The 115,343-nt window shown below is 53.2% G+C and carries 101 protein-coding genes (2 of these 101 cut by a window edge); 33 read left to right on the forward strand and 68 right to left on the reverse strand.

Features of this window, described 5'->3' with window-relative positions:
- Positions 1-603, reverse strand: partial view of an alpha/beta fold hydrolase gene (locus ACOSDR_RS10395; RefSeq protein WP_420731184.1) — the 5' portion only. It extends 174 nt beyond the left edge of the window; 603 of the gene's 777 nt are visible here — the first part of the coding sequence; its start codon is at positions 601-603; its stop codon lies off the left edge, out of view.
- A 54-nt stretch (positions 604-657) separates the two neighbouring features.
- Between ACOSDR_RS10395 and ACOSDR_RS10400 the strand changes: the two genes are divergently transcribed.
- Positions 658-1,395, forward strand: coding sequence for a sulfite exporter TauE/SafE family protein (locus ACOSDR_RS10400; protein WP_420722662.1), 738 nt, complete (start codon positions 658-660; stop codon positions 1,393-1,395).
- On the opposite strand, the gene ACOSDR_RS10405 is transcribed toward ACOSDR_RS10400, so the two are convergent.
- Positions 1,366-2,307, reverse strand: coding sequence for a LysR family transcriptional regulator (locus tag ACOSDR_RS10405; RefSeq protein ID WP_420731185.1), 942 nt, complete (start codon positions 2,305-2,307; stop codon positions 1,366-1,368). The two genes, ACOSDR_RS10400 and ACOSDR_RS10405, sit on opposite strands and share 30 nt — an antisense overlap.
- A gap of 114 nt (positions 2,308-2,421) precedes the next feature.
- On the opposite strand from ACOSDR_RS10405, the gene ACOSDR_RS10410 reads away from it, so the two are divergent.
- On the forward strand, positions 2,422-3,396 hold the full coding sequence (locus ACOSDR_RS10410; protein ID WP_420731186.1) for a fatty acid desaturase: 975 nt from the start codon (positions 2,422-2,424) through the stop codon (positions 3,394-3,396).
- Positions 3,396-4,229, forward strand: coding sequence for a hypothetical protein (locus ACOSDR_RS10415; RefSeq protein WP_420731187.1), 834 nt, complete (start codon positions 3,396-3,398; stop codon positions 4,227-4,229). The genes ACOSDR_RS10410 and ACOSDR_RS10415 overlap by 1 nt, the downstream gene beginning before the upstream one ends.
- Positions 4,230-4,252: 23 nt before the next feature.
- On the opposite strand, the gene ACOSDR_RS10420 is transcribed toward ACOSDR_RS10415, so the two are convergent.
- The 6 genes from ACOSDR_RS10420 to ACOSDR_RS10445 all read right to left on the reverse strand — a co-directional run bounded on the left by ACOSDR_RS10420 (position 4,253) and on the right by ACOSDR_RS10445 (position 9,820).
- Positions 4,253-5,506, reverse strand: a complete 1,254-nt coding sequence (locus ACOSDR_RS10420; protein WP_420731188.1) for a nucleotide sugar dehydrogenase — start codon at positions 5,504-5,506, stop codon at positions 4,253-4,255.
- Positions 5,507-5,730: 224 nt separating this feature from the next.
- Entirely contained in the window at positions 5,731-6,753 is a 1,023-nt protein-coding gene (locus ACOSDR_RS10425; RefSeq protein WP_420723123.1) for a polyprenyl synthetase family protein, read from the reverse strand.
- A gap of 129 nt (positions 6,754-6,882) precedes the next feature.
- Positions 6,883-7,284, reverse strand: a complete 402-nt coding sequence (locus ACOSDR_RS10430; RefSeq protein ID WP_420731189.1) for a VOC family protein — start codon at positions 7,282-7,284, stop codon at positions 6,883-6,885.
- Positions 7,285-7,302: 18 nt separating this feature from the next.
- Positions 7,303-7,827 (reverse strand): DUF3299 domain-containing protein, encoded by a 525-nt coding sequence (locus ACOSDR_RS10435; protein ID WP_420722656.1) that lies wholly within the window; start codon positions 7,825-7,827, stop codon positions 7,303-7,305.
- Positions 7,827-9,170, reverse strand: a complete 1,344-nt coding sequence (locus ACOSDR_RS10440) for an ABC transporter permease (RefSeq protein ID WP_420722655.1) — start codon at positions 9,168-9,170, stop codon at positions 7,827-7,829. The genes ACOSDR_RS10435 and ACOSDR_RS10440 overlap by 1 nt, the downstream gene beginning before the upstream one ends.
- Positions 9,167-9,820 (reverse strand): ABC transporter ATP-binding protein, encoded by a 654-nt coding sequence (locus tag ACOSDR_RS10445; protein ID WP_420731190.1) that lies wholly within the window; start codon positions 9,818-9,820, stop codon positions 9,167-9,169. Before ACOSDR_RS10445 ends, ACOSDR_RS10440 begins: the two co-directional genes overlap by 4 nt.
- 257 nt (positions 9,821-10,077) lie before the next feature.
- Here ACOSDR_RS10445 and ACOSDR_RS10450 point away from each other — a divergent pair, with 257 nt between their 5' ends.
- The 6 genes from ACOSDR_RS10450 (at position 10,078) to ACOSDR_RS10475 (ending at position 17,575) form a co-directional block, all read left to right on the forward strand.
- A complete protein-coding gene (locus ACOSDR_RS10450; RefSeq protein ID WP_420722653.1) occupies positions 10,078-10,836 on the forward strand; it encodes a class II aldolase and adducin N-terminal domain-containing protein in 759 nt (252 codons plus the stop codon).
- Between the two features lie 40 nt (positions 10,837-10,876).
- A complete protein-coding gene (locus ACOSDR_RS10455) occupies positions 10,877-12,115 on the forward strand; it encodes an NAD(P)/FAD-dependent oxidoreductase (RefSeq protein WP_420731191.1) in 1,239 nt (412 codons plus the stop codon).
- Positions 12,116-12,227: 112 nt separating this feature from the next.
- Complete coding sequence (locus tag ACOSDR_RS10460) at positions 12,228-13,388, forward strand: ATP phosphoribosyltransferase regulatory subunit (RefSeq protein ID WP_420731192.1); 1,161 nt, start codon at positions 12,228-12,230, stop codon at positions 13,386-13,388.
- 32 nt (positions 13,389-13,420) lie between these two features.
- Positions 13,421-14,713 (forward strand): adenylosuccinate synthase, encoded by a 1,293-nt coding sequence (locus ACOSDR_RS10465; RefSeq protein WP_420722650.1) that lies wholly within the window; start codon positions 13,421-13,423, stop codon positions 14,711-14,713.
- A gap of 134 nt (positions 14,714-14,847) precedes the next feature.
- A complete protein-coding gene (locus ACOSDR_RS10470) occupies positions 14,848-16,875 on the forward strand; it encodes a hypothetical protein (RefSeq protein ID WP_420722649.1) in 2,028 nt (675 codons plus the stop codon).
- A 55-nt stretch (positions 16,876-16,930) separates the two neighbouring features.
- Positions 16,931-17,575 carry a hypothetical protein gene (locus ACOSDR_RS10475; protein ID WP_420722648.1) on the forward strand — a complete coding sequence of 215 codons (645 nt, stop codon included), beginning with the start codon at positions 16,931-16,933 and terminating at the stop codon, positions 17,573-17,575.
- 88 nt (positions 17,576-17,663) lie between these two features.
- Here ACOSDR_RS10475 and rpoH read toward each other — a convergent pair whose 3' ends face one another.
- Positions 17,664-18,551 (reverse strand): RNA polymerase sigma factor RpoH, encoded by an 888-nt coding sequence (gene rpoH / locus ACOSDR_RS10480; protein ID WP_420722647.1) that lies wholly within the window; start codon positions 18,549-18,551, stop codon positions 17,664-17,666.
- A 237-nt stretch (positions 18,552-18,788) separates the two neighbouring features.
- Complete coding sequence (locus tag ACOSDR_RS10485) at positions 18,789-19,853, reverse strand: RluA family pseudouridine synthase (protein ID WP_420722646.1); 1,065 nt, start codon at positions 19,851-19,853, stop codon at positions 18,789-18,791.
- Positions 19,854-19,901: 48 nt separating this feature from the next.
- On the opposite strand from ACOSDR_RS10485, the gene ACOSDR_RS10490 reads away from it, so the two are divergent.
- Entirely contained in the window at positions 19,902-20,255 is a 354-nt protein-coding gene (locus tag ACOSDR_RS10490) for a hypothetical protein (RefSeq protein ID WP_420722645.1), read from the forward strand.
- Positions 20,256-20,270: 15 nt separating this feature from the next.
- Here ACOSDR_RS10490 and ACOSDR_RS10495 read toward each other — a convergent pair whose 3' ends face one another.
- The 4 genes from ACOSDR_RS10495 to moaA form a co-directional block, all read right to left on the reverse strand.
- Complete coding sequence (locus tag ACOSDR_RS10495) at positions 20,271-21,185, reverse strand: pirin family protein (RefSeq protein ID WP_420722644.1); 915 nt, start codon at positions 21,183-21,185, stop codon at positions 20,271-20,273.
- Between the two features lie 96 nt (positions 21,186-21,281).
- The gene (locus ACOSDR_RS10500; protein WP_420731193.1) at positions 21,282-23,309 is read right to left on the reverse strand and encodes a 4Fe-4S dicluster domain-containing protein; all 2,028 of its coding nucleotides are present in this window, start codon (positions 23,307-23,309) and stop codon (positions 21,282-21,284) included.
- Between the two features lie 30 nt (positions 23,310-23,339).
- Positions 23,340-23,600 carry a hypothetical protein gene (locus tag ACOSDR_RS10505; protein ID WP_420722642.1) on the reverse strand — a complete coding sequence of 87 codons (261 nt, stop codon included), beginning with the start codon at positions 23,598-23,600 and terminating at the stop codon, positions 23,340-23,342.
- 7 nt (positions 23,601-23,607) lie between these two features.
- A complete protein-coding gene (gene moaA, locus ACOSDR_RS10510; protein WP_420722641.1) occupies positions 23,608-24,609 on the reverse strand; it encodes a GTP 3',8-cyclase MoaA in 1,002 nt (333 codons plus the stop codon).
- A 275-nt stretch (positions 24,610-24,884) separates the two neighbouring features.
- Between moaA and ACOSDR_RS10515 the strand changes: the two genes are divergently transcribed.
- Positions 24,885-25,823, forward strand: a complete 939-nt coding sequence (locus tag ACOSDR_RS10515; RefSeq protein WP_420722640.1) for a hypothetical protein — start codon at positions 24,885-24,887, stop codon at positions 25,821-25,823.
- Here the strand turns inward: ACOSDR_RS10515 and doeB are convergent.
- The 4 genes from doeB to ACOSDR_RS10535 all read right to left on the reverse strand — a co-directional run bounded on the left by doeB (position 25,804) and on the right by ACOSDR_RS10535 (position 30,439).
- Complete coding sequence (doeB, locus tag ACOSDR_RS10520) at positions 25,804-26,793, reverse strand: N(2)-acetyl-L-2,4-diaminobutanoate deacetylase DoeB (protein ID WP_420722639.1); 990 nt, start codon at positions 26,791-26,793, stop codon at positions 25,804-25,806. The two genes, ACOSDR_RS10515 and doeB, sit on opposite strands and share 20 nt — an antisense overlap.
- Before the next feature lie 49 nt (positions 26,794-26,842).
- The gene (locus ACOSDR_RS10525) at positions 26,843-28,213 is read right to left on the reverse strand and encodes an aspartate aminotransferase family protein (protein ID WP_420722638.1); all 1,371 of its coding nucleotides are present in this window, start codon (positions 28,211-28,213) and stop codon (positions 26,843-26,845) included.
- 5 nt (positions 28,214-28,218) lie between these two features.
- On the reverse strand, positions 28,219-29,712 hold the full coding sequence (locus ACOSDR_RS10530; protein ID WP_420722637.1) for an NAD-dependent succinate-semialdehyde dehydrogenase: 1,494 nt from the start codon (positions 29,710-29,712) through the stop codon (positions 28,219-28,221).
- Between the two features lie 223 nt (positions 29,713-29,935).
- Entirely contained in the window at positions 29,936-30,439 is a 504-nt protein-coding gene (locus ACOSDR_RS10535; protein ID WP_420722636.1) for an Lrp/AsnC family transcriptional regulator, read from the reverse strand.
- A 105-nt stretch (positions 30,440-30,544) separates the two neighbouring features.
- Between ACOSDR_RS10535 and doeA the strand changes: the two genes are divergently transcribed.
- Positions 30,545-31,729, forward strand: a complete 1,185-nt coding sequence (doeA, locus tag ACOSDR_RS10540) for an ectoine hydrolase DoeA (protein ID WP_420722635.1) — start codon at positions 30,545-30,547, stop codon at positions 31,727-31,729.
- A gap of 58 nt (positions 31,730-31,787) precedes the next feature.
- Here the strand turns inward: doeA and ACOSDR_RS10545 are convergent, their stop codons facing one another.
- The 8 genes from ACOSDR_RS10545 to ACOSDR_RS10580 all read right to left on the reverse strand — a co-directional run bounded on the left by ACOSDR_RS10545 (position 31,788) and on the right by ACOSDR_RS10580 (position 39,958).
- A complete protein-coding gene (locus ACOSDR_RS10545; protein WP_420722634.1) occupies positions 31,788-32,684 on the reverse strand; it encodes a nucleotidyl transferase AbiEii/AbiGii toxin family protein in 897 nt (298 codons plus the stop codon).
- On the reverse strand, positions 32,674-33,591 hold the full coding sequence (locus ACOSDR_RS10550) for a type IV toxin-antitoxin system AbiEi family antitoxin domain-containing protein (RefSeq protein ID WP_420722633.1): 918 nt from the start codon (positions 33,589-33,591) through the stop codon (positions 32,674-32,676). Before ACOSDR_RS10550 ends, ACOSDR_RS10545 begins: the two co-directional genes overlap by 11 nt.
- A gap of 238 nt (positions 33,592-33,829) precedes the next feature.
- On the reverse strand, positions 33,830-34,921 hold the full coding sequence (locus tag ACOSDR_RS10555) for a mandelate racemase/muconate lactonizing enzyme family protein (protein ID WP_420722632.1): 1,092 nt from the start codon (positions 34,919-34,921) through the stop codon (positions 33,830-33,832).
- 72 nt (positions 34,922-34,993) lie between these two features.
- The gene (locus ACOSDR_RS10560) at positions 34,994-35,410 is read right to left on the reverse strand and encodes a F0F1 ATP synthase subunit epsilon (protein ID WP_420722631.1); all 417 of its coding nucleotides are present in this window, start codon (positions 35,408-35,410) and stop codon (positions 34,994-34,996) included.
- Between the two features lie 48 nt (positions 35,411-35,458).
- Positions 35,459-36,877: a F0F1 ATP synthase subunit beta gene (atpD, locus tag ACOSDR_RS10565; protein WP_420722630.1), complete on the reverse strand. Its 1,419-nt coding sequence runs from the start codon at positions 36,875-36,877 to the stop codon at positions 35,459-35,461.
- Between the two features lie 30 nt (positions 36,878-36,907).
- Positions 36,908-37,798, reverse strand: coding sequence for a F0F1 ATP synthase subunit gamma (locus tag ACOSDR_RS10570; RefSeq protein WP_420722629.1), 891 nt, complete (start codon positions 37,796-37,798; stop codon positions 36,908-36,910).
- Between the two features lie 71 nt (positions 37,799-37,869).
- Positions 37,870-39,399, reverse strand: coding sequence for a F0F1 ATP synthase subunit alpha (gene atpA / locus ACOSDR_RS10575; protein ID WP_420731194.1), 1,530 nt, complete (start codon positions 39,397-39,399; stop codon positions 37,870-37,872).
- 4 nt (positions 39,400-39,403) lie between these two features.
- Positions 39,404-39,958: a F0F1 ATP synthase subunit delta gene (locus ACOSDR_RS10580; protein WP_420731195.1), complete on the reverse strand. Its 555-nt coding sequence runs from the start codon at positions 39,956-39,958 to the stop codon at positions 39,404-39,406.
- A gap of 389 nt (positions 39,959-40,347) precedes the next feature.
- Here ACOSDR_RS10580 and ACOSDR_RS10585 point away from each other — a divergent pair, with 389 nt between their 5' ends.
- From ACOSDR_RS10585 to ACOSDR_RS10600, 4 genes are all read left to right on the forward strand, one after another.
- Positions 40,348-41,541, forward strand: a complete 1,194-nt coding sequence (locus tag ACOSDR_RS10585) for an MFS transporter (RefSeq protein ID WP_420731196.1) — start codon at positions 40,348-40,350, stop codon at positions 41,539-41,541.
- A gap of 277 nt (positions 41,542-41,818) precedes the next feature.
- The gene (locus ACOSDR_RS10590; RefSeq protein ID WP_420722625.1) at positions 41,819-43,576 is read left to right on the forward strand and encodes an ABC transporter transmembrane domain-containing protein; all 1,758 of its coding nucleotides are present in this window, start codon (positions 41,819-41,821) and stop codon (positions 43,574-43,576) included.
- 77 nt (positions 43,577-43,653) lie between these two features.
- Entirely contained in the window at positions 43,654-44,703 is a 1,050-nt protein-coding gene (gene speB / locus ACOSDR_RS10595; protein ID WP_420731197.1) for an agmatinase, read from the forward strand.
- Positions 44,704-44,895: 192 nt separating this feature from the next.
- Positions 44,896-45,651: a hypothetical protein gene (locus ACOSDR_RS10600; RefSeq protein WP_420731198.1), complete on the forward strand. Its 756-nt coding sequence runs from the start codon at positions 44,896-44,898 to the stop codon at positions 45,649-45,651.
- A gap of 3 nt (positions 45,652-45,654) precedes the next feature.
- Here the strand turns inward: ACOSDR_RS10600 and ACOSDR_RS10605 are convergent, their stop codons facing one another.
- Positions 45,655-46,677, reverse strand: a complete 1,023-nt coding sequence (locus ACOSDR_RS10605; RefSeq protein ID WP_420731199.1) for a 2-dehydropantoate 2-reductase — start codon at positions 46,675-46,677, stop codon at positions 45,655-45,657.
- A complete protein-coding gene (locus ACOSDR_RS10610) occupies positions 46,677-48,191 on the reverse strand; it encodes an acyl--CoA ligase (RefSeq protein WP_420731200.1) in 1,515 nt (504 codons plus the stop codon). Before ACOSDR_RS10610 ends, ACOSDR_RS10605 begins: the two co-directional genes overlap by 1 nt.
- A 446-nt stretch (positions 48,192-48,637) precedes the next feature.
- Here ACOSDR_RS10610 and ACOSDR_RS10615 point away from each other — a divergent pair, with 446 nt between their 5' ends.
- The 5 genes from ACOSDR_RS10615 to ACOSDR_RS10635 all read left to right on the forward strand — a co-directional run bounded on the left by ACOSDR_RS10615 (position 48,638) and on the right by ACOSDR_RS10635 (position 56,263).
- Positions 48,638-49,615, forward strand: coding sequence for a Bug family tripartite tricarboxylate transporter substrate binding protein (locus ACOSDR_RS10615; RefSeq protein WP_420731202.1), 978 nt, complete (start codon positions 48,638-48,640; stop codon positions 49,613-49,615).
- Positions 49,616-49,658: 43 nt separating this feature from the next.
- Positions 49,659-50,189, forward strand: a complete 531-nt coding sequence (locus ACOSDR_RS10620) for a tripartite tricarboxylate transporter TctB family protein (RefSeq protein WP_420731203.1) — start codon at positions 49,659-49,661, stop codon at positions 50,187-50,189.
- A gap of 51 nt (positions 50,190-50,240) precedes the next feature.
- Positions 50,241-51,764, forward strand: coding sequence for a tripartite tricarboxylate transporter permease (locus ACOSDR_RS10625; protein WP_420731204.1), 1,524 nt, complete (start codon positions 50,241-50,243; stop codon positions 51,762-51,764).
- A gap of 252 nt (positions 51,765-52,016) precedes the next feature.
- Positions 52,017-53,132 (forward strand): efflux RND transporter periplasmic adaptor subunit, encoded by a 1,116-nt coding sequence (locus ACOSDR_RS10630; RefSeq protein ID WP_420731205.1) that lies wholly within the window; start codon positions 52,017-52,019, stop codon positions 53,130-53,132.
- Positions 53,129-56,263, forward strand: coding sequence for an efflux RND transporter permease subunit (locus tag ACOSDR_RS10635; RefSeq protein WP_420722616.1), 3,135 nt, complete (start codon positions 53,129-53,131; stop codon positions 56,261-56,263). Before ACOSDR_RS10630 ends, ACOSDR_RS10635 begins: the two co-directional genes overlap by 4 nt.
- Before the next feature lie 31 nt (positions 56,264-56,294).
- Here the strand turns inward: ACOSDR_RS10635 and ACOSDR_RS10640 are convergent, their stop codons facing one another.
- Positions 56,295-57,695: a hypothetical protein gene (locus tag ACOSDR_RS10640; protein WP_420722615.1), complete on the reverse strand. Its 1,401-nt coding sequence runs from the start codon at positions 57,693-57,695 to the stop codon at positions 56,295-56,297.
- A 1-nt stretch (position 57,696) separates the two neighbouring features.
- Positions 57,697-58,788 carry a hypothetical protein gene (locus tag ACOSDR_RS10645; protein WP_420731206.1) on the reverse strand — a complete coding sequence of 364 codons (1,092 nt, stop codon included), beginning with the start codon at positions 58,786-58,788 and terminating at the stop codon, positions 57,697-57,699.
- A gap of 285 nt (positions 58,789-59,073) precedes the next feature.
- On the opposite strand from ACOSDR_RS10645, the gene ACOSDR_RS10650 reads away from it, so the two are divergent.
- The 7 genes from ACOSDR_RS10650 (at position 59,074) to ACOSDR_RS10680 (ending at position 68,921) form a co-directional block, all read left to right on the forward strand.
- Positions 59,074-59,937, forward strand: a complete 864-nt coding sequence (locus ACOSDR_RS10650; protein ID WP_420722613.1) for an FAD binding domain-containing protein — start codon at positions 59,074-59,076, stop codon at positions 59,935-59,937.
- Positions 59,934-60,422, forward strand: coding sequence for a (2Fe-2S)-binding protein (locus ACOSDR_RS10655; RefSeq protein ID WP_420722612.1), 489 nt, complete (start codon positions 59,934-59,936; stop codon positions 60,420-60,422). The genes ACOSDR_RS10650 and ACOSDR_RS10655 overlap by 4 nt, the downstream gene beginning before the upstream one ends.
- Entirely contained in the window at positions 60,412-62,694 is a 2,283-nt protein-coding gene (locus ACOSDR_RS10660; RefSeq protein WP_420722611.1) for a xanthine dehydrogenase family protein molybdopterin-binding subunit, read from the forward strand. The genes ACOSDR_RS10655 and ACOSDR_RS10660 overlap by 11 nt, the downstream gene beginning before the upstream one ends.
- 8 nt (positions 62,695-62,702) lie before the next feature.
- Positions 62,703-62,948 carry a MoaD/ThiS family protein gene (locus tag ACOSDR_RS10665; RefSeq protein WP_420722610.1) on the forward strand — a complete coding sequence of 82 codons (246 nt, stop codon included), beginning with the start codon at positions 62,703-62,705 and terminating at the stop codon, positions 62,946-62,948.
- 5 nt (positions 62,949-62,953) lie between these two features.
- Positions 62,954-63,643 carry an RluA family pseudouridine synthase gene (locus ACOSDR_RS10670; protein WP_420731207.1) on the forward strand — a complete coding sequence of 230 codons (690 nt, stop codon included), beginning with the start codon at positions 62,954-62,956 and terminating at the stop codon, positions 63,641-63,643.
- Between the two features lie 221 nt (positions 63,644-63,864).
- Positions 63,865-65,214: a hypothetical protein gene (locus ACOSDR_RS10675; protein WP_420722608.1), complete on the forward strand. Its 1,350-nt coding sequence runs from the start codon at positions 63,865-63,867 to the stop codon at positions 65,212-65,214.
- A gap of 293 nt (positions 65,215-65,507) precedes the next feature.
- A complete protein-coding gene (locus ACOSDR_RS10680; RefSeq protein WP_420722607.1) occupies positions 65,508-68,921 on the forward strand; it encodes a glycosyltransferase in 3,414 nt (1,137 codons plus the stop codon).
- Positions 68,922-68,939: 18 nt separating this feature from the next.
- Here ACOSDR_RS10680 and ACOSDR_RS10685 read toward each other — a convergent pair whose 3' ends face one another.
- From ACOSDR_RS10685 to ACOSDR_RS10765, 17 genes are all read right to left on the reverse strand, one after another.
- A complete protein-coding gene (locus ACOSDR_RS10685) occupies positions 68,940-71,021 on the reverse strand; it encodes an acyltransferase family protein (RefSeq protein WP_420722606.1) in 2,082 nt (693 codons plus the stop codon).
- Positions 71,022-71,061: 40 nt separating this feature from the next.
- Entirely contained in the window at positions 71,062-72,153 is a 1,092-nt protein-coding gene (locus tag ACOSDR_RS10690; protein WP_420731209.1) for a DegT/DnrJ/EryC1/StrS family aminotransferase, read from the reverse strand.
- Between the two features lie 78 nt (positions 72,154-72,231).
- Entirely contained in the window at positions 72,232-72,804 is a 573-nt protein-coding gene (locus ACOSDR_RS10695; protein ID WP_420722604.1) for an acyltransferase, read from the reverse strand.
- The gene (locus tag ACOSDR_RS10700; RefSeq protein ID WP_420731210.1) at positions 72,804-74,174 is read right to left on the reverse strand and encodes a glycosyltransferase family 39 protein; all 1,371 of its coding nucleotides are present in this window, start codon (positions 74,172-74,174) and stop codon (positions 72,804-72,806) included. The genes ACOSDR_RS10695 and ACOSDR_RS10700 overlap by 1 nt, the downstream gene beginning before the upstream one ends.
- The gene (locus ACOSDR_RS10705) at positions 74,143-75,258 is read right to left on the reverse strand and encodes a glycosyltransferase (RefSeq protein WP_420731211.1); all 1,116 of its coding nucleotides are present in this window, start codon (positions 75,256-75,258) and stop codon (positions 74,143-74,145) included. Before ACOSDR_RS10705 ends, ACOSDR_RS10700 begins: the two co-directional genes overlap by 32 nt.
- Positions 75,259-75,406: 148 nt before the next feature.
- Positions 75,407-76,096 carry a PIG-L deacetylase family protein gene (locus ACOSDR_RS10710; protein ID WP_420722601.1) on the reverse strand — a complete coding sequence of 230 codons (690 nt, stop codon included), beginning with the start codon at positions 76,094-76,096 and terminating at the stop codon, positions 75,407-75,409.
- Positions 76,093-76,566, reverse strand: coding sequence for a GNAT family N-acetyltransferase (locus tag ACOSDR_RS10715; protein WP_420731213.1), 474 nt, complete (start codon positions 76,564-76,566; stop codon positions 76,093-76,095). Before ACOSDR_RS10715 ends, ACOSDR_RS10710 begins: the two co-directional genes overlap by 4 nt.
- 2 nt (positions 76,567-76,568) lie before the next feature.
- A complete protein-coding gene (locus tag ACOSDR_RS10720) occupies positions 76,569-78,644 on the reverse strand; it encodes an aminotransferase class III-fold pyridoxal phosphate-dependent enzyme (protein WP_420731215.1) in 2,076 nt (691 codons plus the stop codon).
- Positions 78,641-79,684, reverse strand: coding sequence for an ATP-grasp domain-containing protein (locus ACOSDR_RS10725; protein WP_420731216.1), 1,044 nt, complete (start codon positions 79,682-79,684; stop codon positions 78,641-78,643). Before ACOSDR_RS10725 ends, ACOSDR_RS10720 begins: the two co-directional genes overlap by 4 nt.
- Before the next feature lie 40 nt (positions 79,685-79,724).
- Positions 79,725-80,726 carry an N-acetylneuraminate synthase family protein gene (locus ACOSDR_RS10730; protein ID WP_420731217.1) on the reverse strand — a complete coding sequence of 334 codons (1,002 nt, stop codon included), beginning with the start codon at positions 80,724-80,726 and terminating at the stop codon, positions 79,725-79,727.
- Entirely contained in the window at positions 80,723-82,522 is a 1,800-nt protein-coding gene (locus ACOSDR_RS10735) for a hypothetical protein (protein WP_420731219.1), read from the reverse strand. The genes ACOSDR_RS10730 and ACOSDR_RS10735 overlap by 4 nt, the downstream gene beginning before the upstream one ends.
- 115 nt (positions 82,523-82,637) lie before the next feature.
- Positions 82,638-83,813, reverse strand: a complete 1,176-nt coding sequence (gene pseC, locus ACOSDR_RS10740) for a UDP-4-amino-4,6-dideoxy-N-acetyl-beta-L-altrosamine transaminase (RefSeq protein WP_420731220.1) — start codon at positions 83,811-83,813, stop codon at positions 82,638-82,640.
- A 10-nt stretch (positions 83,814-83,823) separates the two neighbouring features.
- Positions 83,824-84,783, reverse strand: a complete 960-nt coding sequence (locus tag ACOSDR_RS10745) for a hypothetical protein (protein WP_420722594.1) — start codon at positions 84,781-84,783, stop codon at positions 83,824-83,826.
- 14 nt (positions 84,784-84,797) lie between these two features.
- Entirely contained in the window at positions 84,798-85,805 is a 1,008-nt protein-coding gene (gene pseB / locus ACOSDR_RS10750; protein WP_420722593.1) for a UDP-N-acetylglucosamine 4,6-dehydratase (inverting), read from the reverse strand.
- A 19-nt stretch (positions 85,806-85,824) separates the two neighbouring features.
- Positions 85,825-86,814 carry a hypothetical protein gene (locus ACOSDR_RS10755; RefSeq protein ID WP_420722592.1) on the reverse strand — a complete coding sequence of 330 codons (990 nt, stop codon included), beginning with the start codon at positions 86,812-86,814 and terminating at the stop codon, positions 85,825-85,827.
- Positions 86,811-87,407 (reverse strand): DapH/DapD/GlmU-related protein, encoded by a 597-nt coding sequence (locus tag ACOSDR_RS10760; RefSeq protein WP_420731222.1) that lies wholly within the window; start codon positions 87,405-87,407, stop codon positions 86,811-86,813. Before ACOSDR_RS10760 ends, ACOSDR_RS10755 begins: the two co-directional genes overlap by 4 nt.
- A gap of 11 nt (positions 87,408-87,418) precedes the next feature.
- Positions 87,419-88,570 (reverse strand): DegT/DnrJ/EryC1/StrS family aminotransferase, encoded by a 1,152-nt coding sequence (locus ACOSDR_RS10765; RefSeq protein WP_420722590.1) that lies wholly within the window; start codon positions 88,568-88,570, stop codon positions 87,419-87,421.
- Between the two features lie 170 nt (positions 88,571-88,740).
- Here ACOSDR_RS10765 and ACOSDR_RS10770 point away from each other — a divergent pair, with 170 nt between their 5' ends.
- Entirely contained in the window at positions 88,741-89,766 is a 1,026-nt protein-coding gene (locus ACOSDR_RS10770; protein WP_420722589.1) for an SDR family NAD(P)-dependent oxidoreductase, read from the forward strand.
- 1 nt (position 89,767) lies between these two features.
- Here ACOSDR_RS10770 and ACOSDR_RS10775 read toward each other — a convergent pair whose 3' ends face one another.
- From ACOSDR_RS10775 to ACOSDR_RS10875, 21 genes are all read right to left on the reverse strand, one after another.
- Positions 89,768-90,499: a hypothetical protein gene (locus ACOSDR_RS10775; protein ID WP_420731224.1), complete on the reverse strand. Its 732-nt coding sequence runs from the start codon at positions 90,497-90,499 to the stop codon at positions 89,768-89,770.
- A 107-nt stretch (positions 90,500-90,606) separates the two neighbouring features.
- Positions 90,607-91,620: a (2Fe-2S)-binding protein gene (locus ACOSDR_RS10780; protein WP_420731225.1), complete on the reverse strand. Its 1,014-nt coding sequence runs from the start codon at positions 91,618-91,620 to the stop codon at positions 90,607-90,609.
- A complete protein-coding gene (locus tag ACOSDR_RS10785) occupies positions 91,542-92,318 on the reverse strand; it encodes a class I SAM-dependent methyltransferase (RefSeq protein WP_420731226.1) in 777 nt (258 codons plus the stop codon). The genes ACOSDR_RS10780 and ACOSDR_RS10785 overlap by 79 nt, the downstream gene beginning before the upstream one ends.
- A gap of 35 nt (positions 92,319-92,353) precedes the next feature.
- Positions 92,354-94,222 (reverse strand): ABC transporter ATP-binding protein, encoded by a 1,869-nt coding sequence (locus ACOSDR_RS10790; protein ID WP_420731227.1) that lies wholly within the window; start codon positions 94,220-94,222, stop codon positions 92,354-92,356.
- Positions 94,215-94,916 (reverse strand): cytidylyltransferase domain-containing protein, encoded by a 702-nt coding sequence (locus tag ACOSDR_RS10795; protein ID WP_420731228.1) that lies wholly within the window; start codon positions 94,914-94,916, stop codon positions 94,215-94,217. The genes ACOSDR_RS10790 and ACOSDR_RS10795 overlap by 8 nt, the downstream gene beginning before the upstream one ends.
- 7 nt (positions 94,917-94,923) lie before the next feature.
- A complete protein-coding gene (locus ACOSDR_RS10800) occupies positions 94,924-96,171 on the reverse strand; it encodes an N-acetyl sugar amidotransferase (protein WP_420731230.1) in 1,248 nt (415 codons plus the stop codon).
- A 2-nt stretch (positions 96,172-96,173) separates the two neighbouring features.
- Positions 96,174-97,238 carry a sulfotransferase family protein gene (locus tag ACOSDR_RS10805; protein ID WP_420731232.1) on the reverse strand — a complete coding sequence of 355 codons (1,065 nt, stop codon included), beginning with the start codon at positions 97,236-97,238 and terminating at the stop codon, positions 96,174-96,176.
- Positions 97,239-97,256: 18 nt separating this feature from the next.
- Positions 97,257-97,856, reverse strand: a complete 600-nt coding sequence (gene hisH, locus ACOSDR_RS10810) for an imidazole glycerol phosphate synthase subunit HisH (RefSeq protein ID WP_420731233.1) — start codon at positions 97,854-97,856, stop codon at positions 97,257-97,259.
- A complete protein-coding gene (gene hisF, locus ACOSDR_RS10815) occupies positions 97,853-98,677 on the reverse strand; it encodes an imidazole glycerol phosphate synthase subunit HisF (RefSeq protein ID WP_420731234.1) in 825 nt (274 codons plus the stop codon). The genes hisH (ACOSDR_RS10810) and hisF (ACOSDR_RS10815) overlap by 4 nt, the downstream gene beginning before the upstream one ends.
- A 64-nt stretch (positions 98,678-98,741) precedes the next feature.
- Positions 98,742-99,902 (reverse strand): UDP-N-acetylglucosamine 2-epimerase, encoded by a 1,161-nt coding sequence (gene neuC / locus ACOSDR_RS10820; protein ID WP_420731235.1) that lies wholly within the window; start codon positions 99,900-99,902, stop codon positions 98,742-98,744.
- Positions 99,903-99,942: 40 nt separating this feature from the next.
- A complete protein-coding gene (locus ACOSDR_RS10825; protein WP_420722579.1) occupies positions 99,943-100,956 on the reverse strand; it encodes an N-acetylneuraminate synthase family protein in 1,014 nt (337 codons plus the stop codon).
- On the reverse strand, positions 100,953-101,525 hold the full coding sequence (locus tag ACOSDR_RS10830; RefSeq protein ID WP_420731236.1) for a hypothetical protein: 573 nt from the start codon (positions 101,523-101,525) through the stop codon (positions 100,953-100,955). The genes ACOSDR_RS10825 and ACOSDR_RS10830 overlap by 4 nt, the downstream gene beginning before the upstream one ends.
- Positions 101,522-102,661 carry a DegT/DnrJ/EryC1/StrS family aminotransferase gene (locus ACOSDR_RS10835; protein WP_420722577.1) on the reverse strand — a complete coding sequence of 380 codons (1,140 nt, stop codon included), beginning with the start codon at positions 102,659-102,661 and terminating at the stop codon, positions 101,522-101,524. The genes ACOSDR_RS10830 and ACOSDR_RS10835 overlap by 4 nt, the downstream gene beginning before the upstream one ends.
- A gap of 52 nt (positions 102,662-102,713) precedes the next feature.
- The gene (locus ACOSDR_RS10840; RefSeq protein WP_420722576.1) at positions 102,714-103,781 is read right to left on the reverse strand and encodes a sugar phosphate nucleotidyltransferase; all 1,068 of its coding nucleotides are present in this window, start codon (positions 103,779-103,781) and stop codon (positions 102,714-102,716) included.
- Between the two features lie 3 nt (positions 103,782-103,784).
- Complete coding sequence (locus ACOSDR_RS10845) at positions 103,785-105,335, reverse strand: hypothetical protein (RefSeq protein ID WP_420731238.1); 1,551 nt, start codon at positions 105,333-105,335, stop codon at positions 103,785-103,787.
- Positions 105,336-105,361: 26 nt separating this feature from the next.
- Complete coding sequence (locus ACOSDR_RS10850) at positions 105,362-106,567, reverse strand: hypothetical protein (protein ID WP_420731239.1); 1,206 nt, start codon at positions 106,565-106,567, stop codon at positions 105,362-105,364.
- A gap of 32 nt (positions 106,568-106,599) precedes the next feature.
- Positions 106,600-107,391, reverse strand: coding sequence for an imidazole glycerol phosphate synthase subunit HisF (hisF, locus tag ACOSDR_RS10855; RefSeq protein ID WP_420731241.1), 792 nt, complete (start codon positions 107,389-107,391; stop codon positions 106,600-106,602).
- On the reverse strand, positions 107,385-108,023 hold the full coding sequence (gene hisH / locus ACOSDR_RS10860; protein WP_420722572.1) for an imidazole glycerol phosphate synthase subunit HisH: 639 nt from the start codon (positions 108,021-108,023) through the stop codon (positions 107,385-107,387). Before hisH (ACOSDR_RS10860) ends, hisF (ACOSDR_RS10855) begins: the two co-directional genes overlap by 7 nt.
- A gap of 43 nt (positions 108,024-108,066) precedes the next feature.
- Positions 108,067-109,215, reverse strand: a complete 1,149-nt coding sequence (locus tag ACOSDR_RS10865) for an N-acetyl sugar amidotransferase (protein ID WP_420722571.1) — start codon at positions 109,213-109,215, stop codon at positions 108,067-108,069.
- Between the two features lie 66 nt (positions 109,216-109,281).
- Positions 109,282-110,298, reverse strand: a complete 1,017-nt coding sequence (locus tag ACOSDR_RS10870) for an N-acetylneuraminate synthase family protein (RefSeq protein ID WP_420731242.1) — start codon at positions 110,296-110,298, stop codon at positions 109,282-109,284.
- Between the two features lie 5 nt (positions 110,299-110,303).
- Positions 110,304-111,005, reverse strand: a complete 702-nt coding sequence (locus tag ACOSDR_RS10875; RefSeq protein WP_420722569.1) for a cytidylyltransferase domain-containing protein — start codon at positions 111,003-111,005, stop codon at positions 110,304-110,306.
- Between the two features lie 163 nt (positions 111,006-111,168).
- Between ACOSDR_RS10875 and ACOSDR_RS10880 the strand changes: the two genes are divergently transcribed.
- The 4 genes from ACOSDR_RS10880 to ACOSDR_RS10895 form a co-directional block, all read left to right on the forward strand.
- Entirely contained in the window at positions 111,169-112,122 is a 954-nt protein-coding gene (locus ACOSDR_RS10880) for an aldo/keto reductase (protein ID WP_420722568.1), read from the forward strand.
- A 235-nt stretch (positions 112,123-112,357) separates the two neighbouring features.
- Positions 112,358-113,251: a sulfate adenylyltransferase subunit CysD gene (cysD, locus tag ACOSDR_RS10885; RefSeq protein WP_420723121.1), complete on the forward strand. Its 894-nt coding sequence runs from the start codon at positions 112,358-112,360 to the stop codon at positions 113,249-113,251.
- A complete protein-coding gene (gene cysN / locus ACOSDR_RS10890; protein WP_420722567.1) occupies positions 113,251-115,158 on the forward strand; it encodes a sulfate adenylyltransferase subunit CysN in 1,908 nt (635 codons plus the stop codon). The genes cysD and cysN overlap by 1 nt, the downstream gene beginning before the upstream one ends.
- Positions 115,159-115,181: 23 nt before the next feature.
- Positions 115,182-115,343, forward strand: the beginning of a protein-coding gene (locus tag ACOSDR_RS10895; RefSeq protein WP_420722566.1) for a dienelactone hydrolase family protein. It continues 510 nt past the right edge of the window; the window shows 162 of its 672 coding nt (coding positions 1-162); its start codon is at positions 115,182-115,184; its stop codon lies off the right edge, out of view.

Below are 115,343 nucleotides of genomic sequence, written 5' to 3' on the forward strand. Positions count from 1 at the left end.
CTTTTCGAATGCATGATCGCTGTCAATATCCGGGAATCCTTCAATATTGGGCATCGCCTTTTCGATCACATCCAGATTGATCTTCCAGGTCAATCCACCGCCCTCCGCCGGCGCCAAGTTTTGCGCCAGGAAGGTGCGGATCATCCTTTCCGGGATTGCCGGGGCCAGGGCTTCTTCCGCTTCCGACCGGCGCGTCATGCCGGCAACGTCCAATTCCTGCATTGCCGTGACATAGGCCATTAAACCGCTGTCGCGCGGCGCTGGCGGGATATCAGCCACCACCAGTTTCTCAACCAGATCGGGCTGTTCCAGTGCCAGAATCATCGACGCTTTGCCGCCCATGGAATGACCAATGACGCGGGCCGGGCCACCAATCTGTTTTTCAATCAAGCCCGCAATATCACCTGCCATGGCGGGATAGGTCATCTCCTCATCCCAGGGTGATTCGCCGTGATTGCGCAGGTCGACCGATAGAACGCGATAGGTTTTCGACAGAACCTTGGAAATCGCACCCCAATTGCGTTTGTTTCCGAACAAGCCATGCAGGATGACCAGAGGCGGACCCTCCCCTGCTTCTGAAAAAGATAGATCTAAAATCGACATTACCACTCCATAGAATTTGACCACTCACTCGACGAACCCTACCTTGCCCGAACGATGGAAGGAAGTGATCTCCTCATATTTGCGATTGGTGCGGGGGCGGCCGGTTATATTGGCGGCCTGACAGGCCTGGGCGCGGCGCTGATCGCGCTGGCCTTCTGGCTGCATGTCATGCCGCCCCAGGTCGCCGTCCCGATGGCTGCCTTAATCGGTGTCACCAGCCATTTGGTCACGTTGGGCTTTATTCGCCATGGCATTCGGGTCGGACGATTATGGCCCTTTATCCTGGGCGGCCTGATTGGGCTGCCAATGGGACTTTACGCCCTCTCTTATTTGAACGTGGATTTTGCCAAGGCGGGTCTGGGCATCTTGCTGGTTCTTTATTGCAGCTATGGGCTGATCGTAAAAACACCGCCACAGATTCAGGGGGGCGGGCGACGGGCAGATGGCGTCATTGGCTTTCTGGGCGGCTTTTTTGGGGGCGTCGCCAGCATGTCTGGGCCCGTCCCTACAATCTGGGCAGGTCTTCGCGGCTGGCCCAAGGATGAACAGCGCGGCGTTTTCCAGCCCTTCAACCTGGTCATACTGGGCATCGCCCTGATCGGGCACAGCTTTTATGGACGGTTTGATGTCTTAACGGGGCCCAATATATTGATCGCTATGGCCTGCGGTGCCGCCGGGGCTGTGTTGGGCATTTATACCTATCGCCACACCAGTGATCGCAACTTCCGCCGCCTTGTCCTGATCCTGCTGCTGATCGGGGGGTTAAGCCATTTGGGCAGCGTTCTGTTTTGATACTTCTTCGCGGTAGGTTTTCTGAAAGGCCTCAACCACCGGCGCGGGGCGCTTGGTGTCCCGGGTTACTAGGGCAAAATCCTGCTCCAGCCGTGTTAGGTCCGGGCGCAGAGCACGAATCTCTCCGGCCGCAACCCAGGGGGCCGCACATTGATCGGGCATTAATCCCAGATACCGCCCGGTCTGTAACAGGATCAAGATCGCCTCCAGATTATTGGCACTTGCCGCAGGTCCAGTTCGAAAAGGCTTTTCGCGGGTTCTCAGCGTATCCTGAAACGTTCGTCCAACATAATCCGGTCGCGTCAGATCCTCCAAACGGATCAACTCATCGGGCTTGGAATACAGGGGGTGCAGCCTGCCACAATAGACAGACTGGACCTCTTTGGCGACATGGCTGTAGGCCAGTCCGGATTTTGGGCGGTGCATGGCACAGAAGGCAAGATGCACCGTACCATCCAGCAAGCGCCTTTCCATCTCGTCCGTGCTCAACACGCTGATCGTGATATGCACATCCGGTGCCTTGGCACGAAACCGGGACAGGGTTTCCGAAATCGGGATTTCCGGCAGGGTCAGAATGCCATCAATGATCGCCAGGTTGAATTCCCCGACCAATCGCCGTTGCGCCGTCGATACCTGGGCGCGAAAGGAATCCAGTGCCGTCATCAGGCGCACGACTTCCTGAAAGACCAACCGCCCTTCCTCTGTCAAGGCAAAGCCGCCGCGCCCACGCTCACACAATCGCAACCCCAGGCGGGTTTCCAAATTGGCGATATGGGTTGAGATCGTCGACCTGGCCAGACCAAGTTCCGCCTCTGCTGCGGTAAAGCCGCCACATTCCACCACGGTTTTGAAGACCCGCAGCAGCTTGATATCTGCGTCCCCGACCTGTCCCTGAAAATTTGTCTGTGCCATTACGTCTGTATTCTTTAATCTTTAGATTGATACAATATGATTTTTCGACGTTATAGATTTGCTACAGTGGGAACAAGAGAATCCTTGAAATGAACTTACAATTGGGGATGAGAGATGGAAGATTTCGTTGGACGCAAGAACCTGATCCCGCCCGCCCGGATGCGGGAGCTTTGCAAACGATCAGACCTGAAAGGCGCGATTCAAACCGCCAGCCATTTTGGGGCCATCGGCCTGACCGGCTTTGGTCTGTATATGACCTGGGGGACCTGGTGGGCCGTACCATTCTTTATTGCCCATGGGGTGCTGCTGAATTTCCTGTTCGCGGCCCAGCACGAATTCAACCACTACACGGCGTTCAAAACCCGCTGGGTCAACGATGTCTTCAACCGTATCACCGGGTTCGTTCAACTGTATCCCCGCGATTATGAGCGTTGGTACCATTTTGAACACCATCGCCATACACAGGATTGGGACAATGACCCGGAACTGATCAGCCGGGGCGGCCCCTATGATCTGGCCAGCTATCTGCCCTATCTGATCGGCATCACCTATTGGACCGGCCGCATCAAGCGCCTGTTCATCGTCGCCATGGGCAAAACCGCGCCCTATTTCACCGAAAAGCAGACCCGCAAGGTCGTGCTGGAATCGCGACTGCATCTGCTGGGCTATGCGGTAGTGATCGCCTTGTCTGTGTATTTCCAGACCTGGGCAGCGGTGATCTATTGGATCGGTCCCATGTTCACCATGAAGATTTTCCAGAACGTCCAGAACATTGCCGAACATACCGGTCTGACGCATGAAAATGACACCGTGCACAATACCCGCACGATCAAGACCTGGTGGATTTTCCGCTGGATGGCCTGGAACATGCAATATCACACGGCGCATCATACTTTCCCCGCCGTGCCGTTCCACGCCCTGCCAGCGCTGCATGCGGAACTGGTGAAACATGCCGGCTACGAGCCACCGACGACAGGCTATCTGGCATTCCAATGGCGTTTCATCCGCAAGCTGATGAAGGGGCCGGAAACCCGCGATGGCGAGGTTGAGATTGATCTGTCCCATACCCAACCGCAGGCGGCTGAATAATGCAAAAACTGGAAGTGTACCAATCCCGCTGGGCGATGGAACTGCGGCGCCCGGACGGGGTGGAGCGGTCTGACGAAGAAGCCTTTGCCATGGTCGCGGAAGCTGGTTTCGACGGCATGTGCCTGGATCTGGCAAAGTCCGACCTGGAAACGATTGAGCGCACCCGCCCGCTGTTTGAACAGCACAAGCTGGGCTGCATGATCAACGCCTTCCCCAAGACGGTGGAAGGGTTCCTGCCAATCCTGGAGGCGGCGAAAGCGGCCAATGCCGTCGTCGTCAACATCATCGGGGAGGTTATGCCCTTCACCGTTGAGGAAGGCGTGGACGTGGTGCATCGCTGGATGGAGATGTCGGATCAAGTCGGCATGCCGATCCTGTTTGAGACCCACCGCAACTGCCTGACCAACGACCTGTTCTATACGCTGCAATTGATGGAGCGTGTACCCGATATGCCGATCTGTGCGGACCTGTCCCATTATCTGATCGACCGGGAATTCTGGCATCCCTTAAATGAGCGGGACCAGGGCTATATCAGTCAGATCCTGGCCCGGGCAGATTGCTTTCAGGGGCGCGTATCCTCCCGCGAACAGGTTCAGGTTCCCCTGCACTTCCCCCAGAGCCAGAAATGGGTCGATTTGTATAAATCCTGGTGGGAAGAAGGCATCGCATCCTGGAAGGGCCGCCACGGCCCCGACGACACCCTGATCTTCCTGACCGAACTGGGCCCGCCCGAATATGCCATTACCGGCGCAGACGGCTATGAATTGTCCGACCGTTGGGAAGAATCCCTGCAAATCAAAGGCTGGGTCGAAGATATCTGGGCGAAGGTCTGAGGCGAAGGTCTGAGGCGAAGGGCCTACAGCGTCCAATAGGTCATGCCATCGGGCACGCCCCGTTGACGCCAGATCGCCTTGATATCCGCGATCAGACCGTCTGGTTTAGCTAGCTTTCGCAAGGACAGCTGATCGAACGCGGAATGCGCAACGGCCCCGACAACGGCGTCATAGCCTGTGGCGGGTTCTGCAACCAAGTCGATATCATATTCATGTTTGGTTTCCGCTGCATCGGCCATCGGGTCGAAGACATCAACTGTGTGACCATGCACGGCCAAACGTGCGATCAGGTCTGCGACCTTGGAATTGCGGATATCGGGCACGTTTTCCTTGAACGCGATGCCCAGCACCAGAATTTTTGACGGGCCGGATAGTTGCGCGTCGATATTATCGGCGATCCGATGGGCCATGCCGTCATTAATGCTGCGCCCGGCCAGGATCACCTTGGGCTCAATATTCAACTGCTGTGCCGCATGGGCCAGATAATAGGGATCAACCCCAATGCAGTGCCCCCCGACCAAGCCCGGCGTGAAGGGCAGGAAATTCCATTTCGTCCCAGCCGCTTCCAGAACGTCATGGACGGAAATGCCCATTTTCTGGAAGATCGTCGCGATTTCATTGACGAAGGCGATGTTGATGTCGCGCTGGGCATTTTCGATCACCTTGGATGCTTCCGCCGTGCGAATATCACGGGCGACGAAGATGTTGTTCCCGTTCATCGTGCCATACAGGCGGGCCAGCAATTGGCTGGCATTATGGGTCTGACCGGCCACAACCTTGGTGATCAAATCGACGCGGTGCACTTTGTCGCCTGGATTGATCCGTTCCGGGGAATAGCCCAGGAAAAAATCCTGGCCCGATGTCAGGCCAGACTCTTCCTCCAGGATTGGACCACAGAAATCTTCCGTAACACCCGGATAGACGGTCGATTCATAAACCACGACCGTCCCCATTTTCAAATGACGCCCAACCATCCGGCTGGCAGATTCAACAGCCCGCAAATCCGGCTTATTGTCGGGCCCGACCGGGGTTGGGACGGTCACAATGTGGATATGCGCTTCTGACAGGAAGCTTTCGTCAGCTATGTATTCCAGTTTGGAATCGGCCAATTCACCGACGCTTAACTCTCCGGTTCGATCATGACCGGCGCGTAATTCTTCAACCCGCTGTCGATTAATATCAAACCCGATAACATCGAAATGCCGCGCCAGCGCGACCGCCAGCGGCAAGCCAACATAGCCAAGTCCAATGACCGATACAGTGGGATTCTCAAACATTATAGCTCGCGCCTTTTAGTGCCGTCATTCAATACGGCATATATCCGCTGAGCGACAGGGTGTGTCAAACAAAGTGCTGATATTGGTTTAACGTATCGGGGCCGATCAATCGCCGCATCGATCTCGGCGCCCAGACTTGGCTGTTTGGTATGCGGCCCAAGCCAAGCCCTGCAGGAATATTTTAATCAAAACATTCAATTTCACAAGAATAGATAATCCGCCGATCAATAGGCCCGATCAATGATAAAATCGACCAGATCGGTCATGGCTTCCTTGGTTGGTCCATTCTGAAAGATACCCAGGGCGTCGCGGGCGATGCTGCAATAATGACGGGCGCGATCCACTGAATCATCCAGCGTACCATGGGATGTCATCAGGCGCATGGCTTCTTCCAGATCGCCGTCTTTCTGGTCCATTTCGGCAATCGTTCGGTGCCAAAAGGCCCGCTCTTCTTCATTGCCCCGACGATAGGCCAGAATAACCGGCAAGGTCACTTTGCCTTCCCGGAAATCATCACCCACAGTCTTGCCCAGCTTTAGCTGATCTGCAGAATAATCCAGCACATCATCGATCAATTGAAAGGCGATGCCGATATTCATGCCATAGCTTTCCAGCGCCTCTTCCTCGGCCTGGGGGCGTTCGGCCACAACCGCGCCAATGCGCGTGGCTGCGGCGAATAATTTTGCAGTCTTCGATCGAATAACTTCCAGATAAGCCTCTTCCGTCGTTGTCGGCTCATTGGCCGTCATTAACTGCAGGACTTCCCCTTCCGCGATGACGGCAGAGGCATCGGACAATATGCGCAGAACCTGCAACGATCCATCAGCCGTCATCAATTGGAAGGATCGCGAAAACAGGAAATCCCCGACCAACACGCTGGCCTCATTTCCCCAGATTGCGTTGGCACTGGCCTGACCGCGGCGCAGGTCGCTTTCATCGACAACATCATCATGCAGCAGGGTCGCGGTATGGATAAATTCCACACAGGCGGCCAGCCCAATATGGCGCTGCCCCGTATAGCCACATAAATTCGCCGACGCCAGGGTCAGCACCGGGCGCAGGCGTTTACCGCCGGACGCGATGATATGACCTGCCAATTGCGGGATCAGCGCAACGGGGCTCTTCATATTATCCAGAATATGCTGGTTGACCTTTTTCAGGTCGCCCTCAACCAGCCCCAACAGGGCGTCAAGCGACGGACGCTCATCCTGCTTGGACGCTGATTTCTTATCAGTAAGCGGTAAAATGGTCGCCAAGACCGTATCTCCAACTTGAAAGCAATTGACGCGCGTTCCCTTTCGAGGCCACTGCTCAAAATAGCCGAGACCCCTATAGGGTCAAGGGGTGTGCGTCGGCAAGTCAATTTCTCGCTGGCTTCAGGCTCCGGCCTGATCTTCGGGCAAGTGACAAACGACCTGCAATTTGTTGCCATCCAAATCCCGGAAGTATGCGCCATAATAATTTTCATGATAGTGCGGGCGCAGGCTAGGGGCACCTTCATCCACAGCCCCCAGAGAGCGCGCCATTTCATAAGCCCTTCGCACCATCTGGCGGGTCTGTGCCGCAAAGGCGAAATGCGTGCCATTGCCTGCAGTAGCCTGCTTTTCATCAAAAGGGGGAAAGACCCAGAATTTAGGGTCATCTGGCCTGCCCCATCCGGCATAGCCGGATTGAATATCCCCGCGATAACGCGGAATTCCCAGGACACTAAAGACGGCATCATAAAATCGAATTGCGCGGGAAACGTCGTTAGTCCCAACCGTGACGTGACTGAACATAGACTCCCCTCCAACCGTCTAATTGACCTTTCTGGCATCCTTTAAGCGATAAAAGACGCTGTATTCCTTATCCTCAGGCACCAGTTCCAGGGTTCCGGTCAATTGAACCGGGTCATAGCTGAAGGCGACGGGGTGATCCTGGGCATGGACTTCCAGAACCAGGGCCGGCCCGACATGATACTGATAGGGGCAGCTCATCGGAAATGGCCCAAAGAGAAACAGGCGCTGATCTTCTGTCACATCCAGGGGAAACATATATCCCTTTATGGTGATTTCTTTCCCGTCCAGCGCCATCACATCGGGTTGAAATTCCGGCTTTTGATAAATCAAGTCATAGCCATCATCGGTTTTCGTCTGAATCTGCACCTCATTGGTGGATCCTAGTACCTTCCAGTCCAGCGCACCGGGGGGAACATCAACATAATCGCCAATGTAATCCAGGATCGTCTTAGTGCCATGCAGGCTCCCTTCTTCCTGCGACAAGGCAAACGCTGGCGGCGACGCACATAGAAACATCAGCACTGCCAGGATTTTTCGCATCATCACCCTTTCGCCAGCAGCCCCGCAATATCCGTCCGCGCGGCTGAAATTGCGGGGATCAGGGAGGCTATCACCCCGATCATGAGGCCCAGTATCAGCAACACACCGTCAAGGAAATGCACCTGCAGGAACGTCTCTGGAAGAACTATGCCTTGAAGGGTATCGATATTCAATGCGGCGATATAGCCGACACCATGCCCGACCCCCAATCCGATCACTGTCCCGACACCGCTTAACAACACAGCTTCCGCCACGACGGTCAGCAGCAGTTTTCCGGGACTTGCCCCCAGAACTCTGAGAACCGCCAGATCGTATCGCCGCACCGCCAGGCTGGAGGCGAGAGAGGCCAGAAGAATAAGGGCCGAAAGTGCTACAAACCCGACACCCAGTGCAAGAATCAAGGTTTTCCCGATCCCCAGGCTCTTGGTCAACCGCGCCATTTCCAAGGAAGGCACGGCCGCAAGCATATCCGTGGACTGATTGATCTCACGCGGAAGGTTCATCCGATCAATCGGGCTGCGAGTCTTGATCAGAACGGCGGTAACCTGATGGCCCAGTGCTTCCTCTGCGGCTTTATCGTCATGCGCATCATGGTCGTGTGCTTCATCATGGTCGTGTGCTGCGTCATGTTCGTGTGCTGCGTCATGGTCGTGCGCTTCATCATGATCATGTGTGTCATGCGCATCATGACTGTCGTGTCCCTCTGCCTGCGCCTCATCATGGTCGTCATCATGATGGTGTCCGGAATGCAATGCCTGAACACTGTCCACACTGGTGACAATCAACCTGTCCAACACTGTTCCCGTCGGTTTTAATACACCAGTCACGGTGTATAGATAGGAATCATGGATATCGTCACTGTCTGCCGCGAAGCCATGACGGGCAGCAAAACTTTCACCAATTTTCATGCCGGTCGCCGCGCCGACAACCGCCTCAAACGGATGGTCAAAAACCTGGCCGTCAGCGAATTCAGCCTGATAAAGCTTCAGATAATCGGGCGTGCTGCCCACCATGCGCCAACCTTGATAATTGTCCCCGAGGGCCAGGGGGATTGCCTGACGCACATGGCGGTTATTCTGTAAGGCCAGATAATCCGACATTTCGATATTCCCGGCTGGAACATCGGCATGATAAACCGACGACAGCACCAATTGCAGGGGGCTTCCCTTCACGCCCGCGACGATATCAATCCCTTCTGCATTGCGCAGAAAACCTGACGCGATGGTTTGAGACAGTAGAAACAACAGGATTAATAGGGCGCTGCCCAACGTTGCAGACAGAACGCACAAAGCCGATTGCAGCGGGCGGGCGCGAATGGCCGCCACGGCAAGTGAAACCGCATTCATGATACAGGCCCTCCCTTCGTCTTAAGTGTCACCACGGTGTCGAAGCGATCCAAAAGCCTGGCGTCATGAGTGGCGATCATCAGCGCAGCCCCGGTCTCCCTCGCTTGATCCTGTAGCAGCGTGACAACTGCATTCGTATTGGCGTCATCCAGGGCAGACGTCGGCTCATCCGCAATCAGCAGTTTCGGGCGCAGCAAAACAGCCCGGGCAATGGCGGCGCGTTGCTGTTCGCCCTGGCTCAGGGCTGTGGGCTTTCGATTCGCCTTATCGGCCAGACCCAGTTTCGCTAAGAGGTCCTCCAAACGTCCGGGTTCTACCCCGACCTTCGCCATGTCTGCTGCCAGCATGACATTCTGCGCCAGGGTGAGTGAGGGCAGCAGATGCAATGTCTGAAAGATGAATCCGAACGTTTTTCCCCGAATGCGGTCCCGGGCAACAGACGATTGGGCGTATAAATTCTGCTGTTCCAGCAGGACGTCACCTTCCGTAGGTGGCAGTAAACCGGCCAGTACGGACAGCAATGTCGTCTTCCCAGATCCCGATGGCCCCAACAGCAGAAGCTGTGCGCCAGGTGAAATGGACAGGTCCGGAAGGTAAAGCGGTCGCGACTCGCCTCGACGGACAACAATACTGTTTGATGCTAATATCACGGTCGGTATCCCAATCAATTGCTGCGAAATCATCCTATCCCCAGACTATAATGTTATATAGTTACACCAACAAGGTGGATTCTCACTAACCGGATGCGACATTTTCTTCAGGGGCAGGGCTGGCACTTCGGAAACTGAACAGCATGCCCATTCGTCAGGACCTTGCAGTATTGAATTTGATTGCGCAAAATGGGATGAACGATCACTCTTTTCGATGATATCTGAAATTCCGACCCTCAATGAGGAGGTTAAATTCCATGTCTGTCAGTGCATTCTCCGCCGCTAAAACCCAATCTCTGGCCTATCAGTCGGAACGGGAAGATTTGGCCTGCGCGTTTCGCTGGACCGCGCGGTTAAACATGCATGAGGCAGTGGCCAATCACTTCAGCCTGGTCGTGTCGGATGATGGCACGGACTTCCTGATCAATCCCTATGGCCGTCATTTCTCAAAAATGCGCGCCAGCGATCTGCTGCTGCTGAATACTGAGGTTGCACCGGAAAGCATGGGCGACGCTGTCGACCCGACCGCCTATTGCATCCATGGTGCCATGCACCGGAACAATCCCCAGGCGCGCTGTATCCTGCATGTCCATTCGAAATATTCGACCGCATTGTCGACCCTGAAAGATACCTCCATTCCGCCCATCGACCAGACCACGATGCGTTTCTATAACCGTGTTGCCGTCGACAACCACTATGACGGCATGGGCCTTGGGGATGAGGCAGAGCGTCTGTCCACTGTGCTAGGCGACAAGCGGGTCCTGCTGATGGGCCAACACGGCGTCATGACGGTTGGCAACACCGTTGCCGAAGCCTTTGATGAGCTGTTCTTCTTTGAACGCGCCTGTGAAACGCTGTTTCTGGCGCTGTCCAGCGGGCGAGAGCTTAACGTCGCCAGCCATGAAGTGGCAGAGAAAACCGCTGGTCAATGGGCCGCTTATCCAGGTGCCGCAGAAAAGCATTTCAATGCCCTGCGCGATATCCTGGACGAGGAAGAGCCCGTTTATCGCGATTGATCACTGGTCAAGCTTCGTTACCGTAGAAAAGTGAGAGTCTATGTCAGTTCAGTCTGTTGTTATCGTCGGTGCCGGGCAAAGTGGCGGCCGCGCCGCTGCCTTGTTACGTCAGGAAGGGTTTCAGGGGGACATCACCCTGATCGGTGCGGAAGCGCATCCCCCCTATGAACGCCCGCCACTGTCAAAGGCGGTTCTGAAGGGGGATAAGACGGCCGATCATTGCTTTTTGTACGAAGCTGACTTTTACCAACAACAGAACATCACCCTGATCACCGGTAAGACCGTTGAAGCAATCGATGCGGATGCCCATACGGTCACCCTGGACGATGGAACATCCCACAGCTTCGACGCGCTGATTTTCGCAACAGGTGGCGTGGTCAAACGCCTGCCCTTACCAGGCGCAGACCTGGCGGGCATTCATGTTGTCCGAACCCTGGATGACAGTGCTGAACTGGGCAAAGCCCTGACACCCGGCGCAAGAATCGTCGTTATTGGCGGTGGCTTTATTGGTCTGGAAACTGCTGCGACAGCGCGCCAGAAGGAATGCGATGTGACAGTTCTGGAAGGCGCGCCGCGCATTCTTGGCCGTTCCATTCCAGAAGTTGTCGCTGCGGCTGTTTCCCGCCTGCACGAAGAAAATGGCATCAAAATCGTCCTGAACGCGCGCATTCAGGCGTTTGAAGGCAGCGATCATGTCACCGGCATCCGATTCGAAGATGGCAGCGTTATGCCTGCGGATGCGGTCGTGATTGGCATTGGAATCGCCCCAGGCACAGACCTTGCCAAATCTGCCGGGGTTGAATGCGGTGATGGTATTATGGTGGATGAATTCGGCGCCACCAATATCCCCGGCATCTATGCGACTGGAGACTGTGCCTGTGGGAACAACCCGCGCTATGGCGCAGCGATTCGGCTGGAAAGCTGGCAGAATGCCGATATGCAGGCCCGCACGGTCGCCCGATCCATCTGTGGCAAGCCCGAAGCCTATGCACCTGTACCCTGGCTGTGGTCTGACCAGTTCGATTGGACCTTGCAAACCGCCGGGCTGCCCCATCGCGCTGAAAAGATTGTCACACGGGGACAGTATGAAGATGGGGCGCAGATCTTCTTCTGTCTGGAAGGCGATACGCTGATTGGCGTCGCAGGCTTTGGCAAAGGATCCGCCATCGCAAAAGATGTTCGCATGGCCCAGATGATGATGGAACGGGGTGTTAATCCAGACCCCGCCGCCCTGGCCGATGAAAGCATCCCACTGCGTAAAATCATGAAAGACGGCTGAGGGTAAGCCACGCCACAGGTTTGGAAATCCGCGGGTTCCGCTTGCCCAAGGGGGACAAACCCGCTACCACAGTGCCGGTTTCCAAAAATTCCCAATGGTACATGTTTGAACAATGACTGACGGCCCTTCCAAGACGCTGCTTCCCGATGGCCTGCGCGATGTTCTGCCCCCAGAGGCAACACGCGAGGCGACGGTTATGCGCGGTCTGATTGATCGCTTTCGGGCATCCGCCTATCGTCGGGTCGACCCGCCCTTGGTGGAATTTGAAGACAGCCTGCTGGATGGCGCTGGAACGGCCACGGCCCCCCATACATTCCGCCTGATGGACCCGGTATCCCAGCGCATGATGGGGGTGCGCGCCGATATGACGGTTCAAGTCGCACGCATCGCCACATCCCGCCTGATCAAGGCCCCCCGCCCGCTGCGCCTGTGTTATGCCGGGCCAGTGCTGCGCGTGCGCGGATCGCAATTGCGCCCGGAACGCCAGGTGACCCAGGCGGGTTGTGAAATATATGGGGCGGATCAGGCAGAGGCGGATGCCGAAATTATCGCCGTTGCCGCAGATGCCCTGCATGCAGTCGGTGCCAAAGATCTGTCTGCGGACCTGAGCCTGCCAACAATCGTGCCTGCGGTATTTGACGATCTGGGTCTGGATGCCAAAACCCGAAAGAACGCCCGGTTGGCGCTGGACCGCAAGGATGCCCATGATGTGGCCGCCCTGGGGGGAGAGGCCGCAACGCGGCTGGGGGCGCTGTTGGATGCATCCGGCCTGGCCCGGCGCGCTCTGGAGAAATTGAATTCAATCCCGCTGCCTCCCGCTGCTGAGGCGGAACGCGCCCGCCTGGCACGGGTTATGGACCTGTTGGAAGATGCAGTGCCGGAGCTGGCCCTAACAGTCGATCCCGTTGAACATCGCGGTTTTGAGTATCAGACAGGGTTGAGCTTCACCTTATTTGCCAAGGGCGTGCGGGGCGAATTAGGGCGTGGCGGTCGCTATAGCGCCGGGTCTGATGGCACAACGACCGAACCGGCCACGGGATTTTCCCTGTATCTTGATTCCGTACTGCGCGCGGTCCCCGCAGCCGCGCGACCGGTCACGGTCTATCTGCCCGCAAACACGAAACCCAAACAGGCGGCCGCCTTGCGACAGGCAGGCTGGTGCACATTGTCGGGGCTGATCACTGTGTCAGACATAAAGGCAGAAGCCCGACGACTGGATTGCACGCATTATTTTGATCCGGCACAGGGTGATGCTCCCTGTCCGCTCGACTAAACAACACCCGATCAGGCGCAAGGACAAACGCGATGACGAATGTAGTGGTTATCGGCTCTCAATGGGGCGACGAAGGCAAAGGCAAGATTGTTGATTGGCTGTCAGAACGCGCCGATGTGGTGGTGCGGTTTCAGGGTGGTCACAATGCCGGTCACACCCTGGTCATTGATGGCAAAGTCTACAAGTTAAGCCTGCTGCCGTCTGGCGTTGTGCGCAAAGGCAAGCTGTCAATCATCGGCAATGGCGTCGTGGTTGATCCCTGGGCCTTAATGGAAGAAATTGAGCGTATTCGCGCCCAAGGCGTTTCGGTCAGCCCCACAACACTATTGGTCGCGGAAAACGCCGCCCTGATCCTGCCGGTGCATCGTGAGTTGGACAAGGCACGGGAACTGGCGCGCGGCGAGGGTAAAATCGGCACGACCGGGCGCGGTATCGGCCCGGCCTATGAAGATAAGGTTGCCCGCCGGGCCATTCGTGTTTGTGACCTGGCAGATCCCGCCACCCTGCCGGATCGGGTGGACGTGCTGTTATCGCACCACAACGCCTTGCTGAAAGGCATGGGCGTCGCCCCCGTCGATCCCGCACAAGTGATTGCGGAACTGGAAGAAATTGCGCCCAAACTGCTGCCTTATGCGGGCGTGGTCTGGAAGAAGCTGGACGATATGCGCCGGAAAGGTCATCGCATCCTGTTCGAAGGCGCACAGGGCGTCATGCTGGATGTCGATCACGGCACTTACCCCTTTGTGACCTCCTCCAATACAGGTTCGGGCCAGGCCGCGACCGGCTCTGGCATGGGTCCGGGCGGATTGGGCTATATTCTGGGAATCACCAAGGCCTATACGACCCGCGTCGGGTCCGGCCCCTTCCCAACAGAACTAACCGATGCGATTGGCGAACGCCTGGGCGAACGCGGCCGGGAATTTGGCGTGGTGACCGGGCGCAAGCGCCGCTGTGGCTGGTTCGATGCCGTTCTGGTCCGCCAGGCGATGAAGGTAGGCGGCGTGAATGGCATCGCCCTGACCAAGCTGGATGTGCTGGATGGTCTGGAGTCCTTGAACGTCTGTACCGGCTATCGCATCGATGGGCGTGAATACGACCACCTGCCCGCCTCCACAGCCCTTCAGGCGCGCGCTGAACCAATCTATGAGACGCTGGAAGGCTGGGAAGAAAGCACCTATGGTGCGCGCAGCTGGGCTGATTTACCCGCCACTGCGATTAAATACATCCGACGCATTGAGGAACTGATCGAAACACCGGTCGCCCTTCTGTCCACCAGCCCGGAGCGGGATGACACAATCCGCGTGCGGGATCCCTTCGAAGGCTAGTCGGACCAACCGCGATAGGCTGTTTCAGACCATCGCAGGCAAAGGGAACCTTTGATTCGACACGAATCGTGATAGCTGCTGTTATAGTGTCTGATCGACACGCGGGCAGGCTTTTCGATGGGGATTAATATACGATGGCGCTGAAGGTAAGCGGTGGCGGTGCGTCTGAACCTGCCATGACAACCGGGCGCATCATCGACGTCAGAGAGCGCTATGACGTCGATTCTTCAAAACCTCTGCCTGCCCTCGACTCCCAGCCTGCCGTTGCCTATCACTGCCTTCATAAACGGGATTCCAAGCGCGCCCTTTATGCCCTGATCTGTGACCCCAAGCTGCCACCCCGCCTTGAAGCAGTCGGCATGATGCGGCGCATCGATCATCGCAGTCTTGTTCGATGCCTAGACTGGGATGTGATCGATTGGCCGCCAGAGGGTAGACGATGCCCTGTCGTCATCCTGGAACGCCCAGGCGGGGAGCGTGTTTTCACGAATTTGGAAACACCCCGCGCGCCTATGCAGGAAGAGCTTGTTACTCGAAATTTTATCGATCCTGCTACCCAGATCCTACGAGAAATGCATGGATTTGGCATGTATCATCGGATGCTGCGCCCGGACAATCTGTTTTTCCAAGGCCCTGAAAAGCAGGAAATGATGATCGGGGAGTGTTTCTCTTCACTGCCCGGCATTACCAATCCGACCCCCTACGAAACGCTGGAATGCTCGTTAGCGACAGCGGCGGGGCGAGGGGAAGGCAGTTCTGAAAACGACCTGTATGCCTTAGGTGTCACGATCCTGGCCCTGCTGACCGGACATAGCCCGCTGGTGGGATTTCCGGATGAGGAGATTTTGCGTCTGAAATTGACCATGGGGTCCTATGGGGCGCTGGTTCAGAACCATCGTGTCTCTTTAACCATGATGGAACCTTTGCGCGGGCTTCTGAATGACGATCCTGCGGAACGATGGACTTTAGACGAGCTTGGCCTGTGGTTGAATGGTCGGCGTTTGTCCCCGAAGCAACAGACCATGCCGTCAAAAGGATCACGTGGCCTGACGATCGCTGGGAAAGATTATTCAACGGCCCGTGAAGTAGCCAATGCCATGCACAAAAACTGGGATCAGGCCGCCATTCTGATCAATAGCGGTGCACTGGACACATGGCTGCGGCGATCCCTGGGGGAAGAGGATAGAATTGAAGCGGTCAATCTGGCGAAAAGCGGCGGAAATGAAAATCAGGACCGACTGATCGCCCGCATTCTGATTGCCCTGGATCCTGAAGGCCCGATCCGCCTGAAAGAACTTTCGGCAACGGTTGATGGTATCGGCACCTTCATCGCCTCTTTCTCCGAAGAATCGTCCGCGCGACAATTATTTAGCTCTGTGTTGTCGATGGGACTTGTTTCTTTCTGGATGGAACAGCAAAAAAAATTGCAACCGAACCATCTACGCAACACCAACCGTCTGGACAAAATCCGCGCAGTATTGAACCAGACAACATTGGGGTTTGGCATTGAACGGGTTATTTATGAGCTTAACTCGTCAATGCCCTGCCAATCCACCTTGTTCGAGCGGGATTACATACCCTCGGTGGACCATCTGCTGCCCGCTTTTGAAAGATTGTGCATGGGGGAGACCCCGCCAAAGCGCCTGATTGATCGCCATATCGCCGCCTTCCTGGGAACCGGTTTCAAACGCGCCATTGGGGGCGAGTTACGCGATATTGATCGCGGGGCCGATGAAGAAGAAGGTCGCTTGGCGCAAGTCAAGATCCTTGCAAGTCTGCAGGATACAATGCATCGGAATATCAAGTTTCCATATTTATGCGAGACTTCCGCGAAGATGCTAGAACCCGCAATCAACCGCTTCTTCAGTCGGGATCGGCGCAAAAAAGTGCGCGGGAAGCTGCGCAAAGCGGCGAAATCCGGGCGGATGCAGGAGCTTCTGGACGTCATTGACGATACCAAAGAAGTATCCGAGGACAAAACTGAGTTCGATCATGCGACCATGCAATACACCCGAACAACACATGATCTTATTGCGTTAATGCGCGACATTCATAACAAGGAATTACTGGCGGAAGAATATGGTGGTCAATTGGCCTCAGCGATATCCCTGTTATGCTGTGTTGCTGCAATTACTCTGACAGGGTTTTGGGCATTCTTATGAGGAGTCCGTGCGTCAACGAATCTCGATTGCAGTTTAGGGAGACCAGCAGGTAGCAATGGCACAGGCACCCAAGAAAAAAAATGCGGGCGCTCAAGACGACCCGGCAAAGGGCGCTGCTTCGGGAAAGCCAAAGCGGTCTGCAGGATTCTTCACGTTTGTGATGATCGGGTCGATCCTGATGACCGTCCTGTTCAAGGAAACTGTTCTGTTGCTGACCATTGGGATGATCCCAACTGGCGTCGCCTATCTGATTGATACTCATCCCAGACGCCATGCCACAAAAACGGTGGCCTGGGCCAATCTGGCTGGGGCATTGATCGTTGCCTTGGAATTATGGAAGGGCGAAATCAGTCTCTCGTCTGCGATTGATCTGCTTCAAAATCCGATGAACTGGTTAATCATGCTGGGGTCAGCAACAATCGGATGGATCATTCATTGGATCGTCCCGCTGATGGTCCTGCGTTATCTCAGCATGTCGATGGAGATGCGCCGTCGCACCATGCGCGAGAAACAGAAGGAAATGGAAAAAGAATGGGGTACCCAGGTGCGCGGCAAGGCCCCCTTGGAAGAGCTTGCGGAATTAGAGGCGGGGCCGATCATAGACGATGAGACCACTGAAACCGACGAGGAAGAAGCCATGGAGCGCGCACGTGAAGAGGCGATGGATGACGAGACCTACGCGGAATTCAAAAAACAATGAACCAAAATGAAACCGCCGTCGATCATTCAATCAACGGCGGCTCCTGAATTAAACCTGACATGCGCATCATTCTCAAGACACGACGGGATCACACCGTCTGGATGTTTTGATCTATGGCTTTGTTCCGCATTGAACGCTGTAACTTTTCAAAGGCCCGCACCTCAATCTGTCGCACCCGTTCACGGCTGATGCCATATTCCTGGCTCAGGTCTTCCAGTGTTTTCGGCTCATCGCTTAGACGGCGTTCCGACAGGATATGGCGTTCCCGATCATTCAGGCCACTCATTGCCTCTTTCAACATGCCACGACGTTGGGTCAGTTCTTCACTTTCGCCCAGAACCGTTTCCTGGCTGTCCGTGTCATCTTCCAGCCAGTCCTGCCATTCGCCTTCACTGTCAGCCCGCAATGGCGCGTTCAGCGAGTTATCACCGCCGGCCAGACGTCGGTTCATGGACACGACATCCTGTTCCGGCACGTCGAGTTCCTGCGCGATTTTGGCAACTGTGTCGGGATGCAAATCCCCTTCATCAAAGGCCTGCAAGCGACCTTTGATCTTGCGCAGGTTGAAGAACAGTTTCTTCTGGGCCGCCGTCGTCCCCATTTTCACCAGAGACCAGGAATGCAGGATATATTCCTGGATCGCAGCGCGAATCCACCACATCGCGTAGGTCGCCAGTCGGAAACCACGTTCAGGATCAAACCGTTTTACGGCCTGCATCATACCGACATTGCCTTCTGAGATCAGTTCTGCAACAGGCAGACCATAGCCGCGATACCCCATCGCAATTTTAGCAACCAGACGCAAATGACTGGTCACCAATTGATGCGCTGCATCACGGTCCCCATGCTCCCGCCAGCTTTTGGCCAGCATGTATTCCTGTTCCTGTTCAAGCATTGGGAACTTGCGGATTTCATCCAGATAACGCTGAAGATTACCCTCCGGCGTTAAAACGGGAATATTCGCTGTATTGCTCATGTCTATAATCTCCCCAATGTACGGGCCCACAGGCCAATCTACCGCAGTTTACAGATAGGAATGCGCGCCCCTTTATTCAAGATGGGACGGCACGGATGTTTAATCATTCTCCATCACCTGTTCGTGAATGGCACGGATCATTTACTGTGAACATCCCCTATAATTTGCATTTTGGTCCGTTATTAAGGCGAAACTATGTCCCTGTGGCGACGATCCCATGACACCAAGGGCCCCCCCTTAGGAAATGCCCAACACGCCCTGCAATTCGGTGAAATCCTTAGGCGGGGCGGCTTCAAATAACAAATCTTGCCCCGTGATCGGATGCGCAAACCCCAGCGATTGCGCATGCAGGGCCTGGCGGGGGAAGGCATCAATCGCTTCCCGCCGTTCGCGCGTCAACGCCGCCCGCCGGGTACGGGTAGTTTTATTATACAGTCGATCCCCGATCAAGGGATGACCCATTGCGGTCATATGAACGCGGATCTGGTGGGTTCTGCCGGTTTCCAGGGTACATTCCACCAGACAGACCGATAAGTCAGCCTGCCCCAGGACACGATAATGCGTGATTGCTGTTTTGCCGGAATGCGGGCCAACAGACGCGAAACGCACCCGGTCGGTTGGATGACGACCAATATTCTGATCAATTGTGCCGCGCAATGTATCCGGCACGCCAATCACCAGCGCCCGATAACGCCGATCAATATCATGGGCCGCAAACAAGGCCGCCAGACCGGCATGGGTCTTGTCAGACTTAGCCGCCACCAACAGACCTGACGTATCCTTATCAATGCGGTGCACAATACCTGGCCGCAGCACACCCCCAATGCCCTGCAGGCTTTCGCCGCAGTGATGCAACAGGGCATTTACCAGGGTTCCATCCCGATTGCCGGGGGCCGGATGGACCACCATGCCAGCCGGCTTATTGACAACAATCAGATGCTGATCTTCGAACACGACATCCAGAGGAATATTCTGAGCTTCCGGTACGGCCGCTTCAGGCGGTGGAACAGCAACACTGTAACGTTCTCCCATCTTCACACGACCAGAAGCATCGGTGACAACGCGGCCACTGCCCATGCGCACACAATCCGCGCGCAACAAGGCCTGAACGCGGCTGCGCGACAGGTCTGGCAATGAATCAGCAAGATAGCGATCCAACCGGGCACCGGCTTCCTGTTCTGAAACCACCAGATCGACCAAACTGCCGCCACTATCCGATACCGAACCGCTGAAGATCGCATTATCTTCATCCAAATCGCCATCAACCTCTGGCACTTCACCTTCTGTCTTGCTATCGATCACGGATACTGCCCTTTGGCCACGCCCTATCAGATTTAAGGATTATCACTTATGCCTGCCGATCCAACCACACCGCCTGACGAAAAGGCGGAAAGCGTCATCCGCAACAATCGCGGCATTGTCATCGTTGTTGCGACCCTTGGCGCATTAATCATTCTGGCGGTCGGTGCCATGATATACGGTATTATGACAAAGTCGGGCAAGCATAGTGATGCCCCGGCCATTGAACAGGCTGATGCCGCGCCATCAAATCCCCAGGCTGCGCCGATAACGGGGCTTGGAACAATCCTGGAAGTCAACAGCCAACCCGGTCGCCTGTATCTGCATGTTCGTACCAAATCTGGCGCAGAAATTCTGCGGATCTATGACGAAAACGGGATCCTGATATCAGAACTGGAACCGTAAGGATCAGGAGCGCATTCAGCCGGGCAGTGGAATGAAATCAACCTCTCCGGTGACGGGGGCAAACCGTCCCTCCTGCCAATCTGTTTTGGCTTGATCGATCCGATCCTTGCGGCTGGACACGAAATTCCAGAACATGTGACGCGGGCCGTCCAAAGGCGCGCCGCCACACAGCATCAGCCGGGTGTCCTGCTGAGCGGTCACACTGACCGACACACCAGTATGCAGAACAACCATACGGTCACTGTCAAACACCGTACCGGCAATATCAATCGATCCTGACAGAATATAAACAGCGCGCTCTTCTGTTGCGGTCGGCAGGTCGACCGTTGCGCCAGCATCCATACTGATATCAGCATACAGCGTTTCCGATGGCGTCTCCACCGGTGAACTGTGGCCCCAGGCATCCCCGACAATCAATCCAATACGATATCCGGGCCCATCGATCCAGGGAATATCCGTGGCGGCATAGTGCTGAAAGGATGGATCGATTTCTTCCTGATCTTTTGGCAGCGCGATCCAGGTTTGAATGCCATAGATTTTACTGCCCGCATGACGGCTTGCGTCGGGCGTGCGCTCAGAATGCACAATGCCCGATCCCGCTGTCATCCAATTGACCTCCCCCGGCCGAATGGGCTGAACATAGCCCAGACTGTCCCGGTGCAGGATTTCCCCTTCGATCAGCCAGGTGATGGTCGACAGGCCGATATGGGGGTGGGGGCGGACATCCAGATAGGTATCATTCTCAAAGACAGCAGGACCCATCTGATCAAAAAAGACAAATGGCCCAACCGAGCGGCGCTCCGCTGCGGGTAACACCCGGCGAACGCTGAAGGCCCCAATATCCTTAGCCTTTGGCACCAAAACGCAATCAACCGGGGCACAATCTGGAACAGCAACCTGGACACATTTAGCAGCATCAAGACGACTCACGGTCCCTTGTCCTTTCAAACATGCATTCATGAAAGCAGTGTAATTGCCGGGGATTCTATTGCGTCTCTGTAGGATTTGCCAGTGATACCGATTTGATTAGTCCAGATCACCCGTTTCTCCCCGATCGCGCGCGGCCAGATAGTCTTCGGTCGTGCGAACTTTCGGGCGCTGACCAGACGCCATTTGCGGGGAATCGTTAAAGACGGATTGAACACGGCAATCCTCGCACATTTTCAGGCGATCCGCACCGGCCCCTTCAAACATCCAATGTTTGCCGCTTAATGTCTCAATCATTTTCTCTATGGTTGATTTAGACGCGAACGCCTTGCCACAGGAGATGCATTCAAAGGGTTCCTCTTCCTTGATCACCACACGGTCGTTTGCTTTTTCTCCAAAGCGATACCGGGACTCCAGCGTGATCACCTTTTCAGGACAGGTATTCTTGCACAGGCCACATTGAATGCAGGCGCTTTCCTGAAAGGACAGTTGCGGCTTGTCTGGATTATCCGCCAGCGCATTGGTCGGACAGGCCCCAACACAGGCCAGACACAATGTGCAGCCATCTACATCAACATTGATGGTGCCAAAGGCGCTGCCGGGAGGCAGGCTGATCATATCCGTCGGGCCGGGTGCATCCTTGCGCAGATGTTCCGCAGCCAGGCGCATATTCGTGCGCTTTTCCGGTTGAGGCAGGAAGGCAGACGGGGTTTTAAGCCCTTTCTTCACCTTCGGCGCATCATACAGCGCCGCTTCCAATGCATCCGGGTCATCTTCCACCAGCACCGTCACCAGGCCCGATTGATAGTCCAGGCCAGACAGGATCGATTCCGCAAGCCCAGCCTGTTGCGCCAGCCCATCCAACTCGTCACGACGCTTCTGTGGCACCAGAACAACCACACGATCTGCACCAAAAGCAAAGGTGGACAGCAGGAATTCAGCGCCAATCTGGGTCGGCTCATGCACCGCCAGCGGAACAGCGCGCGACGGCAGGCCACGTCCAAAACGGGCGCTGGCCTCCATCATGCCAAAACCATGCTCTGCGGCATGCACCAACAAAACAGCGCGCGTGCCACCTGCCTTCAGATAGGTGGATAACAATGTCTTGGCGCGGGTTAATAAATGCTGATCACTGGGATAGGCATAGGATGCAGCCTGGGTCGGACAGACGCTGTTGCAACTGCCACAGCCACCGCACAGATAGGGATCAATTGAAACCGCATCACCATCTGGTGAAATAGCAGCAGCCGGACAGACATCCAGACACCGGGTACAGCCCGTAATCTGGCTGCGGGAATGGGCACAAAGGTCACTGCGAAAATTGACATAGCGGGGCTTTTCAAATTCCCCGACCAGATCCGATGCGGCAAAGATCGCCTTCTGTACCGCAACCGGGTCTTTGGGGTCGGCGCGCAAATAGCCATCCCGCCGTTCATGGGCGGTAAACAGGGGCGCACGACCAGACAAATCCAGAATGACATCGCATTTCGCCGCAGCGCCATTGCTGTGCAGACCAAACGACATCTTATCCCGGGATGCCGGATTAAGCGGCGCATAGCTGTTCACATTGATTTCAAAGTCACCCAGATGCCCTGCCGCACTGGCAATCCGTCCGGTTGCGGTCATCAGGTCCATCATGCCCAGCGGCATCAGGTCCCCGACATCCGTCAGCAGCAGCGATACCGTCATGCGCCCATTCAACTGGCGCGCCGCATCCAAGGCGACCTGACCCGCGCCATATACCAGACAGATGCCCCCAGACTCCATGCTGACGGTCGATACATCCGGTGCTTTCAAAGCGGCTTCGGCCAGCAGGGCAGCAATCTTGGGGGTTGCGGATTTGGCTTCTCTGGACCACCCGGCAAATTCCCGGATATTGGCCAATTGAAGGTCCGGGGCCAGGCCCTGTTCGTCCAGGGCTTCGGTAAAGGCCGCCCCTTCCTGGGTACAGGCAACAATGACATCCCCGTTCCGACCGGCCTCTACAACCCGCCCGATCTGGTCCCGACATAACAGGTGATGGACGGTACAGCTTTCCGCACCACAGGCCTTCGCGATGGCTGCGCCATCCAATGGCATCGTCTTGGCGCAATCACAAACCAGAACCGTTTTGTCACCCAATTTCATTCGATATGTCGCTTTTCTATCGTTGTTGATTTATCCCAGCGCTTTGAATGCCGACCAATTGACGAATCCATGAACACCTGCCTGCATCCCCGGGGCCTTACGATGCTTTTTGCCCGGATGCAATTGAACAGCCTGATACTGGCTGGCATTCGGATGATCGAAGGCATGCTGTATCGCCATCTGCTCGCTGATTGCACAAACGATCATCACAACAGTTGGGTCGGCCTTTGGGTCTGGATAGCAATCCAGGGCATAAACCCTTATTTCACCGGGCAATGGCGGGATGGTCATCGATCCCTTACCCCCCGGTCACGCTCATATGCCGCGACACGCTTTTCGCACCACGGCGGCGGTCGATGATAAAATCGTGACCCTTTGGTTTACGGGTTATCGCCTCCCGGATCGCATCCTCAACCAGATGATTGGCTTCAGACGCCCGCAAAGGGGTCCGCAGGTCGGCTGCATCCTCTTGACCCAGGCACATATACAGGGTGCCCGTACAGCTCAATCGAACCCGATTACAGCTTTCACAGAAATTATGGGTCAGGGGCGTAATGAAACCGATCCGCCCACCGGTTTCCTTGACCGTCACATAACGCGCGGGTCCGCCCGTCGCATAATCGCTGTCTTCCAGGGTCCAGCGCTTGGCCAGATCAGCGCGCACCATGCTTAATGGCCAGTACTGATCAATCCGGTTTTCATTGCCGATGTCGCCCATCGGCATGACCTCAATAAAAGTCAGGTCGAAGCCTTCCCCACCGCACCAGGCGACAAGATCATGAATCTCAACATCATTGACGCCTTTCAGCGCGACGGCATTGATCTTGACCTTAAGACCTGCACGCTTTGCGGCCTGAAGGCCTGCCATCACCTGATCAAACTTGCCCCAGCGCGTGATTTCGACAAACTTCTGGGGATCCAGCGTATCAATCGACACATTCACGCGCCGCACGCCGCAGGCATAAAGATCATCGGCATATTTCGCCAATTGACTGCCATTGGTGGTCAGCGTCAATTCCTCCAGCGCACCAGTTTCCAGATGCCGCCCAAGAGACTTGAACAAGGACATGATGTTGCGCCGGACCAGCGGTTCTCCGCCCGTGATCCGTAACTTTCGCACACCCATGCCAACAAAAGCAGAAGACACGCGATCCAGTTCTTCCAGGGTCAGAATCTCCGACTTTGGCAAAAAGGTCATATCTTCCGACATGCAATAGACACAGCGAAAATCGCAACGATCGGTTACAGATATCCGGAGATATTCAATTTCACGCCCGAACGGATCGATCAGATCGGCCATATAAAAGCCACCCTTCCATTCCCTAATATGAGACCATTGTTCTTGTAGGGTCATCTTATTGCTGGCCATCCTAAGGCCTATACGATGTCCCTTCAACTGGTATTACCACTTAAAGATTTGTCCTGTTGCAGACATCGTGGCGTTGCTAAGGACCACTACATATACAGGGATATGGCATCTTAAGACCCAAACGCCAAGGGCCTGTGCCGCATTGATCATGGTGCTTTAGGGAAATTCTGGTAGAACGGGTTCAAGGTCATTCTTTAAGGCTTTTCATGTTGCGCCGCACCCTGACATTCCTTGCCCGAAAGGCGCCATTGCTGTTGGCATTGGGTGTCTGTATCGGGCTGATAGTGCCCGAGTTGGCGCAATTCTGTCGCCCGGCATTGGGCCCAGCGGTCTGGCTGTTGCTGTTTCTGGCCGCCCTTAGGATCGATATTCTGCGTTCCGTCACCCTGCTACGGCGACCAACGGCCCTGATTACGACGCTGGTTTGGCTGCTGGCGGTCTCGCCGGTTCTGGCCTGGGTAATTTTGACGGCGCTGCCACCCGGCGGGGGATTAATGATCGCCCTGATCCTGATGGCAGGCGGCGCGCCGCTGATGTCGACACCGTCTTTGGCCCAATTGATGGGGCTGGATGATACAATTGCGCTGTTGGTGATGATTGCCGCAACGGTCTTGGTGCCCTTCACTCTGCCTTTCATTGCGCTGCACCTGTTGGATTTAGATCTGGGCATCGATCCCCTCACTTGGAGCATGAAGTTGAGTGTTTTCGTCGGCAGCGCGGTTGGCGCAGCATTCATCCTACAGAAAATTCTAGGATCCCCCCGGATCGCCCGCGCGAAAGAGCCTTTGGACCTGGTGATCGTGTTCATATTGGTCCTGTTTGCGATTGCGATCATGGATGGGGTCACCGCGCGCCTGCTTTCTGAAACCGGCTTTGTCCTGCGCGTGATCGGCATTGCCTTCACAGCCTATTTGTTAATGCTGATCGTCAGCAGTGTTATGGGCCGGGTATTTGGCGCGCGAATTGGGGCCAGCATCGGTTTTATCTGTGCCAATCGCAATATCGGTATCGTCCTGGCCGTCTTGCCTGCAGGATCTCATCCCGATATTTTTCTCTATTTCGCAATCTGGCAGATGCCGATGTATATCATGCCGTCCCTGCTGGCCCCGTATTACCAGCGCATCTTCAAACCGGCACCGCAATAACCGCGACGATATCGCCCATCCCGATCATGCCAGGAAAGTGACGCCCGGTAAAAATTCCGGAAATGCCTGCGAAATACAGGGCAGGCGGACGCCCGGTTCGGGTGATTTCATGCACAACGGCGATCAGCTCACCTTCCTCAACAGTTGCGCCCAGATCGACCTTATATTCGATCAGGCCGGGCGTGTCGCAGGACACGTAACAGCGATTGTCTGGCATATCCAGATTGATCGTCGGCCCGATCTCCAACTCACCCGGCAGGATTTCCGCATGTTTCAGGAAATTCTCAATCCCCTTGCGCGCGATACCAACGGTGCGCGCGCTGGAAGACCCGCCACCACCCAATTCGGTAGAGACAAAGACCAGACCCAGATTTTCCGCCGCGGTATCATACATGCCAACAGAATCAATCTCCAACAGCATCAGGGAATAGGGCGCATTAAACGCCTTCATCGCCTCCACACAGCGGGCCTGTTGGGATTGGTCAGACAGAAAGTGAGCCGCCGCAAAGGGGACGAAATCCAACGTCTTGCCGCCGGAATGAATGTCCAGGACATAATCCGCCCGGGCCAGAATCTGGTTCTGGAAAAAGTCCGCGATTTTTTCGGTCACCGTGCCGTCTGCCCGACCGGGAAAAGTCCGATTCAGGTTCCCCCCATCAATCGGGGACGTTCGTGACTTGTTCAGAAAGGCCGGATAGTTAAAGGCCGGAACAATGATGATCCGCCCCGTTACATCCTGGGGATCAATGCGAGAGGCCAGGTCATACAGGGCAATCGCGCCTTCATATTCATCGCCATGATTGGCCCCGGTCAGAACGGCAGTCGGGCCGCTGCCATTCTTAACCACGGTGATGGGGATCATGATCGATCCCCATGCGGATTCGTCGTGGGAATAGGGTAACCTTAGAAACCCGTGCTGCACACCATCCTGATCAAAATCAACGGTTGGCGAAATTGGGTTGCTCGCCATACAGGTCCCCTTTTCCCAGACTTAATCTTACAGACTTAATCTAATAGACTTAACCCAGCACAGCTTTCACCGCCTCGACTGTCTTTGCAACAATCGTGTCGGCTTCGTCCTTGGTCACGCATAGCGGGGGGGCAAAGCCCAGAATGTCCCCCTGTGGCATCGCCCGCGTGATCAAGCCGCGCTCCAGCGCCGCAGCCGACAAGGCCGGGCCCATTTTCTTGGCCGGATCAAAGAATACCCGATCTGCCTTGTCATCGACGAATTCAACCGCGCACATCAGGCCTTCACCGCGCACTTCGCCAACATGGGGATGATCCGCCAATGCCTGTTTCATGGTTTTGTTCAGATAGGCCCCAACGGTTCCGGCATTTTCAACAAGGCCCAACTTGTCCACCAGGTCCAGATTGGCAACGCCGGCAGCGGCGCAAATCGGATGCGCAGAATAGGTCCAGCCATGGCCAATCGCGCCCATCTTGTCAGAACCCTGCTCCAGGATCGCCCACAACTTGTCGGAAATAATCGACCCGGACAGCGGCGCATAGGCAGAAGTCAGGCCCTTGGCGATGGTGATGATATCAGGCTTCATGCCGTAATGGGCGGAACCGAACATGCTGCCCAGACGTCCAAAGCCGGTGACGACCTCATCAGCGATCAACATGACATCATACTTGTCCAGGATCGCCTGAATTTTCTGCCAGTAACCAGGGGGTGGCGGCACAAGACCACCGGTACCCATCGCCGGTTCACCGATAAAAGCAGCAACCGTATCCGGGCCTTCCGCCAGGATCATTTCTTCCAGCTTATCAGCACAATGCTGCGCAAATTCTTCCGGCGACTGATCCAGGTTTTCCCGGCGATAGTAATAAGGGGCTTCGGTATGCAGGATCGGCGCACGCGGCAGATCAAACGCATTGTGGAACAGTGCTAGACCGGTCAGTGACCCCGTCATGATCCCCGACCCATGATAGCCCCGCCAGCGAGAGATGATCTTCTTCTTCTCCGGGCGCCCCATGATGTTATTGGCATACCAGACCAGCTTGATATTGGTCTCATTCGCATCAGAACCCGACAGACCGAAATAGGTGTGGTTCATGCCTTCCGGGGCGCGATCCGCAATCATCTTCGACAAACGAATGGCCGGCTTGGACGCATGACCGACATAGGCATGATAATAGGCCAGTTCATGCGCCTGTTCGGAAATCGCATCTGCGATCTCTGTGCGACCATAGCCGACATTCACGCAATACAGGCCCGCAAAGGCATCCAGGCAGCTCTTGCCATCCGCATCAGTGATGTAAACACCCTTGCCGGTTTCGATAATGCGGTGAGGCGTTTCGCCCCGCGCATGGGCACCCATTGCGGTGGACGGGTGAAAAAAGTGATCCCGGTCCCATTCTTCCAACGGCTCGTTTCTTAACATATCAATTACTCCACAAGGGTTAGGTCGCCGTAGTCGCGGCAGACATATTTAACATCAGTAAAGGCTTCCATGCCCTGGCGTGCGCCTTCGCGGCCAAGACCGGACTGTTTCATCCCGCCAAAGGGGATCGGTGCGCCTGTCACCTTCGTTCTGTTCACCGCGACCATGCCGTATTGCAGGCCGCGGCTCATGCGAAATATGCGTCTTGGATCGATCGTATGCATATAAGCGATCAATCCATATTCCGTGTCGTTTGCCCGTTCCAGAATGGCCCCTTCGGTGTCAAAAGGCGCAATCGCCGCGACGGGACCGAAGGTCTCTTCCTGAAAGATCAGGGCATCCGCCGGCACGTCGACCAGGACGGTCGGTTGATAGAATAGCGGCCCCTGCTCATGCCGGGCACCCCCCACCAGACAGCGCGCCCCTTTGGACAGGGCATCTGCAACATGGGCTTCCTGCTTAGCAACCGCGCGCTCATTCATCAATGCCCCGATATCCGGGTCATCCATGCCATACCCGACAGTAAGCGCTGCGGTGCGTTCCGCAAACCGTTCACAAAATTCCTTATAAACACCACGCTGCACATAAAACCGGTTCGCCCCCAGGCAGTCCTGACCCGACGTTGCGAATTTAGCGGCAATGGCGCTGTCCACGGCGCGGTCCAGATCCGCGTCATCAAACACAATGAAAGGCGCATGCCCGCCCAGTTCCAGCACCAGGCGCTTCACCGTCTTGGCGCTGCGGGCATACAGCAATTGACCGATTTCCGTAGACCCGGTGAAGGACAGGGCCCGCACGCGGGTATCGTCGGTCCAGGGGGTGACAACGGTCTCAGGCTCCCCCGTCACAACATTAAAGACGCCCGGTGGAATGCCCGCACGACGGGCGGTCTCTGCCAGGGCCAATGCTGAAAACGGGGTTTCCTTGGACGGATGAACAACAACGGTGCAGCCCGCCGCCAGGGCGGCTGTCGCCTTACGGGTGATCATGGCGCAGGGGAAATTCCAGGGTGTGATCAGGGCCGCGACGCCAACGGGTTCGCGCCACAATTCAACCTCTGCATCCGGCAGGTGAGACGTCACCCCCTCAATATTCGGGCGCTTGGTTTCTTCGGCATAGAATTCCATGAAGGACGCCGCATAGGCGATTTCGCCCCGCGCCTCTGAAATCGGCTTACCCTGTTCCATTACCATCAGGGTCGCCAGATCTTCCCGGGCCTCATTGACCAGATCAAACCAGCGGCGCAACAGGGCGGCACGATCCTGGGGCAGCATCACAGACCAGGCAGGGAACGCCCTTTGTGCCGCATCGACAGCCTTGCGGCTTTCAGCGGCGCTCATCGCAGACACATGACCGATCACTGCGCCATTGCCAGGATCGGTGACGGCGATCGTCTCCCCCGACGCGGCATTGACCCACTGGCCATCAATGAAGCTGGCAGTTTGGAACAGGGACGCATTGAACAAACGATCCCGCGGAGAAGACGACTCCTGCGACATGGCACCTCACTGATTCTAAAGAGCAACGGCCGAGCAGATAGTGACATCTGCGACGACGCGTTTGCAGAAAAACAACACGCTAGAACACCATGTGCGAATGGATACGCCCGCATGATACTCTAGAAAGCGGATGGGTAGACTATTCAGATGCCTGGATTATAGACCAGGATGAGGCGAAGAACCGATGTAAGCCACAATGATTAGGCGGTGTTTCGCCGATATTTCAGGCTGGGGACCGACGATTCTTCGGTTCACTCATGTCCAAAAGGTCAAGGGGAACGGCCGTTCGCTTGATGGATTTGGTGACGACATAGCTGTAGTAACGTTTCACCCCGATACCAGTAGATAGCATTCCATCAACCAGGGCTTGATAGGCGGCGATATCCTGGGTAACCACCCGCAGCATATAGTCTATTCCGCCCCCAACGGCCCAGCATTCAACCACTTCCGGGATCGCCTCTATTGCCTTCTCGAATGCCTGAAAGTCGCTGGAACGATGACTTTCCAGTTCCAAAGACATCAAGACTTCCGCTGCGCCAGTCAACAGTTTTGGATTAATCCTGGCCTCATAGCCGATGATGATTCCCGCTCGTTCCAGGCGCTGCAAGCGCTCCCAACAGGCGGCAGGCGACAGGTTCACACGCTCCGCCAGGGCCGCCTTTGTCAAACGTCCTTCGGTTTGCAGGATTGTCAGTATTTTTAAATCACGATCATCCAGACTGGTCATGCCGCTTTCCCTTTTTTGCCGATTGTGGCGTCGGCACGGGCACTTGTCACGCGTCACAAGTCAATGCACAGTTCCGTCCTCACCCCTTTGGTAAAGGAGCACTATATGCCGGGAACCGATCTACCCTTCTCTGCCGCTGAATATGCCACGCGCTTGGCCAAGACCCGCAAGGCCATGGAGGCGAAAGGCGTTGATCTTCTGTGGGTAACAGACCCATCAAACATGTCCTGGTTGACCGGATATGACGGCTGGTCGTTCTATGTTCACCAGGGGGTTCTGGTACCGCCGGACGGGCTGCCAATCTGGTGGGGGCGCAATCAGGATGCCAACGGTGCCTACCGAACGGTTTACATGAGCGACGATTACGTCCTGTCCTATCCCGACATTTATGTGCAATCGACAGAACGCCACCCGATGGATCAACTGTCGGGCATTATCGAAGAGCGGGGTTGGGGGTCGTTGCGCATCGGCATTGAGATGGACAATTACTATTTCTCCGCCAAGGCGTTTCAGTCCCTGCAACAACACCTGCCCAATGCAAAATTTGTCGACACGACAGGATTGGTGAATTGGCAGCGCGGCATCAAATCGGAAACTGAAATCGAGTATATGCGCAAGGCCGCGAAGATCGTGGATCGCATGCATGGCGTGATCGCGGCAAAGATGGAACCCGGCATCCGCAAGTGCGATATTGTGGCCGATATTTTTCATACCGGCATTGAAGGGACGCCAGAATATGGCGGCGACTATCCCGCCATCGTGCCCCTATTGCCGACCGGCCCGAATGCCGCAGCCCCCCATCTGACCTGGGATGATGCGCCAATGGAAACAGGCGCTGGCACTTTTTTTGAGATTGCAGGCTGCTATAAACGCTATCACACCCCGCTCAGTCGCACGGTTTTTCTGGGTAAGCCGCCACAGCATATCATTGATGCGGAAAAGTCCCTGCTGGACGGATTGCAGGCGGGTATTGAGGCGGCGGTGGCAGGCAACCGTGCCTGTGATATCGCCCATGCTCTGGCGGAAGAATTGCGCAAGGGCAAGATCGAACGCTCAGCCCGCTGCGGCTATGCGATCGGCATCAGCTATCCCCCCGATTGGGGCGAACGCACCATCAGCTTCCGCGAAACCGACCAGACCGAATTAAAACCCGGCATGACGTTCCATTTCATGCCCGGCCTGTGGATGGAAAGCTGGGGCCTGGAAATCACCGAAAGCATCCTGATCAAAGAAAGCGGCCCGGCAGAATGCCTGACCTCCTATCCCCGCGAAATGATCGTGAAGGAATAGTGAGGGTATAGCCGTGGCACTGCGGGCACCTGCACTCCATTCCAGGGGTTGCGAATAGCTAGTCGGGCCACGGTAGGCTTTCATAAAAGGTGACAACAACTGCGAAGCACATGTCGAACATTGGCAAATCACCAATTTCAAGCCGCATCGTGTTCCAATCTCGCTCCGCTCTGCGACGTACTTCTGGCTGCGTCAATGAGCTTCTTGTCGGCTCGATATCCCGGGCATGACATTTCTTAAGTAGAGTTTCGTAAACTTGCTTTCTTTCAGGGTCATTAAAGGTCGATTGATTGATTAAAATGCTGAGGTCATAGAAATCCTGCCGCCGGTATCGATTGCGGCTCTCTTGTTGCAACAAAGCGCGGATTTTCTCAGCGATAAGATCGGAAAGCGAATAGGCCCGAAACAAATACTCATCCGGCGCCATCTTTATGATTCGGACGGCGCAAATTGGTTCTCGAAAGCTGATATCGACCTCCAGCTTATCCGGAGAACGGCCCAGATGGAAGAGCCTCTCCTGATTTGAACCCCGTTTCGCATAGCCAATCCCTAGTTTGATGGCTGGACCGTCATTCTTTGGAAATGCCTCTCCCCTGGGAAAATATTTGTGCGATTGCACGCGACACATTAGGTCAGGATATCCTATTTCGGCCGATACATGCGGAAATGCGTCATTTAATGCCTGGGTGAATTCTTCCGCCACGCCTTGCTTAGGCTCCAGTATCGTTGTCAGATCAATATCACCCGTCTGGCGATGGCTTTCGTAAACCACCCCCATAAGAATCCCACCTTTTAGAAATGTACTGGTACGATACGGTTCGATTGTCGCCAGCGTCGCAAGAAACAACTCTGTCGCTTGACGCTCTAAATAGGCGACTGGATCCGTCTTTGCACGTTCGACCCAATCACCGACATTCACGACTATGCTTTCTTCGTAATCCGGTTCAGTCGACATTGATCGATATCATCCATTTTGCAGAATATCGATCAACATAAGCACGACTAGGATCAAGAACCCGACTGCCGCCTCGCTGCGCAAATTTTTGCCATGCGGCGACTCTCGAATCGGAAACTCCGAGCCTTTCCTCTAATATATAGCCGGCACGCACTTTATGGATGGATTTTGGCGCACCCGTAACGCTGTCGATGATCTCATCGAGATAGGTCTTCGCATGTCCCTCCCATACGGAAAGAATGTGATGTGTGCCTCCGCAGCGATCCGGCTGGTCTAACATGTCCAGAAAGGTCTGACCGATTGTGCCAATTCTAGACGGCGTACCTTTTATCTTCCGCCAATCACCATAAGTCACAGTAGCAAAAGGCGCCACCTTACGTCCTCTTACGACACTAGGATGCCGTACTATCTGCGCAGGTTCCTTGTACAAATTTGAAATCTCAAGCGCATCGCCATAGTCCAGTCTCATTTTCTCTTTAAGACTTTGGCGAACCATTTTTGTTGCAGGCACGGTGACGGTCAGCGTCTCCGGGCGACGGTTGGTCAAGCCATAGCGTTGCATTGCCGAGTAATGTGAAATGTAACAGTACGGATCAATAAAACACACAATTTCGTCGGCGGAGGCTTCCGGAACAGCAAGGATACGCCAACATCCCGCATAGTCTTGATCTTTGCGAATCACACCTTCACTTTGAAGAATTGCACGTACTCTATTGAACGACGCCTTACTTGGCCAATTGCTCCTTAAGTACTTAACGTTCCCTGCCTGATAGAATTCCAACAAGAGATGAAAGAAATTATAGTTAGATATTAAAGAGTAACCCGACTTATTCAAACGATGCATCAAAGCCTCGCTGAGTTGGGTCATGTCTTTTCGACGTTGAAACGGTACAAGAGATTTATTCATATCTATTGCTCACTACTTCGTAGCAAGAACCTTATGTCCTGAGGACATAAGGTTCTTGCTACGAAGTAATTATATCAACATTTTCCAAACCGTCAATAGACTCGACATAACATATGTTAACTGCTATCAATTATCATATGTCCTTAGGACATATGATAATTGATAGCATGTAAACCTTAATAATGCATACACTTACCATTCTAGGTTAATGGCTTCCGTCTGCCTCAAACGACACTGATTAAAAAACCGGCGCGCCCAGTGCCGCCATATCCACCGTGACGCCCAGTCCCGGCCCAGGCGGTCCAAACAACATTCCATCCACAGTCGCTGGCATCCCCGTTGCGTTCTGTACTGTGACCCAGTTCATGAAATCAACAGTATGGGCGCGATGCGTTTTGGGGGTGGACAACATCATATGGGCGGTGGCGGCGGTGTTGATCGTGCTGCCGCCCGTATCTTCGATTGTGACTTTCAGGCCCAGAGAGACGGCGACATCGCGCATCAATCGGGTGGGACCTATGCCCCCGATCCGGGCAATCTTAAGGGTCGCGCCGGAAATCACACCATCCTGATGGGCACGCAACAGGTCGTCCAGCGTCACCAGTCCTTCATCCAGCACCATGGGCTTGCCGCAGCGCCGCGCAATCGTGTGATTATCCGCATAGGACATACAAGGCTGTTCCAACCAATAATCAATATCGCGCGTGTGATCGACAAACCGCAGCCCGTCTTCCAGTAACCAGCCACCATTGGCATCAGCATATAACGGCACATCGTCCGGTACAGCGGCACGCACGGCCTTCAGTCGTTCGACATCCTCTAAAGGATCAGCGCCAACCTTTACCTGCAGGCGTCGATATCCACGCGTCACATAATCCTTGGCCTTGCGGGCCATAGCATCTGGATCCGCCTGACCGATTGAGCGATAAAGGGGCACAGACTCACCATCGGCGCCGCCCAGCAAGTCACTCAGCGGGTACTTCATGACCCGCGCCGCCAGATCCCAGGCCGCCATATCAATGGCAGACTTTACGGCGGGCTGTCCCAACATGGCATGGTTCAGGGCATCCGCCAGCCTGCCGGGGGCTGTCGCGGAAAGACCGATAGTGACCGGCAACAACCGCTGAATCCCTGCCCGCATTGCTTCTGGAAAGGCCTCTGCATAAAAGGCTCCAAGCGGCGCGGCCTCCCCCCAGCCAATCGTCCCATCCTCTGCTTCCAGGGCGACGATGCAGCTATCAAATCCATCCTCGGTCTGGCCCCGACAAATATAGGGGCCATCCGCAAAGGGCTGATTCTGGCGATAGAGACGAGCGGTTTTGATTTTCATCTGCCGACACTACGCTGAAACGAAAACAGCCCGCAAGACTGCGGGCTGTTTCCAGATGATTGTGCCACCAAATTACTTGTAAGCGGGGCTTTGCGCAGCCTGGAGTTTCGCTTCGGCGGTTGCCAATGCCAGACGCGCCTTGGCCTGTGCATCCTCATCCTTAGCAGCCCCGACATCGTCGGTGCAATCTTTAACCATCTGCTGAGCGGCGGAAACATCAATATCTTCCACCGGTGTCGCGGTATCTGCAAGAACCGTGCAGCGTTCCGGTGTTACCTCCAGAAAGCCACCAGCGACGAACAAGCGCTTTTCAACAGTGTTGCCATTGAAAATGCAGATCGTGCCTGGACGAATTGTGGTGATAACCGGTGCATGTCCGGGGAGGATACCCATATCCCCCTCAGCGGCAGGCAGCACCACCATATCGACCTCACCAGAGAAAAGCAGCTTCTCTGGGGAGACGAGTTCGAAGGTCACCTTGTCCGACATATCTTCACTTCCTCTGCGGTAAAAAGAGCGTCTGAGTTAAAGCAGCGATTAGGCTGCAGCAGCCGCCATTTTCTTCGCTTTCTCAACAGCCTCTTCGATCGTGCCAACCATGTAGAAGGCCGATTCCGGCAGATCGTCATATTCACCGTTCACAATCGCCTCGAACCCTTTGATCGTGTCGGCCAGTTCAACGAATTTACCAGGGGAGCCGGTGAAGACTTCCGCAACGTGGAACGGCTGGGACAGGAAGCGCTGGATTTTACGGGCGCGCGCGACGGTCAGTTTGTCTTCTTCCGACAATTCGTCCATGCCCAAGATCGCGATGATTTCCTGCAGACCCTTATACTGCTGCAGGGTTTCCTGTACGCGACGAGCAACACGGTAATGCTGTTCGCCAACGGTCGCGGCATCCAGAATGCGCGAGGTAGAGTCCAACGGATCCACGGCCGGATAAATCCCAAGCTCTGCAATGGAACGAGACAACACGGTGGTCGCATCCAAGTGAGCGAAGGTCGTAGCAGGCGCCGGATCGGTCAAGTCATCAGCAGGCACATAGACAGCCTGGACCGAGGTGATCGATCCCTTATGGGTAGAGGTGATGCGTTCCTGCATCGCGCCCATGTCGGTCCCCAGAGTAGGCTGATAGCCCACAGCGGACGGAATACGCCCCAACAGCGCGGACACTTCCGAGCCAGCCTGCGTAAAGCGGAAGATGTTATCCACGAAGAACAGCACGTCCTGGCCTTCTTCATCACGGAAATATTCCGCCTGAGTCAGACCAGTCAACGCCACACGGGCACGGGCCCCAGGAGGTTCGTTCATCTGACCATAGACCAGCGCCACTTTCGAGTCGCCTTCCAGGTCGATAACGCCTGATTCCATCATTTCGTGGTACAGGTCATTCCCTTCACGGGTCCGTTCCCCGACGCCGGCGAAAACAGAATAACCACCGTGGCCTTTAGCGATGTTGTTGATCAATTCCATGATCAACACGGTCTTGCCCACGCCGGCACCGCCGAACAGACCGATCTTACCACCCTTTGGATAGGGGGTCAGCAGGTCCACAACCTTAATCCCGGTGACCAGCTGTTCCGTTTCGGTTGCCTGATCGACATAGGCCGGGGCTTCGCGGTGGATCGGGTAAGTCATCTTATTGCCGATCGGGCCACGCTCATCTACCGGCTCGCCAATCACATTCATGATACGACCCAGCGTTTCGGGACCAACCGGCACCTGAATGGAATCGCCGGTATCCAGCACTTCCTGACCACGAACCAGACCTTCAGTCGTGTCCATGGCGATGGTGCGCACCGTTTTTTCACCCAGATGCTGCGCGACTTCCAGCACCAGCGTACGATCGCCAATTTTGGTCGTTACCGCGTTCAAAATCGCGGGCAGGTCACCGTCAAAGGCAACGTCGACGACGGCACCCAGAACCTGCGTGATCTTACCGGTAGTCTTGCTCATGTCGTGCTCCTGTCTCGGACTTCTAGTCTGTTAGAGCGCCTCAGCGCCCGAGATGATTTCGATCAGTTCTTTAGTAATCATAGCCTGGCGTGCGCGGTTATAGGTAATGCTGAGCGAGTTAATCATATCGCCTGCATTCCGAGTCGCATTGTCCATAGCGGTCATCCGCGCCCCTTGTTCGGAGGCAAAGCTTTCCAGCAAGCTACGGTAAACCTGAACCGCAAGGTTCTTAGGCAACAAGGCTTCCAGGATAGCTTCTTCATCCGGCTCAAACTCATATTGAGAGTCACCGATGCCCGCATCCTGTTCATCATCATCTTTCTTACCGACCGATGTGAACGGGATCAGCTGCAACGGTGTGACTTCCTGAGTCAGCGCGGAAATGAACTTATTGTAATACAGGGTGCAAACATCGAATTCACCGGCCTCGAACATCTCAACGACCTTCGCGACGATTTCGTCTGCTTGCTCGAATGCCGGGTAGGGTTTCACCAGTTCTTCAAACGTCGCAACCAGCTTGTCCCGATGATCGCGACGCAACAGGGATACCCCCTTGCGACCAACCGCAATCACCTTCACCGTTTTGCCCTGGTCCGTCAGTTCAACGATCCGGCGCTTTACCGCACGAACGATTGAGCCGTTGAAACCACCGCACAAACCGCGGTCGGAGGTGATGACGACCAGCAAATGGGTCTTGTCATCCCCGGTTCCGGCCAACAGTTTTGGTGCACCCTCTTTGGACACGCCATCAGCCAGCGATCCCAGCATCCGCTCCATACGCTCTGCAAAGGGGCGTGCGGCTTCAGCCGATTCCTGACCACGTTTCAGTTTCGCCGCAGCCACCATCTTCATCGCTGAAGTGATGCGGCGGGTCGACTGAACGCTAGAAATGCGTGTCTTTAAGTCCTTAAGAGACGGCATGTCTTATCCCGATACCTGCAGTGTCGTTTCCAGGTCAGGCCGAGGCCTGCCCTGAGCGAGCGCCTTAATCCTTACGCGTATGTTTTCACAAAAGCGTCCAACAGGGCGACGATAGCCTTTTCCGTGTCTTCATCCAGAACACCGGTCGAGTCGATCTTGTCCAGGAGCTTCTTGTGTTCCGCCCGTGCATGATCCAACAGCTTGGATTCAAAGCGATTCACATCCCCAACCGGGATTTTGTCCAGATAGCCCTTGGTACCGGCATAGATGGACAGAACCTGCTCAGACACTTTCAGCGGTGAATACTGAGGCTGTTTCAGCAATTCTGTCAGACGGGCACCACGGGCCAGCAACTGGCGGGTCGAGGCATCCAAATCCGACGCGAACTGAGCAAAAGCTTCCATCTCACGATACTGGGCCAATTCCAGTTTGATCGAGCCGGAAACCTTCTTCATCGCCTTAGTCTGGGCGGCGGAACCAACGCGGCTAACCGACAGACCGACGTTAATAGCCGGGCGAACCCCTTTATAGAACAGGCTGGTTTCCAGGAAGATCTGACCGTCCGTGATCGAAATCACGTTGGTTGGAATATAGGCCGACACGTCATTTGCCTGGGTTTCAATAACCGGCAGAGCGGTCAAAGAACCAGCGCCATGCGCATCGCCCATCTTTGCGGCGCGTTCCAGCAAACGGGAGTGAATATAGAACACATCCCCCGGATAGGCTTCACGGCCTGGCGGGCGGCGCAGCAACAGCGACATCTGACGATAGGCAGTCGCCTGCTTGGACAGATCGTCATAGAAAATGACCGCATGCATGCCGTTGTCACGGAAATATTCACCCATTGCGCAACCGGTATAGGGTGCCAGGAACTGCAGAGGTGCAGGGTCCGAGGCGGTTGCGGCAACAACAATGGTGTATTCCATGGCGCCTAAGTCGGTCAGGGTTTTAACAACCTGAGCAACCGTGGAACGCTTTTGACCGATAGCAACATAGATGCAGAAGAGTTTCTTCGTATCATCATCGCCCGCATTGGTCGGCTTCTGATTCAGAATGGTATCGACAATCACCGCCGTCTTACCGGTCTGACGGTCCCCAATGACCAATTCGCGCTGACCACGGCCAATCGGCACCAGGGCGTCCAACGCCTTCAGGCCGGTTTGAACCGGCTCGTGCACGGATTTACGCGGGATAATGCCAGGGGCCTTCAGTTCAGCCAGCGCACGCTCGTCTGAGTCGATCGGGCCCTTGCCATCAATCGGATTGCCCAAACCATCGACAACGCGACCCAACAGGCCCTTGCCGACAGGCACATCCACGATGGACCCTGTGCGCTTAACCGTGTCGCCTTCTTTAATGGCGCGGTCACTGCCGAAAATCACGACACCGACATTATCGGTTTCGAGGTTCAGGGCCATGCCCTTCACGCCGCCGGGAAACTCAACCATTTCCCCGGATTGGACATTGTCCAAGCCGTAAACGCGCGCAACGCCGTCACCGACGGAAATCACTTGCCCGACTTCAGCAACATCGGCTTCGGCACCGAAATTCTTGATCTGGTCTTTGAGGATTGCAGAAATTTCTGCGGCCCGGAGTTCCATCTCTTTAAGCTCCCTTCATCGCAAGCTTCAAGCGCTGCAGTTGTGACGCGACCGACGTGTCGATCATCCGACTGCCGACTTTGACGATAAGACCGCCGATCAACGACGGGTCCACTTTTTGCGAGACGGCGATTTTGCCGCCCACAGCTTTCTTCAACGCCTCTTCCACAGCCGCCACCTGCTCTTTGCTGAGCGGCTTTGCAGAGGAGACTTCAGCGCTTACCTCACCGCGGCGCTTTGCCAGTTCGGTCAGATAAGCCTGTGCAATTGGTTTGATTGCAGCCAAACGCCGGCTTGCCGCAGCATAGGCCACGAACCGGCTGGTCAGATCACTCAGCTTGGCCTTTTCGACAACAGCCCCCATCGCCGCACCTTGATCCGCGCGGGAAATAACGGGGCTGCGTACCATGCGCCGCAAGTCATCTGAGCTGTCTATAAGAGAACTGAGCGTGCGGAGATCATCCGCAACGACATCCAGTTGTTTGTTTTCATCGGCCAGATCGAACAGCGCTTTCGCGTAACGATCGGCGATTTCATTCACGCCACCTTTGGCTGCCACGGCTGGGAAACCCCCTAAAAAAAATTCGTTGCAGTCACGTCCAGCGATTTCACCCCATCCTGTCATCCCCCACCGCATTCAAGCAACAGAGACAGTTCAGACTGAAATCCGACGGGAAACACCGAAACCAGCAGCAAATCGCCTTTTTGGTAACAGTACGCCCCAAGTCCGAGCGGGATTTAGCATAAGGGTCCGACCCGTGCAACAAGACTCAGGCATGGTTTTTCCGCTAAAATTGCTGCAACGCATAAAATCCGCAGAAACACAGGAAAAGTGGGGGTTACAAAGGGCAAAAAAACAGGGGGCTTTCACCATCATCCATTAAGGATCAAACTGGAATTGGAAATTGGGGTGGATTCCAGGTCGATTTGAAGTTTGCGGGGGATACGGTGGCGATTGGTTCCGATGCTGTATGGCTGCGGCGCATTAAAGCGCCCGGTGCAGAAACTCTGGCTTTTTTATATGGACTTGAGGCAGTCGCACGAGGCACGGCATCGGCGGTTCTACCCATTGATACAGTTCGCCTTCTGGGATCGGATGAGGCTGTTAGTTTTTGTGTGCTGGCAGCGTCCGCCGTCTCGATCCCCTCCGTCCTGGCGGCCCCGGCCCTGGCCAGTCGGTTCGGACGGCCAGCACTCCTTAGTATTTTTTGCAGTGTTGGCGCCCTTTCGGCGATTCTGTTTTCACTGAATATCGCAGATGTCCAGGTTCTGGGCTTTATCCTGCGCGCCCTGGGTGTCGGGCTGGTCAGCATCTGCTTAAATTTGTTTGTCATGGATTATGTAAGGCGCGGCGATCTGGGCCGATCCGAGCCGATTCGAATGCTGGCGCTTGGGGTCGGATGGATCATCGGGCCCATGATTGGCGTCTTGCTGGCACGCTATGTCTCTCATGCGGCCCCCTACTACTTTTCTGCGGCATCGATGCTGACCCTGATGGCGGTATTCTGGCTGCTGCGATTCAAATCTGCGCCTGGTGTCCGACCAACGAAGAATCGTGCTTTTCGCAATGTCCTGGGCCATCTGGGTGAATTCATGCGGCAAAAGCGATTGTTGCATGCCTGGATCAACGCCACCGGCCGGGCCTTTTTCTGGATGTGCTTTTTTCTGTACACACCAATCTATGCGGTAAAGACGGGAATGGGCGAAGTTGTCGCCGGTGCCCTGTTATCCCTGGGTACATTTGGTATGTTGGCCATGCCATTCTGGGGCAGAATAGCCCGACACATTGGTATCCGGCGCATGGCGATGGCCTGCTTTACAATTGGTGCAGCCGGGTGTGCCGTGGCCTGCGCCTTTGTCAGCATGCCGATCATCGGCGCGGCGGGGCTGTTATGCGCTGCCCTGGCAATGTCGGCGAATGACAGCTATGGAAATTCTCTTTTCTTTCGGGCATGCCGCCCCAGTCGACGGACGGAAATGACCCCGGCCTTTACCACCTATCGCGATATTGCAGAACTGATCCATGCCGCAATTTTCTCAGTATTGTTAATTTTTTTCGATATTCAGGTCGTTTATCTGGTTCTGACCATTATCTTAATCGGACTGGCTATATTGTCGCGGCGCATCCATCCCAGGCTTTAGTGTATCTTGTTTGAGCTCATGCGAGCGCATGATGCGTATCTTGTTCGAGCTCATGCGAGCGCATGATGCGTATCTTGTTTGAGCTCATGCGAGCGCATGATGCGTATCTTGTTTGAGCTCATGCGAGCGCATGATGCTCCAGAAGCTTTGATTTTATGGTCGAAGGGGCGTTAGGTGTCGCCAATTAAGGTCGAATAAGAAGATAGGTTGAATCGTGGCAAGAGCAGCAGGTGGCCGGTTTTCCCCGCAAGGACCAGAGCGTCCCAAGGGACGTGATATGAAAGTCCTGCGGCGCACCCTTGGATTTCTAAAACCCTACAAAAAACAGGTGTTTTACGCCCTGACCGCCTTGGCAATTACGGCCGGATCGGTTCTGGCATTAGGTCAAGGCGTGCGTGTGCTGATTGATGGCGGTTTTTCCAGTGGCGACCCAGATGCGTTGAACAAATCGCTTTTGGCGCTTTTGGGCCTGTCCATTGTCATGGCGGTTGGCGGTTACTTTCGGTTCTATATGGTCACCTGGCTGGGTGAACGGGTTGTGGCGGACCTGCGCAATGCCGTATTCGACCGCGTATTGCGTCTTGACCCTGCCTTTTTTGAGATCACCAAAACGGGGGAGATCCTGTCCCGGCTGACGACAGACACCGCCTTGCTGCAATCCATCATTGGATCCAGTGCCTCTATGGCCTTGCGCAATGCGCTGATGCTGGTTGGGGGTATTGGCATGATGGTGATCACCAATGCCAAGCTGACCGCGCTGGTCCTGCTGGTCGTGCCAATCGTCGTGATCCCGATCATGACCATAGGGCGGCGTGTGCGTGTCCTGTCGCGGCACAGTCAGGATCGAATTGCCGATGTCGGTTCCTTTGCCGAAGAAAATCTGAACGCCATCCGAACGGTTCAGGCCTTCACCCATGAAGGTGTTGACCGTCGCCGCTTTGGCGATGAAGTCCGGAATGCTTTTGATACGGCGATCCAGCGCACACAGCTGCGCGGTGTTCTGACGGCTGTTGTGATATTGCTGGTTTTTGCCTCCATCGGCGTCATTCTGTGGGTCGGGGGCAATGATGTGATGCAGGGCGCGATCACAGGCGGCGAATTGGCAGCCTTTGTCTTTTACGCCACGGTCGTCGCCTTTTCCGTTGGTATTATTTCAGAAGTCTATGGCGAATTACAGCGCGCAGCGGGCGCAACGGAACGGTTGGTTGAATTGCTGGAAGCGGAACCGCAGATCAAGCCCCCCGCCAGCCCCATCGCCCTGCCCGAACCACCGCAAGGGCGGGTCGTATTCGATAATGTGACTTTCAAATACCCGTCTCGTCCAAAATCCGCGGCGCTGAAGAATTTCTCCCTGACCATCGAACCGGGCCAAAGCGTTGCCCTTGTTGGTCCATCGGGGGCCGGCAAAAGCACCGTCTTCCAACTGCTGCTTCGATTCTATGACCCGCAGGATGGCCATATCCTGCTGGACGGTGTGGATTTGTCCCAGACTGACCCTCAGGCGCTGCGTCAGCGCATGGCGCTGGTACCACAGGACCCTGTGATCTTTGGCACATCGGGCAGGGAAAACATTCGCTATGGCCGCCCAGAAGCCGGGGATGATGACGTGATGCAGGCCGCCCGAGATGCCGCCGCCCATGACTTTATCACCGCCCTGCCCGAAGGGTATGACACATTTCTGGGGGAAAAGGGATTGCGACTGTCCGGCGGCCAGAAGCAACGCGTCTCCATCGCCCGTGCGGTATTGCGCAATCCGTCGGTCTTATTGCTGGACGAGGCAACCAGTGCCCTGGATTCTGAGAATGAGCGCCAGGTCCAGACCGGATTGGAGCGTTTGATGCAGGGCCGCACGACACTGATCATCGCCCATCGACTGGCGACCGTTATCAATGCGGACCGGATCGCGGTTATTGAAGAGGGGCGCATCGTTGCAACAGGCACCCATGACGAGCTGATGACCACCAGCCCCCTGTATAAGCATCTGGCGGAACTGCAGTTTGCCAAACCAATCCTGGCGGGCAAGGAAGATGCTTGATTTCTGAAGTCCCGACAGGCTGAATTGCGACCACGCCGATTTACCCATTGCATGAACCGCCGGAAGAGGCCGCCATTATGAACATGTCCAATCTTGATCGTCTTCGCCAGAAATACCGGTCCGACTCCGCAGAAGCCTTTCATGATCCGGATTTCAAGAAAGTGGCCGCTACGATCTTTGATGATGCGGGTACGCGCCAGGCACCATTTGCCGGAGTCTCCACTTTTCTGGATGCGCCCTGGCATGAAGTTAATCCGAAATCACCGGATTTTGGGGATCTGCAAGTCGCCATGGTCGGCGTGCCGATGGATCTGGGTGTCACCAACCGCCCAGGCGCGCGATTCGGTCCCCGCGCCGTGCGCACGATTGAGCGGATCGGCCCCTATAACCACGTCCTGAAATGTGCGCCCGTATCGGAATTGCGGGTTGCGGATATCGGCGACGTGCCGTTCCGAAGCCGCTTCAGCCTGAATTCCTGTCACGAGGATATCGAAGACTATCTGGCAAAAATTGTTGCCGCTGGGGTTATTCCCCTGTCTATCGGCGGCGACCATTCCGTAACACTGCCGATCATGAAAGCCATCGGCAAGGATGCCCCAATCGGGATGATCCATTTCGATGCCCATTGCGATACCGGCGGTGAATTCGACAATTCTAAATTCCATCACGGTGGCCCGTTTAGGGAGGCTGTGCTGGAAGGGGTGCTGGATCCGGAACGCTGCATTCAGATCGGAATCCGGGGACCGGCTGAGTATCTGTGGGAGTTTTCGGTCGATTCCGGGATGACCGTGATCCATGCCGAAGATGTCGCCGAGATGGGCCCCGCCGCCGTGATCAAGAAAGCACGGGACGTAGTCGGGGATGGCCCGATCTATGTCACCTTTGACGTCGATTGTCTGGACCCGGCCTTCGCACCCGGGACTGGCACACCGGAAATCGGGGGCGTGACCAGCCGGGAAGCGATGACCATGCTGCGCGGGCTGGCCGGATTGAATATCATCGGTGGCGATGTGGTCGAGGTCGCCCCGCAATATGACAGCACCACCAACACCGCCCAGGTCGGTGCCCAAATTCTGTTCGAGATCTTATGCCTGATGCGCTTTAGCCTTGCCCTTTCAGGCAAATAGGATCAGCACAGGCAAGCTGACCCCTAAAATCTCTCTCCCTCTTTAGATTGCGGCCACCAGAGCGTGTTCGCGATCTATTCCCGGCTGTATTTTCTGTACTATCCAAAACATATCAAAAAATTATAATGCAACCGTCATGACTCTACTTTAAAATGTTGTATCCATCAAAAACAACATAACAGGGAGGTTCTGATGCCAGTCAACGTCGAAATCGATGGAAATGAAGCCTATGATCAACTGATGAAGGATCTTTCGACTCTATTTTCCAACACGAAAGAGCCAAAAACACTCCAAACCAGCATCTACAATCGTACCAGCAACTTTGAAATTCACCCCTATTGGACCTGTTTGGGATCGACAAAATGTTTTGTTGTTCCAAATTTCCCCCAGGACATGGACATTTCCCTCAACCCACCAAATCCTGAGATACCCCAGAATGGTGAGGTTGAAGTCTGCGCCTATGAAGGCTCGACCCGCATTGTAACGGGGAATGCTTTCTTCATTGAAATCAATGATGGCAGCGACGACGCCCTGGCTCGGGAATTGATGCTGTTTGAAATCTATGCACTGGTTTCAAAGAATGAAGGGGGAGATACGATCTTCGCAAAAGCCACGCCCGTCTATGGGAGTTTGCTCAACATGCCCGGTATCCAGCCATTATGGGAACCCTTCCAGAAGTATCCGCCAAACATTCCCAAGGGCTGGTTAACCTCTTATGCCTCTTTCATGCTGCAGCAAGGTCAGCGACAAGGACGGCTGGAGAGCTTTGTAAGCAGTTGTTACGACACATTGGACCCCAGCTTGTCGGCCATCAGCAATGCCGACACATCCGGCGGGCAACGCTTCAACATTGCGGCAGAAATGTCGGGTAAAAATCAGTGTATTGTCGATGTCTATATCTGGGATGGCACCAGCCCAACGCCGCCACGCCCGATCGTACCGGATTAACGGTCATCGCTTGAAGATTAAGGATTCCAGGGCTTCGTTATGCTGGTATAGGCCCAGCACGGAGCCCTGCATCCGCACCAGGGCGGCAACGGCATCCAGGGTTGGGGTCGGGATGTCCAGCTTGCGCGCCAGTTCCAGAACCGTTGACGTCAGGGCGTCCAACTCCATGGGGCGCCCTTTCTCTACATCCTGCCGGGTGGAAGGCTTGTGCCCGATGATTTCCGTCCCGCCTTCAATCCGGCGCTCGACATCAACGGCAAAGCGCGCGCCGACAGCTTCCCCCACCGCCTTGCATTCCAGCATCATGCGACGCACGACGTCGGTACAGGCTGCATTTGCCCCGATCTGATCCAGGCTGGCCCCGGTCAGGGCGGAAACCGGATTAAACGAACAATTGCCCCATAGCTTTATCCAAAGCTCATCGCGCAAGCGCCCTTTGCGGGGGGCCTTCAATCCGCCCTTGATAAACAGGTTGGACAAGCGTTCCAGCCTTTCCGACTGGCTGCCATCGGGCTCGCCCAAGGAAAACCGATTGCCATATTTATGCTCTATCACGCCGGGTTCCGGCACATCCGCAGCCGGATACACGACACAGCCAATGGCGCGTTGCGGCCCGAATGCTTTCCATTGGGCAGCCCCCGGATCGACTGTCTCAAGCGGATTGTCATCCAAAACGGTCCCGGTATCCGCCTTATAGAAATACCACCAGGGAAGCCCGTTCACGGCAGGCACAATTGCCGTTTCCGGCCCCAGCAAGGGCGTGAACTGATCCACGATCGCCGGGACGGAATGGGCCTTTAACGTCACGATGACATAATCCTGCTGACCCAAATCAGCGGGATTATCGCTGGCTTTGATTTTATAGGTCGTCTCCTGACCATCCTTGCGCAGGATCATTCCCTTGTCCTGGATCGCCGCCAGATGTGGGCCGCGCGCGACCAGGGACACATCCGCCCCGGCCTCGCTTAAAGCCGCGGCCATCAATCCACCGATCGCGCCGGCACCATAGATACAAACCTTGGTCATTATGCCTCTCCCAGGCCCAGTTTTTTTGCCAGGCCGATGCGCTGCATCTTACCGGTCGCGCCCTTAGGAATTTCGTCCAGGAAAACAAACTTCTTCGGGATTTTGAAGGGGGCCAGAAGATCAGCGGCATATTCTTTCAAATCCTTTTCCGTCACTGTGGCCCCTTCCACCAGAACGACGGCAGCGGCGACTTCCTCGCCCAGCATTTTGTGGGGCATGGCGAAGGTCACGATCTGTTGGATTCCAGGATGTTCCATAAAGACGTCATCGACTTCCAGGGGCGATACTTTCTCTCCCCCGCGATTGATGATCTCCTTTATCCGCCCGGTGATCTTCAGATAACCCTCATCATCCAGATAGCCTTGATCCCCGGTGCGGAACCAGCCATCGGTGAAGCTTTCCGCATTCGCCTTTTCATTATTCTCATAGCCGGGCGTGACATTGGCACCGCGAATACAAACTTCGCCCACCGTGCCGGCAGGCTGTTTCTTTCCACCCATGTCCAGTATGCAGATTTCCGGCCCGGCTGGCAGACCAACGAAACCCGGCTTCTGCTTGCCCGGTGGCAGCGGGTTAGAGGCCATCTGATGCGTCGCCTCTGTCATGCCATAGGCTTCGATAACCGGGCAGCCAAAGGTTTCCACCAATTCATTGAAAACGGCCGGTGGCAGGGACGCAGAAGACGACCGCACAAAGCGGAACTTCACCTGGGACAAGGCCTCTGGATTGCGCTTCGCCCGCAGCAAAATGGTCTGATGCATGGTTGGAACGCCTGAATACCAGGTCGGCTTTTCAGCAACCGCAAGGTCGAAAAACTTCAGGGCGTTAAAGCCTGGCGTACAGCAGACAGACGCCCCAGCCTTGATGGAAGACAGGACCACCGCGATCAGGCCATGGATATGAAACAAGGGCATAATATTCAGGCAATGATCCGCCGGTGTCAGGGCCAAAGTGCTGGCGATATTGCTGGCGGAAGCGAAAAGGTTGGCCTGGGTCAAAGGCACGACTTTCGGGCGCGACGTCGTGCCCGATGTGTGCAGTACCAGGGCTTCATCCCCCGGACCTGGCGCGGTGTCATCGGCCTCTTCCGCCCACAGGGTGAAGGCACCGGCAGGATCCTCTGGCCCCACCAAAGCCTCAGCGACAGGAATATTCAGCGATCCAGCCGCAGCCCGGACTGGATTGTCACTATCCTGGGCAACGATCACCAGTTTTGGCTTCAAATCTTCCAGATAAAAGGCATATTCAGACTCTTTATATGCGGGATTAAGGGGCGCCGCAGACAGGCCAGAGGCAACCGCAAAGAAGGCACTGGCCATTTCCGGTCCATTGGGCAATACGATGGCAACCCGATCCCCTGGCCCGATATCGCGCGCCGCCAATTGCCGACGGATGCGCGCGCAATGCTGTCGCAAGGCCCTAAAGGTCATATCAGTGCGCCCCGGTGCTGCCAGCGCCGCCGCATCGTCCGCCCCCTGCCCCAATAAATCAAATACCCGCCCTGTCACATCCATCTGTTCTTCCTCCCTTGATCGATTGTTTCGATCTGTCTCGTTTGATCCTGTTGTTATGGTCCCGTGGCAGAGATCAGGCAACAGTCCTGCGACCGGATGTCAGTATAGAAAAAGGCATCGCTCCCTCAAGCCAACCGCATACTGAAAGAAACCGGGCAGAGGATTGAAAATCAAGTGAAAAAACTCAACCATGAATAACCATACGAAATTAATGGAAATAATAAAACGATATTTAATAATTTTATTTCGTAGACTCATGTTAATTTGTATGTAAATTACGTTTCATGTTTATACCCCTATCGACTCCAATGTCTGGTGATTAATCCCATTCATTCCAGGAATTCATCACAACGATAGCGGCATGGCATCAGGGTAGACCAAAAATTGGCACCCGATCCAACACCGGATACGCCGGTTCGGATTGTTTGATTGAAACGGAGGAAACCATGAACAAGCACATGCGTTCATTTCTGAACACGGCCGGGGCTTTAGCACTTTCATTTTCCGTCGTCACGGGACCAGCCCTTGCCTTTGAGCCGGACAAACCTGTGGAATTTGTAATTATGGCCGGACAGGGCGGTGGGGCCGACAAGATGGCCCGCTTGATCCAATCCATTATTGAAAAGGAAAATCTGGCATCGCGCCCGCTGATACCGGTAAACAAGCCCGGCGGATCCGGTGCGGAAGCCTTAACCTATATGAACAGCGTATCGGACCCGGACCATACGGTCATGGTGACACTGAATTCCTTTTTCACGACCCCATTGCGGCAACCGGGCCTGGGCGTCGATATCATGAAATTCGCGCCGGTTGGTCGCATGGCGGAAGACACATTCCTGCTATGGGTTCACAAGGATGAAGGTATCAAAACCTTCGAAGAGTTTGTTACCGCTGCCAAAGACCGCGGTCGTGGATGGGTGATGGGCGGCACCGGCAAGGCCGCAGAAGATGAAATCATCACAGACTATCTGAACAACAATTACGATCTTCAGATCAAATATGTCCCCTATAAGGGTGGCGGAGAGGTTGCCAAGCAACTGGCCGGTCGTCAGATCACGTCTTCGGTAAACAACCCGTCCGAGGCATTGGGCTTCTATCAATCAGGGGATTTGATTCCGCTGGTTGCGTTCACAGCGGAACGATTGCCCCTGTTCCCGGAGGTCCCAACGCTGAAAGAAGTAGGCGGAGATTTTGTCTATACGATGCAACGCGCAGTCGTTGGGCCGCCGGGAATGTCCAAAGAAGCCCTGGCCTATTACACGGAGCTGTTCAAGAAGGCCTATGATACGGCTGACTGGCAGACCTATAAGACCAAGCAATCGCTGATGGGCAGTTTCATGGCCGGTGATGACCTGAGTAAATATTGGTCAGAACAGCTGGTGCGGCATGAAGCGATCCTGAAGGCTTCCGGCGCCATAAAATAATCCAACACACATCACCGTTAAACTGAGAGAGGAGCGCCAGGTTATGAGGCGAGCTGAAATCGTGACGGCCTTTTTCCTGGGGCTGCTCTCTCTGTATTTTATGTGGAAAAGTGGGGAAGGACCGGGTTGGGACCCGGATGTCGCCCGGTTTGACAATATCGGCCTGATCCTGGACGAGGGACCGGGCAGTGGCTTCTGGCCCTTCTGGCTGTCCCTGATCATGTTGCTATGTTCGATCTGGATCGGGATTAACTGGTATCTGCGCAAATCCCCCCCGTCTCAATCCGAAGAACCCTTCCTGGACCATCACGCGAAGCGCACATTTCTGCTGGTTGGAGGTGGCTTGCTGGGATTCCTGATCCTGATTGGCATTATCGGATTCTACGGGGCAATCTTTGTTTTCATGATCTATTTCATCGGGGGATTGGGGCGGCATCGCCTGATTCCAACGCTGATCATTTCCACCGCGATTCCGGTCTTCAGCTTCTTCTTCTTTGATATCGCGATGCGTATCGTGCTGCCAAAGGGATACCTGGAACCCTTGTTCCTGCCGCTATACGACCTGTTCCTGTAATACCGTTGATCCCGGCGACCGATTTGATTCACCCGGATTGGAGACTGCATCATGGATATCCTGTTAGCCCTGATTGACGGAATTGGCGCGGCAATGCAGCCCACAAATCTTGGCCTGGCCATTGCGGGCGTCATGGTCGGATTGTTTGTCGGCGCCATGCCCGGGCTTGGGTCAGTCAATGGCGTTGCAATTCTATTGCCATTCACCTTTGTTATTCAGGAATTTACCGGTTCAGCGACCTCCCCCATGATCTTTCTGGCGGCAATCTATTACGGGGCCATGTATGGTGGTGCCATATCCTCTATCACGTTGGGTATTCCAGGCGCATCGACCGCCGTGGCGACAACCTTTGACGGTCGACCAATGGCGCTGGCGGGGCGGGCCGACCGGGCATTGGTAATTGCCGCCCTAGCATCCTTCGTCGGGGGAACGATCTCCAATATTCTGTTCACCGCATTCGCCCCACCGCTTGCCAGCGTTGCCCTGAAATTCGGTGATCCGGAAATTTTCGCACTCATGCTCCTGGCATTCGCGACATTCATAGGATTGGGGGGCGACGACATTCCCAAAACGATCTTTTCGATCTGCTTCGGCCTGGTTCTGGCCTCGGTTGGCTTTGACATCGTGTCGGGGGAACCGCGTCTGGTCTTTTTCGACATTTCCGGTTTCAGTCACGGCATCCGCTTTCTGGTGCTGGCCATCGGTGTCTATGGCATTGGAGAGATGATGTGGACGATGATGGCGTCCCAATCCCATTCGGCAATGAGCTATGTTAAAATCACGCGTCGGGGGCTTATTGCCGCCTGTAGAGAGTTTGCCAGTGCCTGGCGCGGTACGGCGATTGGCTCCTTTCTGGGTTTCTTCGTCGGGTTGCTGCCTGCGGCGGGTGCGACCCCTGGCTCCCTGATGGCCTATGGCGTTGCCAAACTGACCGCGCGAGATCCAAAATCCTTTGGCAAAGGGAATCCCGATGGAATATCAGCGCCTGAATCCGCGAATAACGCGGCCTCGACCGGTGCCATGCTGCCGATGATGACGCTTGGCATTCCAGGCTCTCCCACCACGGCCGTGTTGCTGGCAGGAATGGTAATCTGGGGATTGCAGCCAGGGCCGTTACTGTTCTCCAGCCAGCCGGACTTTGTTTGGCCCCTGATCGGATCTTTCTATATTTCGAATGTGATCGCGGTGCTGGTTAATCTAGCCTTCATTCCCGTCTTCGTGTGGATGTTGAGAATGCCCTTCACAATCCTGGCCCCGGTAATATTTGTGCTGTCGCTGATCGGGACCTTCGCGGCCTATCAGGATATGTTTGATGTCTGGCTGATGGTCCTCTTTGGGTTCGGGGCCTTGTTACTGCGCAAGCTGGACTATCCTTTGGCACCGGCGGTTCTAGCCATCGTTCTGGGTCCAATTGCAGAACCGAAGCTGCGACAATCCCTGTTATTCTCTGATGGGGATTTCAGCATCTTTTTCACACGCCCGATTGCAGGGCCAATTACCATTGTGGCCCTGATCCTGATCCTTCTGCCCATTGTGAAATTCGCGTTGGCGCATATCCGTCCCGCCAATCGGTAATACATCACCTAGAAATCCGGCATTCCCCGATCTGCCTGGACGGGCACATTTCCCCGAAATTGAGGCGGATTGCCCGTGATACGGACGGAAACGCAATTTATTCATAGCATTGCGACGGGTTCAGGGATATGAAACGTCATTTGTAACATTGGCTTATGTTCAAACTGGCAGGCTCACGAATTTGATCTAAGTAGAACATGCGAGACAGCGCCAATGTGACCCACATTGTTTTTGGATGGGATTTAATCAGACATGTCGCCTGCAAAGCAGATTATGATTTTGATCGCCATCGGCGCCATCGCATTAGGCGGTTATGAAGGCTGGCAACACTACGATCAGAAATTGGCGCAATCCGATGCCGCGCCAAACCGGTCCGCTGCCAGAGTAATCCCCGTCGAAACCGCCCCCGTTATCATGCGCCCGATGGAAACCACCATCGAAGCAGTAGGGTCGACACGGGCGAAACGCACCGTTGAGATCAAACCCTTTGCCGATGGTCGTGTCGTCGAAGTCGCCTTTAAAGCAGGACAATCTGTCGAGGCAGGCGAGACCCTTTTGCGGTTGGATGACGAAATCGAACGGGCCGATCTGATTGAAGCGCAAGCCAGACTGAAAGACGCACTCAGCGCCCTGAAACGCGCCGAGACATTGCGTAAGTCCAATACTGTGGCCGAAGCGACCGTGGACACGCTGGTCGCCAATGTCGCCATAGCCCAGGCAGAGCGGGATCGCGCTACTCGACGCTTGCAGGACCGAACGGTCAAGGCCCCCTTTGCAGGCGTTGTCGGTTATTCGAATGTAGAGCTTGGCGCCCAGGTGGAAACCGGCGACACGATCACAATACTGGACGATTTGTCCGTTGTTGAAGTGGAATTCTTTCTGTCGGAAGACATGTTCGGGCGCATCACGCCCGGGCAAAAGGTAGAAGCCAATGCGGCCGCCTTTCCAGGTCGGAAATTCAATGCGGAAATTCTCTCGTTGGACAGCCGTATCGCGCCGATCTCGCGATCATTTCAGGTCCGAGCGTTTATCCCGAATCCAGATCGTACCCTACCTGCGGGAATGTTTATGCATCTATCCATCGTCCTGGATGCGGATGAGACTCTGACAGTCCCAGAAGAAGCCGTCGTTGTGGATGGCAATCAATCCTATGTTTTTGCCATTACCCAGCGTGATGATGGATTGCGGGCCTCACGGCGCAATGTCAGCATCGGGCGACGCTCGATTGGATATGTCGAGATATTGGGCGGATTGGCCCAGGGGGAGGATGTCGTTATACGTGGCGTGCAGAAAGTTCGGGAAAACTCTCTGGTGGCCCCAAAGTCTGCAAGACAGGAAACGGTAACCAGTGAGGCTACCGGCACATGACCCTTTCCGACCTTTCGATCCGCAGACCTGTCCTTGCCATCGTTGCCAGCCTGTTGATCATCACGGCGGGCATTGCCTCGCTGATGTCCATTCCAGTGCGAGAACTGCCCGATGTCGATTCCGCCGTCGTGACGGTGACGACGACCTATACCGGGGCGACTCCACAGATTATCGATACGGATATAACGGAAATACTGGAAAGTTCTATTGCCGGTGTCTCTGGTGTGAAGACGATAACATCCCAAAGCCGCCGCGGGCGCAGTCAAACGGTTATTGAGTTCGAAACAGGCCGGGATATCGATCAAGCGGCAAATGACGTCCGGGACGCCGTCGGGCGGGTTCGGGGAAACCTGCCAGATGGTGCGGACGAGCCTCAGATCGTTAAGAATGACAGCGATGCCGATCCCGTAATGCGGCTGGCCGTATCGTCCACCAATCACACGCCCGAGGAAATTACCGATTATGTCGACCGTTTCGTTGTGGATCGACTGACAACTCTGGACGGTGTTGCCAGTGTCGATATCCAGGGGGGACGCCGCTATGCGATCCGCATCTGGATCGATCGGCGCGCATTGGCGGCCCGCAACCTGACGGTTGGGGACATTGAAGCGGCAATCAACCGCAACAATGTCGAACTGCCTGCGGGCGAGATTAAATCCAGTCAACGCCTGATCGATATCCGGTTGGATGGACGATTTTCAACAGTTGATGGATTCAAGAACATCGTTCTGGACACCGTTGACGGTTATCCGGTTCGCCTGAGTTCCGTTGCGACAGTAGAGCTTGGCGTGGAGGATGATGAAACCATCATCCGGGCCAACGGCCAGCCTGCTGTCGGCTTGTCCGTCATCCGCCAAAGCCAGGCCAATACGATGGAGATTTCCACCGCCATCCGGGCCGAAGTCGCGAACCTGGCCGACTCTTTGCCGCAGGGGATGACAATTATCGTGGGGTCCGATGACGCCCTGTTCATCGCCGCCTCCATACGCGAAGTGATGATCGCGCTTGGCCTGTCATTGGTTCTTGTTATTCTGGTGATCCTGCTGTTCCTGCGTTCTGTTCGCTCAACCCTGGTTCCAGCCGTTACCATCCCCATCGCGCTGATTGGCTGTTTTGCGCTGATCTCTGTCATGGGATTTTCAATCAATGTGCTGACACTGCTTGCACTGTTGCTGGCGATTGGTCTGGTTGTCGACGATGCCATTGTGGTGCTGGAGAATATCCAGCGCCGTATTGATGAAGGGGAAACCCCACTGGTTGCGGCGGTGCGGGGCACCAAGCAAGTAACCTTTGCGGTATTGGCAACCTCTATCACATTGGTTGCTGTTTTTATTCCAATTTCCTTCCTGGGCGGACAGGTCGGACGGCTGTTTAGCGAATTTGGCATGGTGATGGCCGCCGCTGTGTTGATTTCCACCTTTGTCGCCCTGAGCCTTGTGCCGATGATTTCATCGCGCGTTTTGCGCGCCGCGCGCAAGTCGGCCCGTTCGTCTGAAACGGCTCAGGATGGTGATACGGCCATGGCCCAATCGACCATAGGGCGCAGTTATCGATTTCTGTTACAGCGGGCCGTTGGGGCCCCCCTGATTGTCATCGCGCTGTCCCTGGTCTTCGTTGCCGGATCCTTGGCATTGTATGAACAATTGCCGCGCGAACTGGCTCCTCAGGAAGATCGAGGTGTTGCCTTCGTGCCAATCACCGCGCCGCAAGGGGCAACCGTAAACTATACCGATGAGCAGGCGAAAATCATCGAAAAGGCACTTCAGCCGCAAGTCGATAACGGCAATATTACAACCGTGTATTCCCTGGTGGGCTGGGGCAATCGACCTTACCGGGCCTTCGTCGTGCTGCGCCTTGCCCCTTGGGAAGAGCGCGAAGACAGTCAGGCAAAAATCGTCAGTTCTGTTCAGCCTGCAGCATTGGGCCTGCCGGGCGCCCGTGCTGCCGTGGCAAGTCCGGCGGGCTTGGGTCTGCGGGGTAATTCATCCCCGCTACGGGTCGTTGTTGGCGGCCCCGATTTCGAGCAGGTGAAACAATGGGCGGCCGCCTTACTGGAACATGCCGAAGCCAATGATAGCCTGATCAATCCGGAAATTGATTTCGAAGAAAACCAACCGGAATTCAACCTGTCGCTCAATCGCGCTCAGGCGGATGATCTGGGCATCAGCGCCGAAACGGTCGCGTCCACATTACAGATCATGTTCGCGTCAGAAGAACTGACCACCTATATTGATCGCGGTCGGGAATATCCGGTGATCGCCCAGGCCCGCCTTGAGGACCGCCGGACTCCCAATGATCTGACCAATATCTTCATTCGCAGTCCCAATTCCGGTCAGGGTAGTCAATCCCTGGTTCCGTTGAGTTCTCTGGTCGGCATAGAATCCGGTGCTGCATCTGCTGAGTTGCGTCGGTTTGACCGATTGCCTTCTATCACTATTCAGGCCGCGCTGGCCCCGGGTTATACACTGGGAGACGCGCTGACTTATATGGAAGATGGTGCCGCCAGAATACTTCCCGACTCCGCCAAGCTTGGCTATGCAGGACAGTCCGCCACCTATAAGGATACATCCGGGGATATTCTGGTTACATTCGCCATTGCGCTGTTAATTGTCTTTCTGGTCCTGGCGGCTCAATTTGAAAGCTTCATTCACCCATTGGTCATCATGCTGTCGGTGCCCCTGGCCGTAGCCGGCGCAATTTATTCGCTGACACTTGCCGGCCTGTCATTGAATGTCTACAGCCAGATTGGGATCATTCTTCTGATTGGGCTGATGGCCAAGAACGGCATCCTGATTGTCGAATTTGCCAACCAATTGCGCGATGAGGGTAAATCTGTGCGGGACGCAGTGATTGAAGCCTCAGTCCTGCGCTTCCGCCCCATCGTGATGACAGTCATTTCAACCATTCTGGGCGCTGTTCCTCTGGTCATCGCCAGTGGCGCCGGGGCGGAAAGTCGTATCGCGATTGGCTGGGTCATTGTAGGAGGGCTCAGTTCCGCCCTGGTTCTAACGCTGTTTCTGACGCCTGTTCTGTATGACCTGATGGCGGGCCTGTCGAAACCACGCTCCGCAGTGGAGAAGGCGCTGAACGAAGCCCTGGCAACGCCCAAAGGACATCAGGCGGCAGAATAGGCCAAATCAAAGTCGGCTTGTTTGGTAACTATCAGCGCGCCAACCCCACAAACAACCGGTGTTTTGCATCCTTTGCGCGTTTGGATCCCGACACGATCTCTATCAGGCGGCAAAAATACAGGACGCTTTCTTCAGCCAGTTCCGGATTCGCCGCATGATGCTGATCCAGCCATAATTTCAGGCGGTTTTCAGACGCAATCAGCATCTTATCCAGTGCCTGGCGCTCCCGTTCAAAGGATGATTTTGCGCCAATCCGGTCGGCGATGCCATTCACCCGTTTGAAGGACAGAGCGATCCGTTCGGCATTTTCGATCATGTCCAGGACGTCGTCTGTTAGATCGGTGCCCGACTCCACCAAATTCAAAAGTGTTTCGATGGTCGGGGTAACCGTTTTCTTTGCAGACCGTATGACCGTTTCATCAACCAAAGCAGAAATGGACCGGATGTGCCGCAAGGCCGTCGCCCTGGTCGCATCGATATTCCCTTTTGATGCGCTGCCTTTCAATCGGTCCATTTCGTCCAGATAGGTTTCCAACTCGTTAAACAGGGCGTCGGGCGCGATACGGCCCCGCTTGATTGCTGTTGCCAGATCGTCAGCAGTTGAGTCCAATTCCTGCAGCAGGGATTTTTCGATCCGGTCCCGAACTTGCCGGATCCCGGAACACCAGACGGTTTTTGTGACATCCATAGACCGAAAGATGGTCATGATGTCCGTCTTTGTCTTCAATCGACGATGGATGGTCCAAACGACCATTTCCGCAGCCTCTGGCTTGTCGTTATTTGCCTGGCTCAATACAGAAACAAACGCTTCGACCATATCCTTCTTCAATCGGACAATAGGTCGATTTGGATACAGCAATCGCACATCACGGATGGAAGCCGCGACGTGCAGACATGCAGCGGCCTCCAGAATATCCTCGTAACGATCGGTGCCCCCCAATTCAATCAGCAGGGCCTTTTGTGCCTCACCAGATTTCTTGGCCGCAAATTCGGCGCGCCATGCCTCATCGGCGAGAGCCCAAAGCTCGGCCTTTCGTATCTCCAGATCATTCCAGCGCTCGGCCTTGAAATCCTCGATCATCTCCTTTTCAGCCGCATCCAGTTTTGCGCCTAACAGGGCTTGGCTCTTTTTAATGAAGGGCGCGATACTTTTGCGTTCTATCAATGCCTCACGCTTCACATCCGGCACATAACTGATGAACAGGTCCTCGCAGGGCTCGCATAAGACACGGTCGCGGGTGGGAATATGTTTGGGGCGGATTTCGACCAGGGCTGGACGAATCATCTCCAGAATTTTCGCTGCGGGTATATCCTGAAAATTGATAGACCGACCATATTCAATGGCGCGTGTCAGCGCATGCAGTTCGCCATCGCCCAATGTGACAAGATACTGCTGCAGCCGCTTTAACTTGTCTTCGGAAATCGATGTCATATCACTGATCAACCATTTTGAATTGTGTAAGCCTGCCCAGCATTTCCTGGTCCAACTGTTCAGTGCGCCAGTCTGTGTTGGCTTTCACCCATCCTTTCTGGGTGTCGCGAATACCATTCAATTTATCAATTTGATCGCCAATCAGAACACTTTTGGGAAGGATTGGAAGATTCTCGTAGATCATCTCCAACACTTTCCGACGCTCTCCCCTGAAACTCTCACTGGACTCATTCCAGGCTTCAATCAGTCGCGGCCATCCGTCAATGATCCAAGAGATCGTCTGGACGTGCTCTTCCATCAGTTTCATGGTTAGGTCGGCATGGGTCAGCGCAGTCCCGATATCATGCTCGAAAGACCAGCATTTTTCCATTTCACGATTGGCAATATCTGACGTCAGCTTGGCGCTGTCATTAATGCCGCGCCCCATAAACTGAACTTCCGGCGGTTCCTTCGACAAATACTCTTTTATATCCGCAGTCATCGTCTGCATATGAATATAGGTCTGGCGCAAATAGCCGGGATGGTCCGCATTCCGAACGCCAATTGTCCCCGTCAGACGCGCCCATCTCTCAAGCTTCTGCATAATTTCATCGGGCGTTGTGTTGGACTTTTCAGCATAGGATTTGAATTGCTCCTTTGCCAACTTCTGGCCTTCCGGCGTAATTAGAACTTTCAAGTCCAGATCCAGGGAATCATCGGCCAGCAATTTCAAAGCCCGAACGATCAACAGGCATTGATTGAACAAGCGCACATCTTCTGCATTCTTGATTTCACGCTTGGCCGCACGCGTTCGCGGCACGCCCCCATATCCACGCGCATCCATGTCCAAGACAACCTGACGCAAATCAAACGGTGTGATCGATGTCAGTTCACCCAAACTATCCAAAAGCGCCTGATCGTACATATTCAAGTCAACAAGACTGCTCAGTGCCTTGAAGGGGACAACATAAGTTCCCTCGCCTCCACTGAGGCCAGGTAAAAGAAACTCGCGATTTTTGGCGGTGCTGCCTCGAAGCCGGGCGTTACGCACCACCTCACTGGTGAAAGGCACGTTTACGCCGCGCTCATCAAAGGTACTTGGCAAATAGTGCATAAACGCTGCCTCACCCGACTTTGTGCCGTTAAGCTTATATTTATCAAAATATAGTATTATTCACTGGTCATCGAAAGAAAATACTAGAACCCTGCATATAGGGTTGTTTTAGAGGCGTTCACAATCTGGAAACGTAAAATTAGGCCCGTGAATATAGGAGATACTTCCCCTAAAGTTGACGTGAGAAATCTTCGGGTTGAAAGAAGCCGTCGGACACGACAGACTCCCTCCGATACTGGCGGGACATAAAAATCTCGCCTTCCTTCTTATGCCAGGAGTCCCTGAATGCGGTATGAAAGTCCGACTACAGTACAGGCAGCTGTCTCCTTGCTGGCCGATGCGGCTGGCAAGGCGCATATTTTGGCGGGGGGGACAGATTTGCTGGTTCGCCTGCGGTCCGGATTCATTGAACCCGACTTGATCGTCGACCTGAAGCGGATTGATGCCCTGAAATCAATCACAATGGAAAGCGATGGCCTGCGTGTCGGGGCTGCGGTTCCCAGCGCTATGCTGAATGAACATGCGCAAGCGGTTGCCGGATGGCCAGGCGTGTGTGAAGCCGCCAGCCTGATCGGATCGACGCAGGTTCAGGGTCGCGCGACGATTTCAGGCAATCTGTGCAACGCCTCCCCCGCCGCTGACAGCGTGCCCGCCATGGTCGCCGCCGGGGCTGTCGCCCGCGTCATCGGCCCAAAGGGCACCCGCGATGTTCCGGTTGAAGATATTGCAACGGGTCCTGGTAAAACATCCCTTGGGAAGGGAGAGTTTGTCGATTCCATTCTTTTGCCCAAGCGCGCCCCTGGAACTTCGGACGCCTATTTGCGATTCATTCCACGAACCGAAATGGATATCGCGGTCGTGGGTGTCGGCATCTGCCTGACCGTTGATAAATCAGGCACCTGCACCGCAGCCCGGGTTTCCCTGGGCGCAGTCGCCGCAAAAGTCATGGTGGTGGAGACCGCCGCCAAGGCCCTGATCGGAACCAAGATGGATGACGCCGCGTTGAATGCTCTTGCAGCAGCGTGTTCCGCCGCCGCTACCCCGATTGACGACAAGCGCGGAACCGTTGCGTTCCGTACCGATATTGCAGGCACACTGGCAAAGCGTGCCGCCAAAATCGCGCTAACCCGTGCGGAGAAAAATCTATGAGCCAGCTTCACGTCACCACGACTATCAACGGCGATCAGACAGAATATCTGTGTGACGCAGAAGAAACCCTGTTGGATGTCCTGCGGGACCGGTTACAAATGACCGGATCCAAGGAAGGCTGTGGCACAGGCGATTGCGGTGCCTGCACCATCATTCTGGATGGGCGTCCCGTCTGTTCCTGTCTGGTGCTGGGCGCTGAAGCGCAAGGCCGCAGTGTCGAGACCATCGAAGGCATGGCCGATGGCGAGGACCTGCACCCCTTGCAACGGCATTTCCTGAATGGGGCCGCCCTGCAATGTGGTATCTGTACGCCAGGCATCCTGGTCGCCGCAAAAGCCCTGTTGGCGCAAAACGCCAATCCGTCGGAAACCGAAATTCGCTATTGGTTGGCGGGCAATCTGTGCCGCTGTACCGGGTATGATAAAATCATCCGCGCCGTTCAATCCGCCGCTGCGGAGATGAGAGGAGAGACGCATGCCGCTTGATCGTGATCCTGCCGACCGCACCTATAAAGTCGTTGGTCATCGCCATAACCGCCCGGATGGTATCGACAAGGTAACAGGCCGCGCCAAATTCGGGGCAGATCTGGCCGCGCCGGGCCTGCTGCACGGGAAAATCCTGCGCAGCCCCCATGCCCATGCCCGCATCAAATCTATCGATACCTCCAAGGCGCTTGCCCTGGAAGGCGTAAAGGCCATCGTCACCGCGGCAGATTTCCCGGACCATCCGCAGGTCCTGGAAGATGGTGAACTGACCAATATCCGCTATAACGTCATGGCCCGCGAAAAGGCTCTGTATGATGGCCATGCCGTGGCAGCCGTTGCCGCCAGCAATCCCCGCATCGCCGCCAAGGCGCTGAAACTGATTGAGGTGGATTACGAGGTCCTGCCCCATGTTGTCGATGTTGAATTGGCTATGAAGGATGATGCGCCGATTCTGCACGACCACATCCGCACAGAAGGCGTGGAAGATGCGCCAGACCGCCCGACCAATGTCGCCGAGCGCATTGAATTAGGCTATGGCGATGTCGAGGCAGGCTTTGCCGAGGCTGATGTCGTGATCGAACGTCAGTTCCGCACTGGCGCGGCGCATCAGGGCTATATCGAACCCCATGCCTGTCTGGCCAATATTTCCGGTGATGGGTCAGGCGATCTGTGGTGCTGTACCCAGGGTCAATTCATGGTCCGGGACGTCTGTGCCCAGTTGAACGGCATGGATGTGTCAAAACTGCGCGTTACCCCCTCTGAAATTGGGGGGGGCTTTGGTGGCAAGACAACGGTCTTTATCGAACCTGTCGCGGTCGCCCTGTCCCGTAAGGCCGGAAAACCTGTGAAGATTGTCATGAACCGGGGCGAAGTTTTCCGCGCCACCGGCCCGACAGCCTCCAGCGCAATTTGGGTTAAGATGGGCTGTAAGAAAGACGGCACCATCACCGCAGCTCAAGCTGAATTGAAGTATCAGGGCGGGGCCTTCCCAGGCTCACCCGTTTCGATGGGGGCCATGACGGCCTTTGCCTGCTATCAGCCAAAGACCCTGAAGGCGATTGGGTGGGATGTTGTGACCAACCGTCCGAAGCAAGCGGCCTATCGCGCACCGGGCGCCCCAATGGCGGCCTTTGCCGTGGAAAGTATTGTTGAGGAGCTTGCGCATACAATCGGCATGGACCCGGTTGATTTCCGTTTGAAGAACGCGGCAACATCGGGCAGCAAATCCGCCTACGGCCCGACCTATAGTGATATCGGACTGGTGGAGACGTTGGAGGCTGTGAAAGCGCATCCGAATTACGCCATCAAGCTGGGGCCCAATCAGGGACGTGGCGTTGCCAGCGGCTTCTGGTTCAATTTCGGCGGACAAACGGCGGTCACTCTGAACCTGAACATTGACGGCACCGTCGCTCTGTCAGTCGGCACGCCCGATATCGGGGGCAGCCGGGCGTCCATGTGTGCCATGGCAGCCGAAGAACTGGGCATTCCCTATCATCACGTTCAGACGATCATCGCCGATACCGGGTCCTTGGGCTTTAACGATGTGACCGATGGCAGCCGTGTGACCTTTGCCAGTGGATTGGCGACGATTGAAGCCGCGCGCAATGCAGCAAAGGTTCTGTGCGAACGTGCCGCAAAAATCTGGGGAATACCTGCTGATGCTGTGACCTGGGAAAATGGCTGTGCCGTCCCAGCCGGTCCCAATGCGGGCGAGTTTCCCCCGATGACTATCAAGGAGCTTGCGAAGAAAGCAGGTGAAACAGGTGGCCCGATTGCGGGACATTTTGAGGTCAGCGCCGATGGTGCCGGCCCCAGCTTTGCCACCCATCTGGTGGATGCGGAAGTGGACCGGGAAACCGGGCGCATCACCATCCTGCGCTATCTGATCGTGCAGGATGCCGGAAAGGCCGTCAGTCCCGCCTATGTCGAAGGACAGATGCAGGGCGGCGCTGTTCAGGGCATCGGCTGGGCTCTGAACGAGGAATATATCTATAACGACAAGGGTGTGATGGAAAATCCGGGCTTCCTGGACTATCGCGTGCCGGTCGCCTCGGACCTGCCGATGATCGATACGCAGATCGTGGAAGTTCCCAATCCGGGCCATCCCTATGGCGTGCGGGGCGTTGGAGAAACCTCCATCGTGCCGCCTTTGGGCGCCGTTGCAAACGCGGTGGCCGCTGCGGTTGGGGCGCGACCGGAAGAATTGCCCATGTCGCCACCACGCCTGCTGAAACTGATGAAGGAGCAGGCCCAGCCGCTTGCTGCGGAATAGGAGGCACCATGGCACGGGTCAAACTCTGGGGATCCCTCAGCCGCATGGCCGATGGCCAGAAGGAATTTGAGATCGATGCCCCGAATATTGACCGCATGCTAACTGCCTTGGGCGAAGCGGCCCCAAAGCTGAAACCAATTCTGGCAAAGGGCGTGACCGTCTCAATCGACGGCACGCTCTATCGCCTGGATAAATTCCAAGCAATCCAGCCCGACAGCGAAGTCTATATCCTGCCGAAAATGGCGGGAGGGTAAGCGCCTTGGAAACACCGGAAATACTCTATCGCGACGGGTTGATCCTGGTCGTGAACAAGCCCGCAGGCGTGAATGTCCATGCTGGACCGTCGGGGGGGCCATCCCTGGAGGATACGTTTGATGCCCTGCGCTTTGGCCTGCCCAAGCCGCCCGCCCTGGCCCACAGGTTGGATCGGGACACATCTGGCTGTCTTGTGCTGGGACGGCATGCAAAGGCTCTGCGACGGCTTGGGATCTTGTTTTCAGAAGGGCGAGCAAAAAAGACCTATTGGGCGGTCGTCCGCGGGCAACCGCCCCAGGAAACAGGACGCATTGATTTCCCCTTAACGAAGATTTCCAGTGCCGAGAAAGGCTGGCGCATGGTTGTTGCCAAGGACGGCGAAGGCCAAGAGGCGATCACCGACTATCGCATACTGGGCACCAGCAAGACCGGCCTGACCTGGCTGGAACTCTCCCCCCATACCGGCCGCACCCACCAGATCCGTGTCCACTGTGCGCAATCAGGTTTCCCGATCCTGGGCGACCCCTGGTATGGCACCCCAGAGGATCGCTCAGCCACCTCAGAAATCCCCTTGCATCTGCATGCCCGCGCGATTGAATTGCCGCTCTATCCGAAAAAGCCCCCCATTCGCGTGGAAGCGGACGTGCCAGAGGCAATGAGGGAAGGATTTACATGCTGCCAACAAAACGCCTAAATCTTCAAAGGCACTTCGGTTCCCAAGAGAAGTAAATCCGAGATTTGGCCTCAAAACAGTCTCAGGTCTTGAAGCGCGACAGTGATCTGTTTACAGATACGGCACTCGCTTTGACGCACAATGACACGGTCGACAGGAACATCCTGTCTGCTCAGTTCCGGTCAGAATATGCTTTCGGGCAATAGGGGCAAATTTTAATTTTAAAGTGGATTTCCTAGATCATGAAAAAACGTGTCTATATTGTTCATAGCATCGATACAGAAGGTCCCTTGAATGAATCACTGGCCTCGACCTTTGAACGGCTTGAAGAACTTTTTGGGATCAAAAATCTCCCCAGAACCCGTGACACGCTGGCAAAGCTGCAGGCACGAGAGATTGATCTGGGAAAGGAGCTTACCGCAAAAATTGCGGAAGCACTCAGCGGGCATCGCCTTCGCATCAATGGTACATGGACGGAAGTCCTGGCAATGCTCGACAGAATTATGGATAATCGTTTCCGGCAGAAAATGCCGGATTCCCAGGGTAACGGGTGGGTCTACAACTGGCATTGCCTTGATCTGGTCGGCTACGAAAACAATCCGAGACGGCGCGATTTAGGATATCATAACATATTTGATCGCTATATTGAGGTGATGGGCGAGTATGCGGATTGCCCGGATGGACTTCATTTTCATTTTCACCCAATGTCTATCTATCGTGATGCTCATCGGTGCGCGACCTCCTACATCAACTCCCCGGAACTCTGGCAGATTATTTGCCGCAAAATCCTGGAGCGGAACTGGTTTCCAACGGTCTTTCGCGCCGGGTTCCAGGCAGAGCGTCCCGATAGCCACTGGATACTGGAACAGTGGATTCCGTTTGATTGTTCTAACATGGCAACCGATACGCCGGAAGAATTGGAGCTTTCTGTGGATTTCAGAAAGGGGCGCTCCGGCGACTGGCGGCGGGCGCCAGCGGATTGGTCAGTCTATCATCCCGCCCATGACGACTATCAGACACCGGGGAACTGCCGTCGGGCAATTTCCCGTTCATTGAATGTAATGAGCCGCACCGCCAGCATTGACCAACGCGAAGTCGACAAGGCTTTCGCGCGTGCAGACTCTGGCAAACCAACAATCATGGGCCTGTGCAGCCACGATTTCAGGGATATTGGAATTGAAGTGGATCATGTCCGTGACATGATTGCCAAGGCCGCTGAGAAATACCCGGAAGTCGAATTCGAATACGCCGAGGCACTGCATGCTTTCAGGCAGGTTCTAAACCTGGATATGAGCCAGCCCGCTCTCGATTTCACGATCAAACTTCATGCAAATCCTGAAGATGACGTCCCTTACCTGGAAATCCGCACACGCGCAGGCAAAACATTTGGACCGCAACCTTTCCTGGCGCTGGAAACCAAGGCCAGGCGGTTCATTCATGACAACCTTGATTTTGGAAACGAGCCTGGTGTTTGGTACTATGCGTTTCATGGGGATACCCTGCCGCTCGCCGACGTGCGACGCATCGGTGTTGCCAGCAACGATGCATTAGGAAATACCTGTATTCGGACAATTAATGTTGCCGATTCCTAAGGTTCCTTAAACACAGAATCCAGTTTTCCCCCCGGTGGATTTATAAAAGCCAAGCCCCAAGAACACCTTCAACCAATGCATTGATCGGTTGAACCCCTTTATAACTTGTCTTATTCTAAAACTGTGAGAGGTAGATAATTTCTAAGGTAGCGAGAATTTGTATCTTACTGACGCATATCAAAGATAAAATTCACAGAGCACATAACAGTTTTGAGTCCAGCATCCTGGACAGGAAATGCCGCTACCGTCCCGACATTTTTGCGAATATCCTCCAATAAACAGGTTTCCGAATTATGGCTTTAGGGACAAAGAAAATTAAACTACTCAATTTTCCCAAAAATTTACGGATGATTTTTCCAGCAATCATCAGCATAACATTAATTTTTTATTGTTACAAAATACTCGATTTTCAAAGTTTTATATCTTTTTACAAAGAAATAAGTTTTATTTCTTTTTTTTCCATAATATCATTATTGTGTATTAATATTATTATAGTTACTTTTCGTCTGGACAGACTTTTAAGCCACTTTGGCTACCCAATTGATTTCATAGAGACTCTGAAAGCGTCAGTGAATGGTTTTTTCTCCAGCCTGTTCATATTCTCATTTGTTGGATCAATACTAGGGCGTCAGTTCTTTTTGCATAGGAAGAAAGTCCCTCTCTCGGCATGCACTCTAATATCTACTTATGAGAGAATAATTATTTTCGCGGTCAGTTCAGTGCTTTTTGCACTTGGTGCGGTTTCTTTATTAGATTCAAGCGTGATTTTTAATACACTAAACAAGTTTCCTTTATGGCAGATTTTTTGTGCTTTAACCCTGATTATCATTACTGTTAGTTTTTTTACACGATCACCATTTGAGGCTGCGCTTTGGCGAAAAATCCGAACATTGAAAAACATTGTTCGTATTGGAGAAATATCCCTTCTTTCAGTAATTGCCCAAACACTTGTGTTATTTGCCTATCTTATAGCTGTACTACAAGTCGCCCCCGATGCTTCATTCTTAAAAGTCCTGGCCGCCTCGGCTGTAGTCAGCTTTGCCGCAAGTTTACCCATAAGTATAAACGGATGGGGTGTACGCGAAATCGCGGCAAGTATCGCATTTCAGAAAGTCGGATTAACAGGGACCGAGGCAATCGCAATTTCCGCCTTCATCGGGATATCTTCAACCGCTGTCATTTTAATTTTCTCCGCCTTTCTTCTTCGGCGCGTACAGGACAAGGAAAGGCAATTCTTTGAGGCAAACAAATCTCTCAAATCAAATAATAACTCAATTCTAACAACTGCAGCGGATGATTTTTCAGACCGAACACTCGCCTTAATTCTTCCATCAATCACAACTATCTTGGTCTTCTTTCAGATCCATGCTCAAATTGGATCAGGCTTAATTACCATAAATATTGCTGATGCATTTGCAATTCTTGGTTTGTTTTTGATTCCTATTATATATTTACTATCCAACTCTAAATTTCTAACCCTATCAGGGAATGTAAAAACCTGGCTTATTGCCATGACCTCCTTATTGATCTTCAGCTTCTTACACGGGTGGTATAATTATGGTTTACATAACTGGGCGCTTCAAAACAGACTGATCGGCTGGTTCGTATTATTGGGATATTTCTGTATTGGTGCACTCTTGGTCGAGAAATGGGGCACTCATGGCCTACGCCGAATGGCGGAACTTATCGTTGTCTCTGCAGCCATTATCACCACATTCAATCTGGCGCTTGTATTTATAGAATGGGTGCTGGGAATACCTGTTCTTTTTGAATCAAACTTTGAAGGGTTTTCCGCCAACCGGAACACATTTGCATTTCAGCTGACCCTGGCCCTTGTATGCGCCTTTACGTATTCAGACAGGCGTGGGAATGATTGGGCGGCTGTCTTCTGGACAATCCTTACCGCCGTCCTTTTATATGGTGTGTGGCAAACACAATCCAAAACGGGGATCCTTGTTAACTTTGTTCTGATCGCCACGTGTTTATTTTTTAATATCGGCAGCAGAAAAAGAATTATCCACGCTATTGCACTAGCGATCGCTGCTTACATGAGCATCCGGATGATAGGTTTGCTTTTGAGTCCCACAGCCGAGCTCGCATACCAATCACGAGCCCTGGCACCTAATCTAGAAACTTCAAGTGCAGCCACCTATATCGAAAGGCTGGAAAGCTTCAATCTGGCAATTAAAATCTGGTCAGATAACATTATCTGGGGGACTGGACTTGGTGGATTTCTGAATCATGTCCAGTCCACAGATATTAGCAAAACCCCACTTGTTTTACATTCTACTGTGCTTTGGATTCTTGTTGAGTTCGGTTTGTTTGGACTCCTTGTCACGGCTTCTTTACCCATCTATGGAATTTTTCTGATTGTCCGGCGCAAAGTGAGCTTAAGAGCCCCATCGGTTCGAATTATGCTGGGGGCGTGTTTATGCTTGCTTGCATTTGGTTTGGTCCATGAAATTTCTTTTCAGCGACTGTTTTGGCTCATGCTAGGCGCTTTGATAGGGGCGGCTAGTCTACAGACAAGACGGTATCTTCTTGGACAAAGCGAAGAAAATTCTCTACAGCGTCCTGTTATATTTCATGTAATTAACTCGTTGAATCGTGGTGGCGCAGAATCAATGCTGCTTGCCTTAGCAAATCATCAAAAGTCCGTTTTTCGACCTGTAATCATTTCGCTCATGAAAGAAGGTGCCCTGACAGAGCGTGTCCGGTCGATGGGAGTTGAATGTCATCATCTCAATTTCAGGAGAAACCATCCAGACATATTCGGAATGATAAAGCTAATACACCTTATCAGAACCCTAAAGCCAGCAGTGGTTCAAGGCTGGATGTATCATGGGGACCTGGCAAGCTTCTTGGCTTTGTTCTTCTCTGGTCGCCGCCGATGCACCAAATTGATATGGGGAATACGATGTTCCGACATGGACCTTTCTCAATATCGCCGCGCCTTGTGGTGGGTTATAAAAACATGCGTCTTACTGTCTCGTATTCCTGATTTCATCATCGCCAATTCGCAGGCAGGGGCACGGGTTCACAAGAATTTAGGGTATCGCCCGGAACGAATGGGTGTGATCCACAACGGGATTGATACAAGCGTCTTCTATCCAAGGCCAGAATTGCGTGAGAAAATGCGCCTTGAATTGGGATTACCTCAAGATGCCCGTGTGCTTTTTCACGTCGCCCGCGTCGATCCCATGAAAAACCATGCCGGGCTGTTACAGGCTGTGTCTGAGATACAGGACGTCTGGCTGGTCATGATCGGGAAGGGCACACAGGACCTGCCGCCTCAAGAGCGCGTTATCGCGCTTGGCCAAAGGGCTGATGTAGCTGACTTATTGCAAGCCGGTGATGGGGTGATATCAAGTTCACTCTATGGGGAGGGTTTTTCGAATGCTCTCTCGGAGGGGATGGCGTGCGGGTTAACACCCATTGCCACGGAATCGGGCGATTCCAGCATTATCGTCGGAGAGACAGGGTGGTCCATTCCAACGAATGATCCGGCTGCATTGAAAGCAAGTATTCGTGCTTTCTGCACTCTTCCAGAACAGGAGCTACGGCGAAAGGGAAATGCCGCATATTTAAGAATAATGGAGAATTTCGGACTGCCCGTCATGGCCCGCGCCTATGCCGACCTTTATGGGATTAAGAATCAAGAATCTCAGAAAATATCGCTTACCCAAATCACTGTATCGGAAACCTGATGGAAAACCACAACTGGACTAGTTTCCATCAACGGCGCCTATCTCGCTGAAAAGTTCTGATAGTGAGGGAGCAAGAACTAATTTCGCCCCATAATCAGATAAGTGATCATCATCGTAGTAAAGTGGTCTCTGCCCAATTTGAGCGACGCATCTGTTGGATACATATGTGTCACACAATACTTTCTCGGGACGAATGTATATTAACTTGGATCGGGACGGGGTATTTTCAAAAACATCATTCACAAAGCGATTACGCTTCTTAAAAACCTCATAGGAGATTGAAACAAATTCAGGCACCTTCAAACCAGATAAAACGAATTTTTTGAAATTGTAGTTTGGCACATGCCAGCCAATTTCCGGGACCGGCAAGACCACCCCAATCGGGTGCCCACTGTCTACTAACCGTGCCAAGAACTCATTCAACATATTCCGTTTTATAGTAGCGTCGTTGTTTAGCCCATTCTGATCAAACGTAAGATTCTCTCGATATCGCGGCCCGACCTCGACACCCCCTTCGCCATTATCAAACAGGAGAGTCTCTATCGAATTTTCAATTGGATACAGTTGGAATGACCATCGAACAGAAACGATAGCCATATCTGTTTTTTCTTTAAGGAATAAAAACAATACCTTGTAGACTTCCTGACAGAAGGGGCCAAGTGTTGGCCTTTGATCATCAACAAAACCAGGGATGGGATGACACTGCCCCGCAGCCAAACGAACACCACGCAACTTTCGATCCTTAAGTTCTTGATCTAGGGTCGAGAACAAGGCCTCGGCATGGGAATCGCCAATAAGTGCAACAGTTTTGTTCGCACTCTTATCTCCAAACTCACAGTAACTGAAACGCGTCTCCTTGCCATAGGGATAGTGCCAGTTGTCTTTGCAGGCCGTTTCCATATTTGTTTGCGGCGGTGCGATCTGTTCCTGAACATCCGAAAACCGCGCGGGGAATCCCTTCGCAATATACCCAGTCAATCCAACCACAAATAAAACAGCCCCTGTTACAGCTGATGCGACAAAGACCGTTCGTGTTTTCACCAGGCCTTTCTTCCTGAACGGCGTTTCAACATAGCGCCATGACGCCCATCCCAGGACCAATGCCAAAACACAAAGCCCAACCATCATCCATAGCGATGGTTCATTCAAACTGCGCAAACGGGCAAACGCAAAAACCGGCTGATGCCACAGATACGCGCTGTAGCTAATCAATCCGATACTGACGAATGGCCTGGCGCTCAAACAACGCCCCACCAAGGATGTGCTTGAGGTGCACGCGATAAGCGCAGCGGTACCAAGAACCGGTATGAGTGTGAAAAGGCCCGGCATCGGGGTGGATTCGTCAAATAAGAAAACACTTCCAATAACAGCCAAGAGCCCACAAAACGAGCCGATGGAAGAAAAAGTATTGGACCTGGGGCTGGGTATCCACAGGGCAATCAAGGCACCAACCATCAATTCCCATACGCGACCAAATGTCAAAAAGAACGAATTTGGTAAGAAGTTCAATCTCTCTAGGAATTGATTTTTACCGTCCGATGAAAAATTCAGATCCAAACCAAATACAGCAATGTACAAACTGGCCAGGAAAGCGATCAGAATCCCGACTGTTAGCGCTTTTAAAGATCGCCCCCTTAAGAGCAAAGCCATAAGGATTGGGAAGAACAGATAGTATTGCTCTTCAATGGCTAAGCTCCATGTATGCAGCAAAGGCACAAGTTCCCCGGCTTGCGCGAAATAACCCATTTTCAGATAAAAAAGGATGTTTGAAAGAAACAGCGTTGTTGCCGTTAAATTCTGAGAATGATCCCGTAACTGCTCAGGGGACATCCACATCCAGGCAAACGGTATGGTAACGCCCATAACCAGAAAGAGTGCAGGTATGATACGTCGCACCCGTCGATCATAAAATTTGATCAGCGAAAACTGTGCCGTCCGAATATCTTTCAGAAGTATCGATGTAATCAAATAGCCGCTTATTACGAAAAAAACATCAACACCGACATAGCCACCTGAAAAACCCGAAAATCCGGCATGAAAGAAAATCACGCTCAACACGGCAATGGCCCGCAAGCCATCTATCTCAGGGCGATAATTCATACATAAATCCAATCAATATCGGGATATCGCGATTGCGTGGCTAGGCCTGGACAGCGGCGAGAACGGTTTCGCAGACCGCATTGATCGCCCTATCTGATAAATAGGGATGCATCGGCAAGCTGAGGATTGTTTCGGAAGTGTTTTCGGAAATAGGAAGCGATCCTTCTCCCAAGCCAAACTCACGATAGGCCGTTTGATGATGCATCGGTCGCGGATAATAGATGGCAAAGGGCAATCCCTTATGGCGAAACGCCGCCATAATCGCATCGCGTCGATCAGACCGGATCGAATATTGCGCCCATACGGAGTTCGTCCCGGTCGGGATTTCAGGCGTTATGACATGACCTCTCAGTCTTTCGGTATAGGCGTGCGCGATTCTTCGACGGGCATCGATTTCACCCTGAAAAATCTTCAGCTTCTCCAAAAGAATTGCCGCCTGTATCGTGTCCAGCCTGCTGTTTAATCCCACCCGGACGATATCGTATTTCTCATCCCCCTTTCCATGCGCGCGCAGAGACTGATAGAGCCTGGCCCGCTGCGCATCGTCGGTGAACAAGGCCCCGCCGTCGCCAAAACATCCCAATGGTTTTGCGGGAAAGAAACTGGTCGTTGTGACAGGCGCCAGAACACCGACATTGCGATGCCCCTGAGCGGCTCCAAAGGCTTGCGCGGAATCAGCAATCAGCAACAATCCCTCCTGGTCGCAATAGGGGACAAGCCGCGCATAATCTCCGGGCAGTCCGAACAGGTCCACAGAAATGACCGCGCGGGGGATTAATTTTCCCTCCTTACGAACACGATCAACCGCGTCCTTCAAACTTTCCGGATCCAGGTTAAATGTGGCCGGATCAATATCGCAAAATACCGGTCGCGCACCCAGAACAAGCACCGCTTCCGCCGTCGCCGTGAATGTAAAACCGGGAACAAAGACGGCATCCCCGGGACCAATGCCATCGGCCATCAGGGCGATTTGCAAGGCATCTGTACCATTACCGCACGTCACTGTATGAGGCGCGCCACAAAACTGGGAGAGCGCCTCTTCCAGTTCCACAACTTCTGGGCCCATAATGAACTGACCATGCGCCAAGACATCGGCAATCCGCGCTGAAATCTGCTCACCGATTGACGCCATCTGCGCCTTGAGATCAACCATCTCAACTTTGACCATTAAACACCTGCGCTTGGAAAAATTCGTAAAGAGGTTCTAACGTCACTCACAAAGCGAAAGACCAGAATCGGACAGCTGATATCGCTCGCCGGTTCGCGGGCAGACTAGATTTTCATCCAAACGATCGCCACTGCGACCGACCCATCCCAAGTGTCGGGCTGGATTCCCAACAACCAATGCATGATCCGGGATATCCTTGGTGACAACCGCCCCTGCCCCGATCATTGCATAGCGGCCAATCGTGACACCACAGATGATGGTGGCATTCGCGCCAATTGTCGCCCCCATGCGAACCAGTGTTGGCAGGAATTCATCCTTGCGTTCAACAAATGCACGCGGTGTCAGGACATTGGTGAAAACACAGGATGGGCCGCAAAAAACATCCGCTTCCAGCGTAACACCTTTGTACAATGAGACATTGTTTTGAATCTTGCACCCCGACCCAATGGTAACATTCGGGCCCGCCATAACATTTTGACCAAGAACACTGCCGCGCCCAATGCTGGTATTGGATAAGACATGCACAAAATGCCAGATTTTACAGTCCGCATTAACCACAGCGCCTTCGTCAACGATGGCAGAGGCATGCACAAATGCAGTCGGATCAATACCCATTAGACTCTTACCTCGCGCAACATTCGAAATCTATCCAGACCGCCCAGTATTCCCAAAGCCGTCCAGACAATAAGGACAGGATCAAAGGGCAAGGCGTATTTTGCCCCCAATACCGGGCCGGTCAGCACCAGATAGTAGGCACAATATCCCAGGCCCAACAGGGTCATTTTTGGATACTGACGCCCGGATAGTATAAGTCCCCACACGGCAAACAGGCTGCCAATAGCGACAATTGTAAGAGAGATTATTGTAATCGCTACATACCCGCTGGACTGTCGTTGAACAAAGCTTGTGACGCGATCTATAATGCCGGTACCAGAAGAGTTGGAGAAAGATTCAGACTTCAGGTTTTGGACCACCGGATGCACCATAAGACTGGGCAAGATCAGGTTCATTGCAGCCGCGCGGCCCCAAGTGACGGCTATATCCAACGGCGCAATCTCTGAAAGTTTCTCCCATGCCAAAGCAACACGAATATCAGACTGTTTAAACGCAGCTGTGTTTGGAATATCCGCAGCACGATGGATCGCCTCCTGCTCGAATTCGCTGGCCCATTGGCCCCGGGTTCCTCCCCGACTCTCGGCATAAATCTCCGCCGTAACCCAGTTCAGTAAATGGGTCCCTTGCTGTGCTGTAATGCGATAGGTTCCAAAATTCTGCTCAATTCGTAAAACCTGCGGCATGAGAAACAATGCAGCAAATACAAGTGGCAAAAACCCGACAACGACCGCAAGAAAAGGGGATCGCAGCGTTCCGTACCAGAAGAAATACCCGCACAGAATCACGGATATGACTGGAACTAGGGGCAGTGCCGCCGGTCTGATCGCAAGCGACACTCCAAAGCAGACCGACATCCAGACCGCTTGTTTAACAGACCGTCGCTCCAAAGTGCGTACAAAAAAGAATATTCCCCCAACGCTCGCTGCCAATGCCAGGGAATCTGACAGCAGAAGCGTTGAATGCAGCACCATATTCGGCCACAGAATGGTCAGAATGGCCGCCAAAAGACCAACCCGCCGCCCAATACGGGAGGCAACCGCCCCGATCAGGCACACTGTTACTGAATCGACAAGCGATTGAAAAATAACCGCAGGCAACAAGATACTGCCAAAGACTGACTTCAGTCCGGCCAGGACCAATGTATAGCCATAAACCCGTTCATAATCGGGTACGGGGGCACCTGCAGGGCCGAATAAAAACGCACCCGTTCGAAAAAACCAATCTGCCCTATCAAGATACAGACCTGAATCCGGTGCGGTCACGCCGACACCAATAGCGACCAAAAAAATAATATGTGCCCCGCGGATGATCAGGGCCGCCAAAAATATTTTAATGAAATCATTCCGTGTCAGCACGCCCGTGCCTTTCATGAAGCGCCTTTTCGACCAAAGACATAAACTGCTGTCGCACAACCGCGCCTTCAAAGGCGGCTGGCAACAGGGAGGGGGCCAACTCGTCAGACTTTGACCCTGAAATGGCCGATGTGGAGAGTAAATCCACCAGTTCTTGACTGTTTGGTGCCAGCAACACCGCCCCTTGTGCGGCCTGTTCTTGAATCTCTCCTAACCCGTCCACGCTTTCCAATCCATAAACTGGAACACCACATGCCAACGCCTCCAGCGCGACATTAGGCAGGCCTTCCCAACGTGACATCATGACAAGGCCTCGACTGCGCGCCAGGATTGCCCAGGGATTGTCCTGAAAGCCAATAAATCGCGCTTGGGGGGATACATTCATGCTTTTGGTCAAACTCTCTAACCGACTCCGTTCCGGCCCATCACCAATGAAAAGCACCTTTACCTGCGGCGGACACTCAGACAGGACCTCCAGTAATCGGTCAAAACCCTTTGCTGGCGTCAGCCGCCCGATAGCGACAAACCACCCCTTAGAGAATTCCTCCGATATCGGTTGTATCGCCTGTATTCGAAGTCCGGGTACATCGATGGGATTTACGATCAATTCGACCAACCGGCGCAATCCAGGGCACAGTGCCTCCAACTCATTAGCGACATGGCGGGCATTGCATACGACAAAATCCGCGCGTGGATAAAGCAGACGATAAGCCAGTTTCCCAACACCAATTGGCAACCAGCGCAGCGTGCTATCAACCGTATTGGCTTCACGCACGATTACAGAAGGGGGCTGAGACAAGGTCGCGCAAACGCCCAGCACGGCCAGATTCAGATAACCCATCGTGCTGACCAGAACATCCGGCTTCTCTTTGGAAATACAGTGCCTAAGGCGAAACAGAGCGGTTCTGAGACGGGACGCGCCAAGATCAATCAACCGAACTGATTTTGAGAGGGAGGCACGAAGTGGTCCTTCCCCCGTTAGGACGATAAGAACAACCTGATACTGTTCTGGCTTCAGGCTGTGCAAAAAGTGCAACATAACCCGCTCAGCACCCCCCCCTGCAAAAGAGGGCAGCACAAAAGCGATTTTTCGCGGCGTCATCTATAGAAGTCCCCAAGGCCGATCATTCGCGATTGATCGCAACAAGGAAACCTCCATCTTAATCCGCAGGGACCATGTCCGAAGTGTCCTCTGACAAGACTTTCATTGATAATTTGAATCAGTCCTACGGACACGGATAATCCAGCGTTCATAATGTGATGACTTTACGGACAATACGAAATGCCTCAGCTGCGGAAACACCGCTCTGCGTGCCGCGCAGGGCCGCCTGCGCCCGAATGGCGTCCAGACTTCGGGGATGTGGAAAGTCTCTAAGCTCCTCTTTGTAGCAGGCCATAGCAGCAATCTTCACGTCCAGAGAGGATCCGAGTTCCACATACATGTTTGGCTGAATCTGATCTTCTGGAAGGGCATATTCCGTTGATGACAAAACCTCGCCATGAATAAGTGTCGGCGCGAAGCCAGGCAAGCTTCGGCAGGCTGTTTGGACGGCTTTGGCGGTTATCTGGTGATCCACATTCAGATCCCCCGCATGATGCGTGAAAACCGCATCTGGTTTAACCCCGTCCAGAAAGGCCTCCACCCGGTGAACCACATCCAGCAATGCTACCGTATCCATGCGGTTATCAGGAAAATCTGCGAATTGAAGGTCTCGCACACCCAGCAGGGTGTTAGCGCTTTCCGAGTGTTCCCGCAATTGCGCCAAATCTGAGGGGTCTGCGGCGCCAGAGGTCTGTCGCGCGGCAAGACCGGTTGCAAGTATCAGCACAGAAACGGCCCCACCCTTTGATGAGATGCGATGCATCGTGCCACCAAATCCCAGCACCTCATCGTCCGGATGCGCCGCAATGACGGCAATGTTGGTCAATCCCTCAATCATTTGATATCCCCTATTCGGACGAAAAAGGTGGAATAGTCTGGTCCCGCCTGTTCCATCGTAAAGCCCAGCCGATCAAATAGTTTCAAGGATGCTTGATTCACAGCCTTTACATCAGCCTGCAAGATGGCCGAAGGCTCTCGTAAGGCCAATAGGCCCGCAGCAGTGCGAATTGCATATTGCGCCGCGCCAGATCCACGGCACGCAGCATCTATATAGATATCAATATTCCAGCGCGAGCCATCCGTTTTCTGAAACCGAACCTGACCAACAGGTCTTCCTTCTGCTTCCAGAATCCATAGCAGGCAGGCTTCGCTTTCTAGCGCGCCGGCAAGCCATGCAGAGTGCTGATCCGCCTCTATTGGCTTTGTCGTCTTCAGTTTATGAGCCAGGGAATCTGGTTGGTTAACCCAATCCAGCAATATCCCAGCATCATCCATTGTCGCAGGACGAAGAGAAATGGATGGCGGCATCCCTATTTCCGAACTGAGAATGTGGGCTGAATCATATCGCCTTTCAGGGCCATCCTGGGATCCGGCAGGGCCATATGCTCCTTCACTTGCTCCATAGCCGCCCGCATCCCTTGTTCAACATGCTTTTGGAAGCCGTCATCCTCCTGCGCCAGACACAGATTAAAAGAAGCCCCCAGCAGTAAACCATTTGCGACAAATTCCTGCCGCATCAAACTGGTCAGTAACCCGCCCGAAATCGGTGCCTCAGAAAAACTCAATCGTGGCCACCAATCAATATCGGTGACCTGAACATAGTTATCCATGCCGACATCCCGGAAGATACCATTGGCCATTGTGGCAAAATTAGCTCCGACGGTCTTCAAGCGTGGAATGACATTCTGGCTTTCCAATTTATCAATTGTTGCAATCGCTGCCGCCAGAGAAATCGCCTCCCCCCCAAATGTGCCGGAAAAGAAAATATCCTCCATTAGGTCCATAATATCTGACCGCCCCACGACGGCTGCGATCGGCATCCCGTTGCCCATGGCTTTCCCGACACAGGCCAGGTCCGGCGTGACCCCATACACAGCCTGTGCACCGCCCAGATCCATCCGGAATCCGGTTACGATCTCGTCAAATATCAGCACAACGCCGTACTGTTCCGTCAATGCGCGCACACGCTCCAGAAATCCCGGGGCCGGATTCACTGTTCCAGCCGGTTCCAAAATGACAGCGGCAAATGCATCGGGCTGCCCTTTCAGAATATCCTCCAGCTGATCGGCATCGTTAAAGGCGAAATTCTCTGTCAGATCTTGCACCACTCCGGGCACGCCAAGGCGGCGGGCGGTGGATCCAATATACCAATCATGCCAACCATGATAGCCACCGACAACGACCTTATCGCGACCGGTTTTTGCGCGGGCCAATCTGATCGCCGCTGTTGTCGCATCAGAACCATTTTTACCAAAACGAACCTTTTCGGCACAGGGGATAAGCCGAACCAAGCGTTCCGCCAATTCCATTTCCAGGCGCGTCGGCAATGAGAATGTTGCACCGCGTTCCATCTGGTCCATCATCGCGGCATTCACGTCCGGATCGGCATAGCCCAGAATGACGGGGAGCAAGCCCAGGACAAAATCCGCATAGCGATTGCCGTCAACATCCCAAACCCAGCCGCCCCGACCGCGATCCAAAAACAGGGGCGTCGACCCCTTTACCCATTGCTGGTAACTTTTGGAAAATGTCTGACTGGCCAGCGGTATTGTCTGGCGTGCGCGTTCAAACAGGCGATTGCTTTCCTGGTAACGCCCCCTCGACTCCTGCAGATCAAGGGTAGTTCCCTGATTATGGGGAATGGATCTATTGAAGAAAAACAGCGCTGGATTGGCCGTGCAATAGGCGATCACATCCAACCAGCCGCACTGTTCCGGCAGATCAGAAAACACCCTGCTCAGAAAATCAGCATCCGCTGCCTCATCCAATGTCCACCGCAAATGCCCATAATTCTGTGGCCATATGACTTGCTCCCGTTTGAAATCCCCCGCAGGGAAGCGGTCTTTTAAACGGCCATGAATGTACGGTGTTACATGCTGGCGTAAAAAGGGATCTTGCGCCTTTGACGCGGCCTCATTCAAGGCAGCAACGGTGAAAACCTCTACATCCAGGCCATCAGGAAAGCTGCGGCTTAAAGTATTGGAGACAAAATCCGCATCGGAGGCCCGGAAATGCTGAATGATACTGTCGACAACAACCGGATCAATCAGCGGGCAGTCGCCTGTGACACGGACAATCGCATCGGCACCGCTTTTCTGGGCGACGATGGCGAAACGGGACAAGACATCATTCTCATCGCCACGAAAGACCGGGAAGCCCAGCCCCTCCACCAAAGCAACCAAAGGATCATTCTCACCCTTATCACTGGTTGCCACCCAAATCTCATCAACCTGGTGCGCCCGCGCCAGCCGGCTTAACAAGCGCTCTATTGCCGGCTTACCCGACAGGGGCAAAAGAGATTTACCTGGCAGCCGAGTGGACCCCATCCGTGCCTGAACAATCGCAACAACTTTTCCACGCATTGAGGGCGAAGACGAAGACATCATTGGGCTCCAACCGGGAAAGAACAATCCATATAGGGTACAATCCGCCGACCATCTTCTGGTATCGCAACAGCGCTTGGCACGATCCCGGCTGCCAGATCCATCAGCATTTCATAGAAAGGGATTCCGGCATGGATGGATGCGGCAATGCTGCCGCTTGGGCGGGGATTGAGTTCGATGACAACAGGATTCCCATGCGCATCACTCATCAAGTCAATGTCATACAGCCAGGATAAGTTCAGGGATGCAACCACATCCTGCGCAATCCTGGTCAACGCATCTGTGTCCCGAAAAATACTGCCCCGGAAGGGAATGCCTGATGGATTCAGACGCTCTCTGGGGACCGCCTGTACGAGTTTTCCCTGCCAGGCCAGAACGTCGATATCCAGGGCTGGGAGAAACAGCCGTTCCATCATCATGACTGGCAGTTGTGCATTAACACCCTGGCGATAGGTCTTTTCAAACGTCGCCCAATCGGTATGACATTCCCGCGATCCATAATAATCGACCTGCCCAACAATATCATTCCGGATGACATAAACCTCTCGCCCACCACGCGATTGCATTGGCTTTATGACCAGTTCGGCATTGTCATGCATTGCCTTATCGATATCACGCTGCAGCGAGTCGACCGATTCAACGATATGCCATTTGGGAATCCGAATACCATGCGCCGACAAATGCCGCATCGAGGTGGCCTTGTTGCTCATCGTATGTAAGGACCACAGATCCGCGCAGGCAAGCAAAGCACCCGTTTGCTCAATGGTTTCACGATGTGTCGCCAGGGTGATTGCTTCTTCATCTGACCATGGCAGCACAATAGTCACGCCATACCGCTGGATCAGGGTAACAATCGCCGATACGTAACCTGGATCATTGGCCGGGGGAACAACGCTGAAGTGATCCGCGAAATCCTTGCCAGCCGCCTCAGGCCGCGAGTCGACGGCGACAACCGTCACCGCATGCCGACGACTTTCCCGAAGTAACCGGATGTTCAAGGGGGCCAATGTGCCCCCGGCCGCCGTCACAAGAATGCACGTCATAAAAGGATACCTTCTTTCACAAGGCAACGTAATTGGGCTGTCATTTCCAACCCTCCAAATGTTCTGGCCGCAGCACGGTTCCAGCCGTCAAGAATTGAGAGACACAGCACCCAATCACCCGCCGCAACTCTTTGGGAGGCAGACCGCCTGGCTCCACATCCTTGGCCGGTCGACGATAGGTGACGTCGCTGTCTAACAATGCGGTATGGGCATCAATATCCCGGGTGACGACCAGAACGCGATGCGCCCAGCGGCGCATTTCCAGTTCCGCGTCGCTCATTACACGACCGGGCGTACCAACCATTTTTTCCGCAACCCGAATCTTGCGGACCATTTCTTTGAAGGCGATCGGATCCAGGGATAAGTGATGATCGAAATCCGGTCGCGTCACATCCAACGTAAAGTGCTTCTCTACCATCGTTGCACCGAATACCACGGCAAGCATGGCCGCCTCGTCGCCCAGACTATGATCCGAAAAGCCGGGCCGTACATTCCATCGATCGGCCAGCCAGGGAATAGAAGACAGATTCAGCAGTTCAGGAGCGGCTGGATAAAGAGACGTGCAATGCAACAATGTGATATCGGTTGCACCACCTGCCCGCGCCGCCTCCATTGCGTCCTGGATATCATCTTCCGTCGACATGCCCGTCGACATAATCAGAGGTCGCCCCTTGGAAGCAAGATAATGAACGATTGGCGTTGTCGTCAGTAGGCCAGAGGAAACCTTATGGGCGTCGGGGTCCAGTCTATCCACCCAATCAATGGTAACGGGGTCAACAGCAGTCGTGAACGCCGCCATCCCCAGTCTTCTGGATTGTTGGAAGATTTGCGCTGTCTCTTCCGGCGTCAAGGCACTGCGTTTGAATAGCGTGTAGCTTGGGCTGTTTTTATCGTAGCTGATATCAGCATCGACAGTCTGAAGTTTAATCGCGTCCGCCCCGGCCCATGCCGCCTGCGCAACCATTTCCGCACATGTTTCAACGCTTCCCTCATGATTGATGCCAATTTCTGCTACGACGACACAATGGGATCGATGGATCATGATGCTGCACCTTTTGAAACCTGCGCTAAGATAATATCCACAGCCCGCCTGCCCGCATTTCCTTTCGGGCCCGATATGGCCTGATCCAGCAATTCTTGGCGCGCATTCTTCTTCGCAGCATATTGTTGTTCGATATCCTTGATCGGTTGAGACAGAAACGCCCGCAATGTCTGATGCATATCAGGATCATCCCAATCGAACAGAAACAGACTGTCAGCAAAAGCCTGACGATATTCTTCCCGTAATGGTGCATGCGTCGGGTGATTGATGAACACAACTGGAAGACCGGTCAGCAGACACCAGCTGACCGTACTGGTCGCACGCGCCGTAATAATGACCTTGTGATGATGCGCAATGTAACGCAAATCAATGTCCTGATCGAAAACCGTGATACCGGGTTCTTTAGAAATCGCCTCCAAGACTGGATCGCCATCCACGTAACAATCTCTCGCCGGATAGGGTTTGTACTTCACACCATGCGGCAGTTGACCGAAGACATTCCGAACCAGGCTTATTTCCCGGCGCGTCTTCTCCAGGTCCGACACGCCACCCGAAGCATGATTCACATTCCCAACAGGCAGCATGGTAGAGACATAAAGCAGAGGATGAGCACGATCCTCACCCGATGATCGCTGCATGCGTCGATATACTGCGGGCATGCCCACAGTATGAATTTGGGCCCTGTTGAAGGGGGTGTCATTTGATATGCGCGTGGCTTCCGGATTGAATGTCATAAACAGATTTGTTGCCGTATTCTCGAAATTGCACGTCAGTGCCTTATGAGAACCGGCAATTTCACGCGTTACGCCATGCTGAAAGCCAACAACCGGCACAGACAGGGTTTGTGCAATCCTTGCGGCGGCAATGGCTGAAGGGGCATTCGTAACGGTTGTCAGCACGACACTGTTTTTAGTGCCCACCAACCCTGGAAGCTTCCTTTCCCAATACTGCAACCCAACGTCATACTCTGCCAGGGCCCGACTTAAGACTGAGTTAAAATGGGCCAGGGCCGGTGCAATAACAGAGGGTGTGAAGTGGGTTTTCAAGAATGTGTCAAAAGGCTGCAACAGCCTCGCTGGAATTGCTTCTAACTTAAGACTCTCACCAATCGTATGTTTTGCCGACATCGTGCGCAGGGCATAGCCATGCCGCACCAATCCAAAAGCGGCTTCCTTCACAAACTCTGAGTCATGAAAAACCAGCGCAACTGGACGGTTTTTTATCGACCGTGACCGCCAGAATCGCTCCACCAGCCGAAATCCGATATCCGCAAATCCGGACAGTACCAGTCTTTGCCGCAGGGAGGGAATGGCAGTCCCGATCTTTGGCACAATTTCATGGGGCACAGCGATCCGCTGGAAATCTGGATTGCCCTGCAACAGAACCGGCCATATAGCCTCCAACCGATGATCCAGGGCAAGCTGACCTGTCTGAGCCGCCAGATAGAGCCGGGGTTCCTTAAAATCTGCCTCTGCCAGGCACAGGGCACGGGTCAATTGATGATGGACAACGACACTGACACGGGCGGCGATCAGGGCTTGATCATGATCTTTCCCGGCATCACGCCAATGCGCGAATAGGGACGAAGCCAGATGGCCCGCCTGATACCAGTAATCATTCAGGGTATCTTCAGAGACCGGTTCCGGCTCAACCCCTGTCGTACCGGATAATAACACGGCTGGTGAAGCGCTGAATATCCGGGCCGTCTTAGGTAAATTGCAGCGTCTGGCGTACCTGATCGCCTCCAGACTGTCGCAAAAGACATGTCTGAAACGGCTGAAATCATGGTTGTTCATACTAAGATATCAATCCAGAAATAATCACTTGGAGTATTCGCTTCTTGTCCGCGAACGGCATCTAACCTGAAAAGCATGCGTGAGTTTACAGCAAAATTGGCTGATTTCATGTGTTCTAAGGAGCGAGGCATTGCCGAACCTTATCGGCAATAAACTCCTGATCCTGTTCTGTCAGTTGAGGGTATAATGGGAGACTGAGTGTGCCGTCATAATAGCGCTGTACCCCGGGGAGAACCTGCCCGCCCAAGGATTGGAAATAGGGCTGAGAGGAAACGGGTATGTAATGAACCTGTGTGCCGATCCCCACATCTGCCAGCGCGCGCATGACATCGCCCCGGCGGCGTTTCAGTCCAGAGAAATCAATCGACACGGCGTAAAGATGCCATGCATGAGACTCCGGATCATTGGGAATAAAGGGGGTCGACAGTCCCGGAATATCCGCCAGAAGGTCATTATACCGACGTACAAGGTCCCTGCGGATCTGCAACCCCTCAGGCAGTCGCTTCAGTTGGCTTAAACCTAGGCTGCAGGCCAATTCATCCGCCCGATAGTTCCATCCGATCTCCTGCATTTCATAATACCAGGGGGCGTTGGGCTCCGGCGCCTGTGTCCATACATCTGCGTTGCGCTCTAAGCCATGGTTCCGCAACAGGCGCATTCTGACAGCCAATTCGGGATCATTGGTCAGTACAGCGCCGCCCTCTCCCATTGTCACATGTTTTATGGCATGAAAGCTGAACGCCGCCGCTATGCTATGGGAACAATCTCCGATACGATGACGCCCTGCCGTCGAATTATATGCGGCGCCGGGCGCATGACAGGCATCCTCCACCAAAAGAATGTTATGGGCCTCTGCCACAGCCTGCAGGGCAGGAAGATCCGCGACGCGCCCCCCAAGATGAATGATACTTGCTGCACGGACCGGAAAATCAGCGCTTTCTATGGCCCGTTGCAAGTCGTCTGGTGTCATCAATCCCGTTGTCGGATCAGTGTCAGAAAACGATACGGGCGCACCGCACATCCGGGCCGCATTGGCTGTTGCGACAAATGTCAACGGGGACGTCACAAGACCGGCCTGTGGTCCAAGACCTAACGCCATGTAGATCAGATGCAGCGCCGCAGTCCCTGAGTTACAGACAACCGCCTGTTGACCGCCAAGACACTCGCAAAGGGCCGTTTCGAACGCTTCCAAGGCCGGACCTTGGGTCAAAAACTGCCCTTTAAGGGAGGATACAACGGCCTGTATATCCGCGTCTGATACATCGGGTCTGGAATATGGATATTTTATCATCGCGCTGACATCATTTCATCATTTCCCGTATTAAATCGGCAATTCGCTTTGCCCCTGCCCCATCGACCAAACGCATCGCATTGCAACGCAGGTCATTGCGAAGGGCCGCACCGCCTATAAGCGCCTCTGTCCGTTCTGCAATTTCCTGTAAATCCGGTTTTGAAATCGATGCCGCATGTAAATCCGCCCAAGCACAACACAGTGGTTTCTGGGCCTCATTTTGCGCTATTAACAGGCTGGGTAAGCCACAAAAAGCGCGTTCTGCCTGGGAGATTCCGGGGGCCCCAATGGCCAGGTTATGGGTTGCGTAAAGCGGACCCATATCATGGACCCCCTCCATAAGAGACATATCCGCATGACCAACAAGCCGTTGGCGAATGTCATCACGATGCGGCGCATGATCGCCCAATACACATGTAACCGAAATGTTCCAACGCCTTCGCACCAATTCCAATGCGGACAGCACAAGCGCTGTTCGGTTGGACGAGTCCCGCGCGCCAAAGGAAACCAGAATACGTGCCGCATCGCCAATCTCAGCGACCGACTTTCCACGATAGGAAGAAAACCCAGCAGAGACAATCTGGTACTCAAGACCCCCGTAAATGTTGTCTTCAGACTTCTGGAATGCCTGGGGTGCCACAACCCGGTGGACATCCGGAAAAGGCGGATAATCGCATATCGCCAGACAAGGGACTGATCGGGAAAGAGTTGCAATGGCCTCTGGTTTAAGAAGATAGGAATCCAGCAGAACCATGCTGACACGCCCCGCGTTCACGGCGACCTTAAGCGCGTCAATACTTTCTGTTTCCCGCTCAACCTGCACCGTATCGTCGGGCCCCCCCAGATCATGAACTCCCTGCGGATCGGCAAACCAGGTCACAGATTCATTAAAATGCGCGCGAATGGCCTCGCATCGGGCGATATGACCACGACCGGCAGTGAAGGACGAGGCAACCCGAATACCAAGCATACCGCTGCAGAACCTTATCCAGCCTCTACCGACGCAACAATCTGCTGCAATTCGTCTGGTGTAACCCACCAGTCATTCGTGCCGCTGGCATATTCCCATCCTGGTGTGACCTCTTCGCCCAAGGAGCTTGCCCGCTCGGCGAAGGCTTTCATATCCCACCAGCTATGTTGCGGCTGAATAACGTAGTAATCACCGATCCGAATACAATTCCGTGATTCTTCCGCGGGGATCATGACTTCGTGCAGTTTTTCACCGGCCCGGATGCCAACAACGTCGAAGTCCTGAGAGCCGGTAATCAACGGAACGAGATCTGTTACCTTGATACTGGGCAGGCGCGGCACAAAAATCTCCCCCCCCAGCATATCGCTGAGGGCGCGCAGGACGAGGTCGACCCCCTTATCCAGAGTGATGACAAAACGGGTCATGCTAGGATCTGTGATTGGCAGTCGGGTAACACCCTGAGCGGCCAGCTTTTTGAAAAACGGGATGACGCTTCCCCGGGATCCGATAACGTTCCCATAGCGCACGACCGAAAAGCGGGTCTTAACCGTACCGGAAAGATTATTCGCCGCAACAAACAGCTTATCGGAACAAAGTTTCGTTGCGCCATACAGGTTGATTGGATTGGCAGCCTTATCCGTAGACAGAGCGACAACCTTGGAAACCTTATTGGCAATGGCTGCCTGTATGATGTTTTCGGCCCCCAGGACATTGGTCGCGATGCATTCCATCGGATTGCGTTCGGCCACCGTAATGTGCTTGATCGCCGCAGCATGGATAATGATATCGACGCCGGAACAGGCCATCATCAGGCGGTCCTTGTCGCGCACATCACCGATGAAATAACGTAACGCTGGATGCTTCTCCTCGGACCAACGCTGTGCCATGTCAAATTGCTTCATCTCATCCCGGCTAAAGATGATCAGCTTCTTCACGTCATATTTTTCTAGAACCGTTTCTACGAATTTTTGACCGAAGGACCCGGTCGCACCGGTTACAAGAACAGTTTTTCCATTTAACATTGGCTTCTCCAGCACACATTCATTTCAAAGTGACTTCAATATCATTCAATGCCGTAAGCACAGCATCCACCACCCGTTGTAAGCCGCACCGCGCAATCTGTGCCGTTGCGCGGCTGGACCTTTCATCACAGCCAGATGATGTCTTCCTCAAAGCCTGAAACAACGCCTCAGGGGAGATCGTCGACAAGAGGCCAGCATTCACAGCAAAACCAGCCTTCTCCAGAAGAGCGCCATACTCAGCCTGAAACGGCTTTTGCCCGACAACACAGACCCCAGCCCCCAGGGCCATCGCCTCATAAGCAAAATGCCCATAAGAGCAAAGGACAAGTTCTGATCCCGCGATCAGCGGAAAAACAGATGGCAACCTGCTCCATTCCCGGAATGTCTGATGCGCGGCCAAACGCCCTTCAGGGGAAACATAGTCCCCAACAGGCGATTGCAAGATATCAACATGATGGACGCTCGACATACCTGCCACAACGTCCAGCGCCATAAGCATGGCTGAATTGCCCTGACCACCGCCCAGGGCAATCAGAAGGCTTCCCTTCCTGGGATTAAACAGAATGTCCTGTGGAATATCTGTCGGTGCGAATTCCAACCCCCATTGCACCATCGGAGGGATGCTATTCTGACCAGACGGTTTGTAACCAATCACCATCGTATTCGAGGGGACGGTGTTTGGGGCAACCAAACCATTGGCCATAAAAACACATAACGTCGATCGCTTTGCAACTGCCTGAAGGGCAGACAGATCAAAAATTTGCGGATCTTCAGTGTTATCCATCGTGTCATAAATGGCGAGCGCCATGGGGCGTTGATCATCAATGGACAGAATAGAGCCGGAAAAGCCATTTTGCTCTATCCGGTGCTGTGCGCCCTCACTGTAATGGCCTTGAAACCAAACACGGAAGCCTTTTTCTGACAACATGCGACCAAGCTGCAGACACCGCGCCAAATGCCCAAAACCATGCTGAGGCGATGCATCACAGCGAAACAGCACATCTGTCATCGGGCCGGATTGCCCTTTACAACAGTGCCTGCGGGCACATCCTTTGTGACAACCGCGCCCGCGCCGACAAGTGCGCCGGCCCCTATGCTCAGTCCTGGCAGAACAGTCGCATTCGCCCCGATGTAACAATGGTCTCCAAGCGTGACCTTACCCAGGACAACAGCGCCAGGCCCTATTGTTACGAAACGCCCAACGACACATTCGTGCATGATGGAGCCGCCAATATTGACGCGCACACCTTCAGACAAGATGCATCCCTCTGAAACATTTCCCAAACGCTGAAGGAACAATCCAGATGCGGGTTCAGCGCCCAGATATCCCCCGGATACCGGAGGGAAATCAAGCCCGGCGTCTATTAGGCTGCGATAAACCTGTTCGCGAATGCGTGAATTGTCGATCGCCAAAACCGCCGACGATGCATTGCTTTTCTGGCAGGCATCCAGGTCGTTCCCATATGCGGGCAAATCAAACCAGCGTGTCTGCCTGCCACCAAATATCGGATCACTGACCCCGGCCAGGGAAATCCCTAACGCATGACACAGGCCCAGGGCCTCTGGACTGGCACCGAAAAGAAGATAGGTCGGCTTTTCCATTATTGTACGTGCTACTTCTTGCAACCTGGCAATACGCTGGCGAGACGGTCACAGATGATATCAACTGCATCCTCTTCAAGGGACGGATACAGCGGAAGACTCATTGTTCGAGAGGCCACGTTCTCGGTTAAGGGCAGGCTCCAGCCAGCCTTGGCGTAATGACCGAAAGAATGTACCGGCTCGTAATGAATGCTGGTCTGAACCCCCAACTCGTGCATTGCTAAACGCGCGCGATCCCGATCGTATTCTTCGTCGACAATGACTGGTAAAACATAATGCGCAGGCGTGCCGCGCGCGCCATGATTGGGGAGAGAAACCCCCGCTATCTGCGCCAATCGTTTCGCATAATGCGCCGCCAGCCTTTTCCGCATGGTCAAGGCCACAGGCAGGCGGGACATTTGCGCCAGTCCGATTGCGGAGCGAATTTCATCCAGGCGATAATTGTAGCCAAGCTCGGTAACATCATAACCCATCGCACCCTTTACACGGTCATATGTCGTGTTGGTCATTCCATGCGCCCGCAACAGGCGGGCCCGTTGCGCCAATGCGGCGTCATTGGTAACCAGCATACCCCCTTCCCCGGTGGTGATTGCCTTGTTGGAATAGAAACTGAAGCAAGCGGTCTGTCCGACGCTGCCGATCATTTTTCCGGATGCGATACTGCCCCCCAGACCATGACAGGCATCCTCAATGATGGGAATGCCATGGGCCTGTGCCACCCGCTCAATAGCATCCATATCACAGCTATAGCCGCCATAATGCATGACACATATGGCTTTCGTTTTTTTCGTGATCGATGCTTCAATCGCCTCAGCGGAAATAGTCCAATCGCTATCACTCACAATATCTGCAAAAACAGCCTTACCGCCACAATATGCAACGGCATTTGCCGTCGCCACAAAAGTCAAGGATGGCACGATAACTTCATCCCCCGGCCCCACATCCGCCAGCAGGTAAGCGATATGAAGCGCAGAAGTGCAGGAACTGAGCGCGACAGCATACTTCACACCAAGGTATTGCGCGAATTCCTCCTCAAACTGCTTGCAGCGCGCCCCCATCGCCAGCCATCCACTGTCTAAAACAGACAAAACAGCGTCTTTCTCAATTTGACCAATATCAGGTTCAAACAAGTTGACCTTACGACCATCATCTGTCGAAGACATAGTACTGACTATCCATTCTCTATGTTGGAACGCTGTCGAAGCGTTGGCTATTAGTTGCTACTTGTTACGGCGTGGGGTCAGAACAGCTTGAGAAGATTAGACACTATGTTTGACAATCCTCTAATAGACAGAGATGTATGCGCAATATCACCATCTAGAAAGAGAAAACCATGCCATTAAGTGCCGAAACCTTTTTCACAGGAAAATCTGTTCTTGTTACAGGTGCCGATGGTTTCATCGGATCTCATTTGACGGAAACCCTGCTTTCGCAAGGGGCAAATGTCAGGGCGCTTGCGGCCTATAACGCTTTTGGCAGCAGTGGTTGGCTGGATGATCTGTCTTCCGACAATCGGGCTTCGATCGAAATCGTCCGCGGTGATATTCGCGACCCGGCCTATACCGATAAAATTGTGCAGGATATGGATATCGTTTTCCATCTTGCCGCGCTGATCGCCATTCCTTTTTCCTATGACGCCCCACAAAGTTACATTGATGTAAACCTGACCGGCACAGTCAATATTATGGAAGCTTGCCGGAGACACAAGGTCACAAGAATGGTTCACACTTCAACATCTGAAGTATACGGAACCGCATTGTTCACCCCCATCACCGAACTTCACCCGATGCAGGGGCAATCCCCTTACTCTGCTTCCAAGATCGCCGCGGATCATATGGTCGAAGCCTATGTAAAGTCTTTCGACTTTCCAGGCGTCATCCTGCGCCCTTTCAACACATATGGACCGCGCCAAAGCGAACGGGCAGTCATCCCAACGATTATTCGCCAAATGCTGGACCCAAACTGTGAGACCGTTAAAATCGGGTCATTGGATCCAACCCGTGATTTCAACTATGTAATGGATACCGTTTCCGCATTTTTGACAGCGGGGGGCCATCCCTCCATCGCCTATGGCACGGCTTATAATGCGGGTAGCGGCGTCGCCGTATCCATTGGCCAAACTGTTGACATTTTGAAAGAAATCATCGGCTGCAATAAGCAGGTTGTTACCGATCAGGGGCGATTCCGCCCTGCCAATTCTGAAGTCATGACGTTGCTTGCAGACTCACAAAAGCTGAACACGGCGACAAGCTGGAAGTCAGATGTGACATTGCAGTCAGGGCTGGAGATGACCGTCAACTGGTGGAAAGACCGCATTGCGAAAGGGCTTGTCCGACCGGATGCGAACTATCTCCTTTAATTCAACTAAGCCGCAACCCGGTTTCGCGCAACACCCGTCGAATAGCGTTTCGTGCAAATCCTGTCATTGTTGTTGATCGATGCGTCGCGCCACCACGCCACATGTCGGTGTGATCAATGTTAAACAGGCTGAATACATCATTGTATGCGTGGCGAATATCCCATAGCGGCAGCCGGTTGTTACCTGTTAACATCACAGTTTCCCAACAACTGTCACCCATCAATGGCTCAAGTGAAGCAATTTCCACCGAATGAGGCGCCACTTTATGTTTCATCTTCTTCCCAGCAGAAGAAGAAAAGCGCGTCAGAATGTCTTTTTCATAGGGGTTTACCAGAAAATAGGAATTTCCAACACCTGATTTAGGATCGACATGAGCGGAAGTATGAACCGCACAGAATTTTCCTGTCGCTTTGACAGATTCAATAATAAGGGGCCGGGCGTATTTCATATCAGGAATCACGGTCATCCATGCCCCAGATGTGAAGGAAAAGAAGCCGTATCCTGGATCAATCTGCACGCGCTGAAACACAGGGCGATCCGCGCAATTGATCATAATTTCTACATATCCCAGATCTTCTGCCTCAAATTGCAGAGACAGAACTTCTGGGGTTGCCACACCATTCTGTACAAAAACAGTTTCTGCAGCATTTGATATCTCTTTACCCGCAACCCAGACTTTCGAGTCGATATCCAGAGTAAAAGACCCCCGATCCGGCACCCGCTTGTCGATCACAGACTGTATATCCAACCCAACAGTCAATCGCGCGACATCTCTGGGAAATAGCGGAAAGATATATGGCGTTACATAGTGAAACAGTTTTTCAGACGTCATCAGTGTGCCTAATTCGGAAAGTGATCAATACTAAGGCTGCCATTGGGCTGCTGGATGAGAATATGTTTTCTGGTATCGATATCGGACGTGACAGTAACTTGTAATACGCCTTCGACGGGGGCCTGTGGAAAAAGATCATCCAGATCTACTATCGTCGCATTGGATGCGCCTAAATCCAAAGCATGCTCCATCTTCCAAGGGCCATACATATCGTGCATTCGCACCGTTACTTTACCAGGGCGACTGTTTGCATTGATGACAGAGATACAACTCTGAAAGCCGCTTTTCGCATGATACACAGTAATTTTGTTACGCGCCCCATCCTTCGTGGCCATTGCCTGTGGTTGGGTATGATATGTGGACACCCAATTCGCACCTTCCAATGCAACCTGCGGGCGGATCGACCCAACCAACCCTCGTTGTTTTGGGTAAAGGCTCAACAAGAACCAGCCATCTTCAATGTGGGGTGGCAGCAAATCCGAGAAGGACACATGCATTGTATCATTAAGGTTTAAATCCTGCCGATAGGTTTTCACGCATTTACCAGCCGCACTGACAAGACGTAACGAAACAGAGTAGGGAACACCGTGATATTTGGACTCAAACAAGACGGGGAAGTTGGAAACTCGCAGTGAGGTTTTGACATTCTGCCTGTTTAAGAAAAACCCGGATGACGTCAAATCTGCGGTAATTGAAAGACCTTTTGTCTTCTGCATTCCCTGCCCTAATCTGGAGGCAACGGAACGCCGCAACGCGACGGTATCATCGATAATCAAATCAAGATCAAGCAGACACGCCGTACATTTTGTCCCGATCTCTGTCTGTGAAACCAGTGATTCAAGTGTATTTTGCGGGTCAGCCAGATGCGCGCGTATATCTGCTTCTGAAACCGAAAAGCAGGCGCATACGATCTTACTTTTTTCGTCCATCCGTGACATGGCGATCAGGCCGTTTGCTTTTTGGTGAGCTTTAAAACCTTTGATACTGGTGACTTTTTCCCATCTTCCAGATCGTCGTCCCAATCTGTTCGTTCTTCATAATCATATCCAAGGGTATCGAGCATGTCATATATCTCTTGTGCCGGATATCGAAAGTCTTTTATCGACGGCTGCTCCAATACATCTGAATACGACTTGGAATAATTGAAAATAAACATACCATCGTCTTTTAATACACGACGCGACGCCACAAGTATTTCAATCATATCATCTTTTGGCATATGGGTGAAAACAGAATACGTGAATATCACGTCGATACTTTTATCATCCAGCCAGGATAGTTTATTGTCCGATCTTGTTAAGAAGACAGGGTTTTTCTGCTCTATTCCTTCTTTCTTCACCCATTCTTCGGCCATTTCAATTCGGCGTCCTGACAAATCAACACCGATATAGTTTCCAGCATCCAGGTATTTCGCCAGGGGAATCCCGGTGCGTCCATAACCACATCCGAAATCGAATACTTTGTGATGAGGCTTCAGTCCCAAACGCTGGAGAAACTCAACATGATACTCGCCGCGAGACCAATCGTACAAACCGCGCTCTTTACCTGAATTGGAGGGGTATTTTTCAAATATCTGCTCAAGCGAATTGTCACGTTCTAAGCGGTTTAACAGCCACGTATAGAAGGCATTCCAATCTTGACCGGTCAGACGAAACAGCCAGCGTACAAACGGCAATCCGTAGTTCCAGAATATTGACCGCATTGATTTCATAATGCCCATGACGAATTCCTTATGACTTAAAAAGTGGACAAAAACTATGAGTTTGCTGTTTCGACATCGCTATCTGAATGATCCTCTAGCGTGACGGCATATTTGTACCAGTTATCCCGTTTACGCATTTCAGCTGGCGCGCCGACATCAACAATTCTTCCCTTGTCCAGAATGACGAGAAGATCCGCGTTGCTGACCGTGGAAACGCGATGGGCGACGATGATGACCGTTATCTTTTGAACATGACTCATCTCTTCAACAGCGCGTTGAATCTTACGTTCAGATTCATAGTCCAACGAGCTGGTTGGTTCATCGAGGATCAAGACGCTTGGATGTACCAGAAAAGCACGAGCCAAAGCCAAGCGTTGCCGTTGACCGCCTGACAGCATAACACCGCCCTCTCCCAGCATTGTATTATAGCCGTCCGGCATCAATTCCACAAACTCATGAGCAAAGGCGGATTTGCTGGCGGAATGAACTTCTTCCTGTGTCGCATCCGGGCGCGCATACAGAATATTTTCATAGACCGTATCATTAAAAATGAAGGGCACTTGCGAGGCATAGGCCACACGTTGGCGCAAGGAAGCGGTGGTAAAATTCTCCAATGGTGTATCATTAAAAGTGATCTGACCGCTTGTCGGATGAACAAAGCGCGACAGAAGATCCACCAGTGTAGATTTTCCGGCACCGGAGGGTCCCATGATCGCGATCATTTTTCCAGCGGGAATATGTAACGTGACATCGTTCAGAACGGACTCATCTCGCCCGCTATATGTGAATGACACGTTGTTTAGTTTTATGTCCGCAGATCGCGCATCCATTACAATGTCGCCGGAACTAACATCTTTTTCTTGGCGTGCCTCCTGCAGAATAGACACAACATTGTTCAGGCTCATGCCAAAGGACGCGATTTGTTGACGCTGCGAGGCAAAGTTTTGGGCAACGGGGGTAAGCCGCAACAAAACAATCACAAACAGACTGATCTGTGAAATGGACAATCCAATGTAGTCCACCGATATATACAAAATTGCCAGGGCAAGGATGGACATAACCGGCGTAATGATCAGTTGTAGCCGCCCGGATATGCGAAACATATCAACAGACAGCGTGAAGAACTTCTGCGCCCATCGATCAAAACGCGCTTCCTCCCGCGACAAAGCACCATATGATTTAATCGTCCGCCATCCATGAAACCGTTCGGAAATAAACGATGAGAACTGCTGACGATGCAAGACCGTGCGCATGCTAAGGTTTCGGCTGATCCGAATATAGTGATTCAGGCTGACCAGGATCAGAACCGTAAAACCCAACGCAATCGTGCTTGCCACCGGGGCTGCAATGAACATAACGCTGACATATAAAAAGAAAGTTATGAACTGCTGTATCAATGTGGCATAGGATCGGATCAAGGCAGCCGTCGCTTGAGCCTGAACATCAATCAGATTCAAGAATTTCCCTGACTCCATTCTTTGCAAATACGATGGCTTTGTCGCCAGAATGGCGCCGAACAGACGTTGAGAGAGATTCTTCCCAACCTTCTGCTTCAGGGAAATCAGGGTCATTGTACTGTGGTAGTTCGACACCTGCCGCAATATCACCAGGCCAAGGATAATCAGGCAAAGGCTCAACAGGGAAATCGGCACATTGAGGAGCTCAGACCCCTTGATCAGAACGGACCAGAACCGGCCTTTTTCCGCCAGGACTTCAAGGTCTCTGTTATTCTCAATATACTCAAAGAGCGGCAGTATCATGGAAACACTGAATGCTTCCAACAATGTGGACAGAACAATCAGCCCGCCACAAAGGCACAGATCTCTCAGCGTCACCAAATTCATCGACCGAATGGTCCGGAGATGATTGCGCCATTCTTTTGGTAACAGGTAGCTTGATATTCGCAACGACGCCTTAATCATAATATCCTTCTTCAGCACTGCATAGCAGCGCCTCTGCAACCCGCCAGTCATAAGGCGTGTCTATATCCACGGAACAATCATCGGTCATGACAAGCGGCACGGTACGCTTTGGAAAGAATGTCTCTTCCGTGCGTAATATTTCGGTTCGTATCGCATAGAACGCGCCATTTGGCACAAATGCGTCTTGGACGCCATGACTCTTTACGTTTGAGATGGGCCCCAGAAAGCCATGATCGGCTTTCTGATAAATGGCGCGCAGTCCATGTGCCAACCGGGTCACACCAACAACTGCGTCCGCATCTGGTGTGGACTTTAACAGTGAAACACCCTGCTGCAGACAAGCCGACCCCCGTAATGGTGACGTAACCTGCAACAAAACAATAAAATCAGGATCCGCGCCGTGGTGGCTCTTTTGCCAGTCCAAGGCATGCAGCACAGTGCTGACCGTTGTTGTATCATCCTTGGCAAGGTCCGCTGGCCGTTCAAACGGGACATTCCAGCCTAGTCTTCGACCCTCTGCGGCGATAGCAGCATCATCGGTGGTCAACAGAACCGGCAGGCCCAGGCTGGATTGATCGACCCAATGGGCAGTCCATTCCAACAGTGTCTTATCGCCAAGTCGACGCAGGTTTTTTCCCGGCAACCGCTTTGACCCGCCGCGCGCAGGAACAACGATAAGCCCTGTTTCCAACACCAGGAGATTACTTCACTTTATGACGAAGAATCCATTCGCCATTGTCCTTGGCCCAAAGATGAGGAGACCTGAAACTATCGGCGATCTCCAAGAATTCATCCTTATCCATGCTCAAATACTCTAAAAATTCAGGCAGATATTTCTGCGGCAATTCACCGTCATACCGATGGACCAATGCAACGGCTTCATCCCGTTCGATATGGCGGTTTCGAACTTCCTGCGCGGCATCATAAGTTGCGCGACCGATGCCAAATTTTATAAATGTCGTCCAGTAATGGTACCCGTCTGTCTTATCATCAATGCTGTTGTACTTTGAATATGTACCTTCCGTTCGCTCTGTATTCGCCTCAAACCCTGTATGTTCCACCGCGTAATAGTAGCATTCCTGGGGAGTCCATTTCAGGTAATAGCCCAGATAATGAACCTCCACTTTCCCGCGTTCCAACGCTTCTGCCGTGATCGGCAAATAGGGATCCAACTGGCCCGGAAGAATGCCATGTTCAGGCAAGTCTTCCATCGCGACACCGCCAAAATACATTGTCTCCCCAGCCGCCTGCTGCTGGGCAAAGTACGAAGCCTTTCGTTTGGCATTGATGTTTTCATTAATTGGATTGCCGTATTCAGCCTCATTCTCCCCATAGAATACCAGCGGAATACCAAACTGCGCCGCCATTTTAGGGGCATAGTTCTTCTGTCCGATGATAAAGGGCTGAAAGGGATGTAAGAGATTTCGATAAGCCAGTTCGGTTAGCTTGCGATGCACCTGCCCGTCCGGCGTGAACAGAAAATTATCCAACCCGGCCATATGCAGCCAATTCTGGAAATTCTTCCACCCAACATCTGTATAGAGGTGCGGTGCCCAGGTTACCGTCAGGGGGTTCATTTTATATTTGTGCTTCAGGATATGGGAGGCGAAGACAGAATCCTTGCCCCCACTTCCGGGCACAAGGATATCATAGGACCCGTTCCTGGATCGATATTTATCCAGAAGTTCACGCAGATGCGCCTCGCGTTGATCCCAATCTACTTCGCGCTCCTTCATTTCGGCATAGCGACAGGCGTCACAAATACCATCTTCTCCAAAGCTGATCGTGGTTTTCTTGGACTTGGCGTTATGCGCAAATTCAACCGAAGATGACGGGCGCTGATTTGAGATTACACATTTTTTGCAGAAGATAACATCCCGGGGAAGGCCGTATTTGACCTCAAGTTCTTCGGCTGGCGTATCGATTTTGAACATAGTGTTGTCTTTCATTTTCATTGTCCTGCCTGCTGCCCTTCAAATCGCTCTGGAAATACTATGCGCATTTCCGTCAGATAGGGGTCGGTGCGATATCCTTCGCTTCCCTCACCTGTTTTTAACAGTTTGGAGAAACGGTCTCGTATTAGCGGATCCTCAAGGAAATCATACATCTGTGACCATTCTTCCTTTGTTGGGGGAAGACCATCCGCGTCATACCCGAATTCTGAGAGATATGGTTGGGTAATCATCTCGACAAACTTAATCTCTGCGGCACTCATGTTCTTGCGCCAATATTCAGAGGGTGGGTGAAATCCTGAAAGAGTTCCTCGGAAAGACGTGTTCGATTTCCAGTCCTCTCCCAGGATCTCGCCAAACTTATCTGGCTGCATCATCCGGTCCGAGACAGGAACATCCAGAAAGTTGCAGATTTCTGCAACATGATGTTCAGGATTCGTCAATAAATCCTCCGATTTCAACAGCAGTATCCGGTCCGGGCCAAGTTCCTTTACGAACCGACGCACAGATTGAATGGCATGGACTGTATTGAAGGCCGCATCCAGATAGGTATATCCCGGTTCGTTGGTTATTTTCTTGTAAGATGCGCAGACGCTGCGGGGATCGCGCAGAATATGGATGACTTTTCCCTTTGGAAACATGGAAAGAAAGTCGGGAATCCGGCTCCACAGAACGGCAGTTTTATCAATCCATTCCCCATCGCCCCCCCCGTTATCAATCAGGATCTGGCGCATCAATGCGTCATAAAGGGATGCATAACTGACGCCATTTTTCCGGGCATACGCTAAAGCAGCGGCAGCATCAAAGGTGACATCCCACCGCTTCTTGACCCGCTGAAAGGCTTCATCAACCAGGCGTTCATGGTTCTCAGGCTCCTGTATCGGATCAAATCGATACAAACAGAAGCGCATAAACTTAACCAAAGACGATGTTGCGCGATACTGCTCGTGGCACCCGACAAGTGCTGCCAGAAATGTCGTACTGGATCGATAGACGCCAGAGATAAAGACAGGCCTGACGTCTGCAACGACACCCACATTCTGCTGGGTATTGGAAGATATCATAGGGTTAGAAAACTTTCTCTATTGCTTCAAAAACCAGGCCATCAGCCGAAGGCCGTCAGGGCCACTTTTTTCAGGGTGAAACTGACATCCGACAACATTGTCACGTCGGACAGCAACAGCGATTTCAACGCCATTCACCATAACCGTTGCCGCGACATCTCTGGGCATATCAGCCTCAAAACCATAGGAATGCACGAAGTACATCATACGATCGATCGGCATGTCCCCGGCAGTATCAGTGGGCATCATCTGACGCCAGCCAACATTTGGTATCCGCGTTTCATCGCCGGCCGGCAGACGCCTGACATGCCCTGGAATGATGTCCAACCCCGCATGCATTCCAAATTCGTCGCTGTCGGTCGCCAGCAGTTGCATTCCCAAACAAATTCCCAACAGGGGCGCACCTTTTTTCACCGCCTCGTGAAGGGCTTCGGGTAAGCCCTGACTGTCCAGTTTCGACATGGCGTCGGCAAACGCCCCGACCCCGGGCAAGATGATACTGTCTGCAGACGCTATAACTTGGGGATCAGAAGAAATCTGGTGGGGTTCATCCAAGTGCTTCAAGGCATGGGAAATACTGAAAATGTTCCCACGGCCATAATCAACAATCGTAATCATGGCCTTCCCTCTCCTGAGGCACCAGCCCCTACATCCTGCCCATGAGCCATATCGGGGGGCTCACGCACGGGAATGTCCTGGTCAGCAAGCCATTTCTTCAAAGATACGGGCGTTTCAATTTCATAATGAAACAGGCTGGCGCAACAGACCGCATCGACCTGATCTCCCTGCACCAGATTTTTCACATGATCCTTGCTTCCCGCACCGCCACACGCAATGACAGGAACCTGAACACAAGATCGGACCGCCTGCGTTAAAGCATGATCAAAACCTTTCTTCGTGCCCTCCATGTCAACTGAAGTCACCAGGATTTCTCCAGCCCCCAGAGATTCAGCTTCTTGAACCCATTCGATAACATCGCGCCCGGTCTGCTCTCGACCATTATCAGTCAACACTTCCCACTTCCCCGCGCCGCGACTCTTCGCCTCTATCGAGAGCACAATGCACTGACTGCCGAAGGCTTCGCTCGCCTGTCGAATGAATTGTGGGTTACGAGCCGCAGCTGTGTTGATCGCAACCTTATCAGCGCCACTGCGTAAAGCCGTTGTGATATCGTCCAGGCTTCGCAACCCCCCCCCAACGGTCAGAGGGACAAAGATATCCGATGCGGCATCCTTTACTTCATCGAAAATGTTGTTTCGCCCATACAAGGACGCGACAACATCCATATAGATGATCTCATCAATGCCCTGATCATAATATCGTTGCGCCAGGCTCTTGGGCTTACCGACAATGCGCAGTCCTTCAAGGTGAATGCCCTTGATGACATTCGGTCCCTTGATATCCAATCGGGCAATTAATCGAACAGGCGGGCGGGTCATGAGGCTCCACTTTCTACTTCAGACACCATTCATAAAGCGCGACGAGAGAGACAGAGGAATGCTCTCACCAAGGGTTTACGAATTTTGCGGTATCATCTGCAAAACTTTTGTTCAAAAGAGACTTCAGATCATCCTGATCCAGAATTGCATTCGCTATGCGGCTGGCCGCCGCCCCGTCGCCATACGGATAGGAGGCTGCATTTTGGTTTGAGTGACCTGCCAGTATCTCATTAAGCTGATCAATGATTTGCGGCACATCACTCTCGCAATTACGGACATTTGGTCCTTGCAGCCGACCCAATTGACGGTTTCCAACATTAATTACGGGCAGACCAAACAAGGGTGCCTCAATGATACCACTGGACGAGTTCCCAATCATCACCGCGGCATGGCGCATTGCATTTACGTATAAATGTGCGCCCAGGGTTGCCCGAAAAACAGTATTGGGCGCTTGCTGACAAAACCCTGTCATAAGCGCCATCAGCTCGTTTCCGCCCGGATCCGAATTGGGGGCTGTTATAATCGTCGGTGGACCTGCCGTTTGGGTCAAAGCCTCCACAACAGATTTTCCAGCATGAAGCATGTCGGTTGAATTGGTTTCGGGATGAACTGTCACCAATCTTAAAGGACCATTATCCAAAAGACCCAATTCCTGAAAGAAGTCCACCCTGGGGATTTGATCGACCATCAGCATCGTATCCAGGCCTGGCGCGCCCGTGATCACAATACGCGAGGCTTCCTCCCCCATCTGACATACACGACCAGCCGCATCGGCGTTGGATACACAATGCAGATGTGACAGTTTGGTCATGGCATGGCGCAGCCTGTCATCCATCGCCCCCTCAGTCCTTTCCCCACCATGCAGATGAATGATGGGAATATTGAAGGGTATCGCCGCAACAGCTGTTGGAAACATATCCATGCGATCACCGGTCACAAGAATCCCATCAGGACGCAGTCGCGCATACAAGTCTGCACTGTTGGCTTGAATCTGGCTCATAGCCTGAACAACGTACGAACCATAATGACCGCCAATATCCGCACCAAACTGATGTGTTTGCGCGCCCTTGGGGATCTGGGACTTTACATAATCGCTGTTGGGGCAATGCATACCCGTAATTCCAACATGCAATTCGATGCGCCCAGTTTCAATCAGCGCCGACCAGACTGGCTTCAGAATGCCAACATCCGCCCGACTGCTGGTGATGCTCAATAATCTGATCATGAAACAGGACCCGCTTCACACCTGATGCAGAATTGTTTTCTCAAGTTGATTTCAAGTCCGTTTCCAAGAGAGCCTGCCCTTCTCGCACGTCCTTTAGCAGGGCCTTGCCCATAATTGGAAAATAGGGAGATAGGCCCGTATTGGGCCGCATTAAACAGATATCTGCTTCGGTTAAGACTGTTCCTGCTGCCAAAGGGCGACGCGCATGCCAGCTGCGCCGCACCAATGCGGCGACTTTCTCCTCTTCCACAGATGGTTTCTTCACCCCATCGCCAAGAGAATCCGCCGTGCGACGCACCGCCGAAATCATCTGACTTAACGAGTCCGGTTCCAAGGATGCAAGATGATCTGGTCCGGGCAAGCCACGATCCAGGGTGAAATGCTTTTCTATCACCGTCGCCCCCAACGCTGTCGCAGCAATGGGAATATGTATGCCATCCGAGTGATCTGAATACCCAACTGGTCGGCCAAACCGATCCCGCAGACTGGCGATCGCCCGCAAGTTCAGGACATGCTCTGGCGCAGGATATAAAGATGTACAATGCAGCAATGTAACCGGCCCCGAATCGGCGCGCGTCAAGGTCTCAAGCGCCTGCTCGATTTCATCGATTGTCGCCATTCCTGTCGATAGAATTATCGGCACTCCAAAGGATGCCGCCTGTATCAGCGCCGGTGCATTGGTCAATTCACCAGACGCGATTTTGATGCAATCCATGCCATTTTCTATGAAACGGGCTATACGCCGCTCATCAAACGCCGTGCACAGAAACTTTATGCCATGGGCTTTGCAACATTGCGCCAGATCATCAAATGCGGCTTCGTCCAGTTCCATGCTTTTAAGCAAGGTCCGCTGGTCCGACACACCGGTATTCCGGGACTGATAATCAGCCGTTTTGGTATCTGATGCCACCAGCGTTTGCGAGTCAAACGCCTGAAATTTTACATAATCCGCACCCGCCTTTGCGGCGGCGGCAACCATTTCCCGGGCGCGCTGCAAGCTGCCATTATGATTTACACCGGCTTCGGCGATGATGATGGGATAGTCTGATGTCATGTAATTAAACCACGGGTCAATGCAGCAACCATCGCGTTATCAGGCACGGTCGTGTTTGGCAGAATGACGGAACCCGCCCCAATCATACAGCAGGACCCTATTTTTGCCCCCCCAAGAATGATCGCTCCTGGCGCAATATGGCTTCCGGCTCCAATCGCGCAATCATGTTCGATAATGGCTGCTGAATTCAAAATAACCCCTTCACCCAGGGATGCCCCCACATTCACGACGGCGCCTGCAAAGACCAAGGCACCTTGCGCAACATTTGCATCCTGGCTGATACTTGCTGTGGGATGGCAGCGCGACAAAGCAACCAGGCCCAAAGACTTGCATTTCTCCATAAGCAGCCGACGGTGAAGCAATTGCGCTGGCGTAACGCCCCCCAGGCCAAGCACAAACGTGCCACTTGTGACCTGATTTGACCAATCCTGTTCCGTCAAATGCGGTGCGGAAATCCATGTCTGTGGTTTCAAGTCGGAATAGGCGACAATACGATCCCCATTTAAAGTGAGAATCTCCGCCACTACACGGGCGTGTTGACCCGCTCCGACCAACAGGCAATCGGTCAAGAATGCGCTCCAACCGTTTTGTGCCATTCACCCAACAGGGCAATAACATTTTCCTGCTGTTCTTCCGTTAAATGGCTGCTGCAGGGTAAAGCGACAACACGGCCGGATATTTCGCGACAATTCTTTAAGTCTGATCTCTGAATATCTTGAAAGGCCGGTTCAGATGCCAAGGACCGCCAGAAAATCCGAACCTGAACGCGGTTCTTATCCATGAATTCAATCAGGCTGCAGGCATGAGCCTCAGATTTTGCCAGGCCACAATACATCCAACAATTCGACGTCGCCCAAGGCATATGCGGGATTGTTTCAAGACACCCTGATTGTTCCAGATAGGCGGTGTATCGATCTGAAATACGCTTTTTGCTTTCCAGCATCTCGTCCAGACGCTCCAACTGGGCCAAGCCAATACCAGCGGCCAGGTTCGTCATTCGATGATTATAGCCAATGACCTTGTAACGATAATTGGGTCCCTGACTATTAACGCTGTGCAAACGCATCACTTCGGCGATGTCATCATTATCGGTAAGCACCATGCCGCCACCGCCTGTCGTCAATGTCTTGTTGCCATTGAAACTGATCGCGGAAACTTTCCCGTGTCCACCAACAGGCTTTCCCTTATAGGAACTGCCAATTGCACCCGCTGCATCCTCTATCATGGCAATGCCATACCGATTGCAGACATCCATAAGCGCATCCATATCTGCCGGATGACCAAATGGGTGAACCGCGATCGCGGCTGTGATGCGGGAGGGACCCTCTCTATCCGCCTGCAGGATTTTTTCCAGATCTACCGGGTCCAGACCAAACCCATCACGCGTAACATCCGCAAGGATAATCTCCGCCCCAATATGGGCCACGGCAGAAGCTGTTGCTGCAAAAGTCCAATCAGGAACGACAACCTTATCCCCTGACTTTATGCCTGAACCGATAAGCCCCAGTTCTATAGCCGCGGTTCCGCTGGATGTCGCGACAGCGTGCTTCCGACCCAGCCGTTTCGAGATTTTTTCCTCGAACTCGCCGACAAAAGGTCCGGCAGAGGATATCCAGTTATCTGAAATACATTGACGGATATAGTCTTGCTCATTCCCCCGCAGATCGGGAGAACTCAAAAGAATATCATAGGGTCCCATTGTCATATTTTCACCGTTTTAGAGGGCTGGACCAAATGCTGACGGTCCTTTGAGAGTATCAGGCGTCATTCTCATTGATCGCTTTATCAGCCTTGGCAAAATCTTCTGGTGTTCCAACATCCGTCCAATACTCATGGATAGGAAAAACACCGACAGACATACCCAAACTCTTTCCGCGATGGATCAGATCAGGCATATCGATGACTTCATCCTTTGCCACAAGATTACACAGGTTCCGGCTGAAAATATTAATCCCAGCAGACACAAAATGGCGCAAAGTGGGCTTTTCATCTATGCTGTTAAAGCTGCCATTCTCCGCATATTGAATGACACCAAAAGGAATTTTGACTTCGTGCATTGCGGCCGCAACCGTTGCTTCATTTCCATGATCTTGATGAAAATTCATAAAAGTATCGAAATCCAGCTGGGTTAAAATATCGCCATTAACGACAAGCAGATCTAAAAAATCGTTGTCTGGAATCAAGCTTATAGAACCAGCTGTTCCCAACGGATACTCTTCGTGCAAAATATTGACCTGAGTTTTATTGTCTCGGTTTGCAACAAATTCTTCTATTTTTTCGGGCAGATAATGAACAGACAGCCAGACTTTCGATACGCCGCTTCTCTCCAGCCGCTCCAGTATGTAATCAAGAATAGGTCGGCCTCCGATAGGCAGCAGGGGTTTGGGAACATCTCGGGTTTTTGACCCCAATCGCTTTCCGAAACCACCAGCCTGAACCAATGCATGAACATTACGATGCAAGGCAGCATGCCGATTGCCAGGAACGATTATTTCGCACAACCGCCCGGTGTCATCGACGATCGGAAGGAACGGGACGTTGCTTTCAATCGCATTCAACTGTGCCAGATTTGCGTCATCAGCCCCCTGTTTCCCCAGGCGCATCGACACATGCATCGCGACTTCAACCGCGTCAGACAATGCATGCCCCCGCAAAAGCCCCCGTCTGATGTCACCATCCGTTACCGTTCCCAGAACCTGGTGATTATCATTTACGACAATCTGGAACTTGTCCCTGACAGGCAACCGATCGATACGGCTCATCACATCCCGGATGGGCAAAGTGGGCGGGCACACATAGAGCTGAAAATCTAGAATCGTGACCATGTCTTATGCCGCCGATTTTGCCTTGAAGCGACGAAGCTGACTGGCTCTGACTTCTGATAAAAGCTCAATCGCTCTATCGATCTCTTTCGGGTCAACCTCCATCACTTTACCCCCAAAATACGGCACGCCTTCGGCCTGATAGGATTTGGCGATCAAAGAACCATGGAAGCGTGCGGCATCCTTTTTGATCTGAAGCTTTTCTTCCTCATCCAGATCTTTGATAAGCCATTGCAGCTTCTGTGGCATATCCAGGAAGCTTTCAAATCTGGTTATGCTTGGAATAGGGGTGAATTCACTGTGCGATGAAAAGAGCATTGCCCGCTTCCCCATATAAGCCGCCTCAAGGCTGGCCGTCGAATTGAGGGACACTACGCCATTCGATTGACGCACAACATCAATTCCGCGCACCGCAGGATCGACAAAAACCACATTTGGCAATCGTAAAAGATCCTTATAGAAGGATACGGCCCGGGTGCCGATCCGCATATGCTCCTTCAGGGCCAGGGTCGCACCAACCGGCAGGGCCATGGCAACCTGTTGCACCATGGCTTTGGTATCTGAAAATTCCTTGGATAAGGTTTGGACCGTATATTCTGGATCCAATGACAATGGAAAGAAGAGGATTTTGCCTTTGATATCGGATAGGTCTGTCTTGTTACGCATCATAAACCGATAACATAGATACCCATTGATGCGCGCCTTGATCACCGCCGCGTAACTCAACCGTTTACCTCGTTTGCGCGCGCGCAGGTCTTGCAGCAGAAACTCGATCCGTATGATTGTGTTTTTCAGCAGATCAACTGCCACCGCCTTTAATCCATAGGTTTGACGCAGTTGGTCCTGGTGCTGCCGTGGCCCATCGGGCGTGACCAGCGCACTCTCGTCCACCAGAGGCATCTCTGGAGTCTGTGCGAATGTTTCCTGGTTCCATTCTGATCCAACATAGGCGTCACTGGCCCATGTCATACCCGCCTTGATCCTGGTTCCTCGTGCAAATGTAATAGGGATTTTCAGATCATTTGCCAGTTCGGCCAAAACAGCACCCTGCATGTCCATACTGCGGCTCAAAATCAGGTCCACCCCCTCCTGTTTCAGAAGAGTCTCATAGGTTTCCATATGCCGGTTCACAGATACGATATGCTCTAACAGGTCCAATCGTTCCGGATTACGAAACGGGCTATAGGGAGTCTGATTCACAAGATTAACCGCAACCCCGCGGTCCTGCTGCAAAATGTCCCGGATGTAACTGATCTGCATACGGGACTCATAGCCTTGCGCAATTGCTATTTCTTCTTCATCGGACCGCCGCGCGGATGATAATTCCAGAATATCTTCCATGGCCACATAACGATCATCCTCTGTCAGCCACTGGCGAATTTCTGCTTCCCTGGACCGCCCGCCCAAAACAAGAAATCTCGTCCCGTACGCCGCGCGCACACGATCAATCAGTGGACGGTTTAACCAATCGAAAACAACCAGCGTGTTGATTAGAATACATTTGGGCGGTAAATCAGAAAAAGAATAACCACCTGCCATTGCGTTCACTTCTGTCATTGAAAACAGCTTCCTATCGAATGCAGTCAAACTGGCTGCGGGGTTTTGATAATATCTGAAACAGACGCATTGTGAGTGAGAAGGTCACACAAAGCCGGATCAATTGGATGCGTAACAGAATTGTTTCTCGTCATAGTATCAGACCGGGCAAGAACCGATTGCACAACATTACGAAAAGCAGTGCGATCCAGGTTTACGAAATGGTCGACCAATTCCGGTCGCATCGACCCATCCTTAGTCAATGCCAGGGCTTTATCAGTATAACCGGAAAACTCTATGGTCGGGACGCCCATTCCTTTGGCGATGGATAACGTCGTGCTGTAGTAACTGGCAACGAACAACCGGGACCGGGACGCAAGAACAGCTGGATGCAGATAGGATACGATGATGGATTTCCCCCGATAGCGCATCAACGCATCCTTAAGGACCTCCCTATTGGTAATAACATGCGGCTTCAGGAAAATCGGCCGTCCCTCCCCGACTTCCAGCAATGTTTCAATTGTCTTATGAAACAGTTCCAGTTGAATAGACTCTGAAATCAGGAAGTCCAGTTTCCCGAAATAACCCAGCATGAATGTCAGTATTTCTGATTTTGGCGCAACACCAGCCCGATCAAAATCCTGATTCAGATAACCATCTGAATGGGCCTCTACAAAATCTGTCCAGGCCTTTGTTCTGAACACTGGTGGATGGAAAAGGGTTGGGGGCGCGGTTTCAGAATCCAGAAGAATTCCGCTGGCTTCCATGTGCCGAAAACCGACGGACATACAGGCTGCAGGTTTGGCTAACAGGGGCTTCCGCACCCGTTCTATACTATCGATTTCTGACTCTTTCTGAGAATGACCAATAGGCGTTTGTTCGAACTTAAACGTCCTGTTGCGCGCAACATAGTATAGCATTCGAAATGGCCAGACATCCAGAATCCCAAAATGTATTATGGTCAATTGACCTATTCGTGCAGCAAAGAAAAACTTAAGGATCAACGGCAAGAAAAGAAGTCGCGATAGCAGGCGTGCCGGTAGTGTGCGCGATTTCGCCCCGATGAAACAAAACTCTCCGACAGATTGAATGGCGTCATACAGCACCGTGTTCAGGCAAATTTCATCATAGGTGAACTGGCTGGACGTATAGAATCGTATTGGCCCTGTTTCAGCGGTGCGATGCAACTCCATAACAAGCGGTAATATCGTATCGGTACTGATCAATTTATTATTAATGAAAACGGCAATCATCTAAATACCTTTACTAGAATTGACTGATACCCCTAGCGAATATCGGCAAGTTTGCTTCGAAGAAAGGTCTTTGCCCGTGGGTAAGCATTCTCAGTGAAATGAAAGATGTTTCCGGCGGCAACAGCGCTGGCCCCGGTATTTTCAAAGCAGCTTAAGAAATGCCGCTGATGCCCTGCACCGGAACAGGCAATGACAGGAATCGACACCGCATTGGCAACCCGGTCGATTGTTTCAAGATCATATCCCTGGGCGGATCCGTCTCTATCTATATCCGTCAGAAGAATTTCACCCGCACCCTGATCTTCAACAACGCGGACCCAATCCAACAACCGATGCTGTGTTCGCGTCTTTCCAAAATCTGTCCAGACGAACTGGTCATCATCCTGGGTTTTGTAGTCCACCGATGCAACAATCGCTTGACTGCCAAACACTTTGGCGCAGTCAGAAATCAACACCGGTTCCTTCAAGGCAGCACTATTAATGGTGACCTTATCCGCGCCATGCCGAATCCGCTGTGCAACCGCATCCACTGAATTAACACGTCCCCCAATCGTCAGGGGGATCCGGCAATCGACCGAAATCATTTGAATGAAATCCAGCAATGTAGAAACAGTCTTATGCCTGTAATCACTGCGGTGATGCTCAAATGCTGTTTCCGCGCCCTTGCTGATGTCGATAACAATCAACTCATCCACGTCCCATTGTACCATCCGCTCAACATGAGACACTGGCTCACCAATAATCTGATGGGTGCGGAATTCTTCAGACCGCACCATCCATCCATCTTTCAGGAATAGAACCGGAATCAGACGACGCTTTAACATGGTTGCCACGCCAGGAAATTGCGGATCAGCTGTTCCCCGACCCTGGAACTTTTTTCTGGATGAAACTGGACCCCAAGTACCGCCCCGTGACCGACAGCGGATGGAAATGCGTGCCCATACTGGGTTCGGGCCAGAACAACATTATCATCGCATTCTGCGGCATAGGAATGAACGAAGTAGAAGTCTGTCACACCGACATTTTCAAACAAAGGATGATTGCCTGAAGGTGTGACCGTGTTCCAACCGACATGCGGCAATCGCAGTGGGATTTGGCTATTGTCTTTTGTATCTTCCTTAAGTCGAACGACCCGACCGGGCAGCAGGCCAAGCCCTTTATGGGTTCCAAACTCTTCTGCTTCCTGAAATAGCATTTGCATGCCAACACAAATACCCAGCAAAGGAATCCCGCGATCAAGAACGGCTTCCTTAAGGGCACTATCAAGCCCCCGTGCCCGAAACTCCTGCAACGATTTCCCGATCGCACCAACGCCGGGGAAGATCACGCGATCAAACTGAAAATGCGTCAAATCTTCATGCGTTTCAACGACCTGGGCATTGCCGCCGCTGCGGCGAACGGAATTCAGAACCGACTGAACATTGCCAACGCCATAGTCAATCAGAGCCACTTTCATAAAAGCGGACCAGGACCGTTTGCAGTCACATCAACCCGAAGTATCATTCCGGGTCCCACAGATTTTGCTTATGCCATTCGCCAGCATCATCCTGGACCCATACTTTTGAACTGCGAAAACCATTGGCGATTTCATCAAACCATTCTTCGTTTTTGCCAACATAGTCCAACCAGTAGTAAAGGTCAGAGGATCGCACTGCGTCATACTTGCGAACGACTTCGACACCTTCTTCCCGTGTCATATATCCTGATCGGATATCCTTACAGGCATGGTCGGTTCCACGGCCATATCCAAATTTTATGTATTTTAAGTAATCGTGAACGCCATTTTCATAGCGGTCATCAAGATTTGAGAAACGCCGGTATGTACGTTCGAAATCAACCGGATTCTCTTTCCAGCCGTATCGATCCTTTACCAATTGCGTATGCTTATTGGCGTCCCAGGGGTCATAATTTCCAATAAATATACCGCGCAACCCAACCCGGTTGATTTCATCATCGGACGGATACTTGAAACACTCCAATTCATTCTCTGAAATTGGGTCTTCTTCGTCCCCCATCATATCGTACCAGTCATAGCCTCGGAGAAGCTGGTCCTTACGATACCGGGCAGTATACTCAACAAAGTCATTCATTGAATGCATTCCGCCGAGATCCGTCCAGCCATGCTCTCCCCAAAAGACCAATGGGATGTTGTGCTGAACAGCTGTCTTCATAGGAATGGTCGCGATACCGGCATGATTTTGCCAGTTCATATCGCCCATCATACGGAAGGCCAATCGGTTCATTCTGATCAGAAGGTCAACTGAGGGAGATACCATAACATGATCCACATTGAAGACTTCCTTCATGCGCATCAGGTTTTCCCAACCCTGATCAAGATAGTTGTTCCCGTTGTAAGTAACCAGCAACGGGTTCAGTCCCAGCACTTCCTTGACGAAATGGACCTGAAAATAGCTGTCCTTACCCCCGGAAACGCCGATCACGCATTCATAACCTGAACTGCGACGATATGGTTCTATTTCTTCAAGTAACCATTCGACGCGTTCCGCCCAATTTATCTTTTTCTTTTGTGCATGAACCCGACACCCACTGCACACGCCGGTCTCATCGATCACCAATGTTACGGCCGAGACGTTTGGATAAACACATTTGGAACAATACTGCACTTTTGGAATGTTTGGGACACTCATGTTACCTTACCCCGTTTTCAGAACTCTTTTTTGCGTAGCAGACCGACTGCGGGTTACCCCTTCGCCTTACTCTTCCAGCAGGTCCCAAGTAATAACATCGTCTGCATCGATATCGGCTGCGGCCCGTTTTCCAATCACATTGGCGATATCTGCCGATTGAACACCAGTTCCGGGGCGTTTTACGCCCAGCATAGTCCTGGTAACGACCTCGCCCTTCTTAATTAGGCGCTCAGCAACCAGGCTGCGGCGGATCTGCATTACATGATCGGCACTTTCAACCGGTGCCTTCTTGTTTTTGCCAATCGACTCCCAGGCGACCATGACGTCCGCCACCAATCGTTTCATATCATCTGGATCCGCCGAAAGGGCGTGATCAGGTCCTTCCGCAGCGCGATCCAAGGTGAAATGCTTCTCAATGATATCTGCCCCCAAGGCGACAGCGGCCACTGCCGTTGCCGTGCCAAGCGTATGGTCGGAAAATCCGACAGGGCAATCAAAGGCGGCACGGATCGCAGCCATGCAGGCAAGGTTCGCTTCTTTCGGCTGTGTCGGATAATGCGACACACAATGTAGGACCGCCACGGGCAGCGCCGGTGAAACAGCACGCATTTCCCCCAGCCCCCGGGCAATTTCTATCATCGTGGCACCACCAGAGGATAAAATAACCGGGCGATCAAGCGCTGCGACATGACGCAACAATGGCAGATGTGTGATGTCCCCGGATGCTATTTTAAAAGCAGCCGCATTCAAATCATTCCACACATCAGCACTGGGCTCATCAAACACAGCGGAAAACAATGTCACCCCCAGCGTGGCCGCGTGTTCCGACAAAGCCTTTAAGTCCTTCGGGGATAATTCCGCAGCCGCCAGCACATCAAAATAGGCGCTCTTACGGCTCAGAAAACAGCCCGTCTTGAAGGTTTGCAGCTTAACCGCATCGACGCCCGTCGCAGCCGCCACAGATATCATTTCGCGGGCGACATCAGCGCTTCCGCCGTGATTAATGCCAATTTCCGCGATCACATAGGGCGGATTGCCAGGGCCGATCTGACGGCCAGCAATTTCTAGTCCCAACTGCGGCATGTCTTTTATTCTCCTGTGATGAAGGTGTAATCAGCGTTGAGACCGGCAATATCACTCATCCCAAAGGCAGGATTGCGATTGTAGAGTTTGTCAAATACGGGCGCCAAAAGCTGGTAGTCTTCTGGTGTATCGATGGTGAGCGAGGGGACGGCAAAAACAATATCCGAGACAATGGTGACCTGCGTATATGTATCTGGGGCCTGACGAATGTGCCAAGTGACATGTTCATGATCGTTAGGATCTGAACTTTCCAGACCCCTTTCAAGCGCATCCATACGAGCAACCTCTACATACAGCCCATAGGGATATCCTGACTGTTGTATATTGCTTGCATAGACACAATCGGGGCCCGCATCCAGCAATCCTTGGACGACGCGATCAATCAGGGAACCGTCAACAAAGGGATTATCCCCAGTCAATCGCACGACAATATCAGACTGCCCCGCCGCCCCGATCATACGCGCCAGAACATCATCCTCAGATCCGCGATAGCAGTTATATCCCCTTGCTAAACACATTTCCTGCACGGGATCGTCCTTAACCTCTGATGTCGTCGCGACAATAAGGGTATCAAGACAAGTTGCGCGACTGGCGCGCTCCACCAGCCGATGCAGCATGGGAGCCCCAGCCAGAGGCATCAGAATTTTCCCTGGTAGACGTCTTGACCCCATGCGCGCTTGTATAACAACGGCGACTTTGTCAGGCATTAATACCAACCAAGGGAGAGGGAGCGTCGTCTTGACACGGAAGCATTTATATAGCTACCGCACCGGAGGATCTTTAATCCTCTGGTGTTGCTGATCCTTTAGAACAGGCTTCTGGTCGTGTCAACAATGATGAAGCATTGCCCCAACGGTCGCTTGGAGTATCGTGATCGATACGAAGAAATGTACTTTCTGGATGCATATGCTGAATTCTGACCCGAATTTGTCCTTGATCACGCTTGGCACCGTCCAATTGGGGATGCCCTACGGGGTCGCCAATCTTCAGGGTCAACCAGATAAAGAGACAAGTTTTGCCGTCTTGGACGCAGCCTGCTCTTGCGGAATACGCGCCTTTGACACCGCGCGCGCATATGGCGAGTCAGAGTCGATTATTGGTGAGTGGTTAACGGAAAGGCCCCTTAAGGGAACCAACATTGCCCCGACTCTGATCTCAAAGATCCCAAAACTGCCCAAAGACTTTGGCAATGCCGCAGCCTGGGTGATTGAGAATGCCAATAAATCTCTACAGACATTGCAGGTGACTCACATCTGGTGCTTCATGCTGCACAATGCGGATGACATCGAAAATGCATCCGTCAGAAAGGGTCTCGAGTCACTTCTGGAATCAGGGAAATGTTCAGCAATTGGCGTTTCTGTGTATGAACCAGATCAGATCAAGAATGCATTGAAGCACTTTCCGATCACCGCGGTTCAAATGCCAGGGAACCTTCTGGATTCACGCTTCAAACAGGCGGGCGCTGTCGAATTATGCAACAACCATGGCGTTTCGGTTTTTTGCAGAAGTGTCTTCCTTCAAGGGGTGCTTGCAATGCCCCCGGAACGCCTGCCCCAACGTTTTATGGATCTGTCTCCCATTCTGGCCAAATTGAACCATATGGCGGGTTCGTTGAATATGTCAGTGCTCAGTTTGCTTATGAAAGCCGCGTTTGATGCGACAGGAGCAACCACACTTGTTTTGGGCGCAGAACGCCCGGAGCAGGTCATCGAATTTGCGCAAGCGGCAAAAACTGTGTCTCAATTGCCCGAAGAATATATTAAGTCACTGGATCCGTTTATCCGGCAATTGCCTGATTGCATTCGGGACCCCCGCCAATGGTGATCTGGTCGCAGCAAATTAAGCAAATGGGCGTCCCGATCCCACCATCTGCCACGATTGTATTATCGGGAAGATCATTTCCCTGGCGCAACCATATGAAAGATCAATAGTGATGGCGCGTAACAATACGGACCTGGTAAATGGCGCTGGACAGGGGCGCTGTGATACGTTAGTGAGCCTCTGTGTTTTGACATTATAAAAATGTGATTAGGGAATTTGTACACAAATGAATGATAGAATAACGCATCTTCGACGTCTGGAAGCAGAAAGTATCCATATTTTTCGCGAGGTTGCGGCCTCGTTTGAAAAGCCGGTGATGATGTATTCCATTGGCAAGGATTCGTCGGTGATGCTGCATCTGGCGATGAAGGCGTTCTATCCTTCCGTGCCCCCCTTTCCGATGTTGCACATTGATACGACCTGGAAATTTAAGGAAATGATCTCCTTCCGGGACCAGCGCGCTGCGGAATTGGGGATCGACCTGATAGTCCACACCAACCCGGATGGGCTGCGCGATGGCGTTGGGCCGTTTAGCCATGGGTCATCCGTCCATACCGATGTGATGAAGACACAGGCCCTGAAACAGGCGCTGGATCACTATAAGTTTGATTGTGCCATTGGCGGGGCCCGCCGGGATGAGGAAAAATCCCGCGCAAAAGAACGGGTCATGTCTTTCCGCAGCAAGGGTCATGTCTGGGACCCGAAAAACCAGCGCCCGGAATTGTGGTCGCTGTACAATACCCGCATTGCCCAGGGGGAAAGCGTGCGCGCCTTCCCCATTTCCAACTGGACAGAATTGGACATCTGGCAATATATCCATGCGGAAAGCATCCCGATCCCACCGCTTTATTTTGCAAAGGAACGCCCGGTCGTCCTGCGCGATGGGCAATGGATCATGGTGGATGACGAGCGCCTGCCCCTGCGGGAGGGAGAGACCCCACAGCAAAAAATGGTCCGCTTCCGCACCCTGGGCTGCTATCCCCTGACCGCCGCGGTGGAGAGTCCCGCGGACACGCTGCAGGCCATTATCTCCGAAACCCTGATTTCCCGGACGTCTGAACGACAGGGCCGCATGATTGACCATGATCAGGCCGGATCGATGGAGAAGAAAAAGCGGGAGGGCTATTTCTGATGAGCGCTGACACCCCCGCGACCCTGACACCCGAAGACATTGATGCCTATCTGGCTGCACAGGAACAAAAAGACCTGTTGCGCTTCATTACCTGTGGATCCGTCGATGATGGGAAATCCACCCTGATCGGGCGTCTGCTGTATGATTCCAAATTGATATTCGAAGATCAATTGACCGCCCTAGAGGCAGACAGCAAACGCGACGGCACCGTCAAGGACGGTCTGGATTTCGCCCTTCTGGTCGATGGGTTACAGGCCGAACGGGAACAGGGCATCACCATTGACGTCGCCTATCGTTTCTTTGCCACCGACAAGCGCAAATTCATCGTCGCGGATACGCCAGGTCATGAGCAATATACCCGCAATATGGCGACGGGCGCATCCACCGCTTCGGCTGCCGTTATCCTGATCGATGCCAGGCGCGGGGTTCTGACCCAGACACGGCGCCATTCCTTCATCGTTTCCCTGTTGGGAATCAAAACAATCCTTCTGGCGGTCAACAAAATGGACCTGGTCAATTATGATCAGGATGTCTTTGACCGTATCGTTGCCGAATATCGGAGCTTCGCGGCCCAGCTGTCGGGGAACCAGACCATATCCGCCATCCCGCTATCCGCCCTGAAGGGCGATAATTTGATGACCCCCAGCACATCCATGCCCTGGTATGATGGTCCAACTCTACTGAACTGCCTGGAAAGTGCGCCGCTTCCGGAAGACCAGCCCGGCGGTTCCTTCCGGATGCCTGTACAATGGGTCAATCGGCCGAGTCTGGATTTCCGTGGGTTCAGTGGCACTGTTTCCGGTGGACCGGTGCACCAGGGTCAACATGTCATCGCCCTGCCCTCTGGCAAGCCAAGCACCATAGCACGGATTGTCACATTGGATGGGGATCTGGATCGCGCCCAACCGGGTCAGGCGATCACCCTGACCTTGGCGGACGAGATTGATGTCAGCCGCGGTGACATCCTGTGCGATGCCGAACAGCCAGCCAGCGTTACGGATCAATTCGCCGCCCATGTCATTTGGATGGCCGATGCGCCCATGATCCCGGAGAGACAGTATATCCTGAAGCTGGGGACCCAAACTGTCGGAGCCGCGATTACCGAGCTAAAGCACAAGATCAATGTGAACACGCTGGAACACAATGCCGCCAAGACATTGGACCTGAATGAAGTTGCCCTGTGCAATCTGGCACTGGATCAGGCGATCACCTATGATCCCTATACCGATAATCCGCAGACCGGTGCTTTCATCCTGATCGACCGCTATACCAATGCGACCGTTGGGGCGGGCATGATCAGTTTTGGTCTGCGCCGGGCAACCAATCTGGTCTGGCAGGAATTGGATGTCACAAAACAGGTGCGCGCAGAACTAAAGCGCCAGAAGCCTGCAATCCTGTGGTTCACAGGCCTGTCAGGCGCCGGGAAATCGACTGTCGCAAATCTGGTGGAAAAGCATCTGCTCGCGATTGGACGACACACCTATATTCTGGATGGGGACAATGTACGGCACGGCCTGAACAAGGATCTGGGCTTCACCGAAACCGACCGGGTGGAAAACATCCGCCGCGTTGCAGAAACGGCGAAACTGTTCGTGGATGCCGGCCTGATCACGCTTGTATCCTTCATCTCCCCCTTCCGCAGCGAACGGGATTTGGCCCGGGATCTGGTCGAGGAAGATGAGTTCCTGGAAATTTTCGTCGACACCCCCCTGGCGGTCTGTGAAACCCGGGACCCGAAAGGCCTATATGCCAAGGCGCGAGCCGGTCAGATCAAGAATTTCACCGGGATCGATTCACCCTATGAAGCCCCTGTTAATCCAGAGCTTCGGCTGGACACAACCACCGGAACCCCTGCAGAACTGGCAGAACAGGTAATCGGCTTCCTGAAACAGAAGGGCTTTATCTAAAAGCATCTTGCGGAGAGGTAAAAATGGGAAGCACGATCACGCTTAGCGCCATTGATGGGTTCACACTTAAAGCATACCGGGCGGATCCTGAAGGGGATGCTCGGGGCGGCATTGTGGTTATTCAAGAGATCTTTGGCGTGAACGATCATATTCGATCCGTTGCCGATGGCTATGCGGCACAAGGC

This window comes from Hwanghaeella sp. 1Z406 (assembly GCF_048892425.1).
In the GTDB taxonomy this organism is placed as follows: domain Bacteria; phylum Pseudomonadota; class Alphaproteobacteria; order UBA8366; family Aestuariispiraceae; genus Pacificispira.

What these genes read in the sequence shown, in the direction of transcription:
- ACOSDR_RS10400 (WP_420722662.1), top strand. Translation starts at nt 658, where the DNA reads ATGGAAGGAAGTGATCTCCTCATATTTGCGATTGGTGCGGGGGCGGCC.
- ACOSDR_RS10405 (WP_420731185.1), bottom strand. Translation starts at nt 2,307, where the DNA reads ATGGCACAGACAAATTTTCAGGGACAGGTCGGGGACGCAGATATCAAG.
- ACOSDR_RS10410 (WP_420731186.1), top strand. Translation starts at nt 2,422, where the DNA reads ATGGAAGATTTCGTTGGACGCAAGAACCTGATCCCGCCCGCCCGGATG.
- ACOSDR_RS10415 (WP_420731187.1), top strand. Translation starts at nt 3,396, where the DNA reads ATGCAAAAACTGGAAGTGTACCAATCCCGCTGGGCGATGGAACTGCGG.
- ACOSDR_RS10420 (WP_420731188.1), bottom strand. Translation starts at nt 5,506, where the DNA reads ATGTTTGAGAATCCCACTGTATCGGTCATTGGACTTGGCTATGTTGGC.
- ACOSDR_RS10430 (WP_420731189.1), bottom strand. Translation starts at nt 7,284, where the DNA reads ATGTTCAGTCACGTCACGGTTGGGACTAACGACGTTTCCCGCGCAATT.
- ACOSDR_RS10435 (WP_420722656.1), bottom strand. Translation starts at nt 7,827, where the DNA reads ATGATGCGAAAAATCCTGGCAGTGCTGATGTTTCTATGTGCGTCGCCG.
- ACOSDR_RS10440 (WP_420722655.1), bottom strand. Translation starts at nt 9,170, where the DNA reads ATGAATGCGGTTTCACTTGCCGTGGCGGCCATTCGCGCCCGCCCGCTG.
- ACOSDR_RS10450 (WP_420722653.1), top strand. Translation starts at nt 10,078, where the DNA reads ATGTCTGTCAGTGCATTCTCCGCCGCTAAAACCCAATCTCTGGCCTAT.
- ACOSDR_RS10455 (WP_420731191.1), top strand. Translation starts at nt 10,877, where the DNA reads ATGTCAGTTCAGTCTGTTGTTATCGTCGGTGCCGGGCAAAGTGGCGGC.
- ACOSDR_RS10460 (WP_420731192.1), top strand. Translation starts at nt 12,228, where the DNA reads ATGACTGACGGCCCTTCCAAGACGCTGCTTCCCGATGGCCTGCGCGAT.
- ACOSDR_RS10465 (WP_420722650.1), top strand. Translation starts at nt 13,421, where the DNA reads ATGACGAATGTAGTGGTTATCGGCTCTCAATGGGGCGACGAAGGCAAA.
- ACOSDR_RS10470 (WP_420722649.1), top strand. Translation starts at nt 14,848, where the DNA reads ATGGCGCTGAAGGTAAGCGGTGGCGGTGCGTCTGAACCTGCCATGACA.
- ACOSDR_RS10475 (WP_420722648.1), top strand. Translation starts at nt 16,931, where the DNA reads ATGGCACAGGCACCCAAGAAAAAAAATGCGGGCGCTCAAGACGACCCG.
- rpoH (WP_420722647.1), bottom strand. Translation starts at nt 18,551, where the DNA reads ATGAGCAATACAGCGAATATTCCCGTTTTAACGCCGGAGGGTAATCTT.
- ACOSDR_RS10490 (WP_420722645.1), top strand. Translation starts at nt 19,902, where the DNA reads ATGCCTGCCGATCCAACCACACCGCCTGACGAAAAGGCGGAAAGCGTC.
- ACOSDR_RS10500 (WP_420731193.1), bottom strand. Translation starts at nt 23,309, where the DNA reads ATGAAATTGGGTGACAAAACGGTTCTGGTTTGTGATTGCGCCAAGACG.
- ACOSDR_RS10505 (WP_420722642.1), bottom strand. Translation starts at nt 23,600, where the DNA reads ATGACCATCCCGCCATTGCCCGGTGAAATAAGGGTTTATGCCCTGGAT.
- moaA (WP_420722641.1), bottom strand. Translation starts at nt 24,609, where the DNA reads ATGGCCGATCTGATCGATCCGTTCGGGCGTGAAATTGAATATCTCCGG.
- ACOSDR_RS10515 (WP_420722640.1), top strand. Translation starts at nt 24,885, where the DNA reads ATGTTGCGCCGCACCCTGACATTCCTTGCCCGAAAGGCGCCATTGCTG.
- doeB (WP_420722639.1), bottom strand. Translation starts at nt 26,793, where the DNA reads ATGGCGAGCAACCCAATTTCGCCAACCGTTGATTTTGATCAGGATGGT.
- ACOSDR_RS10525 (WP_420722638.1), bottom strand. Translation starts at nt 28,213, where the DNA reads ATGTTAAGAAACGAGCCGTTGGAAGAATGGGACCGGGATCACTTTTTT.
- ACOSDR_RS10530 (WP_420722637.1), bottom strand. Translation starts at nt 29,712, where the DNA reads ATGTCGCAGGAGTCGTCTTCTCCGCGGGATCGTTTGTTCAATGCGTCC.
- ACOSDR_RS10535 (WP_420722636.1), bottom strand. Translation starts at nt 30,439, where the DNA reads ATGACCAGTCTGGATGATCGTGATTTAAAAATACTGACAATCCTGCAA.
- doeA (WP_420722635.1), top strand. Translation starts at nt 30,545, where the DNA reads ATGCCGGGAACCGATCTACCCTTCTCTGCCGCTGAATATGCCACGCGC.
- ACOSDR_RS10545 (WP_420722634.1), bottom strand. Translation starts at nt 32,684, where the DNA reads ATGTCGACTGAACCGGATTACGAAGAAAGCATAGTCGTGAATGTCGGT.
- ACOSDR_RS10550 (WP_420722633.1), bottom strand. Translation starts at nt 33,591, where the DNA reads ATGAATAAATCTCTTGTACCGTTTCAACGTCGAAAAGACATGACCCAA.
- ACOSDR_RS10555 (WP_420722632.1), bottom strand. Translation starts at nt 34,921, where the DNA reads ATGAAAATCAAAACCGCTCGTCTCTATCGCCAGAATCAGCCCTTTGCG.
- ACOSDR_RS10560 (WP_420722631.1), bottom strand. Translation starts at nt 35,410, where the DNA reads ATGTCGGACAAGGTGACCTTCGAACTCGTCTCCCCAGAGAAGCTGCTT.
- atpD (WP_420722630.1), bottom strand. Translation starts at nt 36,877, where the DNA reads ATGAGCAAGACTACCGGTAAGATCACGCAGGTTCTGGGTGCCGTCGTC.
- ACOSDR_RS10570 (WP_420722629.1), bottom strand. Translation starts at nt 37,798, where the DNA reads ATGCCGTCTCTTAAGGACTTAAAGACACGCATTTCTAGCGTTCAGTCG.
- atpA (WP_420731194.1), bottom strand. Translation starts at nt 39,399, where the DNA reads ATGGAACTCCGGGCCGCAGAAATTTCTGCAATCCTCAAAGACCAGATC.
- ACOSDR_RS10590 (WP_420722625.1), top strand. Translation starts at nt 41,819, where the DNA reads ATGAAAGTCCTGCGGCGCACCCTTGGATTTCTAAAACCCTACAAAAAA.
- speB (WP_420731197.1), top strand. Translation starts at nt 43,654, where the DNA reads ATGAACATGTCCAATCTTGATCGTCTTCGCCAGAAATACCGGTCCGAC.
- ACOSDR_RS10600 (WP_420731198.1), top strand. Translation starts at nt 44,896, where the DNA reads ATGCCAGTCAACGTCGAAATCGATGGAAATGAAGCCTATGATCAACTG.
- ACOSDR_RS10605 (WP_420731199.1), bottom strand. Translation starts at nt 46,677, where the DNA reads ATGACCAAGGTTTGTATCTATGGTGCCGGCGCGATCGGTGGATTGATG.
- ACOSDR_RS10610 (WP_420731200.1), bottom strand. Translation starts at nt 48,191, where the DNA reads ATGGATGTGACAGGGCGGGTATTTGATTTATTGGGGCAGGGGGCGGAC.
- ACOSDR_RS10615 (WP_420731202.1), top strand. Translation starts at nt 48,638, where the DNA reads ATGAACAAGCACATGCGTTCATTTCTGAACACGGCCGGGGCTTTAGCA.
- ACOSDR_RS10620 (WP_420731203.1), top strand. Translation starts at nt 49,659, where the DNA reads ATGAGGCGAGCTGAAATCGTGACGGCCTTTTTCCTGGGGCTGCTCTCT.
- ACOSDR_RS10625 (WP_420731204.1), top strand. Translation starts at nt 50,241, where the DNA reads ATGGATATCCTGTTAGCCCTGATTGACGGAATTGGCGCGGCAATGCAG.
- ACOSDR_RS10630 (WP_420731205.1), top strand. Translation starts at nt 52,017, where the DNA reads ATGTCGCCTGCAAAGCAGATTATGATTTTGATCGCCATCGGCGCCATC.
- ACOSDR_RS10635 (WP_420722616.1), top strand. Translation starts at nt 53,129, where the DNA reads ATGACCCTTTCCGACCTTTCGATCCGCAGACCTGTCCTTGCCATCGTT.
- ACOSDR_RS10640 (WP_420722615.1), bottom strand. Translation starts at nt 57,695, where the DNA reads ATGACATCGATTTCCGAAGACAAGTTAAAGCGGCTGCAGCAGTATCTT.
- ACOSDR_RS10645 (WP_420731206.1), bottom strand. Translation starts at nt 58,788, where the DNA reads ATGCACTATTTGCCAAGTACCTTTGATGAGCGCGGCGTAAACGTGCCT.
- ACOSDR_RS10650 (WP_420722613.1), top strand. Translation starts at nt 59,074, where the DNA reads ATGCGGTATGAAAGTCCGACTACAGTACAGGCAGCTGTCTCCTTGCTG.
- ACOSDR_RS10655 (WP_420722612.1), top strand. Translation starts at nt 59,934, where the DNA reads ATGAGCCAGCTTCACGTCACCACGACTATCAACGGCGATCAGACAGAA.
- ACOSDR_RS10660 (WP_420722611.1), top strand. Translation starts at nt 60,412, where the DNA reads ATGCCGCTTGATCGTGATCCTGCCGACCGCACCTATAAAGTCGTTGGT.
- ACOSDR_RS10665 (WP_420722610.1), top strand. Translation starts at nt 62,703, where the DNA reads ATGGCACGGGTCAAACTCTGGGGATCCCTCAGCCGCATGGCCGATGGC.
- ACOSDR_RS10675 (WP_420722608.1), top strand. Translation starts at nt 63,865, where the DNA reads ATGAAAAAACGTGTCTATATTGTTCATAGCATCGATACAGAAGGTCCC.
- ACOSDR_RS10680 (WP_420722607.1), top strand. Translation starts at nt 65,508, where the DNA reads ATGGCTTTAGGGACAAAGAAAATTAAACTACTCAATTTTCCCAAAAAT.
- ACOSDR_RS10685 (WP_420722606.1), bottom strand. Translation starts at nt 71,021, where the DNA reads ATGAATTATCGCCCTGAGATAGATGGCTTGCGGGCCATTGCCGTGTTG.
- ACOSDR_RS10690 (WP_420731209.1), bottom strand. Translation starts at nt 72,153, where the DNA reads ATGGCGTCAATCGGTGAGCAGATTTCAGCGCGGATTGCCGATGTCTTG.
- ACOSDR_RS10695 (WP_420722604.1), bottom strand. Translation starts at nt 72,804, where the DNA reads ATGGGTATTGATCCGACTGCATTTGTGCATGCCTCTGCCATCGTTGAC.
- ACOSDR_RS10700 (WP_420731210.1), bottom strand. Translation starts at nt 74,174, where the DNA reads ATGAAAGGCACGGGCGTGCTGACACGGAATGATTTCATTAAAATATTT.
- ACOSDR_RS10705 (WP_420731211.1), bottom strand. Translation starts at nt 75,258, where the DNA reads ATGACGCCGCGAAAAATCGCTTTTGTGCTGCCCTCTTTTGCAGGGGGG.
- ACOSDR_RS10710 (WP_420722601.1), bottom strand. Translation starts at nt 76,096, where the DNA reads ATGATTGAGGGATTGACCAACATTGCCGTCATTGCGGCGCATCCGGAC.
- ACOSDR_RS10715 (WP_420731213.1), bottom strand. Translation starts at nt 76,566, where the DNA reads ATGCCGCCATCCATTTCTCTTCGTCCTGCGACAATGGATGATGCTGGG.
- ACOSDR_RS10720 (WP_420731215.1), bottom strand. Translation starts at nt 78,644, where the DNA reads ATGATGTCTTCGTCTTCGCCCTCAATGCGTGGAAAAGTTGTTGCGATT.
- ACOSDR_RS10725 (WP_420731216.1), bottom strand. Translation starts at nt 79,684, where the DNA reads ATGACGTGCATTCTTGTGACGGCGGCCGGGGGCACATTGGCCCCCTTG.
- ACOSDR_RS10730 (WP_420731217.1), bottom strand. Translation starts at nt 80,726, where the DNA reads ATGATCCATCGATCCCATTGTGTCGTCGTAGCAGAAATTGGCATCAAT.
- ACOSDR_RS10735 (WP_420731219.1), bottom strand. Translation starts at nt 82,522, where the DNA reads ATGAACAACCATGATTTCAGCCGTTTCAGACATGTCTTTTGCGACAGT.
- pseC (WP_420731220.1), bottom strand. Translation starts at nt 83,813, where the DNA reads ATGATAAAATATCCATATTCCAGACCCGATGTATCAGACGCGGATATA.
- ACOSDR_RS10745 (WP_420722594.1), bottom strand. Translation starts at nt 84,783, where the DNA reads ATGCTTGGTATTCGGGTTGCCTCGTCCTTCACTGCCGGTCGTGGTCAT.
- pseB (WP_420722593.1), bottom strand. Translation starts at nt 85,805, where the DNA reads ATGTTAAATGGAAAAACTGTTCTTGTAACCGGTGCGACCGGGTCCTTC.
- ACOSDR_RS10755 (WP_420722592.1), bottom strand. Translation starts at nt 86,814, where the DNA reads ATGACAGATGTGCTGTTTCGCTGTGATGCATCGCCTCAGCATGGTTTT.
- ACOSDR_RS10760 (WP_420731222.1), bottom strand. Translation starts at nt 87,407, where the DNA reads ATGGAAAAGCCGACCTATCTTCTTTTCGGTGCCAGTCCAGAGGCCCTG.
- ACOSDR_RS10765 (WP_420722590.1), bottom strand. Translation starts at nt 88,570, where the DNA reads ATGTCTTCGACAGATGATGGTCGTAAGGTCAACTTGTTTGAACCTGAT.
- ACOSDR_RS10770 (WP_420722589.1), top strand. Translation starts at nt 88,741, where the DNA reads ATGCCATTAAGTGCCGAAACCTTTTTCACAGGAAAATCTGTTCTTGTT.
- ACOSDR_RS10785 (WP_420731226.1), bottom strand. Translation starts at nt 92,318, where the DNA reads ATGGGCATTATGAAATCAATGCGGTCAATATTCTGGAACTACGGATTG.
- ACOSDR_RS10790 (WP_420731227.1), bottom strand. Translation starts at nt 94,222, where the DNA reads ATGATTAAGGCGTCGTTGCGAATATCAAGCTACCTGTTACCAAAAGAA.
- ACOSDR_RS10800 (WP_420731230.1), bottom strand. Translation starts at nt 96,171, where the DNA reads ATGAAAGACAACACTATGTTCAAAATCGATACGCCAGCCGAAGAACTT.
- ACOSDR_RS10805 (WP_420731232.1), bottom strand. Translation starts at nt 97,238, where the DNA reads ATGATATCTTCCAATACCCAGCAGAATGTGGGTGTCGTTGCAGACGTC.
- hisH (WP_420731233.1), bottom strand. Translation starts at nt 97,856, where the DNA reads ATGATTACGATTGTTGATTATGGCCGTGGGAACATTTTCAGTATTTCC.
- hisF (WP_420731234.1), bottom strand. Translation starts at nt 98,677, where the DNA reads ATGACCCGCCCGCCTGTTCGATTAATTGCCCGATTGGATATCAAGGGA.
- neuC (WP_420731235.1), bottom strand. Translation starts at nt 99,902, where the DNA reads ATGATCAGATTATTGAGCATCACCAGCAGTCGGGCGGATGTTGGCATT.
- ACOSDR_RS10825 (WP_420722579.1), bottom strand. Translation starts at nt 100,956, where the DNA reads ATGACATCAGACTATCCCATCATCATCGCCGAAGCCGGTGTAAATCAT.
- ACOSDR_RS10835 (WP_420722577.1), bottom strand. Translation starts at nt 102,661, where the DNA reads ATGACAATGGGACCCTATGATATTCTTTTGAGTTCTCCCGATCTGCGG.
- ACOSDR_RS10840 (WP_420722576.1), bottom strand. Translation starts at nt 103,781, where the DNA reads ATGGTCACGATTCTAGATTTTCAGCTCTATGTGTGCCCGCCCACTTTG.
- ACOSDR_RS10845 (WP_420731238.1), bottom strand. Translation starts at nt 105,335, where the DNA reads ATGACAGAAGTGAACGCAATGGCAGGTGGTTATTCTTTTTCTGATTTA.
- ACOSDR_RS10850 (WP_420731239.1), bottom strand. Translation starts at nt 106,567, where the DNA reads ATGATTGCCGTTTTCATTAATAATAAATTGATCAGTACCGATACGATA.
- hisF (WP_420731241.1), bottom strand. Translation starts at nt 107,391, where the DNA reads ATGTTAAAGCGTCGTCTGATTCCGGTTCTATTCCTGAAAGATGGATGG.
- hisH (WP_420722572.1), bottom strand. Translation starts at nt 108,023, where the DNA reads ATGAAAGTGGCTCTGATTGACTATGGCGTTGGCAATGTTCAGTCGGTT.
- ACOSDR_RS10865 (WP_420722571.1), bottom strand. Translation starts at nt 109,215, where the DNA reads ATGAGTGTCCCAAACATTCCAAAAGTGCAGTATTGTTCCAAATGTGTT.
- ACOSDR_RS10870 (WP_420731242.1), bottom strand. Translation starts at nt 110,298, where the DNA reads ATGCCGCAGTTGGGACTAGAAATTGCTGGCCGTCAGATCGGCCCTGGC.
- ACOSDR_RS10875 (WP_420722569.1), bottom strand. Translation starts at nt 111,005, where the DNA reads ATGCCTGACAAAGTCGCCGTTGTTATACAAGCGCGCATGGGGTCAAGA.
- cysN (WP_420722567.1), top strand. Translation starts at nt 113,251, where the DNA reads ATGAGCGCTGACACCCCCGCGACCCTGACACCCGAAGACATTGATGCC.